Genomic DNA, 89,070 nt, shown 5'->3' with positions numbered 1-89,070 from the left:
AAAGCCAAAGCAGACGCTGATGCGAAACTAGCTTCAGATGCAAAAGTTAAAGCCGATGCCGACGCTAAAGCTAAACTGGCTGCAGATGCGAAAGCAAAAGCTGATTCAGAAGCTAAAGCCAAAGCAGACGCTGATGCGAAACTAGCTTCAGATGCAAAAGTTAAAGCCGATGCCGACGCTAAAGCTAAACTGGCTGCAGATGCGAAAGCAAAAGCTGATTCAGAAGCTAAAGCCAAAGCAGATGCTGATGCTCAAGCGAAACTAGCTGCAGATGCAAAAGCAAAAGCAAAATCCGATGCCGACGCTAAAGCTAAACTGGCTGCAGATGCAAAAGCAAAAGCTGATGCAGAAGCAAAAGCCAAAGCAGACGCTGATGCGAAACTAGCTGCAGATGCAAAAGTTAAAGCCGATGCCGACGCTAAAGCTAAACTAGCTGTAGATGCAAAAGCAAAAGCAGACACTGATGCGAAAGCTAAATTGGAAGCTGACGCTAAAGCAAAAGCAGACACTGATGCGAAAGCTAAATTGGAAGCTGACGCTAAAGCGAAACTAGCTGCAGACGCGAAAGCAAAAGCTGATGCCGACGCCAAAGCTAAATTAGAAGCTGACGCCAAAGCAAAACTAGCTTCAGATGCGAAAGCAAAAGCTGATTCAGAAGCAAAAGCCAAAGCAGACGCTGATGCGAAACTAGCTGCAGATGCTAAAGCAAAACTTGATGCAGAAGCGAAAGCTAAAGCGGAAGCCGATGCTTTATTGCTAGCCAGTACCAGAGTGAAAGATGAAAATGCAAAAACGATGGATAATGTAGCGAACGCATTAGAGAAAGATAGAAGAACACAGCAACAATTACTGACTCAATTAAATGAAAAAGTAAGTCAAAAACAAAAGGAGTTAAAAGAATTGAAAGATGAAAATGATTTAAATGACCAAGGAATAGCAAGTGCGCCAAAAGAATATAAAAGCATCTCGGCTGAAGCCAGTGCCTTGGAATCTTTAAAATCAGAAATTCAAATAATCAATGCAAATCAAAATCAATTATTGACTACCTTTAAGAATTTATATGAGGAGCGTACTAAGAAAGTTCCAAACCTAAATGATTCGCTTACACAAAGTTATTTGAAAACAATAAATGAGTTGAAAGCAGAGCAAGCTAAAGCAGAACTTTCTAATACCAATTTGCTAGCAGCTTTAGAAAAAATCAATGTAGAGACTCAAATAGAGAAGAAACGTAGAATAAAACGTGCTAATTTTGAAAATGAAGATACCCGTTATTTAAAAGATCAAGAAACATTAAAACGAATAAAAACAACAACATTTACTAGTACAGTAAAAGCCAAACCAGAAGATTTTGATTTTGGTAACGAGCAGGTGAACATGCAAATTATTAAGAACATTAAAAATGTTGAAACTGGATATTATATTGTTCTTGCTGTTCATGCTGATGTAGCAAAAAGAGATACTTTCGTTACTAAAACAGTGTCGACTGGAGAGAAAAATGTTAATTTTTTCTATGATGTAAAATCAACAAATTATTACATTTACACAGAGAAATTTGATAATTTACAACAAGCAACAACAAGTCTTGAATCTCGTGGCACAAAACCGTATAATGGTAAAATGGTCATTATTAAAGTAGAAAATTAATTATATATTTTTACCAGAAATGGATAAAAACAACATTCATATCATCTAAAAAAATAAATGCTTTCCAACCTAAATTCAAAAAAACATTCCCCAAAAATGGGTTTTTGAATTTAAGTTGGTTGTAGGCATTATAAACATAGCTCCAATGAAAATAGAAAACTACCTACTCAATATTATTTTATTCTTATTTCGAAGCGTTAACATACCCTTCAAAAAAATGGATAATACTTTGCTACCTGTGCTAGTTCTAAACGATTGCAGGATTAAGAAACGCAATCTAATAAAATTTGGTTTTTTTATTGGAATAATCATGTTCCAAATGACTTCTTATGGTCAAAACATTGTACCCTTTACGAAAAGATATAATCAGCAGATTAAAGGAGACATGTTGGTTATTGGAAACAATACCTTAGGAAAAAGCAATGCTCCTTTAAATGACAATAGTGTAAACGAGAATACCGTGATGCAATTTATTGACATTGATACGGATACAAATACCTTTTCTTCAAGTAGTGCCACACTAGCTGTTCCTCCAGCAACCACTTGTTTCAGGATTGCTTATGCTGGGTTGTATTGGGGAGCTCTAATTAAAGGTTCTGATAGTAGAGCCACTATTACTAATGTAAAATTGAAATTGCCGGGTAGTACGACGTACACACCCATTACAGGAATACCAATTTATGATACACCGGCAGCTAATGCTATTGTACCAGATGCAAACCGTCCTTATGCCTGTTATGCAGATGTAACCGCTTTACTATCTACTTTAACCAATCCTCAAGGAGTTTATACTGTGGCCGATGTAAGCTCCAGTTTAGGTTCAAATGGTACAACAGGTTTAGCTGCAGGATGGACTCTAGTTGTGGTGTATGAAGATCCAACTACAACTACAAAATCAATTACAACTTTTGATGGATTTAGTGCTCTTTTTGATGCTGGTCAACTTGATATACCTGTTTCAGGATTTATAACACCACCATCAGGACTGGTTAATATAAAATTTGGATTTGCCACTTTGAATGGCGATAAAACTTCAAAAAATAAATTTGAAGTAGGTAATGGAGGATCAAATGGTACCTCAATAATAACTACTGAACGACCATCATTAAACTTTTTTAACAGTTCGATAACTGATCAGAACGGATACCTTGCAGGGAGAACCCCCAATAGTACCAATACTCTAGGGTATGATACAGGAATAGTAGAGGAGAAAAATGCTACCAAAATTGGGAATAATGCGACTAACGCAGTTATCAGTTTACAAGTACCAAGAGGGCAAGCTAATACGCTTTTTAGTTTTTTTAATTCATTTTTGATCAATGTAGTGGCGCCAGACATTTCATTGACTAAAGTTGTAGAGGATGCTGCAGGAAAAGATGTTGGTAATACAACAGTAAACTTAGGTCAAGATTTATATTATAAAATTGATTTCCAAAACATTGGAAATGATCAGATCACGGCATTTACTTTAGAGGATGTACTACCAAATAATGTCATTTTTAATTTTCCTGCAGATGTTACTTCCTTGCCACTTGGCATGACACTATCAAATGTTACCTATAATGCCGCTACCAGAAGATTAGTATTTACTATTCCGGATGGTATTGTAAAAATTGGTGACCCCATCAACACCATTCGTTTGCATGTAAAAGTAATATCCGATTATAATCAATTGAGTACTGCATGTTCTAATGAAATCAAGAACCAAGCATTTGCTAATTATAGAGGTATTGTAAACGCTACTCCTGTTGTAGGTGAAGGAAGCTTTGCATCTGTAAGTTGTAATTTTGGTTCCCCAACTTCAACTAATTTTTTAGTTGATATCAATGGTCGAACTTTTAAAAGAACTCAAGTTTTGTGTGGTGCAACAGCAATCCTTTCGGCATCAAATGGATACAATTCTTATTCCTGGTCCACAAGCCCTACTGGAACTCCTGTTATAAGTACGAGTCAAACCTATACTGCATCTTCAACCGGAATCTATTATGTTAGTTCCACTTCTACAACTGGATGTACTTCTATCAAAGAAGAAATTAATTTAATTCCTTTTGGAAACACAATTACGAATCCTGTTTCACCATATGCAGATGTAGTACCGAAATGTCCTAATAATGGAAAGGACTTGCCTAATATTTTTCTTTGTGGAGCAACTGCAACGCGACTGATCTCAACTAATATTACCGATGCATCTTCAATAGAGTGGCAAAAACTAAATGAAGCCACTTGTCCGTCTACGGCTATTGCTAATTGTGCCAATGAAAATTTTGCCGATTCGTGTTGGAATACTATAGCAACAGGTCAAAATTACTCAGCAGATACGGCAGGACAATTTAGAGTGGTATTAAAATATTCAGGAGGTTGCCAAAGTATCTTTTATTTTAATGTTTATAAAAATACGCTAAACCCAACCGTAGATCCCAATGATATTATTTGCACTACCAAAGGTACTATAACAGTTGGTGGTGTTCCGTCTGGATATGAGTATAGTCTGGATAAGGTTACATATCAAGCCTCTAATATTTTTACCATAAACACTGCTGGTACCTATACTGTATACATCAGACAAGTAGGTGTAACTACCAATCCTTGTATTTTTGAACTAAAAAATATACCAATCAGATTAAGAAATTTTACTGTTCAAAAAATTCGAACACAACCGCTTTGTAACGGTAATTTAGGGGCGATTAGATTAGTAGCCGATGATGTTCGTTCTCAATATTATTTCAGCATCAGTAAGGGAGGAACACCAGTTAATAGTGTGGGTCCTATTTTAACAAATGAAGCTACTTTTTCAAATTTAGCAGCAGGAACTTATGCCTACGAAGTACGAACTGACGATGGCTGTATCGAAAAAGGAAGTATTGATATAATTGATCCAGCTAAATTAACAGCTACATCGGCATTGACAAAACCATTAACTTGTGCTAATGGGGAAATAACTGTTTATCCTGTGGGTGGAACGCCACCTTATAAATATTTTGTAAATAGTACTACAGTTTCTCAAACAGTACCTCAAATTGTGGTGTCCAAGCCATTGCCAGCAGGAGGTGTTTACAACATTACTGTGGTTGATGCGAACAATTGCTCTACTGCAACTTCTATTACAGTATCCGAAATTCCTAAACCCGTATATACCGTAACTCAAACAGATGTAAAATGTTATGGAGATAAAGTAGGGGTAATTAATTTTAATGTGACTAATGCTAATGGTTACACATTAGCGTATAGCATCGATAATGGTACTACTTACTTACCTACTGCTACTTTTTCAGATCTTGCAGCAGGAACTTATAATACCATTTTAAAATATTCATTAAATGGTGTTGATTGTTTTGATACTATGAAAATCATCACTATCGCCCAACCATTAGAGGCCGTAACAGCGTCTGCTGGAGTTTCTGAATTAGCCGGTTGTGGGCCATCTGGCGAAGGTAGAGTGCGTATTACTAACCCGCAAGGAGGAGTGGCACCGTATGAATTTAGTTTTGACAATCAAGCTAGTTGGACTACAGTAAATAATGCTTTAAAATTACCAGGCACTTACATATTGTATGTACGAGACATTAACAAATGTATTTTTCAAGCTTCGGTAACGGTAGATCCTGAACCTGCTTCCCCTATAATAAATGTAGACACACCAGTAGATTTTAATTGTGATGGTACAGCAACAAGTACCGTAACAATTAACAATCCGGGTGGCGTAACCTATACATATGATTACTATATGGATGGTATAAAAAACACCAATACCCCAAGTAATGTATTTTTGAATGTGTTGCCTGGAACTCATAAGGTTACTGTAGAGTATAAATTAAATTCTGTTACTACTTTTAGTAATTTATTATTTGAAGATTTTGGAAAAGGCGGATATACCACTACCCCTGGAATTAATCCAGCCTATTGTTTTGAAGATGAGACAACACCACATCCTGTAGGATTTCCTTGTGGTAATTTCAATGATTACCAAATAAATGACGGTAAATATGCCGTTGCTAGTTCAATAAAAACCACTTTTGGTGTTTGGATCAAAGCCATAGATCATACTTTACCAACTGATCCTTTGGGTAGATTTTTATGTGTAAATGTAGGTGGAACAGCAGGTGTAGGTGGCGTTTTATACAGTAAAGCCATCAAAAATGTGATTCCTAATCAAGATGTAAAAGTGTCTATCTGGGCCGAGAATTTAATTAAAAAGACATCTCCTGGTCTAGGTGACCCCGATTTAACGATTCAGTTATGGAAAGATTACGGATTGCCTACAGCGGTGCAAATTGGTGTAAGTGTTAATACAGGTAAAATACCGAAAAGTGAAAAATGGGAGAATTATGTACTAAGTATCAATCCTGGTAACAATACAGATTTAACATTCTTGGTGCGATCTAACAGTACTGTAATAAGTGGTAATGACGTTCTTATTGATGACATAAACGTGTTCCAACTTCCTAAATCGTGTATCACTACTAAAGATTTTACAGTTATAGTTCCTACAGGAAAAGCTTTTACAGCACAAATTACAGGATCTAAAAATGTTACCTGCTTTGGTTTAACTAATGGCGAAATCACCATAGCTGCTCAAAACTTTGATGCATCAAAAGGTTTCGAATATTCTAAAGACAATGGCGCAAATTGGGTAACCACAACTACTTCTCCAGTAACATTAACTGGTTTAGCAGCGGCAACCTATGCTGTTCTTGTACGACCAAATTCAACTTCTGCAGCTGGTTGTACCAAAACGTTTTCACAACCTATCACAGCACCTACTGCCGTTACCTCGTCAGCCTCTATTATATTGCAAGCTACTTGTAGTACGGGAGCGACTATTCGCGCCGTGGGCGGCGGAGGGACACCAGCGTACCAATATGAATTGCGTGCGGCAAACGGAACAACTGTAGTTACCGCTTTCAATAACAACAGAGATTTTACTAATGTACCAGCAGGTGATTACACCGTATTTGTGCGAGATGCTAACGGCTGTACCAATCCAACAGGAATTGCAATAACGGTAAACGCTCCGCCATCGGTAACTGCAACACTAGATGCTTCAACAGATTATTGCTATACGGCAGCAAATCCAGCGACTCTGGTTGTCAATGTAAGTGGCGGTGTAGGACCTTTTACCTATCAATTAGACAGTAACAGTGCTGAAAGTTCAGCATTGACTACCCTTTCATTTCCTAATGTTACTCCAGGAACGCACACTATTCTTGTGACCGATAGCAACAATTGTACTTCGACTATTAAGGATATCGTTATTGCACCTGCAGTAGCATTCAACCTATCTTTATTGCAAGACTTAACCTGTTTAGTAGACGCCTCTATTGGGAACCCAATAATTACTGGTGGTTATGGCACTCCATATACGTATACGGTTTCGTACGATTCTGAGACAGCAACAGCAGTGACCACATTCCCATATACTGCTACACTTCCTGGAACCTATGTATTTACCGTATCTGATGCTAAAGGATGTCCTGCTACCAGCAACACGATCACTGTAACACCAAAAACAACTCCTGCGCACACAACCGTAAAAACCGATATTACGTGCAACGGGCTCGATAACGGAACCATTACCGTAACTCCTTCTGGTGGTTTTACAAGTGCTTACAATTATGTATTAACTGGCCCTATACCTACAGTAACTCAAACAACCAATCAATTTACAAATTTACCAGCTGGTGATTATACGATAAAAATAACAGATAGTAAAGGATGTCCATCTACACCTACTACAGTAACCATTGCAAACCCTACAGCCATAGCGGCTAATGCTACGGCAACTGCTTTTAGTTGCAATAGCACGACCAATGCTAAACAATCGGCTACTATAACTGTTGTTCCTACTGGAGGAACAGGAGCATACACGTATAGCTATAACAATGGCGGATCTTATGGACCAAGTAGCACACTGACGGTAAATGATAATGGACTTACACAAACCTTCCAAATTATTGTAAAGGATGCGAATGGTTGTTTATCACCCGTTCAAACGATTATATTGGTACCGTTAAATAAACCAACCGATTTAACTTTTAGTAATGCCGCAATAACGTGTTCAGCTACCACAACAACGGTAGATGTCACCGCTACCAATGGAGTAGGTGCTTTAACGTTTTTAATTACAGGAACTACCTCTGGAACAAATCCATCATTTTTTACACCAGCTACTACATCGGGAGCGACAGCTACTTTCCCAAATTTATTGCCAGGAAATTATACCTTTAAAGTAACCGATGCCAATGGTTGTTATTATTCAGAATCTTACACAATAGATCCAGTAACACCTATCGCTGTTACAGCAGTAAAACTGACAGATGTTGCTTGTTTTGGAAATAATACAGGTTCGGCACGATTTACAGTAACTGGATTTAGTTCTTCAGGTAATTACATAATAAACGTTACATCAGTACCAGCAAGTTTGCCATTTACATTGAGCCCAACAGGTGATGTACGCACACTTACGAATCTAGTAGCGGGTACGTATACATTTAATGTAACAGATAATACAACAGGTTGCACTGATAGTAAATCAATAACCATTAATCAACCAACAGCTGGAGTATCTATCACTTCTGCAACAGCAACAGCAGTGTTTTGTAGTAATGATAATTCGCAAATAACAATAACTGCAACTGGCGGAACACCAAGTTATGGCTATGCAGCTGTGCCAAATACCACCGCGGCTCCTACTACTTTTGGAACATCCAATATAGTTACAGTAAATACTACAGGAGGAACGATTTTATCTTGGGACGTTTACGTTAGGGATGCCAATGGTTGTGTGACTCCGGTACCTACAACAGTAAATATTACTAATAACGGTACACCTACAGTAAGTGCAACAGTTACTAACCAGTGTGTAGGAACAGGAAGCGGATTTACAATAGTAGCTACAGCAACAAGTGGTTTAGCGCCTTATACGTATACCATAAGTACTGGTGTAGCACCAACTGGAGCATTGTTAGATACCTTTACGGTAGCTCCAGGAACGTATACTGTAACTGCTAAAGATGCCAATGGTTGTCCAGCGACAACATCAGTAACGGTGAATCAAAGATTGACTGCTGTTGCTGCTGTGACTAAAGATATTACGTGTGCAGCAGCACCAGAAGCTACTATTAGAGTAACTATTTCTGGAGGATTAGCCCCTTTTACCTATAGAGTAAAAATTGGCACTGGTACCTATGGTTCGCCAACAACTTTTGTGGGTACTTCATTTACTTATACTGCCGCTGGAATAACTGGCTCAACTTACGAATTTGAAATTACTGATGCTAATGGTACACCATCCTGTACAGCAATAACTAATGTAGTAACTACAACTACACCAGTACCAGTTACGGCTACGGAAACAATAACTAACTTAACTTGTTTTAACTCAGGAAATGGTGCGGTAACAATAAATCCTACTGCGGGCGTTGCTCCATTTGAATATAGTTTTAATGGTTCAGCTTTTTCATCATTATCTACATATTCTAATTTAGCTGCTTCAACAGGGCTTGGATATCCTTATGTTGTAAGAGATAGCAAAGGTTGTTTGTTCAATGGTTTTGCAATTGTGAATCAGCCTAACGAAATTTTGTTTACTGTTTCAAAAGTAGACATGAGTTGTAATCTATCAATTATTCTTGGTTCAGTTACAGTTAATCCAATTACAAATGGTGTTGGTCCTTTTAGTTATCTGTTAAGAAACCTTACAACAGGTGCGGTATTAAATCACCCAGATCCTACTGGGGCCAGCTTTACATTTGATAATTTAAGTTTTGGTAATTATGAAATAATTATAACAGATTCTCAAGGTTGCTCAAATACCCGTACTGCACAAGTACTTGCTCCACCAGATGATTTAGTTATAGATTTATTAACTACATCTGACTGTACAAATGGAGCAACTATAATTGTGAGTGTTAATCCTATAGTTGTACCTCCTTCACCAGATTATGAATTTGGTATTTATGATTTGGCTACAGTGCCATTTAGTACTAGTTTGTTACCTCCTGATGGACCTACATCGCCTGCGAACATGCGAAGAACTTTTACAAACCTTACTCCAGGTGTAGTGTATTCATTTGTTGTTAGGGATAATATAACAGGTTGTTATTATTTTGAAACAGCATCAGGTCCTGTACCTCCAACAACTTTATTAACATCTAATCCTATTGTTGCAAACAATGTTACTTGTACAGGAACTGCTACTGGTAGCGTAACCTTTACAATTGATAATTATGACGCAACTACTGTAAATTGGGAAATCTACACAAATCAAACTAATACACCTACAGGAATTTCTGGATCAATTACGACTCCTGCTCCAACAACTGTTACATCGGCAGTAGGTTTAATACCTGGAACTTATTATATTAAGTTTATCGAAGTAGGTGGTTCATACGCAGGTTGTACTAGTGCATCTTCTATTTTTACAATAACAGAATCTCCAGTTCTTTTGGATTTAAATGTTACTGCTACTAAAAACGATAATTGTATTATTAATGCTGGTGAAATAGTTGCTATTGCAAATGGTGGAAAAACACCTTATAGTTTTATTTTAAATACTTCAAGTACTGCGCCAGCGGCTAACAATCCTTTATGGAATTCACCTAGTACATTTAATGTAGAATCTGGTAGTTATTATGTTTGGGTTAAGGATAATAGTGGTTGTATAATTGGAGAGCCTGTATCTGTTTTACTAGATCCTTCACCAGTTATTGCTTTAAAAATAGTGAATAAATGTGTAGCGCAAGGAGCTTTTGAAATAGAAGTTACTGAAACCACTGCAGGAACAGGAGCGTATAGCATCAGTGTTGATGGCAGTACTTTTACAAGTATATCAGGTTTACCGCGTATCGTTTCGGGATTAAACTCAGGATCACACACTATAATTATAAAAGACGCTAATGGTTGTATAGATTCGGAAACTATTAACATTGATGAACCATTAATAGCAACCCCTGCTATTACTGCATTACCTACATGTGCCAACAATAATGGTGTAATTACCATGACAGGGTTTGGTGGTCCTGTTGCGGGCACCTATACGTATACGATTTCGCCAACCTTTCCGAGTGTTGTAATAAATAACGCAACAGGTGTTATTACAGGATTACCAGCAGGAACGTACACGGTAACAATGACCGATACTGCCTCGCCAGTAAACTGTAGCACTACAGCAGAGGTAACATTGTCAGCGGCAATTCCAGTAACTTTTACAACAGCTACTACTCCAGCCCTTTGTGAAGGAGATAGCAACGGAAGTATTACAGTTACATTATTAGCAGGAAATACAAATCCTAGTTATACCTATGAGATTATTTCGCCAATAATAGTTCCAGCTCAATCTTCAAATATATTCACAGGTTTATTACCAGATGCGTATACTGTTAGAGTAAATTCTGGAAGAGGTTGTAGTACTGATGCTATAAATGTAGTTGTTGCCGATGCAACACCATTGTCTTCAAATGTTAAAGTAGATCCAAATAAATCATGTAGTACCACAACATTGATTACAGTAACTGGAATAGGAGGAACTGGATCAGGCTACACTTATAACTTTAATGGTTTAGGATACACAACAGACAATACCTTCACAGTAAATAATATAAAAATTGCAACCACCGTAAATTATACTGTAAAAGATGCTAATGGTTGCGAAACGACTTCACAATCAGTTCCTACCCCTGAATTATTGCCACCTACTGATTTACTTTTTGATATCAAAATAGCCCCCACCTGTCCTGCTCCTACAGCAACGGTAGAAGTACAGGCTACAAGTGGTTATGGAGCACTAAACTTTACTATTATAGCCATCGATGGAGTCCTTACAACAACCTATCCTACGCAAACGGCAGCAGGTAAAGGTGTTCCAACTAATTTTGCAGGATTGCCACCTGGCGATTATATGTTTCAAGTAACGGATGCGAATGGTTGTTCGTACCAAAAATTACAGACTGTTTCTAGTGTAATAAACATAACGGCAGCAGCAAAAGCAACGACTGATGTAACTTGTTTTGGTTTTGCTAATGGTACTGCTACATTCGACATTGCTAATTTTAAAGGGACGTACAGGTATACTTTTGATGGCGGTACCGCAGTTACAGGTGCAAATAGTGCGCAATTAACTTTCAGTGGTTTAACACCAACTACACATACGCTTGTAGTAACTGATCAAATTACAGGTTGTTCCAGTACGGTAAACGTTACTATAAATCAGCCTGCTGTAGCACTTGACTTTAACAGCACGGCAACAAATACGTATTGCACTACGGATACGGCAACTATTACAGTTGTGGCATCAGGTGGAACCTTAAATTATAAATATGCTGCAGTGATTGCAGGTTCAACACCGCTAGCAACTGATTACGGATCTAGTAATACACTTGTGGTAGATACTAATGGAGGCGCCAATGTGGTTTGGGATGTTTACGTAATGGATGCTAAGGGTTGTTCAATTAACAAACCTCAAACAATTGCATTAGACGCGAGTCCAGTCGTTACATCAGCAGTAGCCACGCAGTGTCCGAGTCCTACAGGAACGTATACCATTACAGTAACAGCTTCGGGCTTTAGTTCAGCGCTGGAATACAGTGCGGGTGGAGGTAATTTCCAAACTGGAAATGTAATTACAGTCAATGCGGCAGGAAACTATCCTATTACTGTACGCGATGCAAATGGATGTATCTCAGCAGCAACTGTTGTTTCTATAATGGATCCTTTGATTTTAACACCAGTGGTGACCAAACCAGTATCTTGTTCTAAAGGCGACGGACAAATATCCGTAAGTGCTTCAGGTGGTTCAACAAATTATGAGTACAATATTGATGGAGGTTCTTTTGCATTAGTAACAGCGTTTAGCAACGTTGCTTCAGGAAACCATACTATCGGTGTTCGTGACACGACGACTTCATGTGAGGTATTTGTAGATGTAAACTTGCAAGCGGCTACAGATATTACGGGATTTGCTTTGGCTAAAACCGATGTAACGTGCAGTGGCGGAAGCGATGGAACAATTACGGCGACTTTAGCCACACCTGCACCAGGCATAAACGATAATCCAGTGTACAGGTACACGCTAAACGGAATAACAGTAGGCGGAGTAGCAGTAAGCAGACTGTCTCAAGACTCACAATTATTTAGTGGTTTAGCCGCTGGAACCTATACTGTAGTGGTTACTTCAAGTAGAGCATGTACAGCTACTCAAACTATAGATGTACTCGAGCCAGGAGTACTTGTTGTGCCTGCGCCAACAATTGTACAATTTGGTTGTACATCTGGTAACACAGGAAACCTCGCTACGATAACAGTGACAGGAGTTATGGGTGGTACCACTCCATATTTGAATTATGAGTTTATCAAAGTAGTAGGTACTACAAATACACAAGTACAGTTTAGCGCTAGTAATGTGTACACAGAAGGAAATCTTCTAGGAGGTTCATACCTTGTGAACGTATACGACAGTAAAGGTTGTGTAGGCACTACGACTGCGCCTATTACAATTGCACCGTATGTTGCGCTCGACAAAGTAAATGTGAAAGTAGATCAAGCAATAACGTGTTCTAATCTAGAAAATATCACCGTTACAGCAACTACGGTTGGTGGGCCAGCACCTAATCTAGAATATACGCTCGTAGATATCAATGCCACTACCAATACAACGGGTACTTTTTATCCAAGTCAAACCAATAAAACGGGTGTATTTACGAATCTACCAGTTGCTGATTATTTAATCACGGTGAGAAACTTAGATACCAATTGTGAAATACAAGGAGTGCACTATGTAAATGAACCAAATACATTTGATCTTGTTGTAAACGCGACGACAGATATAACGTGTTTGAATGATACTAATGGAACTGCAACTATAACCTTTGTGGATCGATTGATTACAACGACACCACCAAACGGAGATGATGCAGGTGCATTTACGTATACTTTACAAGATGCTTTGGGTAACCCTGTTCCGGGAGGAAGTTCCGTTAATGCTGGACCAATTACTATTACAGGTTTAGCTGCAGGAACCTACACTATAACTGCTAAGTTGTCTCAATCACCAAATTGTGAAGTAACTAAAAACTTTACAATAGGAGCACCAAGTGCAGCGCTTGACATCACCGAAACCCATACAGAAATCACTTGCATAGCAGGTAATAATGATGGTTCGATTTCAGTAAGTGCAACAGGAGGATGGTCTGGTGGCTATGTGTTTGAAGTGCTTAAAGATGGTGCGCCATTTAGCGCTTACAGCGACGTGACCAATTATACGAACTTAACTGCAGGAGTATATACGCTTAATGTAAAAGACAGCAAAGGATGTAGAGATACGGCAACCGTTACTTTAGTAAATCCGACTCCAATAAGCATTACAGCCACACCAGCAACGCAACTGCTAACGTGTTTTGGAGATAAAACAGCAAGCATACAGGCGACTGGAGTAAGTGGTGGTCAAGGTACCAATTACTTATATACTTTAAATTATGTATCGTTTACACCAGCTTTTTCCTCTGGACCACAAGCGTCAGGTACATTTAGTGGATTAGGAGCAGGAAGCTATTCGATTACAGTTACAGATGGTTGGGGTTGTAGTGCTACATCAGCAACGGTAGTTGTAAATGGACCTACAGAGGTCAAAGCTGATTTGGTGTTGTCGCGTTCACAAACGTGTTTGACATCAAGCCAATTGACACTAACCGCAGCAGGAGGAACACCACCTTACACCTACAGTGCTGATTATACAACCTATTCAACAACTCCATTTGCAAGTTCCATTTCTATTAATGTTCCAGTAGGTACATACCATTATTTCGTTAAAGATTTTAATGGATGTGTGTCAAAGGTTTCAAATGACATCGAGATCCTGCCTTTAGAGAAATTAGTAGTCAATGTAGATTTAACCAATGCCAAAATTTTCTGCAGAGGAGATTTCACAGGGGTAATTGTAGCCAAGGCTACAGGAGGCCTTGGAAATTACAATTATACTTTATTAAATGGTTCTGGAGTAGTTATTGTCCCTACACCTGAGCAAATTACCCCAGGTCGTTTTACAAAGTTAGGGGTAGGTTTCTATCAGGTACGAGTAGTTAGTGGCGATTGTAATGAAGTTTCTGCTGTTATTGAAATTAAAGAGCCTCTACTAGGAGTTACCTATACCGTAAATAAAACAGACGTAACTTGTAATGGTCAAAACAACGGTAGAATTGATGTTTCGGGTACTGGTGGAACTGGTAAAATAATGTATTCAATATCAGATCGTTCTGACCAGTTTTTTGATGATGGTATTTTTGAGAATTTGGCGCCAGGAAGTTATAAAGTCATTATTCAAGATGAAAACGGTTGTTATGAACCTTTTAATTTTAAAATTGATGAACCACCGTTGTTATTCGGTACGCTGCAGCCAAATTCATTAATGCCAGAAATATGTGCGGGTGACAAAGATGGAGCTTTTAGTATTACGGTTGCTGGCGGTGTTAATCCGTATAGCGTAAGTCTAGATGCAATCAAAGGGATTTATACACAAGGTGTAGCGGGTCAAACGGATTTTGATTTCACCAATCTTTCAGGTGGTGCGCATAAAGTGTACATTAAAGATGCGAGTAACTGTACATCAGAATTGGAAGTAATCATGCCAAATGCGGTTGTAATCAACCCAACGGCTGTTGCTACGTATGACTGTGTAAACAATACACAAGCAAACCGAGTAGTTGTTTCTTATGATGCAAGCAATGATCCAGCAGACTTAGATTTTGCTTTGGACGGATTAGGGAATTACCAAGCGAGTAATACGTTCGATAATGTAGTGCCAGGTCAGCATTTTATTACTGTGAGACATACAAATGGGTGTATTCAACGTACGCAAAATATTACTGTTGATCAAGTAGATCCATTAGTGCTAGTTATTGCTGACGGAGATTTAAATCAAATTAAAGCAACTGCTACCGGTGGATCAGGAGTATATGAGTACAGTTTTAATGGAGAAGATTTCACCTCTCAAAGTACCTACGCCTACTACCAATCAGCAAATTATAGCGTAATTGTTAGAGATAAAAACGGTTGTACAGCTAATGCGAAGCGTGATTTCACATATATTGACATCTGTATTCCGAATTACTTTACTCCAAACGGTGATGGTAATTTAGACGACTGGGCTCCAGGATGTACGAACAATTATCCAGATCTATCCTTCTCAATTTTTGATCGTTATGGACGTTTAATTGCCAAATACAGAATCGGTCAAAAATGGAATGGTAAGTACAAAGGCGAGGAATTACCTTCGGGAGATTATTGGTATACATTAAAATTGAACAATAATAAAGACGATCGTGAGTTTGTAGGTCACTTTACTTTGTATAGATAACTAAAACGATAAATTGATGTTGTCTGCTAAAAAATAGTATCATGAAAAAAACATTTATATCTTTTTTACTATTGACTGTAACGCTTTCGTCGTCCAGTCAGGAGTTAAATTTGCCCGTTTTTACGCAGTATCTTGCTGACAATCCCTTTGTTCTGTCACCAGCCTATGCGGGAATTGGAGACAACTTTAGGGTTAGAATCAATGGTTTAACGCAATGGGTAGGGATAAAAGACGCCCCGGATAACCAATCTCTTTATGCTGATTTTAGGATCGCAGATCGATCGGGTGTGGGGATTTCAATTTACAATGATAAAAATGGGTACACGAGACAAACAGGTGCCAAAGTTTCCTTTGCACACCATATTATTTTAGATTATTACTCCAAGCAGTACTTGTCTTTTGGAATTTCGTATAATTACAACAATTTTAAAATTGATATAGATGAGTTTAACCCGGATTTTGAAAATCCAGTTTTAGACCCAAGCATCACCGACAATCGGTTTACGTCTAACAATAACTTTGATGTAAGTTTACTATACCGTAATAAAGGTTTTTACGCTGCTTTTAACGCCAGTAATCTATTAGACAAGAATACCGATAAGTTTTCAGGAATTGAGCCCGTATTGCTTCGAAATTATCAAGTGTATAGTGGGATGGTCATTAAAGGAGCCACAAACCAAGAGGAGTTTGAACCGAGCGTCTATTTTCAATATTTTGCCAGTGATAAAAGGTCAAGTACCGATGTTAACTTTAAATACAGAAGGTTTAACAACTATGACGATTATTATTGGATAGGGGCTTCGTATCGTTTCTTGAATGACCAGCCGGGAAAACCACTTAATTTGGGTCCAATGCTAGGATTTCAAAAGTCTAAATTTTATTTTGGATACTCCTATCAACTAACGTTTAATGAACTATCCTCCTTCAATTCTGGAACGCATATGATTACGTTAGGATTTGACTTTTTACAAGGTATAAGCGACTGTCCATGTACGCAAGGTCCTGTTCACGATTAAAGCACAATTTTGTTAAATACTAAATCCGACTTCGTAAAAGAGTCGGATTTTTTTGTGATTTGTGTTCAGTGTTAAGAATTTCATCTGCGCTCGATTTGGAAATAGTAAAATGTGATCGAATTTACATATACACTTGAATTTCGTCTTACAATACTTGATTATAAATGTAGCATTTCTATTATGCTCCAAAGCCTTGTTGATTGTTTTTAACGTGTCGTTTAATCCAATAAAAAATTACAACGTTTTCGTGGCTAAAAAACGATTCAATCGTTTATTGAGGTATTCATTGCTACTCTAAAAGTTCTATATTTGTTACTCTTTGATGAAAATTAACTAAAAACATACTGATGAAAACTTTAAATGATTTCGATTTCAAAAATAAAAAAGCAATTATCCGCGTTGATTTTAATGTTCCTTTGGATGAAAATTTCAACGTAACTGATGCGACTCGTATCGAAGCTGCAAAACCTACAATTGATGCGATACTGAAACAAGGTGGAAGTGTAATTTTGATGTCACATTTAGGCAGACCAAAAGGAGTTGACGCACAATTTTCATTAAAACACATCCTGAATACAACTGCCGAAGTCTTGGGCGTTCCGGTTCAATTTACATCTAACTGTATAGGTGCAGAGGCTAAAGAGGCGGCTGACAAACTGCAAGCAGGCGAAGTTTTGCTTTTAGAAAACTTGCGTTTCCATAGTGAAGAGGAAGCAGGAGATGTGGCTTTCGCCAAAGAATTAGCGTCACTTGGGGATATTTATGTAAATGATGCTTTTGGTACCGCACACAGAGCACACGCTTCAACAACGATTATTGCACAATTTTTTCCAACAGCAAAATGTTTTGGATTGTTGTTAGCCAAAGAAATAGAAAGTTTAAACAAAGTATTGAAAAACAGTGAAAAACCAGTAACTGCCGTTTTGGGTGGGTCTAAGGTTTCGTCTAAAATTACGGTTATTGAGAACATTTTAGACAAAGTAGACCACATGATTATTGGCGGCGGGATGACCTTTACTTTTGTAAAAGCATTAGGCGGTAAAATAGGGAATTCTATTTGTGAAGATGACAAACAGGAGTTGGCCCTGGAAATTTTAAGATTGGCCAAAGAAAAAGGCGTCCAAATTCACATCCCAGTTGATGTAATTGCAGCAGATAGTTTTTCGAGTACAGCCCATACACAAACCGTAGATGTCAATGAAATTCCAGATGGTTGGCAAGGTCTGGACGCAGGTCCAAAATCATTGGAGCAGTTCCAAAAAGTAATTATGGATTCTAAAACAATCTTGTGGAACGGACCATTAGGCGTGTTTGAAATGGAGAATTTTGCACATGGAACTATTGCTCTAGGAAATTTTATTGCAGAATCAACTGCAAACGGAGCATTCTCACTGGTGGGAGGCGGAGATTCTGTGGCAGCAGTAAAACAGTTTGGACTTGAAGATAAAATGAGCTACGTATCTACGGGTGGTGGTGCCATGCTGGAAATGCTGGAAGGGCGCACTTTACCGGGAATTGCTGCTATTTTAGATTAATTAGAGCAAAGACTAAAATTTAATTGATTCATAGCGTGACAAGATTACGTTATACTGTACAGGAAACCTTGGTGATACAAAATGTCATCGAGGTTTTTTTTATATAGTTTAGTCATTTATTTATATAATTCACTGATTTTTTTATAAAGGTTTTACTGTAAAAATTGTATAGAATTGTTTCAAAACAAGGCTAAAACTGCATTTTTAACACTTTTTAACTAAATTTTTACAATAAACCTGCTAAGTTTGTAAAGAACACGCTTTGTAATCATTTGAAATATAGGTCTTTGATCGTAAAAATATGAATATAAAAAACACCACAGTATCGTTGTTTCTGTTAGCATCGGTACATTTATTTTCGCAAGAAACAGTTGTAAATAAAGAGTTTACTAAAATAGAAACAAAACAATCCTATTTAGATTCCATTAAGAATTCCTTTGTAAAAAGCGCTGTAGCTTCCCGAGTAGACAGTTTGTGGATGAAGGAGTTAACGAATCTTGATTTGTATAATAATCTTAGTGCGGATATTAAAACCATTAATATCGATCAAACAGTAGATTATGAGTTGCCTACAGCGCTTTTGAAAGAGCGATTAGCGGCTATGGATGCCAAATCCCCTTTTAATATTGAGTACAATACAGGACTTGAGAACATCATCAAATCTTTCTTAAAGTATCGAAAAAAGTCATTTGAACGGTTAATGGGTACTTCAGAATATTATTTTCCAATTTTTGAAGAGGCTTTGGCCAAGCAAAATGTCCCTTTAGAAATAAAATATTTGGCGATTGTAGAATCCGCTTTAAATCCTAAAGCAGTATCAAAAATGGGTGCAACAGGATTGTGGCAATTTATGTATCAAACAGGAAAACAATATGGATTAAAAATCGATTCTTATATTGATGAACGAAGCGACCCATTGCGAGCGAGTGATGCAGCGGCGCAGTACATGACCAATATGTATAAAATGTTTGGCGATTGGGATTTGGTTTTGGCGTCCTATAATTCTGGTCCAGGCAATGTAACCAAAGCCATCAGACGTTCGGGTGGGCAGCAAAATTATTGGAACATCAGAAAAAATCTTCCGAGAGAAACGCAAGGATATGTCCCCGCTTTTCTGGCAACGATGTACATTTACGAGTACCACAAGGAACACGGAATTGTCCCAAATAGAGCCGTAGTAAAACATTTTGCCACGGATACAATTGCAATCAAACAACAAATGACCTTTAAGCAAATAGCTGATTTATTGGATGTTCCAGTGGCACAATTGCAGATTTTGAATCCGTCCTACAAGCTCAACGTGATTCCGTTTTACCAAAATGAAAACCATTATTTGAGATTACCTCAAGAAAAAATCGCTGTTTTTGTATCTAATGAAGCTCAAATATATGCCTACGTTCAACATGAATTGGACAAACGCGAGAGATCTTTTGAAATGCAAAAAGCATTGGTAGTAAAGGACACAGTTAATGCGACTGTAGTGGTAAGTAAAGTTTCTGAATTTAAGTATTACAAAGTAAAAAAGGGAGATAATTTAAAAAGCATCGCTGCAAAATATAATGTTGCTGTTTCCGATTTAAAACATTGGAATAAGTTAACTAGTAGTAGTCTGGCATCTGGTAAGAGTTTAAAAATAGTCATGGGTACGGATGCAAGTAGTGCTCCTAAAGATACTAGAGGTGCATTGGCTTTAAGCGATAAAAAAGGAAGCAATCAAAAAGGTGACACGGATGAAATAAAAGGCAACAAAGAGAATGAAATTAAGAAAGGTGCAGCAGCAGGACCAATTGTCACTAATGCATCGCAACTGTACGTAGTGCAAAAAGGAGACAACTTAAGCATGATTGCTAAGAAATATGAGGTTACAGTTGCCGATATTCAAGAGTGGAATCACCTTTCTAGTAATAATGTTCAAGTAGGAGCTACGTTGCAAGTTGCCAAAAATGAGTTGAACCGTAAAGCAGAATTAACAGTAGTCCCAGATCGTAAAGACATTGAATATATTGTTTTACAAGGCGACAATCTTGGAACTATCGGGAAGAAATTCGGAGCTTCTATAACGGATTTAAAACAATGGAATAATCTACCAGACAATAGCATAGGCGTGGGAGCCACTTTGATTGTTGCCAAAGACGAGATTGTCATTAATACGAACAAAGCAACGGTTAGTTCATTTAAGAAAAAAGCAAACAACGGATTGCCATCCAAAAAAGAAGCACTTGATTATTATGTAAAAAAAGGAGACTCTTTGTATAGCATATCACAAAAATATCCGGGAGTAACGATTGCTGATCTAAAAAAATGGAACGGTATTCGCGGAGAAGATATCAAGCCCGGAATGAAGTTAAAAATAAACGGATAATACAATTAACTTCTATAAATTTGGGTTTTATTTTATAATTGAATCACAATGTATAAAGCCTATTTTTTATTTCCTTTCCTTTCCTTGCTGTTTTTTTCCTGTAAAAATGACAAGGAATCCATGCCGCGAAAAACAGCTGGGAAAATCAATACGATTTCGGTTATTATTGAGGATCAATTATGGAATGCAGATGTTGGTGACAGCATTAGAAATAAGTTTGCTTCCCCAGTCATAGGTTTGCCACAAGAAGAACCCCTGTTTAACATCAACCAATATCCAGTGAAATTATTGGAGGGTTTTATGACGGACACTCGAGCAATAATTGTAGTTAAGAAAGGCGAATTAAACAAATTTAAGATTGTCAAAGATCAATACGCTTCACCTCAGAATGTGTTTCATATTTCGGGAAAAACAAGTGTAGATATAATTGCTAGCCTTGAGAAGCATGCTCCTCACATGATTCAGCTTATTAAGGAAGCAGAAATTGCCGAAAGTCAAAAAATTAATGGGTTATCTCACATTAATCCGACTGTTATTTCAAATAAATTCCACATCAATTTACAAGTGCCTTCTGGTTACGCCTATGTGCTTCAAAAAAGCAATTTTATGTGGTTGAAAAAAGAGATTATTGGAGGCAACACCAGTCTTTTAATTTATCAAGTGCCTTTGAGTGCGATAAAGAAAGACAAAGATGTTATTAGCAATATCATAAGGATACGCGATTCTATTGGGAAATTATACATTACAGGAACCGAACCCAATACGAATATGATCACCGAAGAAGCGTATGCGCCGTATCTTTCTAAGATTACTTTTGATGCAAAAGAAACCTTTGAAACGAAAGGAACTTGGGAATTAAACAATGATTTCATGTCGGGTCCTTTTATTAATTATGCCATAATCGATACGCAATACAATCGCATTTTAGTTTTAGAAGGTTTTTGTTATGCCCCTTCTAAGGAAAAGCGGGATCTCATGCACGAGCTCGAATCGATTATTAAATCTGTTGAAGTACAAAAAAAATAGTATTTAATTTCATTTCTTTGTAGTCTAAAAAAACAAAAAAGGACGATGGTACATTGGAAAATCAAAGCGTTTGAAGCACTTACGGTTCACGAACTATATGATGTATTGCAATTAAGAAGTGAGATCTTTGTAGTAGAACAAAATTGCGTTTATCTTGATCTTGACGGAAAAGACAAAGTTGCCTTGCACCTCATAGGTGAGTTTGAGGGAGAAATTGTAGCACATTCTAGATTGTTTCAACCCGGAATAAGTTTTGATTACGCATCGATTGGGAGAGTTACCGTTTCGCCTAAATACCGCGATCGAAAATGGGGACATGAATTAATGCGGGAATCAATAGCTGGAATTGCGTTGCATTTTGGCGAAAGCAACATCACTATTGGAGCACAATTGTACCTCAAAAAATTCTATGAAAGCCACGGATTTGTGCAAACAAGCAAAATGTATTTAGAAGATGATATTCCGCATATTGAAATGAAAAGAACCAAATAAATTTGCACACTCTATAAAAGGCCATATCGCTTTCATTATATCTTAAGTATCGTTTTGTATTCAGTAGTATTGTTCAAAATACTCATCGCTTTTTTAATTTCCGTATTGTTTTTGATGTAGTATTGATACAATCCTTCTTGGTATTGATAGCGTTTTATAATTTCATCCAAAATAAGATTTTTAATTTCTTTTTGGTTTTTGTCCAGTAAAGCATTCTCACTTTTTTGAAGCGCGGTCAGCAATTGTTGGTATTCGGCAAGTATGGACTCGTCTATTTTTTCTTTTTTGGCTACAGCCAAAGTATTTTTTAAAGCCAATTCAGTTTCGGTATCAAAAGAGAATTTTTGGGTCTTTAAAAACTGTTTAAAATCTATAAAATCGGCATCAGAAAGTGTAGGTATGCGGTTTCCTAGATTAGGATTTTTATAATAATAACTGGTTACATAATTAAAAATCCCATCGTTTTTGATTAAAGCATCAGTGATTGGGCTAGATTTAGCATCCTCTAGTTCAATGTCTGGTTGAATTCCGCCACCATCATATACGGTTCTTCCTTTTCGGGTTTTAAAGGCGTTATAGTTTTTCTCTTCGGTTTTTATAGCTTTACCATTTTTATCTTTTTTAGAGTAATCAAGTGCTTGAATGCACCTTCCGGATGGCGTGTAATAGCGAGAAATAGTAACTTTGAGTTGTGTGCCAAAGGTTAAGTCAACCGGTCGTTGTACCAGTCCTTTTCCAAAACTACGACTTCCTACCACTACAGCACGATCTAAATCTTGTAACGCGCCAGCCACGATTTCGGAGGCAGAAGCACTGCGACGATTGACAAGAATAATCAATGGAATTTCAGTATCTACAGGATCTTTAGTTGTTTTATAAGTACTGTTGTGTTTCTCAATTTTTGATTTTGTAGTAACAATAGTCTCGTTTTTAGGAACGAATAAATTGCAAATATTAACGGCTTCATTCAATAGTCCTCCTGGATTATCTCTAACGTCAAGTATAATGCGTTCTGCACCTTGCTTTTTTAGTTCTTCCAGCGCCTCTTTGGTTTCGTTGGATGCTTTTTTATTAAAATGTGACAAAACAATATAGCCTGTTTTATCGTCTATTTTTGCATAAAAGGGAACCGATTTAATTTCGACTTCATCCAAAACAATTTGAGTTGCACTAGTTTTTCCTTGACGGATGTATTTGATATCGATTTTAGTGTTTTTTGCACCTTTAAAAAGCTGGGAAGCATCCTCTTTAAAATCAGCCAAAACAACGTCTCCAATTTGTATAATTTCGTCGCCTGCTTTCAATCCTGCTTTATCGGCGGGGAAATTTTTATAGGCTTCTTTGACTATTAATTTATCCTCTTTTCGAGTCAATAGCGCGCCTATTCCCGTGTATTCTCCGGTATTGTTGATTTTGAATCGCACTACGTCCTGCTCGTTAAAATAAACGGTATACGGATCTAGGTTGGCGAGCATTCCCTTTATTGCTTTGTCCATTAAATCACCAGGATTCGTTTCATCAACATAATTGCGGTTTAATTCCTTGAAGAGAGTAGTGAATATCTCAATTTGCTTGGCAATTTCAAAAAAATCATCTTTGAAACTAGCACCAATAAATAGAAACGCTGAGGCGACAACAGGGAGTATAAATTTTTTTTGAAGAAAGTTCATAGGTTTAATTGACTTATTTTGAAACCACTAAAATAGGAATTAATCATTAAATAATAGAAGGAGAGGCCACCTTATGCCAATTATGTTTAGTTGGTAGAGTAAAAGGATTATGTTTTTGAAGTATCAGTAACTTCTGAGGCTGGTTTTTTACAATTTTGAGCAATAAACTTCTCAAACAATTGAATGGTTTTAGTGTTGATTTCCTCATAAGATAAGCGGTCCTTCGTTTGGTAAAAAAACATAAAAGAATACGGTTGGTCTAGATTGTCAATAAGTAGGTGTTTGTTTAAACGATAGGTTTCGCGCAACACTCGTTTGAAGTAATTGCGATCGACAGCTTTCTTAAAATTCTTTTTGGAAACCGAAACGCCCATTTTAATTTTTTCTCCCATCCCGAAGTTTCGGGATTCGGGATTGTTATAGTCACTTGATTTATAGACCAATCGCAACGGATATTTAGATACAGATTTCCCTTCGGTAAACAATAATCCAATCGTGATTTTGCTTTTTAATTTTTCGGTTTTTGGGTACGTGAAATTCATTGTAATAGAAAAAAGTAACTTTTTAAAGTCACAAAGTTACGATTAAACGTTTTGCCTATGTATTGTTTTGGATGTAAATACCGCTAAAAATATATTTCTTACTTTTGTAGCAAAATTTTAAAGCATGCAAAAACTGATTTCATATCCCATTTCTGTTATTTATTATTTGTGCTTCGGCTTAACTTTGGTAATTTTTCATCCAATACAGTGGGTTTGTTTCAATGTTTTTGGCTATCAAACACACAAGATAAGCGTCGATTATTTGAATTTTTTCTTGTTGAGGTGCACCAATCTTTTAGGAACAACTTATAAATTTGAAAATAGAGAAAGCATTCCAGAAAATGTTCCAATAATTTTTGTGTCGAACCATCAAAGTATGTATGATATTATTGCTATGATTTGGTTTTTTCGTCGATTTCATTGTAAATTTGTCAGCAAGAAGGAGTTGGGAAAAGGTATTCCAAGTGTTTCGTATAATTTGCGTCACGGAGGTTCAGTTCTTATTGATCGAAAAGATCCTAAACAAGCCATACCAGCCATTAAGGGATTGGCTGAATATATCGAGAAACACAATCGTTCAGCTGTTATTTTTCCCGAAGGAACACGAAGTAAAACGGGCGTACCCAAAGCTTTCTCTCAAACAGGATTGAAGATTTTGTGCAAAAATGCTCCTTCGGCATACGTGGTTCCAGTAAGTATAAACAATTCTTGGAAAATAGTTAAATACGGATTTTTTCCATTAGGTTTAGGAAATCGCCTTACCTTTGTAGTGCATAAACCTTTAGCGGTAAGCGAGTATAATTTTGCTGATTTGATAGCAAAAGCGGAAGCAGCAGTAGTTCAAGGAATAAAAATTTAATTTATATATAATGTCAATAAAAAACATTCGATTAGAAGTAATGCAGTTTTTGGAAAAAAACGTAGACAGCTTTGTCGATCAGTATCTAATTCCAGTAGAAAAAATATGGCAACCTACTGATTTTTTGCCAAATTCTCAGAGCGATACTTTTTTTGATGAGGTCAAAGAATTACGTGAAATTGCAAAAGAATTACCATACGATTTTTGGGTAACTTTAGTAGGTGATACCATTACTGAGGAAGCATTGCCAACGTATGAATCCTGGTTAATGGACGTAGAGGGAATTGATAACGTAGAAAGAAACGGTTGGTCTAAATGGATCAGACAATGGACAGGTGAAGAAAATCGTCATGGCGATTTGCTGAACAAATATTTGTATTTATCCGGTCGTGTGAACATGCGAGAAGTCGAAATGACAACACAACACCTAATAAGTGATGGTTTTGATATTGGAACCGGAAGAGATCCGTATAAAAATTTTATTTACACAAGTTTTCAAGAATTGGCAACCTATGTTTCTCACAATAGAGTGGCGCAAATGGCCAAGAAATACGGAGATAACAAATTATCTAAAATGTGTAAAATGATTGCTGGTGATGAGATGCGCCATCATCATGCGTACAGCGAATTTGTAAACCGAATTTTCCAGATTGATCCTAGCGAAATGATGCTTGCTTTTCAATACATGATGAAAGCGAAAATCGTTATGCCAGCGCATTTCTTGAGAGAATCAGGTGAAAAAATCAGTACCGCATTTGAACAATTTTCTGATTCGGCACAACGAATCGGGGTATACACTGCAGCCGATTATGTTGATATCATGCAGAAATTAATTGACAAATGGGAAATTGACAAGATTTCTGGTTTGACAGATGAGGCCGAAAAAGCACGTGATTATTTAATGAAATTACCTGGAAGAATGGCAAAAATATCTGAAAGATTAGTGATTCCACAAGAGTCACATATTTTTAAATGGGTAGAGCCAGCTTTGATACGATAGATTTCTTAATACTAAATAAAGAATATAAATGTTGGATTTTGAAGTTGGATAACTTTAAAATTCAACATTTTTTTTAAAATAAAATAAACAATGACAAACCCTGATTTAATTGCTAAAACAATTCTTTTTGTTAAAGAAAAACTCAACGATGCCGAAGGCGGACACGACTGGTTTCATATCGAAAGAGTGTATAAAAATGCTGTTTTGATTTTGAAAAATGAAGTTTGTGACACCACTATTGTTCAACTGGGTGCTTTACTGCACGATATTGCTGATAGTAAGTTTCATAATGGTGACGAAACTATTGGTCCAAGAGTAGCTCGGGAATTTTTAGAATTAGAAAAGGTTGATGAGGAGATTATCACGCATGTGGTGAATATCATTGAAAACATATCCTTCAAAGGCGGGAATTTCGAGAAAAAATTTACTTCGATAGAATTGAGTATTGTTCAGGATGCGGATCGTTTAGACGCTATTGGAGCGATTGGAATTGCGAGAACGTTCAATTATGGGGGATTTAAAAATAGAACGCTCTACGATCCTGAAATCGCACCAAATTCGAGTATGACTAAGGAAGAATACAAGAAGAACGATTCTCCAACGATCAATCATTTCTACGAGAAATTATTGCTCTTAAAAGATAAGATGAATACAGCCACAGGAAAACAAATTGCACAAGAAAGACATCGTTATATGGAAGGTTTTCTAGCGCAGTTTTATGCGGAATGGGAAGGGGAGAAATAAGTAAGCAGTGTTCAGTTTGTTGACGTTGAAATTTTACTACTTTACTTCAGAAAAATCGATTGCAGTATTGTTTTACACATAATCCATGAACTGATCACTAATCCCGAAGCTTCGGGACTGATCACTGACCACTATTTTTAAATCCCTTTCGCTTGCATTTCTAAAATAATATCCGAAGCATTTTTAAAAGTTGGTGCTTGTTCCACAATACTTCCTACTCTTTTTTTATTAAGTTTAAAGGTGATGTCATTCTCGGTAGTAAACAGCAAAGCAGTCAAAAATGGGTTGTTCATATACGCAGCCAGTACAATAAATGCTTCGTCTAGCGTATGAAAACTCTCTACTTCTTCGGTTTTGTAGCGCGCTATAACCGAAAGAATAAACACGTCATTTTCTTGTAAAACAGGACGCACATAAATGTTTTTCAGTTCCGTATCACCAATGGTTTTGGCAAGTGTTAGTTTAGCGTAGGTATGGTTTTCGATGCTTTCTTTTACCTTTTCCCAAAATTGGGCAAATACTGGTTGGAAGGACATAAGTTGATTTTTATATGATATGTTATATTCTGAAACGGGTCTGTAAAATTAAGTGTTGTAAATCAAACAATCTCTTTAAAGGAAAGATTATTTTAAACGATAATCATTTATAAAATAAAAAGAGAACCAATTGGTTCTCTTTTGTTCTTATTTCCCAGTAAAAACTGCTTTTCTTTTCTCTAAGAAAGCCGTTGTTCCTTCTTTAAAATCTTGAGTTCCAAAACATTTTCCAAACGCTTTTATTTCGGTTTCATACCCGTTTTTACCTTCTTTGAAGTTGGCATTAACTGCTTTGATGGCTTTACCTATAGCATACGGAGAATTCTTTATTATTTTATTGGCTAGACTTATACAATAGTCAAGAAGTTCACCTTCAGGCACAACGTGATTCACTAATCCAGTTCGGTATGCGTCTTGTGCCGTTACCATTCCCGCGGTCATAATCATTTCCATGGCACGTCCTTTTCCTATTAATTGAGGCAAACGTTGCGTTCCTCCATATCCTGGAATTACGCCTAATGAAACTTCGGGTAATCCCATTTTTGCATTTTCAGAAGCGATTCTGAAATGACACGCCATTGCTAATTCTAATCCGCCACCCAATGCAAATCCGTTCACGGCTGCAATAACGGGCGTTTTTAGATTTTCTACAAAATCAAATAATTTCTCTTGTCCGTCGGCGGCTAATTGCGCTCCTTCTGCGATACTAAAGTGCGCAAATTCAGAAATATCAGCACCTGCGACAAATGCTTTTTCACCACTTCCCGTTAAAATAATAACCCGAACTTCATCATTTGCTGCTAAAATTTTGAAAGCTTTGTTCAAATCAGAAATTGTGGCGACGTTCAACGCATTCAATTTTGTAGGACGATTGATGGTAATCGTTGCGATGTTATTTTCGGTAGTAATTAAAATATTTTCGTAGTTCATAATTGTATTTTTAGGTGTTAATTATTGGAAGCGAAACAATAAAAGTAGTTCCTTTTCCAAATTCAGTTTCAAAGGTAATTGTTCCTTTATAATTTTCGATGATGTTTTTTATAATTCCTAGGCCTAGACCCATTCCGCTACTCTTGGTGGTAAATTTAGGTTCGAATATTCGGTCGATGTCTTTGAGTTGAATGCCAATTCCGTTGTCAGTAACGGTGATCAAGACATTATTATTTTCTTTGCGAATGCGAACTAGTACAGATTTTTCTACTTGTTGTTCTGGAATGGATTGAATGGCATTCTTCGCTAGATTAGTGATAATCCGGATGAGTTGGGTACGGTCAATTTTCGAAATAATTTCGGGAGAATCACTCAGGAATTCAATATACTCCTCATTGAAAATATCCATGGCGAGTTCTACAACTTCCACCACATTCAAGGTTTCATTTTGCTGCGCTGGCATCGATGCAAAATTCGAAAAAGCCGAAGCTACCGCACTCATCGTGTCAATTTGTTGAATAAGCGTCTCCGAGTAGTCGTTCATTTTTTGTTTTACATTGGGATCTGTAGGGTCAAATTTTCGCTGAAAACTTTGTACCGTTAAGCGCATCGGCGTAAGCGGATTCTTGATTTCGTGCGCTACTTGTTTCGCCATTTCGCGCCAAGCTTCTTCTCGCTCGCTTTGTGCCAATTTGATAGCACTTTTTTCCAGTTCATCCACCATTCCGTTGTAGGCTTTAATCAATAAATTTATTTCATTACTGTTGGCCTCCAAGACGATTTTTTCGTTTTTTTGATTTAAGCTTGTTTCGCTTAATTTATCGGAGATGGTTTTCAAGGATTTTGTGATGTACGAAGACAAAAAATAGGCAAAAGCGAATGCCATTAGTAGCATGAACGTATATACTTGACCTAAGCGAATTAAGAAACTTTTAAGTTCGTTTTCATAATAACCATCGTCTTCTACGTAAGGTAAATTTAAAATTCCAAGCGGTTTAAATTTATCGTCTTTGATTTGGCTGAAGGCCGAACGATTTTTTTTGCCATCAATAGTTTTGATATCTACGTACCTTTTTTCGATGGAAGAGCGCACCAGTTTTAAAATGTATTTGGGAATTGGTGGAGCCACTTTGTCTACTGAAAAAGATTCTTTAGACGATTTTAGTAATTTTCCTTCCAGACTATAAATATTGATTTCTATGTTGTGAATGTGGGCTAATTCGTGAATTTTATCTTTAAAAATTAAATCTAAATTGCCAGAAGTTAACGGATAGGTAGTGGTGGAAAGAATGAAGTTAATGTGTTGTTTTACTGCATTTTCATTTCGTTCCAAGCGCTCTTGGTGGTATTCTTTGGCCTCATTTTTAAATTGGAAAATAGATATGGACGCTAATATTACAGAAGCCATTATGATCAATACAATCATCGAAAGGAAAATCCTAATTCGTAGCGAAAGCATTGCTATTTTGAAGCTTTTAAACATTTTAAGATTGATTTCTTTCTCTAATTTTTTTGTAAAATTTAAATCCAAGCATGATTAAAACGGAAAACAAAATTATTCCTATAACACCATAAATCCAATTTACTGCATTTTTTAGAATAACTAAAAAAACCACTGCAAAAAGGATAATTGTCGCGCCTTCGTTCCACAAACGCATGAAGTTAGAAGTGTAATTGACTTGATTATTCTGCAATTGCTTGAATATTTGATGGCATTTTGCATGGTATAAGTACAGCGCAAATACAAAGCCAAGTTTTACGTGCATCCAAGGCATTTTTAACCAAGCGTTACCTAAATCAGTAAAAAACAACATCCAGAAAGCAAAAATGCTCGCTAATATAGACGAAGGCCAAGTGATAATATACCACATGCGATAGGTCATTATTTTGAATTGTTTTTGTAAAATTTCTTTTTCGGGCGATGGTTTATCAGCCGCCTCTATTTGGTAAACAAATAAGCGAACAATATTAAATAGACCTACAAACCATGTAATTACAAAGATGAGGTGCAGGGATTTCAGGTAATTATAGTATTCCATAGTTGGTTTGAATCAGTTTGGTATTCATTTCTTTTTTTAGAAAATAGCCAGTTAATATCGTTGATAAAATATCTGCGATTGGGAATGCAATCCACACGCCAAAAATACCTAAAAAATTTGGTAGAATCAGCACTAACGGAATTAGGAAGAATCCTTGTTTGCTTAACGTCAAAAGCAACGCTTTTTGTGCTTTTCCTGCTGCCTGAAAATAGGCCGCACCAATAAGTTGAACGGCAATAATTGGCGAAGCCGCAAACACCCAGCGCAAAGCTTCCGGAGTTTGATCAATTACGTGTGGATCAGTTGTAAAAATGGCAACAATAGGTTTAGCGAAAATTAAAATAACAACAAAAATTATTGTAGCTAGTAAAGCGGAATATTTAATTGAAAGCAGTACGGTGTCTTTTACTCTGGCGTGATTTTGTGCGCCATAATTAAAACCAGCAATAGGCAAAAACCCTTGTGTAATACCCAGTATTGGAAACAAAGCAAACATCAACATTCGGCTGATAATTCCATAAATCGCCACAGAATGTTCGCCGCCGTAAGTGTATAAAGTATGGTTCAAGATTATCGCCAAAATGCTCACTACTCCTTGTCGTGAAAAAGTAACGAAACTCAATTCGGTAATTTCTTTGACAATGGGCATTTTAAATTTGAAATGCTTTATTTTTAATTGTAGTTCGCTTTTGAAAACAAAAAACCAAAGTACAAATAAGAAACAGGTAAAATAAGATATGGCTGTCGCCAAAGCAGCGCCAAACATTCCCAAACTCATATATCTTATAAAAAGAATATCCAATCCAATATTGACAAAAGCGGGGATAATCATCGCCATCATAGCAAATTTAGCTTTGCCTTCGGCCCGAATCACATTATTTCCCATCATACAAAGAGCTAGAAACGGTACGCTGATTATTATGGGGATAAAAAATTCTTTAGCGGGTTGCATAATTGCTCCTTTGGCACCAAAAAGCAATAGCATTTCATCGCTGTAGACAAGTCCAAATAGCACAAAAATAGAAGCCAATAAAAAAGTCATCTTGATCTGATTGCCAAAAGTTAGCAGAGCTTTCTCTCGGTCATTAGCGCCTAAAGCTCTAGAAAGTACGGAGCCTCCGCCCACGCCAATTGCCATTCCTAAAGAGGAAATCAAAAAGGTGATGGGTAAAACTACGGTTACCGCTGCAATAGCTAATGAACCAATCCATTGCCCAACAAAAATGGTGTCAATTAAAATATTAATCGACATGAATAAAATTCCAATAGAGGAGGGGACGGCTTGTTTGATCAAGAGTTTTTTAATGTCCTGAGTACCTAACTCATCAGCGGTAAGAGTCATTTACGCTGTTATTTTTTCAGCGTCAGCCTTAATTGGTGCCGAAACATTTGACCATTTTGTGATCCAGTTTCCTACCGTTGCACACCAATCATCTCCATCATTTAAACAAGGAATAGCTAAAAATTCTTCACCACCATTTTCTTTAAATTCGTGACCTGCTTCCATGGCAATTTCTTCTAATGTTTCTAAGCAATCAGATACAAAAGCAGGTGTTACAACGGCAAGGTTTTTAATACCTTTTTTTGGCATTTTATTCACTTCAACATCCGTGTATGGAGTCAACCATTTGTCACCCGCTAGTCGCGATTGAAAAGTTTGACTGTACTTTCCTTCTGGGATACCTAATAATTTTACCACTTGTTTCGTTGTTTCGTAACATTGGTGACGGTAGCAAAATTCATGTGCTGGTGAAGGCGTGTTGCAACAAGAACCGTCTATTTTACAATGTGACTTGGTAATATCTGTTTTGCGAATGTGACGCTCTGGAATACCGTGGTAGGAAAATAATAAATGATCGTAGTCAAAACTTTTTAAATGTCCCTTGATAGAATCAGCAAGGTTTTGCAAGTAATCAGGTTTGTTATAAAAAGCAGGAACAATAGTAAATTTCATTTCTGGGAAATATTTTTTACGATGTTCTTCAGCTAGTTCCAATATTGTAGTAGTAGAAGCCATGGCATGTTGCGGATACAAAGGAAAAAGCAGCACCTCGGTCACGCCTTTATCATGCAATTCTTGTAACCCAGAAAGCAAGGAAGGATTTCCGTAACGCATCGCAAGCGACACAGGTACATCAACTAGTTTTTGTACCTTTTCGTGCATTCTTTTCGAGATAACTACAAGCGGCGAACCTTCGTCCCACCATATTTTTGCGTAAGCAGCTGCCGATTTTTTAGGTCTGGTTTGCAAGATAATTCCACGAACTAATAAAGCTCGCAACAAAAACGGAACATCAATTACGTATTTGTCCATTAAAAATTCATCTAAATACGGTTTTACATCTTTTGGAGTTGGACTTTCTGGAGAACCTAAATTTACTAATAATACACCTTTCATGTTGTTGTTTTTTATTATTACAAAAGTACCTAAACTTACTTTTTTAAAAATTGTGCTTAACTATTTTTTATTTATTGTTTAATATATGAAATCAATGGATTACGCCATATTTGGATTGATGGACATTAAATATTTTTTTGGCGTTGTAGCAAATTTCTTTTTGAATGCCGCTATAAAGTGGCTTCCAGTGCTGTATCCAATTTTGAGTCCTACTTCATTTACATTATAGGAACCGCTGTCGAGTAATTTTCGAGCAAAATCCATTTTGTAATCAAATAAAAACCCATAAACGGTATCCCCATAAATTTGTTTGAAACCCATTTTTAGTTTCTTCAAATTCAATCCTATTTCATCCGCTAACTCTTGCAAACCTGGCGGTTCAGCCATATTTGCAATAATAATTTCTTTGGCTCTTTTTATTTTGATCACATTGTCTTCATCGATTAAAAACGGACATTGTTCTGCATTTGGGTCTTCGGTTCGGTTGAAATACAAACTCAGCAATTCGTACCCTTTTCCTTTGTAATACAAGTTTTTAATAGATGGGTGCAAACTGTAATGAAACAATTGCGACAATACAATTGCCATTGATGGACTGATATTGCCTTCGTTATAATATTTTTTGTCTTTATTGTCTGCGCTTAAAAAAGTAATATAATCTGCCTCGCTCGAGAACAATGCGTGGAATTTTTTGATGGAAATAATAACCGAAATCACCCAAGAATTCGGCGCTAATTCTAGATTTAAAGGCAATTCTTTTTGTGGATTGTACAAAAGCAATGATTTTTCTTCTTTTAGTTCTAAAGTGTAATTCCCTTGGTTGAAGATAAATTTGGCGCTTCCCTTTAGTCCAAAATGAAATTGAATCAGGCCACTGCTGACTTCACGTTGGACGTTAAAATTTTCGATCCCGTCATTTTGAAAACGGATAAGCGTAAAGTCATCTTCAATTTTTATAATTTCCTGAGAACCCATAGCGATATTTTTTTAATATGAAAATCATAATTATTAAACCTTTTTATTTAGAACAACTCTAAATAGTTTAATTCAAAGAACTTGAATTCATTACAAAAATAGATTTTTTTACCATAAAATAAGACATTGGAATTAAAAAATCACGAAGCGATACAAAAAGAACTTCTAGCGTTACTTTTATAAATACTATAGTGATAATTTTGTCTCACTTTTTGGAAAAGTGCAAATATGGAAAACAATAATACATCGAAGCATCATTATTTTTACGCCGTTGGACTAAGCTATAAAAAAGCAGATGCTGAGATTAGAGGAAAATTTAGTTTGGATGCTGCTGCAAAAGTGCGGTTGCTGGAACAAGCTAAAAATGAAGGAATAGAGAGTTTAATAGTCACTTCTACCTGCAATCGTACTGAAATCTATGGATATGCAGAACATCCGTTTCAATTAATCAAATTAATTTGTGAGAACAGCCAAGGCTCCGTTGAAGCATTTCAAAAGGTAGGCTTTGTCTATAAAAATCAAGAAGCCATAAGCCACATGTTTCGTGTAGGAACTGGTTTAGACAGTCAGATTCTGGGTGATTTTGAGATTATCGCACAAATAAGAAATTCCTTTTCACAGTCAAAATCGTTGGGTTTAGCCAATGCTTTTATGGAAAGACTAGTCAATGCTGTTATCCAAGCCAGTAAAAAAATAAAAACAGATACAGAAATTAGCTCTGGTGCTACTTCGGTTTCTTTTGCCGCAGTTCGTTATATTATCAACAATGTGCAAGACATTGGTAACAAAAACATTCTCTTGTTTGGTACTGGAAAAATTGGTAGAAATACCTGCGAAAACCTAGTAAAACACACAAAAAACGAGCACATTACGCTAATTAATAGAACCAAAGAAAAGGCCGAAAAATTAGCTGGAAAATTAAACTTAATCGTAAAAGATTACTCTGAACTGCACTTGGAACTTCAAAAAGCAGATGTTGTAGTGGTAGCTACGGGTGCTCAAAATCCAACTATTGATAAAGCTATTCTGAATTTGAAAAAACCAATGTTGATATTGGATTTATCAATTCCGAAAAATGTAAATGAAAATGTGGAAGAAATTGAAGGTGTTACCTTGATTCACATGGACTATTTGTCACAACTAACAGACGAGACTTTAGAAAACAGAAAAAAACACATTCCTGCAGCTGAAGCTATTATTGAGGAAATCAAAGATGAATTTATTACGTGGACCAAAGGACGAAAATTTGCCCCAACCATTCACGCTTTGAAAGCCAAGTTAAATGCGATAAAAGCATCGGAACTGGATTTTCAAAGCAAGAAAATTTCCAACTTCAATGAAGAGCAAGCGGAGATAATCAGCAACAGAATCATCCAAAAAATTACAACGCATTTTGCCAATCACTTAAAAGATGATGATACAATGGTCGATGAAAGTATCGAATGGATTGAGAAAGTGTTTAAGATTGGTGCTACTGTAAAATAAACTCATAATAATCCTTAATTTCTTAATGGTTTTTTTAATTTTTTAAAACTTTTTTGAAAGCAAAAAATAAAAATGGCAGAAAAAGTTATTAGAATAGGAACCCGCGATAGCGAACTTGCGCTTTGGCAAGCCCACACTGTCCAGAAAAAGCTAAACGATTTAGGGTATAAAACCGAAATTTTAGCCGTTAAATCTACTGGAGATATAATTTTAGACAAGCCATTATACGAGCTTGGTATTACTGGAATTTTCACCAAGACATTAGATGTTGCTATGATCAATGGCGATGTAGATATTGCGGTGCATTCCATGAAGGATGTTCCTACGGCATTACCTATAGGAATTGTGCAAGCCGCCGTTCTAGAAAGAGCCAACACCTTGGACATTTTGGTACACAAAGGAAACCTTGATTTTCTTAATAATGAAGGTACAATTGCCACAGGAAGTTTGCGTCGTCAGGCGCAATGGTTAAATAAATATCCCAATCACAACGTAGTAGATTTGCGCGGAAACGTAAATACGAGAATGCAAAAGTTGCACGAAAGCGACTGGAGCGGAGCTGTTTTTGCGGCAGCTGGATTAGAAAGAATCAACTTGAAACCTTCTAATTATATAGATTTGGATTGGATGATTCCAGCGCCGGCTCAAGGTGCTATGGTAGTTGTTGCCATGGCAAATGATGAATTTTGTAGACAAGCGCTAAACGAACTTAACGATATTGATACCGAAGTTTGCACACATATCGAAAGACAGTTTTTAAAAACACTCGAAGGCGGTTGTACGGCACCAATTGGCGGTTTAGCAGTCTTTGTAGAAGATGACATCGTGTTCAAAGGAGTCCTTTTTTCATTAGATGGAAAACAAAAAATAGAAGTTGAAAAAACCGTTCCAATGCAAGAATGGAAAAAATTAGGCTTTTATTGTGCCCAAGAAATTTTAGATAATGGCGGAGTGGAATTGATGAAAACAATTAAAATTAATTTGAAGAAATAATGAGTCAAACAAGTATTTTATCTACCAAAACATTGACTGACGAGCAAAGGAAAGTACTTCTTGATGCTAATCTGGATCTTTTGGAGCAAGATTTTATCGAAATAAAAAACAACCTTTTTGAACTCAAAACAATCAACAATAACTTAATCTTTAGCAGTCAAAATGCCGTTTTAAGTTTGATCGAGCAAAACGGCTGGGAAGTTTTAAAAACCAAACCTGTTTTTTGTGTTGGGATTAAAACCAAGGAGTTATTAGAATCGCATGGTTTTACCGTTGATGTTTATTTGGATTACGCATCTGAATTAGCTGAAATAATCACTTTGATTTACAACAAAGAAAGTTATACTTTTTTGAGTGGAAATTTGCGTAAAGAAACGTTGCCGGAAGCATTAAAAAGTGCTGGAATAACTTTCAATGAAATTGAAGTGTATCAAACCAAGTTGGCCCCATTTAAAATATCTGATCAAGAGAAATTTGATGGCATATTGTTTTTTAGCCCTTCTGCGGTCGAGAGTTATTTAACAAACAATAAAATCAAAAACGAAGTTTGCTTTTGCGTAGGTAAAACGACTGCATCAGCATTAGAAACAAAGAAAATTAAAAAAATTGTAATTGCCGCAACACCAACTATAGAAGAGGTGATTGAGGAAGTTATTGAATATTATAAAGCCCCCTAACCCCCGAAGGGGGAATATGGAAGGAATAAAATATTTATTAAATTAAAATTAGACGAAATAAAATATTCATAAAGTAAAATATAAATGAACATTAACGATAATCAAATTCCCCCTTCGGGGGTTAGGGGGCTTAAGAACGACCTATTTTTAAGAGCACTAAAAGGAGAAACAGTACAACGCCCGCCAGTATGGATGATGCGTCAAGCCGGAAGATATTTACCGGAATTCATCGCTTTGCGTGATAAATATGATTTTTTCACCCGTTGTCAAACTCCGGAATTAGCTGCGGAAATTACAGTTCAACCGATAAGAAGAATTGCTCCTGATGCAGCGATTTTGTTTTCGGATATATTGGTAATTCCACAAGCCATGGGAATTGAAGTAGAGATGAAACCTAATTTTGGTCCGTATTTACCAAATCCTATTCGTACCATTCAGGATGTGGAAAAAGTAATCGTTCCAGATGTAAATGAAACTTTAGGGTACGTTTTTGATGCTATTAAATTGACCAAAGAAATGCTGAATGATGAGGTGCCATTAATTGGTTTTGCAGGTTCACCTTGGACAATTATGTGTTATGCAGTAGAAGGTAAAGGTTCCAAAAGTTTTGACATGGCCAAAGGATTTTGTTTCCAACATCCAGAAGCAGCGCATGTTTTATTGCAAAAAATTACGGATACTACAATTGCATACCTCAAAGAGAAAGTAAAAGCGGGAGTAAACGCCATGCAAATTTTTGACTCTTGGGGCGGAATGTTATCTCCAGTGGATTATCAAGAATTCTCATGGAAATACATTAACCAAATTATCGAAGCGTTGGCAGATGTAACACCCGTAATTGTTTTTGGAAAAGGATGTTGGTTTGCTTTGAACGAAATGGGAAAAAGTAGAGCTTCTGCACTAGGAGTAGATTGGACGTGCTCACCAAGAAATGCCAGATACTTGTCTGGAGGAAATATCACTTTACAAGGGAATTTTGATCCATCAAGATTATTATCTCCAATTCCAGTTATCAAGAAAATGGTACACGAAATGATTGACGAATTCGGAAAAGACAAATACATCGTAAACTTAGGTCACGGAATTTTACCAAATATTCCTGTGGATCACGCGAAGGCGTTTATTGATGCTGTGAAGGAGTATGGAAAACAATAATAGTTTAAAAATTATTATTGTAATAAAAAAATTAACTTTGTACAAAACGAAGAAAAAATGCTTAAATCTCTCTATATTAATAATTACCGAAATTTAAAAGAATTAAAAATCAATTCTTTAGGTAATATAAATTTAATAACTGGCAAAAACAATACGGGCAAGTCTTCCATTCTTGAAGCTATTGCAATATATGCTAGCGGTGCAAATATGCAAATAGTTAATGAATTATTAAAAGAGAGAGGAGAGAGTTTAAAGTCAAGTGTAAATAATAAAAATTATATAAGCAATAACATTAAAGCTATATCATCATTATTTAATGACAGAAAAATAGGTTTTGATGTAAAAGATGCTATTTCAATTGGTAGTGTTGAAGAAACGTTGTTTGGAGATGAAAATATTTCAGAGCAAAGAGTATCATTAAGATTTATTCAATATTTGGATGAAATTACAAGAGATAACATTAGTAATATATCAACAAGAAAAAGAACAATTGTCGATTTTGACCAAAAATTAGATAATTTAAAAATAGGAATTGAAATTAGAAATGGTAGTAAGTCTTACATACAATCTATTGAAGACGAAAGAATTAGATTTAGTAATAGTTTGTTTGACAATAATGATAATTTTGAGTTCATAAGGACTAGAAATATCGATAGAGATATAAATAGTAAATTGTGGGATGATATAACTTTAACAGAAAAAGAACAATATGTAATAGATGCTTTAAAAATCATCGAACCTTTTGCAGAAAGAATTGCATTTATTGAGGAAAATACAAGAGAAAGAACCGCTGTGATAAAGTTATCCAATTCTAGTTCAATAATTCCTCTGAGAAGTATGGGTGATGGTATTAATAGAATTCTAACAATAATTTTAGCTTTAGTAAATACAGACAATGGGTTTTTATTAATTGACGAGTTTGAAAATGGATTACACTATACAGTCCAGGAAAAATTATGGAATATTGTTTTTGTTTTAGCAAATAAATTAGGAGTTCAAGTTTTTGCTACAACTCATAGTGAAGATTGTATATTAGCTTTTGAAAGGGAATTAAATAAAAAGGGGAATAATTTTGATGGCAAATTAATTAGACTTGATAATGATAATGGTATTATTAAACAAGTAGAATTTAGTGCAAGAGAATTAAAGATTGCTAATGATAATGATATAGAGATTAGATAATGGCAAAATTAGAAAACCACCCTACATCATTATTGTTAGTTGAAGGGAACGATGATTTCCACGTTGTTCATTCAATATGTAAAAAATTCAATATTGATGTTAGAAATTTAGAAAATCCCAAAGGAGGAAATTTTAGTGTTATTGATTGTAAAGGAATAAATGAATTATTTGAGCAAATTCCTATAAGATTCAAATCTTCACAATCAATTTCTAAAATTGCTGTTATAATTGATGCTGATAGTAATTTAAAAAGCAGATGGCAAACATTGGAAAATATTTTCAATGAAATTGGTTTTGAAGCTCCAAAAGTTTTTCCAAAAGATGGACTTATCTTATCTAAAGAAAATAAAACTATTGCAGTTTGGATAATGCCAAATAATGATTTAAATGGGATGCTAGAAGACTTTATAACTTTTCTAGTTCCAAAAGATGATGCTATTTTACCTATTGTAGAAAAGACATTACAAGATTTAGAAGAGAAAGGAATTAATAAATATCCAATTATTCATAAATCAAAGGCAAAAATTCACACTTGGCTTTCACTTCAAGAAGAGCCAGGGACTCCACTTGGACAAGGAATTACTAAAAGATATTTAACTACAGATGATAATAACTGTTCTTCATTTGTAAAATGGATTAATAATGTTTTTTGTTAATTTATAATAAAATTGATAACTTAATTATCATCTGCTCTCTCGGAAGAAGAGAAAAAAAACAAGGTTACTAATTATCTTTCTGCATTAAGAATGGAAGGTAAGATTATCAATACTCCAGGGTATTTTTGGGAAATTGTTTAAATACTTTTTAAACACTTTAAACACTTTTTAAACACTTTTATATTGTTTTCGAAAATGAAAGAACAATTTTACCAATACATACAAAACCTTCAAGACCAAATCTGTAAAGGCTTAGAAGCAGTTGAAGGTCAAGCCAAATTCAAGGAAGATCTTTGGGAACGTCCAGAAGGCGGCGGAGGAAGAACACGCGTAATTGAAAATGGAAATGTTATCGAAAAAGGCGGAGTCAATATTTCAGCAGTGTATGGAAAATTACCCGAAGCCATGCAAAAGATGTTCAATGTAGGCGAAGCTGATTTTTTTGCTTGCGGATTGAGTTTGGTCATCCATCCTAAAAACCCAATGGTGTCAACCGTTCACGCGAATTGGCGTTATTTCGAAATGTATGACGATAGCGGAAATGTGATCAATAGTTGGTTTGGTGGCGGACAGGATTTAACGCCGTATTATCTGTTCGAAGAAGATGCTATTCATTTTCATCAAACGTGTAAAACCGCTTGCGACAAACATAATCCGGAGTTTTATCCGAAGTACAAAAAACAATGCGATGCGTATTTTTGGAACGCACATCGTAATGAAGCACGTGGACTCGGCGGATTATTCTTTGATTATTGTAAAGCAACCGAGCAAATGTCAATGGAAAACTGGTTTAACTTTGTAACCGAAGTTGGCAATTCATTTTTAACCGCTTATATTCCAATATTAGAACGACGCAAAAATTTACCTTATACCGCAGAACAAAGAACCTGGCAAGAAATCCGAAGAGGTCGTTACGTGGAGTTTAATTTGGTACACGACAAAGGCACTTTATTTGGCCTAAAAACCAACGGAAGAATTGAGTCAATTCTGATGAGTTTGCCACCACATGTGCAATGGGTGTACGACCATCATCCAGAGGTAGGAAGCGAAGAAGAAAAATTACTGAAAGTGCTGGAGAATCCGGTTGAGTGGATAGTTTAGGTCCGAAGGAGCGCTATATGTATAGGAGATTGTATTGTTTTGATGGAGCACCATCGGTGCGCTATATTTATAGCAACCATCGGTGCGGTATATTTATAGCAACCATCGGTGCGGTATATTTATAGCAACCATCGGTGCGATATATTTATAGCAAATAATGTATGTAATTGAAATTGAATCCCGTGCGGATGACATATTTAACCAACATCAATTTATAATGGCAAACACCTATTCTCAAATATACATCCAAATTGTCTTTGCCGTCAAGGGAAGACAAAATCTGATTTCTAGTAAATGGAGAGATGAATTATTCAAATATATCACTGGTATCGTTACAAACGAAGGTCAAAAATTGATTGCAATCAATGGAATGCCAGACCACGTTCATATTCTAATTGGCTTAAAGCCAAATAAAGCCTTGTCAGATTTGGTGAGAGATATAAAAGCCAATTCATCAAGATTCATTAATGAAAAAGCATGGATAAATGGTAAATTTGAGTGGCAAACGGGATTTGGAGCATTCACCTACAGCCATTCGCAATTGACTAATGTTATCAATTATATACAAAATCAAGAAGTACATCACAAAACAAAAACATTCAAAGAAGAATATGTAGAATTTTTAAAATTATTTAATGTAGATTTTAAAAATGAATATCTTTTTGATGATGTTAATTAGAGATAAATATGTCGCCCTTACCGGGCTTAAAAATAGCATGATAAAATAAATTACTATAAACATTACGCTCCTCTGGAGCTTGAAAAACTAAAGATATGTTTCCATTACAAAGAGGTCGCCGTTTAAGAGTTAACGAATCCATTCGTTCATTAGTTCGCGAAACTACATTAAGTCCAACCGATTTTATGTTTCCTATGTTTATTGCCGAAGGCGAAAACGTAAATGTTGCAATTCCATCGATGCCAGGAATTTTCCGCCGTTCTATTGATTTAACTGTACAAGAGGTCAAAGAATTATTCGATTTAGGAATTCGTGCGGTCAACATCTACGTAAAAGTAGACGAAAGTTTAAAAGACAACGCCGGAAAAGAAGCCTGGAACCCTAACGGACTCATGCAAAACGCCATTCGTGCCATCAAAGACGCTTGCCCGGAAATGATTGTCATGCCTGATGTGGCTTTGGATCCCTATTCTATTTATGGTCATGACGGAATCATAGCAAATGGCGATGTCGAAAATGATACTACCAACGACGCGTTAGTAAAAATGGCCGTTTCTCACGCACAAGCCGGTGCCGACTTTGTAGCACCAAGCGATATGATGGATGGTCGTGTACTACGCTTGCGCCAAGGTTTAGATGCTGCCGGGTATCATGACGTGGGCATCATGAGTTACTCCGCTAAATATGCTTCAGCGTTTTACGGACCATTTCGTGATGCTTTAGACAGTGCCCCAAAAGAAGCAGATGTAGTAGTGCCAAAAGACAAAAAAACTTACCAAATGGATTATGCCAATCGCCTGGAAGCCATCAAAGAAGCCCTTTGGGATGTTGAAGAAGGTGCAGATATGGTCATGGTAAAACCCGGAATTGCCTATTTAGATATCGTTCGCGAAGTAAAAAATGCGGTTCATGTGCCCGTAACCGTATACCATGTGTCCGGTGAGTATGCTATGATTAAAGCCGCTTCAGAACGAGGTTGGCTAGATCACGACCAAACCATGATGGAGCAGTTAATGTGTATCAAACGCGCGGGTGCCAGTTTAATTTCGACTTATTTTGCCAAAGAAGCCGCAATACTTTTAAATAAAAAATAATGAAAAAGATCCTTTGCTTAGTAGTCGTATGTTGGTTTCTATCTTGCAAGAAAGAAGAAACAAAGAAAGAATCACTCTACCCAACCACTACTGTAGAAGTAGCCCAATCCCCTGTTGAACTTGGAAAGGAAATTTTTGAGGGTAAAGGAAACTGTGTCGCTTGTCATCAAGCTGCAGAAAAGGTAATCGGTCCCAGCTTACAAGACATTGCGGCCATTTACAAAAGTAAAAATGCCGATATGGTTGCTTTTTTAAAAGGAGAGGGCGAGCCTATTGTAGATCCAAGTCAGTACGAGGTCATGAAAACAAACTTTGCTATCACAAAAGCCATGTCCGATGAAGAATTAAAAGCGCTAGAAGCCTATGTATATTCTCATGTAAAATAATTCATACTGAACTTGTTTCAGTATCTGGAGCTATTTCCTGCTATCCGCTGTATCTCTTGTGTTCGCTAGCGCTACCACAAGAGGATTCCGCTTCTATCAGGGCTAAAAACAAAGACCATTCACAAGTACGAATGGTTTTTTTATGACTACATTCAGTACGCACAGATTATTTTTTTACCTTTAAAAAATGGAAACAGTCTACATCAAAACTCCACTAGGAATTGCTGCCATTACAGGAGATGTAAATGGTGTTTCTGAAATAACAGTGTTAGAAGAGGGTGAGGTATCAGCTAAAATCCCCGATTTTTTAAGAGATGCAGTGCAGCAACTTCAAGAATATTTCAATTCGCAAAGAACAAATTTTACCTTTAAACTCAATCCAAAAGGAACTGATTTTCAACAAAAAGTGTGGAACGCATTACTCGATATTCCGTTTGGTAAAACAAGAACCTATCTAGAACAATCAAAATTTCTCGGCGACCCAAAAGCCATTCGGGCTGTGGCTTCGGCAAATGGGAAAAACCCACTTTGGATTGTCGTTCCCTGTCACAGAGTAATTGGTAGTGATGGTTCTCTTACGGGCTATGCAGGAGGATTATGGCGCAAAAAATGGTTGTTAGAACATGAAAATCCTTCCCCGCAACATAGTTTGTTTTAGTTATTTATGAATAATTTTTTTATATTCGTTTAAGAATATCCGTGTAAATCTGTTAAATCCGCGTCATCTGCGTGCCATAAGTATGATCGAAAAAATAAATCTCAACAACATTCTTTTCTTAGACATCGAAACTGTTCCTGAATCTGAAAATTACGATGCTTTAGATCCTGAAATGCAAGCCCTTTGGGAACATAAAACGCTATACCAACGCAAAGATGATTTTACTGCTGAAGAATTTTACGACCGTGCTGGAATTTGGGCTGAGTTTGGTAAAATTGTGTGTATTTCGGTAGGTTATTTTACCATCAAAGGGGACATTCGTAATTTTCGAGTAACGAGTTTCTTTGGCGAGGAGAAAAAAATCCTTTCCGACTTTAATAATTTACTCAACAATCACTTCAATCAACCGCAGCATGTTTTGTGTGGACACAACGCCAAAGAGTTTGATATTCCTTTTCTCGCCCGGCGAATGATTATAAATAACATTGCAATTCCAGACAAGCTGAATTTATTTGGAAAAAAACCTTGGGAAATTCCGCATTTGGATACCCTAGAATTATGGAAGTTTGGCGATTACAAGCATTTTACGTCCTTGAAATTAATGTGTAAAGTGCTCGGAATTCCTTCTTCAAAAGGCGATATTGATGGCAGCCAAGTGGGCCATGTGTTTTATGTAGAAAAAAATATTGACCGTATTGTAACGTATTGTGAAAAAGATACGATTGCTGTAGCACAGATTTTCCTTCGATTAAGGCGCGAAGAATTGTTAATAGAGGAGGAGATTATTCATGTGTAAGAAACTTCAACGGCAAATACAATTTTAAAATTCTATTATTGAAATTGACATTGCAATTGACATTGAATATTGATTTATTACATTTACAAAAATTATAAGTTATGGTATTAAGCAGATTTTGGTTGGTCATTTTTATATCGGCAATTGTATTTGTAGTATTTAGTTTGTTTGCAGGAGACAATTATACCATTGACCACGTTTTGAACGGAAAGAAAGACGATCCAATTCTTATTTCTGAAAGATATGTAGAGCAACTACCTGCTTATATAAAAGACAGTATCCAAACAGCGGTAGACCAAACCATGATCATTAATCGGGATTCGCTCAATGCAGACACAACGTATGTTTTTAAAAATAAAACCGTAAAAATCTACAGTGGTGTGCAAAAATCTGATGGATTGTTGCCTACCTGTAAAAGTACTTTGCTGGATTTAGTATTGCCATTAATGGCGTACTTGGCTTTTTTCTGTGGTTTGATGGAGCTTTTAATCATTTCTGGTGCTTCGGGAAAATTGGCGAAAGCCTTAAGTCCTGTTTTTGTCAAAGTATTTCCAAGTATCCCAAAAAATCATCCTTCTATATCGTACATGACGCTGAATTTTGCCGCTAATTTCCTAGGACTAGATTCGGCTGCAACTCCTTTTGGATTAAAAGCGATGGAGAGTCTGCAAGAAATAAATCCTGAAAAGGACAAAGCTAGCGACGCTCAAATCATGTTCATGTGTTTGCATGCCTCGGGACTCACGTTGATTGCTACTTCAATAATTGGATACAGAGCTGCTGCAAATGCAAGTAACCCTGCTGATGTGATGTTGCCATGTATCATTACGTCGTTCATAGGGACGATTGCCGCCTTTTTAATTGTTGGAATCAAACAGAAAATCAATTTTAAAAGTGCCTCATTGGTATTGGTGCTAATCACATTGATCGCAGCTATTATTGGTTTATTAATGTACGTGAATCAGTTGGACTTAATTGGTAAAAACTATTTTACATCAAATCTATCGGCTTTAATATTAATAGCGATTATCGCTTTTACGCTTATCTTTTCTTTTGTAAATGAAAAGAAATTTACAGAAGCATCAACTACTGTTTTTGAGACGTTTGTGGTAGGAGCTAACAATGGTGTCAAAACAGGAGTCACAATTTTTCCTTATGTTCTAGGAATGTTAGTCGCTATTTCCTTGTTTAGAAACAGCGGTCTATTCGAAATAATTAGCAATTGGATTGCTTTTATTTTCTCTAACATGGGTGTAAGCAAAGAAATTACAGATGCTTTGCCAGTTGCCTTGCTGCGTCCATTTAGTTCTGCGGGTTCTAGAGGGTTTTTGATTGATTCTATGAATACTTTTGGTGCCGACTCGCTAACTGCTAGATTGGCTAGTATTTTTCAATGTAGCGCCGAAAGTACGTTTTATGTAATTGCGGTATACTTTGGTTCGGTAAACATCAAAAACACGCGTTACGCATTAAGTACGATGCTTATTGTTGATGTGATTTGTGTAGTTACTGCTATTTTTGTTGCTACGTGGTTTTTTTAAATGAATTAAAAACTAAGATTTCATACGTGAAAAGACGCTATCAGCGATCATGAAAATCAAAATAAAATTATTTTACAGTATAAAAATTAAGCCTTACAGAATACCGTGAGGCTTTTTTTTGATTTAAAACTAGAACCAATTGATAGCTTGTTGATTAGTTTTACTATCGTTTCTATACCATCGTTGAACGTGATAGCCAACGCCCTTATTTACTAAACTACCATTATGTTAGAGTTATATAGTGTTTTAAAGTCAAATGAATTGTAAGGTATCAGATAGCTTACTTTTTTATGGTAATACTTAAAATCAATGCTTTACAGACACAAATAAAAAAAGGGAGCAGTTATATAAACTGCCCCCTTTTAAAGAATTTAAAATGAAATATTACTCTTTAATGAATTTTTTAGTGATGTTTTTCTGACCATCGTTTACTTCTAAGAGATATACTCCAGAAGCTAATTTGCTTACATTAATTGCATTTTCAGATATTTTCCCCGTCTCTATTTTTTGACCCAAGAAATTAAAAATGCTAAAAGTAGCATTGCGATTATCTGCCATTTTAATATTTAAGAAGTCAGAAGTAGGATTTGGATACATAGTATATTCAAATATATTATTTTCATCACCTAAACCATCTGCAAAACTTGTTGTAAAGCCTGCTATTGCTGCTCCACCAATGTTTACGGTGTAGTCTTCAACTTCTCCATATGAAAAAGTTTCACAAGCAGTTTGAGCAGCATTGTATTTCATAGATACTCTCATACGAGTAGGTCCCGATAATGCTGTTGTAGGAACCGTAAACGTAGCTGTTAGGTTTGCACTGCTTGATGAAGATCCTGAAACGATTTGCTCAGCTGTTTCAAAAACACCATTTTTATTATAATCAATCCATATTTTCCAATATTCAGTGTATGCGGACCCACTAAAACCTGCGCTAAACAAAATAGTGTTTGATCCATAAGGTACATTTCCTTTCAAGGCTGTAAAGTTTCCGTATCCTGCATTGGTACCAGTTGTATTCGCAATTCCGCCCAAAGCTACATAGTCAATGTATTCAGATGTTGCATTACTTCCTTTAGAAACGCAGTAAGTTACTGTAGTTCCAGATGTGGTAACGCTTGCTACATTACTAGCAGCAGATAAATTTCCTGCAGCATCTTTTGCTTTTACTGTGAAAGTATAGGCTGTTGCAGCAGTTAATCCTGTAACGGCATACGTTGTCCCAGTAACTGTGGCTAATAAACTGCTACCTCGATATACATTGTACCCGGTTACTGCAACATTATCAGTAGCGGCTGTCCAAGATAAGTTTGTTGTTGTTGAAGTTGTTCCTGATGCAGTTAAGCTTGCAGGAGTAGACGGTGCAGTAGTATCAGCTGTGCCAGCATAAGCAGCACCAACTCCTACAGCATAAAATGCGTTTGTAGTAGCGATCACTTCAGCAGAACCCGCTCCGTAGAGATCTGTTGCTGACTGAATTCCGTAAGTTCTTGCATTTGCAAAAGTTGAATTTGCTGATAGATACACGCTTTCTAATCGGTAAGCAATTTTTGCAGCTTTGTCAATTGTAATTCCAGTTACATTATAAGAACTACCTATGTCATTTGTTCCTGATTTACCTACAGATAAAATATAGAACCAGTGGTTTAATACACCGCTATTGGTATGAACACCACAATAATCATTGGTCTGTGTTGGAGTGCCACAATTAATGACTTTCCAATTTGTTCCGCCATAGGTGTCTGGCTGTCCTTCTAATTTTGGATTACTCATGGAACGTAAAGCCGTTTTTCCAGCTCTTCTTTCGATGTCTTCTCCTATTAACCATGTTGATTTTGTAGGAGCCGCAAAATATTCCACACACGCACCCCATATATCAGAAAATCCCTCATTCATGGCTCCTGATTCTCTTTGGTAAGCTAGATTGGCTGTTTTTTCACAAATTGCATGTCCAATCTCGTGTGCCGCTACGTCTAAAGAAGTAAGCACGTCAAAATTTGTTCCACTACCATCGCCGTAGGTCATAACACTACCATTCCAGTACGCATTGTCGTAAGCAACACCATAGTGCACGTAGCTTTTTATAACAGCGCCAGCGTTGTCATAACTGTTTCTCGTGTGTTTAGTTGAAAAGTAGTCATATGTTTTCTCTGCACCCCAATGCGCATCAAGGGCACCATTGTCTTTATTAGTATTGTCAAATTCAGCTGCGGTCCAGTTATTATCCACATCGGTAAAATTCACCGCAGTAGTATAATTGGTTCCTTTTTTCATATTGAAAGTGTTTATCCCCAAACCTCGTGTTGCATCTGCTAAAATATATGATGAACCGCTTAAAGTAGTTTGAATGGATTGTGTACCACTGTAACGTGTGGCTGCGTTTGCTGCAACAAAGGCGACAGCATTTATTAGTCCTTTTGAGGTTTTAGACCCATCGTTTTTGTGCCCATTGCTGTATTCTCCAAGGTGTTTTATGGTAGCATTATAAAACAACGGTTCTCCAGAAACTGCATCTATATATAAATCACCACGACTAACCGGGTTTGTAGCATAAATATCGAATTTATATGCCAACCGTAAATTATTGTCTTTTTGTTTTGAAGTTGCACCATCTAAAACAGGAAGTAAAACCAACTCTCCAGTAGGTTTTTGGTAGTTCATTGCTTTAGAGTTCTCTGTTGATTCCCAAAGGTATTGTTTGGCTCCTATTTGTTTCAAGGCACGAACAAATGCTTGATCTTTGGTTAATTTTGGATTAGTATTTACATTATCCAATTTATAAAATTCTCCACTCATTGATTCTAATTTCCCAGCTTTGGAGTGCAACGTGTACGTTGAAAATTCTACTTTTAAGCCTTGGTGATACAATTGGAATTTGTCGTGAGAAATTCCCAATTTATCTGTTTCGGATTTAGTTTTAGTAAAATTAGAATTGGTTTTTAATCCTAACTGTTCAGTGAATGCTTGTTGAGCATCGGAGGATTTGTAAGTAGACTTTTCATTAAAAACGATCAAAGAAGGTTTTCCTTTTTCATCCGTAATTTTTTGTTTTACATATTTGGTTGCATCTTGTGCTTGTGCTTCTATTGCAAAAAAAGAAACGGAAGCAAACAAGGCAATTTTACCGAGTAATTTTGTTTTCATAGGTTTGGGGTTTTGGTTAATTATTTAAAATATCAAATTAAATATGATAGCTAATTTAACAAAAAATATATATAATATTAATTTTTTGTTAAAATATATTTTAGTGTTGCTGTTCTAATAGAGAAAATAGGGCTGTTTTTATATTTTTTTATGATTTGATGCCGAATATAAATACTACAAAACAGTATCAAAAAAAATACATCCGTCTATAGGATGTATTTTTTGTTGTATTGTATTTGGGTGAAGACAGTCTTAATCGAGAATCATTTCTGGAATTTCACCATCAATAATTAATGTTGCTTCGGTTGAAGCAACAATGTGTTCTATGGTTACGCCAGGTGCGCGTTCTAGTAGCTTGAATCCTTGTGATGTTATTTCCAGTACAGCAAGTTCAGTAACAACTTTTTTAACGCATCCTACACCAGTTAAAGGCAACGTACATTTTTTAAGAATTTTAGATTCTCCAGCCTTATTTACATGCATCATGGCTACAATAATATTTTCTGCCGAAGCGACTAAATCCATTGCGCCACCCATTCCTTTGACCATTTTCCCTGGTATTTTCCAGTTGGCTATATCACCATTTTCAGAAACTTCCATAGCACCAAGAATTGTTAAGTCAACATGTTGGCCACGAATCATGCCAAAACTAAATCCAGAATCAAAGAAACTGGCGCCTGGTAATGTTGTTATGGTTTGTTTTCCTGCGTTGATTAAATCGGCATCTTCGTCTCCTTCAAATGGGAAAGGTCCCATTCCAAGTACGCCATTTTCACTTTGAAACTCAACATCAATACCTTCTGGAATATAGTTCGCTACCAGTGTTGGTATTCCTATTCCAAGATTCACATAATAGTTGTGTTTCAATTCTTTTGCGATGCGTTTTGCAATTTGGTTTTTATCTAAAGCCATGATTAGAAAATTTTTCTTACTGTAAGTTGTTCAATTCTTTTCTCGTATTTCTCGCCTTGAAAAATTCTATTTACAAGTATTCCTGGAATATGAATTTCATTTGGATCTAAACTCCCAGCGGGCAATAGTTCTTCAACTTCTGCAATGGTGATTTTTGCTGCTCCAGCCATACATGGATTGAAGTTTCTAGCCGTTCCTTTGAAAACTAGATTTCCGGCTTTGTCCCCTTTCCATGCTTTTACAATCGCAAAATCAGCTTGAAAAGCGTGTTCCATAATATGCATTTTCCCATTAAATTCACGAACTTCTTTACCTTCGGCTACTTCAGTTCCATAACCGGCTGGTGTAAAAAAAGCAGGAATTCCAGCCTGTGCTGCGCGGCAGCGTTCTGCTAAAGTCCCTTGTGGAATAAGATCAACTTCGAGTTCTCCAGATAGCATTTGGCGTTCAAATTCGGCATTTTCTCCAACATAAGATGAAATCATCTTTTTAATTTGACGTTTTTGCAAAAGCAAGCCTAGGCCAAAATCATCAACTCCTGCGTTATTTGAAATACAGGTTAAATTTGTCGTTTCTTTTTTTACTAATTCGGCGATAGAATTTTCTGGAATACCACATAATCCGAAACCGCCAAGCATGATAGTCATATCGTTTTCAATTCCTTGAAGGGCATCTTGAACGTTATTTACTTTTTTGTTAATCATAAAAATAAGGTGCTATTGATGTAATTATAATTTTTTAAATATTCTTAGGAGTATCGTTCGTTTACAGTAGTAGAAAACTCTAGTCCAGATGGAGTGAAAATCTTTTCTTTGCTAGGAACGAAGCAATCCATTTGTTACTTTCGAGATGCGATTGCTTCGTTCCTTACAATGACTTTTATAGTTCAAACTCCTCTGTATCTTGTTCTACAGCGGTAGTATCTACAACTTTTTTAGGAACGTAACAATCTACTTTTATAGATAGATTAGAAGGTCTTTCAAATGGTTCTTTGGATACTTTTAGAGCAGGATCTTCGTAACATAATTTCATGAAATATCCCCAAACTGGTAGTGCTGCAGTAGCTCCTTGTCCGTAGGTAATGCTCTTGAAACGGGCAGAACGGTCCTCGCAACCTACCCAAACTCCAGTTACAAGATTAGGAACCATTCCCATGAACCAACCATCAGATTGGTTTTGTGTGGTTCCTGTTTTTCCTGCAATTGGATTTCTAAAGGAATAGGGATATCCAGTCCAGCGGTTGTCGCCATTACCACCACCAGTGGTGCGCAAACGGTCGCCAGAACCACCTTCGGTTACACCTTCCAGTAATTTGATGACTGCATAAGCGATGTCTTTGTTTAAAACATCGTGCGATTCAGGAATGGGTTCATAAATGATCACGCCACTTTTATCTTCAATTTTTGATATAAATTGGGGTTTCATATAAACACCTTGATTTGCAAATGTGCTGTACGCGGCAACCATATCTTCTACGGTTATTTCGACAGCTCCAAGCGCAATAGAAGGTTGATTTACAATTTCGGATTTCACTCCTAATTTATGAGTTAAATCAATTACGGCTTCAGGTCCTACTTTATCAATTAATTTAGCCGAAATTGTATTTATAGAATTGGCTAAACCCCTTTTCAGAGTAACCATGCCTCGGTATTTATTATCGGAGTTTTTAGGTTCCCAATCTTCGGTTACACTATGACGTCCTTTACGAATCATAAACGGACCATCAACAATAGAGTCACACGGAGACATGTTCAATTGTTCAATTGCGGTTGCGTATACAAAAGGTTTAAAGGTAGATCCTACTTGTCTTGCACCTTGACCTACGTGGTCGTATTGAAAATATTTGTAATTGATACCACCTACCCAAGCCTTTATTTCACCGGTTTGTGGTTCCATTGCCATCAATCCCGATTGTAAAAAGTGCTTGTAATACCTAATGGAGTCTAATGGGGTCATGATGGTATCTTTTTCTCCTTTCCAAGAAAATACAGTCATTTTTGTTTTTTCGCTGAACGATTTTATAATTTCTTCTTCGCTTTTATCTAATGATTTCATCACAGCCCATCGGTTTGATGATTTCATAGCTTGATTTAGAATCTTTTGAGTTTCTACAGAGGAAATGTTGACAAATGGAGCGTTTTTATTATCCTTTGATTGATTGAAAAATTCTTCTTGTAGGTTGGCCATGTGTGCAGAAACTGCTGCCTCAGCATGCAATTGCATTCTGGAATCAATAGTAGTGTAGATTTTTAGACCATCTTTGTAGATGTCATAATCTGATCCATCTGGTTTTTTATTTTCTTCAGCCCACTTTTTCATGTAATCACGCAGGTATTCTCTAAAATACGTAGCCGTTCCGTCTTTGTGGGTTTCTAATTTGAAATTTAATTTAATCGGTAAACTTTGTAGTTTTTCTTTTTCCTCTTTGGTGATGATTTTTCCTTTTGCCATTTGCGAAAGCACCACATTTCTGCGGTTTGTCACACCTTCTGGGTTTCGTATCGGATTGTATAAACCAGAATTCTTAAACATCCCTACTAATATTGCCGATTCGCTAATGGTTAAATCCTTAGGTTCTTTAGAAAAATACGTTTTTGCTGCGGAACTTACCCCAACAGAATTGTTTCCAAAATCATATACGTTGCAGTACATGGCGATGATTTCATTTTTTGTATATTGTCTTTCCAGACGGATGGCGACTATCCATTCTTGTACTTTTTGTACGATTCTAAAAGGCAAGAATTTAGATCCTTCTCCGTGTAGCAATTGTTTGGCAAATTGCTGAGTCAATGTACTCGCTCCACCGCTGGTTCCTAAACTAAAAATGGCTCTCAAAGTTCCTCTGCCATCAATACCAGAATGCTCATAAAAACGAGCATCTTCGGTAGCAATTAGTGCTTGTACTAAATTTTTTGGTAAATCAGCATAGTGTAATTGAGACCTGTTTTTTTCGAAATACTTCCCTAAAACCACACCGTCTGCCGAAATGATTTCGGTTGCAAGGTTAGAGTCTGGATTTTCTAAATCTTCAAAAGAAGGCATCGAACCAAAAAGTCCCCATGAAGCGAATAAGAAAAACAAACCAACAGCACCCATTCCATAGAAAAAAATTTTCCAAAATTTCTTTTGATAGTAAGCAATGTTCTTATCGCTGTTTTGCACCTGATTGTTATTTTTTTTGATAGCCATAATACTATTTTATTCTTTTTTTTCTATTCTAAAACCTACTTCTGTAATACCGTCTAATGCTTTTACTCCGAGAACCTTACCGTTTTCACGAACCGCTTGCTTGATGTAGACTTTGTATTTCGACCTGAATCGTACATTTTCCTTGTAAAAAAGTTTACTTTCTTTTAAGTCTGAAAAACCATTGCCTAATAATGTGCCGTCTGGCTCTGCCATTTGGTATTCAAGTGTGTCTACTTTTGTAAATCCATTTGGTAATTCCAACGCCACAATTAAAAACAAATTGTTGAATTGATAATCATTATTGTCTCTAACATTTATAAACAAATCATAGCGTTTTGTAGAGTCCAATTCTGGTAAATTGAAGGTAACAATACTGTCTTTGTGCCACGCACTACCTACCGATTTGTATTCATCAAAAACTCTTTTCTTGTCACATGAAGAAAAGATAATCATCACTAAAAGGAGTAAAGCGCTATTTTTTATCCACATTTTTGGTAATAATTATTGGTTTTCTTGGCTCTGCAGGTTTTTTATCACCTTGTTGCTGACGATTATTATTGTTTTTAGTGACAGGTTTACTGCTATTGGCTACAATCACATTTTCCCCACCAGTTTTGCGTTTTTTATGCTGTTTTTTCTTTGGCTTAGGTTGGTCAAATCGCGTTAAACTTTCTTGACCCATGGCATTGTTGAAGTTTTTCTCAGGCTCAACAACAATCTCAATAGCATAATCCTCTAACGAAGAAACTTTGTTCTTAAGTTTATTTTCGGCAACAATTTCTTGTACTTGTTCAATTTTCAACACATGCCAATTGGCAAAATTATTCGTGTATGCAAACCACATCAAGCCTTTAAAGATGTCTTGTTTTTGGCAAATGGCATCTCCTTTTTCAGTAACTAACTTAGTTTCGAAATCTGGGAAATGCTTTAAGGCATCCATGTAGGTGTCTAGTTCATAGTTCAAGCAGCATTTTAATTTGCCGCATTGTCCCGCTAGTTTTTGTGGATTCAAGGACAGTTGTTGGTACCGTGCAGCTGAGGTATTTACACTTCTAAAATCAGTCAGCCAAGTAGAACAACACAGTTCTCTTCCGCAAGAACCAATTCCGCCCAAACGAGCTGCTTCTTGACGGAAACCTACTTGTTTCATCTCGATACGAGTACTGAATTCTTTAGCAAAATCTTTTATTAATGCTCTAAAGTCAATTCGGTCATTTGCGGTGTAGTAAAAAGTAGCTTTTGATCCATCTCCTTGAAATTCGATATCCGAAATTTTCATTTCCAGTTTTTGAGCAATCGCTAGTTCTCTTGCACGAACCTTCATAGGCTCTTCTTTATCGCGAGCAGTAGACCAAATGTCAATGTCTTTTTGAGAAGCTTTTCTATAAATTTTAGGAATTTCATTGCTCAAAGGATTGGCTCCTTTTTTCTTCATTTGGATGCGAACCAATTCTCCTGTAAGTGTTACAATTCCAATGTCATGACCAGGTGAAGCTACCGTGGCAACGATGTCGCCCATACTCAAAGTTAATTTTTCGGTATTACGGTAAAATTCTTTTCGGCCGTTTTTGAAACGTACTTCAACACAATCAAAAGGGGCGTCGCCATTGGGCAAACTCATATTCGAAAGCCAATCAAAAACCGTTAATTTATTGCAGCTATCGGTGCCGCAAGTCCCATTATTTTTACAACCCTTTGGTGCGCCACCATCAGAAGTTGAACAACTTGTACATGCCATAATCTTATATGTAGTGTTGTGACGAGCACAACTTAAGTTCTTAAAACGTTTAATGTGTAAAGATAGTATTTTTTAATTTTATGGAACAACGCCAATTTAGGGCAATAATTCATAAATTTATACTAAAAAACCCATTACAATTTAAATTATAATGGGTTGGTAATTGTTCATGTAGCGTTAGAGGTTTATTCTAAAATGCGGTATAATTTATCGGATAATCGAATTCGGAATGGGAGTAGAAACGTGCACGTATCGCCAGCAACGGCTTTTTGTTGCGCGGTGTCATTGACCATCATTTTCTCGATTTTTAAAATTTGTTCTCCAGTAGTGCTCCCTTTTATCAATACAGTATTGCCAATTGTTAACTCATTTTCTTCAATTAAAAACTGTCCAACATTTGACTTCGGGAAAAAGTGAGCGCCTTTACCAAGGTATTCTTTTTTAATTTTCACCGCTTTTTTTGCAACAGGTTTGCGTTTTGCAAGCTCAGTTAAGTCGGGAATAGCTGCCAAAGGATCTGCATTATTTTTGAAAAGTAACTTATCAGATTTCCCTTTTTTGAAAATCTTATTTCCATTTTTTATTCCTTTTCGTATGGCTTTTTGCTCTTCTTCGGGCAAGTGAATAATGGTAGCACATTCTGTAGAACAGCATCCGAACATTTTTTCTTTGCAAGATTCACACTGAATAAAAAGCAAATGACAACCTTCGTTCACGCAATTCGTATGCACATCACAAGCGGTGCCGCATTGATGGCATTGCGAAACAACATCGTCAGTAATTCGTTCGCCCAAGCGGTGATCAAAAACAAAGTTTTTACCTATAAATTTGCTTTCTAGATTTTCTTCTTTTATTTGCTTGGCGTAATTAATGATACCGCCTTCCAGCTGAAAAACATTCTTAAAACCTTGGTGTTTAAAGTAAGCCGACGCTTTTTCGCAACGAATTCCGCCAGTGCAGTACATGACAAGGTTTTTGTCTTCCTTAAAGTCTTTTAATTGCTCATTAATAATTGGCAACGATTCTCTAAATGTATCTACATCAGGAGTGATGGCGCCTTTAAAATAGCCAATTTCACTCTCATAATGGTTTCTAAAATCAACTACAATTGTGTTGGGATCGTCTAGAAGTTCGTTGAATTCCTTCGCTTTTAGGTGTACGCCTATGTTGGTCACATCAAAAGTTTCATCGTTTAAACCATCAGCCACAATTTTGTCACGCACTTTAATCGTTAGTTTCAAAAACGAGTGATCGTCATGCTCCACGGCAATATTCAAGCGCATCCCTTTCATGAAATCATATTCCTCAAGCGTGTCCTTGAAGGCATAAAAATTATCGGCAGGCAATGATAATTGTGCATTGATCCCTTCTTTGGCTACATAAATTCGGCCTAGAACTACTAAAGGATCCCAAGCGCGGAATAAATCGTTTCGAAATTGAGTTGGATCTTGAATTTGCGCATAAGCATAGAACGACAAAGTGAGTCTTTGTTTTCCGGCATCATCAATCATGACGGCTCTTTCCTCTGCGCTTAATGTGTTGTACAGTTGCATGCTATAAACAGTTTAAGTGAGAAATATATTTTTTGCAAAAGTAGGCAAAAAGGTTCAGAGGCGCAAAGTATTACAGGAACTAAGGTTCGCAATCATTAACAATAGACGCTTAATTTTCCTTAATGTCTTAATGGTTTGTTTTTTTAGGAGCTATTTCCAGCTTTCCGCTATATCTCTTGTTTTCGCTATCGCTACAACAAGAGGATGCCGCTGCAATCTGGGCTAAGGGAGTTGTGGTAAATAGAATGTTAAGTTTTTTAGAGTCGTATTTATTACGCCGAGCCGAATGAGAGGAATTGTGTGGCTAGCGGGATTTAATTAAGAATTGTTTTTAGGTTTATCAGAAAAATCTTAAATAAAAAAGCATCTGTTGTTCGTTCGGCATTGTTTACAATCGGTTATAAACTTTGTTTTAAAATCCATTTCTTAGCTGGTTCAGTCCAAACGCTCAATGGTTTGTATAAAAATCCGTGTCCTAAGTTAGTCTGTATTTCAAGTTGCTCAAATTTTGTTGTAAAGTTTTCTCTGTTTTTCCAATAATTATAATTTTTCCCCGCAATTCCGTCAGACAAATCATAAATACATAAAACTTGTCCGTGAAATTTCCAATCATTGTTTGTTTCTTGATATTCGTTATTTCCTGCAAGTAAAACATAGTTGATTGGATTTGTATTAAAGCTCGAAATATTAGATGCTATAATCGCTCCTTTTGAGGCTCCCACAATAGTTATATCAATTGGTTTAACACCATTTTTGATAAGGCTATCAATTTGTTTTGAAACGTGAATAGCATATTCTTTTGGGTCAACATTTTCATTGCGTATCTCGTATTGAACCACAGATTTCTCAACTTTTATCGCTGAAACGATGCTATCAAACTCATATTTTCCAAAGTCCTCGCTGTAAGCATTTCTACCATGTATTTCAATAATTCTACCGTGTATGTAAAAGATATGTTTTTCTTTACCTTGCTCATTGTATTTTAAACCGCAACTATACACAATAATTGATATTAATAGGATCGTTAATGTTTTTAATTTCATATTGTGAATTTTGTCATAATGTTTCTGCTAACTATTTAATAACAGCAAATATACACATCTTTTTCGCACAAAATATCTTCTAGCCCAGATAGCAGTGGAAATCCTTTTTATAACTTCCAGCCTTCAAAAGGCTGGAAGCTTTAAAAAGATTGAAACGAATAGCTGGAAGTGGCTCCAAATAAAAAACCACGCCGAAACGTGGTTTTAAATTCTATACTTTATCAGGTATTAGCAATACTCGTTGAAAGCGTCTTTCAAGTTTTCAGCAATTAGTTCTGCTGGGCGACCTTCAATGTGGTGACGCTCTAGCATGTGTACTAATTCTCCGTTTTTGAACAAAGCCATACTTGGCGATGATGGAGGAAAAGGGAACATGTGTTGTCTTGCAGCATCAACAGCATCTTTGTCAACTCCTGCAAAAACAGTGATTAAATGGTCTGGTTTTTTAGCACCGTCTAAACTCATTTTTGCTCCTGGGCGTGCGTTTCTAGCAGCACAACCACAAACCGAATTTACAACTACAAGCGTTGTTCCTTCTAGTTTCATTGCGTTTTCTACGGCTTCAGCACTATGTAAATCTTGAAAACCTGCAGTCGTTAATTCGGCTTGCATTGGTTTTACCATTTCTTCTGGATACATATCTTTTTATTTTAAATCAAAATTAATTTTGTTCTGCAAAGTTACAAAGTTTACAATCAAGAATAAGTGTTCAATTATAAAGTTTTGTTATAGTTTGATTGTTATTTTAGGGCTTTGGCCGCCACGTTAAAAATGGCTTTGATAAACAACATTTTCGGACATTTTAAAATAACTTGCATGTCTTCAATAAAAACGGTTTCCTCGTCTAGAAATTTAAAAATAACCATAGGATTTCCTTTTTTGAATATCGAAGAAAAAATGTGGGAACCCAATTCGTTTTTTTGATCTAAAATGTCTAATAATAGCAAATCATAAAACCAGAATTTGGTCTTTTTATGAAATTTAGTGAAGTCGGTTTCTCTTTGTAGAAAGGCAACCAATTCACTTGATTTTTTATCAGAATTTTTGAAAGTGTAACCCGTACTCGCTTTGGTCCAACCGCCAGAAGTACCAATGTTTATCACGTTTTTAGTATTCGATTTCCAAAAAAGATAACACGTCATCGGGATGCTGCCTTGCTCTTTTTCAACGATTTCATAGTTAGTAATGCCCAATTTTTCGATGTATTGCTTAATTTCGTTTTCGTACTCTTCTTTTTTTAAATGCTGATGCGAAAACAAGGTGTATTCCAGCAATGCTTCCGTTTTTGAGGTAGGCAACACGTACATAAAACGGGTATTTCCTTTTTGCTCAACCGAAAAATCCATGAACGTGGCTTGCTCATTATTGAAAACAGCTTGCTCACTTTTGATAAACCAACCTATAAAATGCTGTTGCAAAACAGGATATTTAGTTTGGTTTTCCGCTTTTTGTTTGTGGTAAATACTATTGAATAATTTGGAGCACGAAAAGGTTTCGCTTTCCGTTTGTACCAAAATTATAGTTTCGGATTCTTCGATTTCCAGTACTTTCTCATTGATGAAAGTGATGTTTTCTTGTTTCGAAAGCAAATCGAATACTTGGTTGTAAAAATCAAGTCCTTTCACCATATTGTATTGATATGGTTGCAAGTCTAAATCCCTGCGAAAGTTTTCGTTGGCAAACAAAGCCGAATCCCATTTTTTGGAAATAGATTGTTCCCAAAGTGAATCGTTGGTTTTCCAGAAACACCAAGTTCTGTCGTTGGTTTTTTTAGTATTTTGATCTAATAACAAAATACTTTTATCCGTAAAAGATCCTGATTGCACCATTTTGTAAACCGTCATTAAAGCCGATAATCCTGCGCCGGTAAAAATATAATCGTAGTGTTTCATTTGGGAATTTGACATTTCCCCAAAAATAAACAATTTTATTCTTTTAGTTTGGCTAAAATCAGCTTAAATTCTTTTGGTTTTAAGTAGCCGCTATGCTGAAAAATAATCTCGTTTTCACTATTCAAAACGCACAAAACAGGAAAGTGCAATTGCTTATTTATTGTTCCTAGTGCGATGGCCAATTCATGTGTTCCAGAAGTATTTCCCGTGGGTTTGAATTGAAAAGTGGTTTTATTGAAAACTACTGTTCGCTTTTCTTCGGCATTGAAATCAATAAAATAGAAAGCGTTGTTGAGTTCTTCGATAATTTCTTCGTTTTTGAACGTGGTGTTTTTCATCACATGACAAAACTGGCACCAATCGGTTTGAATGAAAACAATCGTTTTTCTTTTTTCGATACGTTGTAAACTGTCGATTTCTTCGAATAAAATAGACTGCAACTGCGCAAATCCATCAGGAATCACACAGCATAAAAGTAACAGTAAATAAAAATTCTTTTTCATTATTTTAAGGTATACCGAAGTCCGAAAAAGCTTCTGATTCCTTGGTTGGGTCCATACACATACGTCGTATCAAATGTTAATCCATACGGGTTTTCGGGCGTTGCCAGTACTTGACCGTTCGTATCATAAATCACATTTTTATCAAAAGGATCATTGGTTCTTGCAATTAAAAAGGGGTTATTTTGTTTAGGCAAAAAGTTCAACAGGTTTTTAATTCCGGCATAGAACTCAAAGTGTTGCAAACCAGAATACGTGAATTGAATGTTTTGCAAACTGTACCAAGGCGATTCTGGAGCACGAGGATCTAAAGCGCTTAAAAGTGGTAATTGCATCGGGCTGTACACATTTCCGGTGTAGTCAATATACAAATCGATAGTTTGAATTTTGTACGAAACGCTCCAAGTGGCTGTAAATTTTTCGGTTAGAAATGGTGTTTCTTTTTTGCCGTTTTCCACGTTTTTATTGTCTAACAAAGAAGCACCTGTAATAATCTTTAGACCATTTGGAAAATTAAAATCAATATTCGTACTGATTCCTTGACTTATCGCGTAGCCATTAATGTTGTTATAGATAATTTGGTTGGGATTTGTATCGTAATCCGATATAATTTTATTGCTGAATCGGGTATGGAAAAACGAAGTTTCAATGCCAACAAAGGTTCCGTTATCAAAATTTATTTTCTTGATATAATTCAAATTGGCATTTATGGATTGTTCCGGTTTTAGGTTATTGGCTATTATAATTTCACGAGCGCCAGTCAAAGCAGCATGGTCTTCGGTAAATAAATTCACCACTCTAAAACCTGTTCCTGCATTCAACCGAATGATATTATTGTCGTTCAATTTCCATTTGTAAGCAATTCTGGGCGTTATGATGCTTCCGTGAATGGAGTTGTAATCGTAACGCATTCCCAGTAATAGCTTTTGTTTTTCGGTGAATGTAATTTCGTCTTGAATAAAAATTCCCGGTAACCAGGTTTTCTCGGGGTTGTTGGTTCCTAGTTTTGAAGTTGCCGGCGTATTGTCATCGTAGTAATTGTATCGGGTGGCAATTCCGGAAAGTAAGTCATGACTTCCTATTTTTTTATCCCAAGTCAGTTGTAAAAAACCAATTTTTTGATTCGCAATATAACTCGTCGTACCGTATCGGCTGTCTTGAAAATGTACGTTTCCTGAAAAAGACAGCATCAGTTTTTCCTGAAAAGGCAGTTGGTAACTTCCTATTAATTCTGCTCGTTTGGTATAAATGCTTTCGCCGTAGATTTCGTCTCCGCCACGGTATTTTTTCTCCCAACGCACATCGCCGCCAAAACGATCTTCATAAACGCCACGCGCCGCAAGGGTAAACAATCGATTTTCTTTACGGTCGAAAGTCCATTTTTGAAAAAGGGAAATTCGATCCGAAAGAGTAACATCAGTAAAGTTATCGCCGTCGTTATCAATTTTTTGATTGTATCTGAAATAATTTAAACCTAAAAGCGCCGTGGCTTTTTTTCCAACATTGAGTTTTACTCCTAAATCAACATTGGTTTCCAACCAAGAAGTAGTAAACACATCAGCGGAGAATAGGGGAGCATTTATTGGATTTTTGGTAATAATATTGATCAAACCGCCCACGGCTTCGCTGCCGTACAAAGAGGAAGCGGGACCTTTTACGATTTCAATACGTTCTACTAGTGAATTTGGAATTCCGGATAATCCATACACCGTAGATAAACTGCTCACTATGGGCATTCCATCTATTAAAACCAAAGTATACGGACCTTCCAACCCATTAATATGGATGTCACCCGTATTGCAAACGCCACAATTCAGTTGCGGTCGTACACCATTTACGTTTTGCAAGGCTTCATAAATGCTAGCTGTTGGGTTTTTCTTGAAAAATACTGGAGAATAAACTTCTACTGGAACCGCACTTTCTAATCGTTTTACTGCTTTTAATGTTCCCGAAACTACGACTTCATTAAGTTGGTTTTCTGTACTTGAAAGTTCAAAATCCAGAATGTTGTTTTCATTATTTTTGACCGTTATGCTCTTCTTTAAACTTTGAAAACCTACTGCTATAATTTGTATTTTATAATTTCCATCATCAATATTATCGATACTATACTTTCCTAAACTATCTGTTTGGGTGGCGTATTTTGTTCCAATTAAAAAAACACGAGCTTCTGCAACCCGTTTTTTATCAGATGAAATTATTCCGGATAGGCTTGTTTTTTCTTGGCTGTAGCCAAAATGAACTAGTAAGATTATAAACAACACGAATGTTTTTTTCACTGTACTTAATTTAAATTTAGACAAAGCTAAAAATTATATTTGATATAATAAAAAGATTTACTGATATATAAATAAAAAAAGCGGTTCATCATGACAATGAACCGCATTAGTACCCAATAATTAACCAAAACGATCGGGATTTATAACTAGTTTACTAGTATTTTTTCATTATTATTTTGATATGTGCTAGGGATAGGAAAATCATCTTTGCATAGGAAACATCCGTCTTGCAGATCTATAATTTCATTAGCATTGCAAAGGCACTTTTCTAGTTGTTTCCGAATTTCAATTTCATTTATGTCAATGCCTATAAATACGATTTCGTTTAGACGGTCGCCAAAATTAGCAGTCCATCGTTCTTCAATAATGTCTTGGTATTCCACGAAATTGCTAAAAGTCATGCGCTCGCCTAGTGGCATGCTCGCCCACCATACACCAGCACCTTCTGCTTTCATAGATCCGCCCGCTTGACTCCAGTTGATGGCTTGTTCGGGTCTGGACGCAATCCAGCAAAGTCCTTTACTTCTTAAAACGTTCTGCGGAAAATCGACGGTTAGGTAGTGCCAAAAACGTTGAGGATGAATAGGGCGTTCATCTCTGAAAACAAAAGATGAAATTCCATATTCTTCGGTTTCAGGCGTATGAATTCCTTCTAGTTCTTGTATCCAACCAGCTGATGATTCTGCTTCTTCATAATTGAATAATCCAGTGTTTAGAATTGCGCTTGTTGGTACTTTTCCTCGAACCGAAGTGATTATTGCTGCTACAGGATTCAATTTTTGGATTGAAGCTTTCAAGATTTCCAATTCTTTTTGAGTCACCAAGTCGGTTTTGTTTAATATAATAACATTGGCAAACTCTACTTGATCCACCAGCAGGTTTACAATTGTTCGAGTATCGTTGTCAATATCCGATGCTTTCCTCTCCTGTAAAGTTTGGGCTGAGCCAAAATCTTTAAAAAAGTTAAAGGCATCGACTACGGTGACCATCGTATCGATAAAACTAAACTGAGAAAGATTAATATTTTCCTCTTCATTAACAAATGAAAATGTTTGCGCTACGGGAATAGGCTCACTAATTCCTGAGCTTTCAATTAATAGGTAGTCAAAGCGATTTTCTTTAGCTAGTTTTTCAACCTCAATCATTAAATCTTCTCGAAGTGTGCAGCAAATACATCCGTTACTCATTTCGACTAATCGCTCCTCTGTACGTGACAATGTGTTTTCGGCTTTTATCAAATTGGCATCAATGTTAACCTCGCTCATATCATTTACAATTACGGCTACCTTTAAACCTTCTTTATTGTGCAAGATATGATTCAACAATGTTGTTTTTCCTGCTCCAAGAAAGCCTGATAATACGGTTACGGGTAGTTTTCTCATTTGTGCGTGTTTTTATGATTGCTGTAGTTTATCAAATGTCCTAGGATCATTCCTGCGCCGCCAACTACTACTATATTAGTATGAATGTCTAGAAAAATTTCAATAAGTACGCTCAACAAGATTAATGTACTAGAAATTATTAGTAACAACATTACCAATAGTTTAGCGTTTTTAATGCTATTTATTACAGCCCATAGACCGACGCATGCAAATAATAAATCGATATAAGGATTGTGGGTTAAACCTATAGGTAAAACAGTTAGTAAAGGCAAAAGCAAACAATGAATAAGACACAAACTTGCAGATGATATCCCTAAAATATCCATATTAAATAAGGTTGTTTTCTTCATTTCTTGTATATTTGCTTAATGCAATTCTGTTGCAAATATATAATTAATTTTGTTAATGCAATATAGTTGCGTTTAATTTTTTTTGAAATATGAAAACATCACGCAATACGGTAGCTAAAACGGCTATTCTAGACGTACTTAAAAATGCAGAAGTGGCGCTTTCTCATAGCGAAATTCAAACACTGAGCGATAATATTTGTGACCGAGTGACCATTTACAGGATTTTAGATCGTTTGGTTACGGATGATCTCGTACACAAAATTGTAAACTTAGACGGAACTATAAAATATGCAACGTGTCATCATATGAAGGATCATGCAGTTCACACGCACAATCATATCCATTTTAGTTGCCTGAAATGCAATTTGTTAACCTGCTTAGATAATGTGGAGCCTACCTTTATTTTACCAACAAATTATCAGATTAAGGAAGTAAATTTTACCATTAGTGGCTTTTGTCCTTCATGTTCCTAAATCAAGTATTTAGACAAGACTAAAAAATATATTTTGCAAACACTATTTATAGTATATTTGAACAAACCTTTTTTGTCATGACTAAATCTTTAGAAGAAGTAAATCAATCCGTTTCCACATTAAATAAGAAATCAGTATTCCGAAAAATCCTTGCTTTTTTTGGCCCGGCTTATTTAATTAGCGTTGGTTATATGGATCCAGGAAACTGGGCGACAGACATTGCAGGCGGAAGCCAGTTTGGTTATGCCTTGCTTTGGGTTTTATTGATGAGTAACATTATGGCTTTGTTGTTGCAAAGCTTGAGTGCCCGACTTGGAATTGTTACCCAACGTGACTTGGCGCAAGCCTCTAGAGAAACCTATTCGCCATTTATCAATTATATATTGTATTTTCTTGCCGAAATTGCCATCGCAGCCTGTGATCTTGCCGAGGTTTTAGGTATGGCAATCGGTATCAATTTATTGTTTGACATTCCGCTGATTGAAGGGGTGTTAATTACAGTTTTAGATACTTTTTTGTTATTGTTCTTAATCAATAAAGGCATCCGAAAAATGGAAGCTTTTATCATTGTATTGGTTGCTATCATTGGATTTTCCTTTATATTCGAAATGATATTTGCCCAGCCAGAACTGGATAAAGTTTTGTTTGGATTAATTCCTTCGATGCCTAATGAAGCCGCTTTATACATTGCTATTGGAATTATTGGAGCTACGGTTATGCCACACAATTTATACTTGCATTCCTCTTTGGTGCAAACCAGAAAATTCGAAAGAACTACGGCGGGAATTAAGCAGGCTTTGAAATACAATTTCATCGATTCTACCATTGCATTAAACTTGGCTTTTTTAGTGAACGCAGCGATTTTAATTTTGGCTGCAGCCACATTTTATAGAAACGGAATGTTTGAAGTGGCCGAGATTCAGGATGCACATCGTTTTCTAGAGCCGCTTTTAGGAAGCAAATTTGCGCCTATATTATTTGCGGTAGCCTTGATTGCTGCAGGACAAAGTTCTACAATTACGGGAACTCTTGCCGGACAAATTGTAATGGAAGGCTATCTTAATTTACGCATTCAGCCATGGGTTAGACGAATCATCACACGATTAATCGCCATTGTACCAGCGGTTATTGTAATTACTATTTATGGGGAAAGTGTTACAGGAAAATTATTGATTTTGAGTCAGGTTATCCTGAGTTTACAACTGGGTTTTGCTATTATACCGTTGATTCATTTTGTAAGTGATAAATCAAAAATGAAAGGATTTCATATTGGAAAAGCGACGCAAATCGCTTCTTGGATTATTGCAACAATTATTGTTTCATTAAACGCTAAATTGGTTTTTGACGAAATAACAGGCTGGCTAGAAACCTCCGAAAATCCACTTTTGTTATGGTTAACGGTGGTTCCTTTGGCTTTTGGTTTTTTGATTTTGTTGCTGTACATCGTTTTCAAACCTTTTATTGCCAAAGCTAAAATTGACATACAAAATCATTCGCCACACAATTTAAAACTAAAATTTTCCAAGGCTGAAAGTTATACTAAAAAGAACATTGCAGTTACGGTTGATTTTACTAGTGCTGACGAAGTAGCCTTAAACAATGCTTTTGAATTGGGCGGAATAGAAGCAAAATACACCTTGATTCACGTGGTAGAAACCGTAGGAGCTATGATTTACGGGGAAAATATCGATGACCATGAAACGCTGATTGACGAAAAATTATTAGAGGAATATAAAGAAATATTGACCGAAAAAGGCTTTCAAGTGGAAACGAAGTTAGGTTTTGGAAAACCAAATCGAGTAATTCCAGAACTTATTAATGCTGGAAAGTTTGATATTTTAGTAATGGGAACGCACGGTCACACTGGATTCAAGGATTTGATTTTTGGAACTACGGTAAACAAACTGCGCCACAAAATTTCTATTCCGTTACTGATTGTTAAAAATTAAATTCCTGTGCTGAATCTGTTTCAGTATCAGGAGATATTTCCTGCTATTCGCTATATCTTTTCCTGCTTAAAAAAGCAGGAAAAGGATACCGCTTCTATCAGGGCTAGGACATTTGGAATCAAAAACACTATTCATCAATCTCAAATCAAATGACATTTTCAGAAGAGAACTATCTTAAAACCATATACCATCTTACTATTATTTCAGATTCAGAAATAAGTACGAATGCGATTGCCGAAAAAATGGAAACCAAAGCTTCGTCAGTGACTGATATGCTCAAGAAATTAGCCGAAAAAGACTTAGTGAATTATAAAAAATACCAAGGCGTTTCCTTGACAGATCACGGTAAAATAGCGGCCAAAATGATTGTTAGAAAACACCGTCTTTGGGAAGTTTTTTTAGTTGATAAGCTAGATTTTTCTTGGGATGAGGTTCATGATATTGCGGAACAATTGGAACACATTAAATCAGAAAAACTCATCAACAAATTGGATGATTTTCTGGGAAATCCTACCGAAGATCCGCATGGAGATCCTATTCCAGATGCAAATGGTCAAATTGTTAAAATCGAAAAGCAATTGCTCTCTGAATTGCACGAAAACCAAGCAGGAATTTGTGTTGGCGTTAAAGACACATCATCCGAATTTTTAAAATACTTAGACAAACAAGGCATCGCCTTGGGTTCTAAAATTGAAATCATAGGAAAGGAAAGTTTTGATTTGTCATTGAAAATTCAAGTTGATATGCGGGATTTGTCCATTTCGAATAAAATTGCCAGTAATCTTTTTGTGAAGGTAACATAGTATATTTGGCCTATCTTTGAGTGAATCATTTAAAATAGTTGGTTATGAAAAATATAGTATTGTTATCATTTTTATTGTTTTGTACATTTAGTTTTTCACAAATAGCCGCAGAGAAAGTTTCTATTGCAAAAATTACTCAAAAAAAGTGTTTCAAGAAAAAGGGATTTACTTTAGTTTTAAAAGAAGTTGTATCGGATTCTCGATGTCCTGAGGGACTAAACTGCATCTGGGCAGGAGAAGTTACAGTATTACTTTCGGTATATAAAGATTCAAAATTAGTGGAGGATAATACCATGGTTTTTTCGATGAAAAATCAAGAAGAAAACAAGCAATGGTTTTGTAAATATTTACCTGACAACCAAAAAAATTTAAAAAGTGTTCAGGTCTTGCCTTATCCAAGTAAGGATACGCCAATCAATAAGAAAAAATACTTTGTAAAAATTTCGTATTTGAAATAGTAACAGTCAATTGTAAAATAATCAGGTAATAAACCGTAATGAGCAAAAAACTTCTTCTTTTTTCAATTATTTTCACATTTGTGAATTCTTATTTCGTGTACTTGAGCCAAAAGGTTGTTCATGGAGGAGAAGTGATATTTGTATTTTTACTCGTAATTTGGATCCTTGGAATAGTGCTTCTTTATATTTTATATCTTTTTGATAAAAAAATAATAGTAGGAAAATTAAATAAAGTCATATTCTTTTTCTGTACCCCTATTCCGGTTCTATTTTTTTTCTTTGCCTCCTACATTTGTGCAACGCAAAAGATTGAAAATATTTATGTCCAAAACGGGCATATTATTAAAGAGACAAAATTTATATTCCAAAAGAGGATTGAGTATAGAAGCGATAATGATAGTAAAACGGGAGAACTTTTAATAGATAGTGTAACATATTACGACAAAGAGACTGAAAGGTTGAAAACTGATACCTATGAGGGATGGGAAAGATTCCTACTTAGTGAAGGAAAGTAGGTTAATTAATTCGTTGAAGAGCGTCTCTGCATGATTCAGTAAGTAGCTTTATTTAAATTCATTTTCTACTTGTAATGTTTTTCTAATCAATTCAAACGTTAAGCTTAGTAATCCCAAGCCTTACAAATCTCCAAACCGCATCAACTACAACCACAATCTCCATTTCCGCAATTGCCATCAGACTTTTTCTTTTTAAAAAAGAATTTTTTAATGAGAAAACCCAATGCTATGGCAAGGGCACTAAAAGCTAATATTTCTTGAAAATCCATACCGTAAAAATAACAAAAAGCAACCGATTAAGGTTGCTTTTTTGAGTTAAAGGAAATACAATTTTTTAGGTACTCTAGTAAATTGCTTTTATCTTATTTTGTTATAAAATGAGTTCATTACATCGTTAGAATTTTGCTCCAACAGATATAAAGAATGTTCTTCCTTCGCCTGGTAAAATACCTGGACCTGGGTACCCTCCAGCTCTTCTAGTAGCGTAGGTCTCATCAGTTAGGTTATTAATTCCAGATCTAAGATTGTAATTTTTTAGGAATTTATATTCAGCTGATAAATCCATTACAGTATACCCTTCTAACAAACCTATTACTCCGGTAGCTGATGGTGTAGTTGTATTATTGGCATCGGTATAAATTTTTCCTGATGTTTTGTATTGTAAGGTCGTAGAAAATTGGTTTTTGCTCCAGCTGATACCAAAATTATGAATGTATCTCGGTGCGTTTTCAACTCGTTTTCCAGCCAAGTTTGCTACCGTTCCTGATGTTGGATTAACTTCGAAATCGGTATATCTTGAATCAATGAAACTTACCGTCGCAAAAACATCTATAGTACCATACAAAGCATCAACATCAAATAAACGGGTTACATTTAGATTAACAAAACCTTCAATACCTTTATTAACGGTTTCGCCTAAGTTGGTTCTGTAAATAAAAGTACCCTGACTTAAACCGCCAATCCTGTTGTTGTAACTAAGATAAAATAAGCTAAAATCAAAGTTCAAGTAGTTTTTAAATGTTCCTCTATATCCTAAATCAGCGTTATATCCGCTAGCATCTTTTAAGTTTGGATCAATTACGTCATTAACTGCTGGTGGTGTTATATCAGAGAACAATACAGGCCTGTAGGCTTGCGTGATATTGGCGTATACATTTGTGCTTCCCATTTTATATTCCATTCCAATTCCAAATAACGGTTGGTTTCGCGTAATGGTTTTGTTTTCAAAAGGTATATCAGAGTTAGTGATAGAGTTAACTCCAAATCTTCCGCTTCCGTTTGAGGAAATATATTCATATCGAACTCCTGGCGTTACACTAAATTTTGGAGTTACTTTAAATTGATTTTCAACGAATAATGCGATGTTCTCAGTAGTGAAAGTAAGGTCTCTCTGGTATTTACCTTCGATTGATAAATCGAAATCTGATCTTGTTGTGCCTTTTCCTTGTTGTTGTCTTTGTGTTTCAGCAGTATAGTAACGAGCTCCAAAAGCTACGTTGTTTTGAGTTTTACCAATGTTATATTGATAAATATTTCTGTTTTCAATACCATAATTTTTGTAAAAATCTCGGTCTACTCTTCTGTTTGCGTAGTCATCAGTTGTTGGATTAATAGCGTCTGGAGTATTTGGAGTGGCTACAAAACCAACACTATTTCTTTCCCCTAACAATCCAAAAACTTTGGTGTTTGAGCGTAAACGGTCATTGATTTTTGTGTCAAAGTTTAATGCTACTAGGTTCCATGGCGTACCCAACCAGTTTCTCTCGCGAAAAGATTGTCTTGCATTAGCTTTAAACTGATCGTCAGTCAAACCGCCGGACTGTTGCATGGCGTAATCCATATTGGTATATTCAGCAGATAACTTAGTGTTTTCTGTGAAAGCATATTCTAAGAATACGTGCGAGTTTCTTACTTTGTACCTGCCGTTATCTCTCCATCCGTCAGCGCTTCTAGAGTGATTGTAGGCATAGTATGAAAATTTATTGATTTTTCCCCCAATGGCATTGTAGCTGCTCATTAAGTTGTAGCTTCCTACTGTATTTTGCGTTTCAAATGTGAATGCTTTTTTGTCTTCACGTTTTAGTACATAATTTACCATTCCTCCAAATTGTGGTCCAAATTGTAAAGAGGCACCACCACGAACCAATTCAATTGTTTCAACTGCTTCTAATGGTGGATTGTAATAGGCTTCAGGATAACCAAAAACGTCAGATGAAATATCATACCCGTTTTGTCTGGTGTTTAGTTCCCAGCTTCTGTTAGGACTTAATCCGCGAACTCCAATATTAATTTGAATTCCAGATCCGTCATTTTCCCAAACGGTAACACCTGGAACTCTAGAAAATACCTCACGAGCATTATTCGTAGTTAAATTGGCAGTGATGCTGGATAATTTTAAAACTTCATTTTTTTTACCCGAAAAAAGAACAGTTCCTTTTATTTCAGGTTGTCTTTCTGGACTTTGTTGCATTGGTGTTACAACAACATTTTTAAGAGTGACCGCTGCCTCATTTTGACTTTTAATACTGTCTTTTTGATCTTGCGTTAGTTCTTTTTCTTGTGCAAAAATAATGGATGTAAGCAGTAAAGTTGCGGCAAGTAAATTATTTTTCATTTTTATTTAGATTGATTCTACGGCGCAAAAGTAATACACTAATGTTATTTAGACAAATTAAAAATAAAAAATTTTTAAGAATTAACGTTTGTTTATTTTAGTTACAAGGTGTTGAGGTGCGCTATTTTAGCATTTGATAGGTGATTAATGCGACTACATAGGCAAAGCCGGACATGAAGATCAATTGTCCTACAGGCCACTTCCAGGAATTGGTTTCTTTTTTTGTTACTGCTAAAGTACTGGCGCATTGCATGGCAAAAGCATAAAACAACAACAACGAAATTCCAGAGGCAAAATTGAATATTTTCTCTCCAGTTAAGGGATTAATTTCTGCAGCCATTTTATTCTTAATAGTTATTTCGTTATCGCTGCCGCCTACGCTGTAAATGGTAGCTAAGGTTCCAACAAAAACTTCTCTCGCAGCAAACGAACTAATAATGGCAATTCCTATTTTCCAGTCGTAACCCAACGGAGAAATAGCAGGTTCAATGGCTTTTCCCATGATTCCAATATAGGAGTTTTCTAGTTTTTGCGAAGCGACTGCATTTTCAAATTCGGCTTGTGGCAACGGATTGTTTATTGTTTTTTCAGTGATAATTTTTTCTGCGTCATTGAATTTTTCTCCGGGTCCGTAAGAAGCTAAAAACCATAGAACTATCGATATAGCGAGAATAATTTTACCCGCACCAAAAATAAAAGCTTTGGTTTTTTCGATAACATTGATGCCAACGTTCTTGAAAAGCGGCAATTTATAATTGGGCATTTCGACAACAAAATATGTTTTCCCTTTTATTTTTAGAATTTTATTCAAAATATAAGCGGAGAAAATTGCCATTCCAAAACCCAGTAAGTAGAGCAACATTAAGGTCATGCCTTGCATGTTCAAGAAACCAAACAAGCGTTCGTCAGGAATAACAAGTGCAATAATAATTGCGTAAACGGGTAGTCGAGCGGAACAAGTCGTGAAAGGAGTTACTAAAATTGTTATCAGTCGTTCTTTCCAGTTTTCGATGTTTCTTGTGGCCATTATAGCAGGAATTGCACAGGCAGTTCCAGAAATAAGCGGCACCACACTTTTGCCCGATAAACCAAATTTTCGCATGATTTTATCCATCAAGAAAACCACTCGGCTCATATAGCCACTTTCTTCTAGAATGGAAATAAACATAAATAAGAAAGCGATTTGCGGAATAAAAATCAAAATTCCACCAATTCCAGGAATGATTCCTTGCGAAATCAAGTTGGTCAGTACGCCAGCAGGCAGGTTTTCGGCAGCCAATGTGCTTAATGAGGCAAAAGACGCATCGATAAAGTCCATCGGAATTTTAGACCATTCAAATATAGATTGGAAAATGACGAATAATATCAAAAAGAAAATGACGTAACCCCACACCTTATGAGTTAGAACGCGATCCAGTTTGCTGCGGTAATCTTTGGCGATTGTGGAATCTATATTTAATCCTATTTTGAGCACATCATTGATAAACTGGTAGCGCTTGATGGTCTCTTTTTGTTGCAATCGTTTTAAATCGGAATGCGATTTTGTAAACGAGTTGCGAATTTCATTTCGATCTAAATTTAGGAAGTTAACATCTTGCGTGATGACCAACCATAATTTATACAACAACTGGTTGGGAAACGCTTTGCGCAATCCGTTAAAATAATCTGGATCAATCACAGATGCATTCAAACAAGGTTCGCTTGAAATGGTTTTGTAACTGACAATCAGTTTTTTTAATTCATCGATTCCAAAACCTTTCCTAGAACTTATTAGTGCAATTTTTGTTTTTAAATGCTCTTCAAGGTATGGAATGTCTAATGTGATTCCTTTAAATTTCATTCTGTCAGCCATATTGATGACTAAAATAGTAGGAATTTCAAGGTCTTTTATTTGCGTAAAAAGAAGCAAGTTTCGTTTTAAGTTTTCTACATCTGTAACAACAAGTGCAACGTCTGGGTATAACTTGTCATTTTTGTTAAGTAACAATTCAATAACTACATTTTCATCAATCGAGCTGGCATTTAAGCTGTATGTTCCGGGTAAGTCCAGAATATTAGCTTTGGCATTATTGGGTAATTTACAAAAGCCAATCTTTTTTTCAACCGTAATCCCGGGATAATTCCCCACTTGCTGATTCAATCCTGTCAATTGATTAAAAACTGAGGTTTTGCCCGTATTAGGATTCCCAATTAAAGCAACATTGATGTTTTGATTGGTCATTATAGATTTGTTTTTAAAATTTCAACTTCGATCTCACGAGCAGTTTCTACGCGTATTGCAACGTGTGAGCCATTAATGTTAAGGTATAAAGGATCGCCAAAGGGAGCAACTTGAAGGAGTTCGACTCTATTTCCAGGCAAACAACCCATTTCTAGTAATTTCAACGGAACAATATCAATATCAAAGTCTTTGATAATGGCCTTTTCACCTTTTTTTAGAGAATGTATTGTTGTTCGCAAGTCTTATTTAGATTGAATTAAGATTGCAAAAATACATATTAATCCCCTAAAAAAAATGATAATTGAGAATTTTTGATTCTTTTGGATGAATTTTAAGAATGGTTAATTGTTTGTTCAGCTGCGATTTTCAATCAGATTGTAAGAGACTTAAAAGTCATTTTAAATTTTTAATTAGTACTTAAAAAAGTAATGTCTTCGATAAGTCGCTTGATATCGTCTTTGTTAGTCCCGTCATAAAAACCACGAACTCTTTTTTTGGTATCGACCAAAACAAAATTTTCGGTATGCACCATATCGTATAATTCACTTGGCTTGCCCAACTTGACAGCCAAGTAGGATTTTCTGGCCAGCGTGTAAATTTCCTTTTTGTCTCCAGTGACTAAATTCCATTTGGTATCATTTACCAGATTTTTTTTGGCGTAAGCCTTCAAAATAGGAACACTATCTGTCTCTGGAAAAACGGTAAAAGACAGCAATTTCACTTTTGGATTATTGGCAAACGCTTTTTGAATATCGGATAGATTGGTTGTCATTTTTGGACAAATTGAACCACAAGTGGTAAAGAAAAAATCTGCAACATATATTTTGCCTTCGTAATCTTTCTGGGTGATGGTTTTCCCGTTTTGATTGGTAAATGAAAAATCAGCAATCGTGTGGTATTTACTGATGTACTGTACGGTGCTATCCACTAATTCTGGGTTTACATCTGCTGGATTGTAAATAGGCAATGTTTTTTTTGGCTTTAAGGCCGAGTAAAATAAAGTTAATATGATTGCTGAAAGAACAATGAAGACGCCAAAAAAGAGACGGTATTTTTTTAGAAAGTCTGACATAGTATTATTTTGATACAAAAATACGAAATCGGGTTTTGATTTTTATTCAAATTAACAGAATCTTAGTGTGCCAAGCTCCTTGAAGTAAATAGCTCGGGATTGTAACATTTAATATTAAACCTTTAAGCAGTTTTTTAGTCTAAAAGGTGATATTCGTAAAAAATAGATTTTAACTAAAATCAAATTATTTATTAATAGCTTTGTTAAGATAACTAAAAAACTAAAAAAAATGAAAAAAACTAGCAACAAGCAATTGCTTTTTGTGATTCCCGCAATTATGGGTTTTGCTGTGAGTCAAGCTCAGAACGCACCTGCAGCAAAAGAACCGGGAATCAATGTAAATTACATGGACAAAAATGTAAAACCCAGTAACGATTTTTTTCGGTATGTAAACGGGACTTGGTTAGACAACACTGCCATTCCAGCTGATAGAACCCGTTGGGGAAGTTTTGATGAACTACGTCAAAGAACAGATGCCGATGCGCTAGCTATTTTAAAAGAAGCAGCTACAAACCCAACTTACAAATCAAATACAGATCAAGGTAAAGCGATCAACTTATACAAGTCGATCCTAGATACTGTTGGCAGAAACAAAATGGGTATTGCGCCGTTGAAACCCTTCCTTAAAAAAATTGATGCAGTTAAGAACGCTAAAGATCTTGAGGCATTATTAATCGAAATGGAGCCAATAGGTGGTATTGGTTTTACGGGTGCTGGCGTTGGTACCGATGCTAAAAACAGTAGCCGAAACGTAATTAATGTAGGTCCAGGTGGAGTAGGTTTACCAGACAGAGATTATTACGTTTCTGAAGATGCTGATTCTAAAGAAAAACGTGCGAAATATGTACTTCACGTTGCTAAAATGCTACAATTTCTTGGTGATAAGCCAGCCGTAGCACAAGCAAATGCTGAGAAAATTTTAGCCCTTGAAATTGCAATGTCTAAACCACGATTAGACAGAGTAGAGCGTAGAGACCGCCGCAAGTCCTACAACCCAATGACTTTGGCTGAGTTGAGTAAATTAACGCCATCAATCAATTGGAATAATTATTTTACTAAAATTGGTTTAACCAAAGTTGATACTGTAATTGTATCACAACCTAAATACATGACGGCTCTTGAAACTATTTTGAAAGAAAACAAAGTAGACGAGTGGAAAGCTTACATGCGTTGGAGTTTATTGAACAGAGCATCAAGCCAATTGTCTACAGATATTGAAAACGCAAATTTTGAGTTTTACGGAAAAACCTTAACGGGTGCGGTAAGCCAAAGACCTTGTGACGAAAGAGCACTTCAAACGATCAATGGAACGGTTGGAGAAGCTTTAGGAAAATTATACGTAGAGAAAAAATTTCCGGCTGAGGCCAAAGCCAAAGCAGAAAAAATGATCAAAAATATCTTTTTAGCTTTCGAAAATAGAATTAACAATTTGTCTTGGATGTCTGCTGAAACTAAGGTAAGTGCATTGGCTAAATTGAACAAATCCAGAATAAAAATTGGGTATCCTGACAAGTGGAAAGACTATTCTGCCTTGACAATCAAAAGTCCACAAGAAGGAGGAAGCTATTTTACAAATGCATTGAGCATGGCCAAATGGCGTTTTGAAGAAAATATTGCAGAATTGAACAAACCAGTAGACAAAGAGCGTTGGGGGATGTCGCCACAAACGGTAAATGCCTATTACAACCCATCAAACAATGAGATTGTATTCCCAGCAGCTATCCTACAACCACCTTTTTACAACTATCAAGCTGATGAAGCGGTAAATTATGGCGGAATTGGTGGCGTTATTGGTCACGAAATTTCACACGGTTTTGACGACTCAGGATCGCGTTACAACGCTGACGGAAATTTAGTAGACTGGTGGACTGCCGAAGATTTGAAACAATTTTCTGCATTAACTGGAGCATTAGCTGCACAATACAGCGCTCTTGAGCCAATTCCAGGAACTTTTGTAGATGGTAAATTTACGCTAGGTGAAAACATAGGTGATTTAGGTGGTGTAAATGCTGCTTACGACGGTTTACAATTATACTTGAAAGAAAACGGAAATCCGGGATTGATTGATGGTTATACACCTGAGCAGCGTTTCTTTATTTCTTGGTCAACCATCTGGCGTTCAAAAATGCGTGATGAGGCCTTGAAAAACCAAGTAAAAACAGATCCTCACTCACCAGGAATGTATCGTGCATACGTGCCTTTGCAAAACATCGATACTTTTTATCAAGCTTTTGATATCAAAGAAAATGATGGGATGTTCATTGCACCTGAAAAACGTGTGAGAATCTGGTAATACAGTATTTTGTAAATGTAAAACCCATTCGTTTAAGGCGAATGGGTTTTTTTATGGCGTAAAATCAAATTTTACTGTGTTGAAGGATGTTGTTTTTTAGGAGCAGCACTTTTTTGCTCACTTCACAATTCGTCCCGCTGTGCGCTGTATTCCCGATAAATAAAAACTACGGCTAAAAAGCCTTGTTTTTCTAAATCAGGAGATGCCGCTTCCATCGGGGCTAAGTGAACACTTTTTATTTTCCTAATAAAAAAGAAGCAATAATGCTGTTTTAATGAACCGAGTTGCAAACGCTATGACTTGTTTTTATATGGTAAGTAAGCGCCTGTTGTAAACGAGCGCTAGTTGGATTGCATAGGTTTATGGGAAAAACGATTTACATCAATACATTTCATTATTCTGACACCGGACAAACATTCATCGAATTAACTTCATATAACAGAACATCGCCTTTTTTCTTTTCGGTAAAATCAATAATATAAAATACTTTCAACTGTGTAAACAATTGACATATAATGTCATTCTGCTCATATTTTTTAAAAAAATTTATTCCAATGATTTGTTTTTTATTTTTTTTTAAAAATGATTTGTTTACTTTCCTCACTTCAGAGACAATATTTGCTTCTTTTTTTTTCCAATTTTTAAACTTTGGGTGTTCAAAGTAAAGCCCGAACTTTCCGGGTATAATAAAATTGTAAGCCCTCTCATCAAAATTAGTTGGTTGAACTCTAGTCTCAATAGCGTATTTTTTTTCGTTGATTTTTCCTTTGAATTCAATATATATACTGTCGGACTCTTTGAGAGAATTATAATTTTGACTGTGAATTGATATGGATAATAAATAGACTGTGATAGTAAGTAGAAAGTTTTTCATAATCTTTAATTTTTATCAAGCCAAGTGATCCCTATGTTGATATAGTTCGGAATAAAATATAATGCATCATACGCAGTCAATGTTTTGCTTTAGTAACAATAGCACTAATTTTACTCTCCCATCATATATGAACTTGATATTGATACTTCATAAATAGGAATTTGTCCATTTTTCTCCTCTGATCTGTCAATTATGTATATTACTTTACATTTTTCAAACGCTTCATAATAGCTCTTGAAAACGCCATATTTTTTAAAAAAATTTACTGAAATTATCCTTTTCTTGTTTTTCTTTAAATACGATTTTTTGATAAATCTAAAATCTGATTTGTTACCTATTTCTCTTCTTGTAGTTGAGGGGTACTCACTTACATTAAATTGTAAATATTCATCCTTGTTTTTTTCTTTAAATTGTATAATGTACCATCTTTTAAACCCCGGATTATCTGTAGGTAGAACGGTCTTAATTTGCGTAGCGCTTTCTTTGAAGTCTACATATATTGTATCTAAGTTTTTGATTAAAGAAATGTTTTGGGAATAAGTAATACCAAAAACGAACAAAAGTAGTATGTATATGTTTTTCATATTTCTATCTATCTAATTCTATTTTTCCTGCGTTAATATATTGATTTAAGAGGGATCGTGCATCAGTGTCTTTAGGAAAATCAACTTTAAAACAACTTGTTTCATTTAGTCCACTTAAACTTAAATATTTATAAAATTCTAGCCAATCAAATGGAGTAGAAGTTAATGGATTTGTTTTAGTATACATTGTATACGCTTCCAAAATAGTTCTTTTTGGTTCGGTCGTTACCGAATCTCTTACTTCGCCAAGAACTTTTTGCATTGTAGGTATCATTTTGCCGTACATAAAATCGTGTTGAGCCCCAAGCTGGCGCGGGCGTCCCGCTCGTGAACACAATTTATATCGCTACATACTTCAAAAGAAAGCTAAATACTAGCACAAACCTCAATACTATTATTTATTAAGAATTATCACGAGCGGGACGCTCGCTCTAGCAGGGGTCTAACTTTTATGTGGGCAGTTCAACGAGACGGATTTTTAAAATAGTTTGAAAGAGACTTTCTCGGTTCAAGATATTTTGTGTATTCCCTACTGATCTGGTTTTAGTTTATTTTAACAAATAATCATTTTTAAAGCAGTTTTAGAAATACTCTAAAACTGCTTTAATACTTACTCTCCCATACGATAAGAACTCGACATTAAAACTCTATACAAAGAAATTTTGTCTTTTTTTCGTTGATCACAATCAATGATGTAAATTACACTATTTACAGAAAAAGCGTCGTATGTGCTTTTTTTAATACCGTATTTTTGAAAAAAATCTATTCCAACAATATCGTTTTTGTGCTTCTTAAGAAATGATTTCTTTTCGATTCTAGGCGAATATTTTTTGGCCGTCTCTGTTGAATTATCTTTAAAATCAGGTTTAGTAAAATATAAAGAACCTTCGTCTTGAATTTTATTAAGCGTAATTGTATAAAAACGATAATCTGCCGAACCCTGTTTCGTCTGATTAACAGATTTTTTAAACTTTACGTAAACAGTATCAAGTTTTTTGATATACTCAATATCTTGTGCATAACTATGAGAATAGCAAAAAAATATAATTAAAAAGGTTAATTTTTTCATGTTATTATACTTTAAGTTAGCGATCTAATTCATTTTTACCAGCATCAATATAATTTTGGTGTAACCTAAGAGCATCTGAGGGGTTAGGAAGATCTTGCTTAAAACCGCTTGTGTCATTCAATCCGCTTAAGCTTAAATTCTTATAAAAATCTAGCCAATTAAAACTAGTAGAGGTCAGCGGATTTGTTGTCGGATGCATTGTATACGCTTCCAAGATAGTTCTTTTTGGTTCGGTAGTTACCAAATCTCTTATTTCCCCTAAAACTTTTTGCATTGTAGGTATCATTTTATTATACATGAAATTATGCTGTTCATTAGCTGTAGGATATTTATTATTTAATGTTTCAACAAAAGTAAACCCCACAGCAGGATTAGCAGCTTTTGAAAAAAGATAAGCATGAATGCATTCATGCAATATTGTTTTTGCATTTTCAATATTGGTTTGGGATTTTGTTGTTCCAGCAATGAGTATTTGTTTGCTAATTTTTATCGTCAAATTTTTGTTAACAGGATCTTCACTTGTAGTGGCGTTAACTTCTGGTTTAGAGGTGTCATTGTCTTCATATACTCGATCGGCTATCTCAAATTTAACGTTTATTCGGCTATTGTCTCCATCAAATAGGTCAATAAAAAGTTTTTTAAACTCGGGTGAAGTTTTTAATGCATCATATAATTTATTAAACTTTTTACCTTCATCGGTAGCGTCAGTTATTGTTGATTTATCAATATTAAATGGTGATTTAAAAGAGGCCTCTACATCAAAATTGCTATCAGGGTTTTCAAACTTAGCTTTCCTTAATGAGTTAGCAATTACAGCACTTTCAATTGACCAATTATTATCAATTTGATATTGTATTGTTGCATCAAAGAAAATCATGTTTTGGGCATCATTTCTAAAAAACAATATTTCAGTTCCATCTAAAGCAGTCCAAACATTAACTGTATTCCAGAGATTAACATAATCAGCATCATTTATATCTAAGTGTTAAGTGTATTGGGAGTAAAAACAAAGTCAGTGTACGATCCTCCCCCTGTATTATTATTGTCCGTATTAGGATAGTTTATAGGAGTAGTTGATGTCTGAAATCCACCACCACAACTAACTTGAGCTATTCCGATATAATAGCAGACTCCTTGTGGGCATTTTAAACCGTCGCAAGCGCCTGGGCAACTACCATCACATCGAATCTCAGTATAAAATTGAAAACATTCAGCAGCAGTTTTTTGGGTTTTATTAGGTACTTTTAGTTGGCTAGTAATTTTTTCTATTGTCTCAAAAGGCCTATTTTTAATATTGGGGTTAAGATTCTTTTTTAGTAGAAATACCGATGTAGTCCAACTATCGTTAACTTTATGATAAACAAGATTATAAAATTCATTTGGTTCATTTTTCTTAAACAAAGGGTATATTCTAAAAGTATAAGTTGCCTTTTGATTTTTGCTTATTAATTTTCTAATGGCAATTGTGTCAATATAAAATTCAGAAAGTTCATTAATTGATTTACTATAAATATTTTTATTATTATGAATTGCTAAAGCTGTTTTAAAATGTAGCGTACCTGTTTCAGTTGCGAATTGTTTAAAACTAATTTCGCCTTTGTCGGATCCATTATGCGCCTCATTGCTTTTTAGTACTTGTTCATCTACTTGACAGTTAGTACATGATAGTACTAGAATTACAAGCGCAATAAATTTACGTATAAAACCTTGAGTTCTGTGGTTTGCTGGTTGCTGGTTGTTGGTTGTTGGTTGTTGGTTGTTGGTTTGTTTCATAAATTTAAAATTAATGCTATTTTTCTTAGTAGCGAGCCAAAAATATAAAATTTAAATCATATAAGAAATACCCGTTTTTAGTGATTTTTTAAAATCTCCCAATTGTTCAGATATGTATTTCATACAGCTATTAGCGTGGAATAACATGCACTGCCCACTATAATAAGTTACTCAAACAAATCTAAACTTCTTCATTTAAAATAAGTTGAAAGTTTCAAATTATTAATCTTTTTTTTCAAAAAAAGCTATACTCTTTTTTATAGAATATAGTTTTTGGACTTATTTTGTATGCTACACATTGGGGCACGGAATGCACACGCGGGTCAGCAAACTGATGAAGTAATGCCCACGCTATTTAAAAAGGGAAATTAACGTATTTCAGGGATTTAGGTTTCTCTATTTGGTCGTTCCAGATGTAAATGGTGCACAGCTATTATGGTAATGAAAACCAATACGCTCTTTACTAGCCCTGATGGGAGTGGAAATCCTCCTGTGCCAGTCCAGAAACTTCGGGATGGCACAGGAGATTGGAGCGTACAGCAGGACGATATAGCTTGTGAGAAAAAAAGTCTGCTTCTAAATTTAGCACATGAGTTGAAAATATTTGATCCTTTTACTCCTTAGTGCGTGCTTTTCGTAAAGAGTAATTAACCAAGTACAATCCAAATAAGGTGACTCCGCCACCAATGGCTATAGCAGCATTTAATGTTTCGCCAAAGATTGCGGCACCAAGTAAAACCGCAATAATGGGATTAATATACGCATAAACACTACTAATTTCGGCAGGAAGATTTTGCAGTGCATAAATAAAGGCAATAAAAGTAAGTACAGAACCAAAAACAACTAAATACGCTATCGACCACCAAGAAATTGCGGGAATAGCAGTTAAACTTACCGAAGTTCCTGTTGCTCCATTATAGGCAAAAAGTAAAATACTGGATATAAACATTTGTAATCCCAAACTAAAATAGGGATTAAAACTAGCCGCTTTTTTCTTGGTGTATAAGGAACCAAATGCCCACGTTAGTGTGGCTATTAAGGATAAAATAATTCCGAATCTAAAATCAGGAATCATGAAATCACTCAAATGATCGTAAAAAATCACGCATATACCTCCAAAACTCACAATCAAACCCATAACCGTTAATCGCGCCAATCGCTCTCCTCTAAAAAAAGTAATAATAACGATCCACAAAGGAACAATAGCTCCAATGATAGCTCCTAAGCCACTACTGATGTATTTTACGCCCCAAGTACTAAGCCCGTTGCTTAAAACAAAATTAACGATACTTAAAATGAATATGGTTTTCCATTGTTTGCCTTTGGGCCAAGGCGTTTTTTTGAATAAGAAAAAGGCAATATAAATAAAACCACCAATGAATTGTCTAATGGCTGCCAGTTGTAGAGCAGGCATGTGTTTTACGCCCTCCTTTGAAGCAATCCAGGTAGTTCCCCAAAAAAAACTAATCCAGCACAAAGCCAAAATAGGCAGTCCAATTGCACTAATTCTTGACGAAATGGCATTTTTAATTTTAGTTCTCACATTACAAATTTGGTTGTGTAAAAGTATACTTTAAAACGGTTTCTAGATAATCGCTTAAAATTATTTTTCGATTAGAATTGCTACCAGTGGTGAATTTGGGTAAGGCCAAATTCAATTCGACAGCCTTTTGAGTGTAATATTCCGCTCTAGTGGGATGATACGGTGTAACTGCATTTAAAGTTTCGCCCCAAACCTGTTGTGACAAAATAGCGTTTATTATTCCTATGCAGTCTTCTTGATGAATTAAGTTTATGGGCGCATTAGGATTTTCTAGATTTTCGCGACCTGCTAGGAATTTTACGGGATGACGATCCTCGCCAATTAGCCCACCAAATCGAAGTATTGTCGTTTTAAAATTGATATTGCTTTGCAATAGTTGTTCCGTTTCCAGTAATTGTTTGCCGCTTTCAGTAGCAGGTTTGGCAATTGTCTCTTCAGTAACAAATGCATCGACATCATTATAAACTGAGGTTGAACTGATGAAAAGCACTTTTTGAACAGCTGATTTTTCTATAAACGGAATGATATTTTTAATCTTAGAAACAAAGTTTTCCGTTTCTGAGCCACGAAGTTTTGGTGGTACATCGATAATTAGAATCTCAGAATCTGCGAGAAATTCAGTTAGGTTTCCGATGGTTTTATTTTCTGAAAGTACAATTAAAAAAGGTTCAATTCCTGCATTTTCTAATACCGCTATTTTCTCTATAGAAGTAGTCGATCCGGAGACTAAATACTCATTTTTCACTAAGGCTTTCGCCAAAGGCAAGCCCAACCAACCACAACCTAAAATGCTAATTTTTGTCATTATGTGTTTGTTATTCGGTTTTTAAGCTGTCAGCTATTGTCGTTTTTTGGAATTTTTGAACTTGGTTTGGTATCCATTTTTCTATTACTGGAACAACAACAGGACTTGCTTTTATTTTTTGTCTAATAACAACTGCATCGTTCAATACAAAAGGAGTTGGCATCATCCAGTTTTCTCTTTTTTCTATTTTAAACAAGGGATTTGTCATCAAATCGAATGAACTTTCCATTAATTCCATATCCAAAACGGTAGCAATATTGATGTTAAATTGTATTTCTAAAGGAGCATTATTCACCACATAATAACTCACTATTTTTTTGCCCTTGCGTTCATACAAAGAATTTTTTTGGCCTAATGTAGTCGCACCATTAGCAATAAAATCGTGGATAGCCATTTTTTCATTGGCAAAAATATCATATCTATTTACGGTTCTATTTGGGGTAATTCTTATTTTCAAATATCTTTTATTTCCTTCTACACGATCTTCAAGGAATGCTATAGTTGGTGTTGCAAGATTTTTTTTCGAGGCCGGGGTTGCATAGGTAAATCCAGAATTGTATTTACTAAACAGTGGATATTCATTTAAATCCGCAGCATCTTTTGGATTTTCACCTAGGTAACCTTTAGTCCACGAATCGAGATTTTTGTCATAGGTAGCCCAATTGGCTTTGCCTGTGTCAGCGTTATAGAGATACAATAAACTGTTGGATTTGGCTTTTCCATACTCATATCCGGATTCTGAATGTGCTTTTGCAAAGAAGCAAATAGCAAATACAAAAAATAGTATAGACCACATTCCCTTTTTGGCGAAAGCCCCAAAAACAGGCAACAATAATCCAAAAGTCAAAACAGTGAGAATCGCACTTCCAAACAGGACTTTTAATCCCAATCCTACTGGAAACATCTGGATAAACGGAACAATGATAATTAAAGCGGGAATGCTACAAATGAGATTTAGGATTTTATTGGATCGTTGGGTTACAATAAAAACACCAAAAATAAATAGGGCTAAGAAAACGGGAATAATTAAAAATCCTGCTCCTTGCAAACGAAAAGCAATAGCTCCATTAATCAGTATCCACAAAAACAATGGTGCTACATAGTGATTCATAGTAACTTTCTTTGCTGAGAATCGATTGTAAAAAAGAAAACAAATCGCTAAAGAGAGCAATACAAATGCAGCGATGTAAGCGTGTCCATTGTATGTAAATCCATTAAGTAAATCGTTGTATTGCGGATAAACGGCCAATAGTCCTTTCCAACCGAAAAAGGTAAGTGATCCGGCAACTAGTAAGGCTCCTATAAACGGTATGAAACCGCTTAAGATTTCACGAAAAGATAAAATTCGTTTTGCTCTTCCTAAGAACAATAGGAAGATAAACATGACGACCGCAATAATTACCATGGGATAAATCCAACTAAAAGGATAACTGATGAACGTAAAAGGTATGGTGAAATAGATGTAATCTTCGTTAGCTTTAGTAGTACTTAAATCAGCATTTGAGAAATATTTCAATAAAGGCATCAAATAAGAACCTTGATGTGCTAGTGTATTTTTATCTAAATGTTTGCTGTCATCTTGTGCCGTGTGGTAATTGTAATGATCGTCTATAAAAGCAAAATTATAACCTTGAATATTGCCTTGTTCTCTAAAAACAGTCAAGTCAGTATCATTAGGTAGCATTTTATAAATGCTGTACATCAAGGAGTTTGATACTGGAAAAGTGGCATTTGCAGCTGCAAATTCTTTCACTAATCCAGCATTGCCGGCATTGGTTTCCATCAGCATATAACTAGGTCCAGAAGAACCTCGCGCCTCAAAGTTCAGCACTAAACCTACTTCCTTTGCCCACTGATGCTGCGTTACAAAAAGTGCAGCTCCGTTTAATCCTAGTTCTTCAGCATCCGAAAACAGAATGATAATATCGTTTTTATGCGGTGTTTTAGCATATAAAAAAGCCCGAACACTCTCGAGAATAGTCGCTACTCCAGAGCCTGCATCGCTCGCTCCTTTAGAGTAGGAGTGTGGTGCGCTATCATAATGCGAAAGCAGTAGTAAGGCTTTTTCAGTATTAGTTCCTTTTATTCGCGCCAGAATGTTTTTTGATTGCACGAGATTTCCCCAATCGCTCAGCGTATACCCTTGCTGAACTGTAGTCTCTAGGCCTAATTTATTCAGTTCTTTTATAAGATAATCAGCCACTACTTCGTGTTCTTGTGAACCTACATAATGTGGTTTTTTTGAAATAGCTTCCACCTTATTTAAAGCACGTTTGGTAGAAAATTCTGCAGGAGGAACAGCTTCATCTGAAGTCCAATGGGGCATCATAGTAAAGTAAATTAATCCTAAAATTACTAGGATGAATAGGCTTGAAAAAATTGGGGAATAATCTTTTTTCATTTTGGTTGGTTAGTTTTGGGGTTGTGGTATTTAAATGTCTTTTTTGACTAGCATATAGTAATCATTATCTAAAACCATGTAGCCCTGGTCGTAGAGGAAATAATAGGTATTTCCTGTTTTGGTTTTTAAAATATTGGTAAAAAAATCAAAATCAAAACCTTTGCTTAGGAGTTTAGACCGAGTGGTTTTGGACTTTCCTTCTACATTTAGTTCGGATAGAATGCGGTAATTTTTGCGCAACTTGTTGTTGATGTTGCGCATGAAATTAGTACTATCTTTATTTATTTTATTGTTGTAAGCGTTGCGACAGCCGTCACTACAGAATTTTTTGTCCTCACGACCTACAATTTTTTCTCCACATTCTAAACAGGTTTTATTCATGGATTTATTTTTTTGATATCGTACAAATCAGTTCTACGATCTTTAAGGATGCGAACACTTCCGTGCTCATGCAATTCTTTTAGTAAGTCTAAATCGACATCTACAATGAGCGTCATTTCAGTATTTGGAGTGGCTTCGGCTTTGATACCGTTACTAGGAAAAGCAAAATCCGATGGAGTAAACACAGCTGATTGTGCATACTGAATGTCCATATTGTTTACCTTAGGAAGATTTCCCACACAGCCTGCAATAGCCACATAACATTCGTTTTCGATGGCTCTAGCTTGCGCGCAATGTTTCACTCTAGTATAGGCATTTTGAGTATCGGTTAGGAAAGGTACAAATAAAATATTCATGCCTTCATCAGCTAATAATCGAGATAGTTCTGGAAATTCGACGTCATAACAAATCATGATTCCTATTTTTCCACAATCGGTATCAAATGTTTTAATTTGCGATCCACCGGTCATTCCCCAATGTTGCACTTCGTTTGGAGTAACGTGAATTTTAGCATACATTTCTGAAGTTCCATCTCTTTTACACAAGAAACCCACATTGTATAACGTACCATTTTCTAGGAAAGGCATACTTCCTGTAATGATATTGATGTTGTAAGAAATGGCTAATTCCTTAAATCGTTTGTGAATAGGATCTGTATGCCGCGCTAGTTCTCGGATTGCCTCAGCTTCAGATAAATGGTTGTAATCAGCCATAAGCGGCGCAGTGAAAAGCTCTGGAAATAAGGCAAAATCGCATCCGTAACCCGAAACTACATCAATAAAAAACTCGCATTGCTCAAATAAAGCATCTAGATTATTTAATTGACGCATTTGCCACTGGACTAATCCCAATCGAATAACACTTTTTGCGAGGTTAATTAATTTTGGACTTTCGTCGTAATAAATATTATTCCATTCCAATAAAACAGCAAATTCTTTTGAATCCATATCGCCTTCTAAGTAATTTTTCATTACTCGGATGACGTGGAAATCGTTACTCAACTGAAAAGAAAGAACAGAGTCATGCAACTCTTTTCTTTTAACTTTTTCGATATAATTTTTTGGAGTTAGCGCAGCAGAGTGCTTGCCATAATTAGGAATTCTTCCTGCAAAAACAATGGCTTTTAGGTTCAATTGTTCACACAACTCTTTTCGAGCATCATACAATCGGCGGCCTAGTCTCAGTCCACGGTAATTGGGATGAATAAAAATATCAATTCCGTACAAGACATTTCCTTTTTGATTGTGGGTCGAAAAGGTATATTTTCCAGTAATATCAGAGTAATTATGATTTTTATCTACTAAGCTTTCATCAACAATGAGCGATAATGCTGAGCCAACAACTTTTCCATCTACTAAAATTACCAATTGGCCTTCGGGAAAAAGACTCAGTAGTTTTTCGATATGATGTTCTCTCCAGTAAGAACCTACCATTTCAGGATATGACTCTACCATAGAATTTTTAAGCTCTTTGTAGTCGTCAAATTCGAGATTTCGTAACTCTACTTTGTTTATTTTGGCTTGCATAATAATTTGATTTTCAACAAATATAATTATTTTTTAGCCATTTACAAACGGTTACAAATAGTTACAACCGAAAGTAAATAGTTAGTAACCGAATTAAATTTTGAACCTGTCGCATCTTTGCCCTGTTGATTCGAATGAACGATTTAACAAGGTAACTATAAACACTAATATTTAAATTTACACGCCATGAAAAACAGAGTACAATTAATTGGAAGAGTAGGTCAAGATCCAGAAGTAAAAACATTAGAAGGAGGAAAAAAATTAGCCACCGTAAGCATCGCCACAAATGATGTCTATTACAAAGAGAACGGTGATAAAGTGGAGCAAACGGAATGGCACCGCGTTACGGCTTGGGGAAAAACTGCTGATATTATTGAAAAATATGTTGTCAAAGGAAAAGAGATAGGAATAGAAGGCAAGTTAACGCACAGAAGTTACGACGATAAAAACGGTGAAAAGCGCTATGTGACCGAAATTGTTGCAAATGAAGTATTGCTTTTAAGTAAATAATAATGAGATTATAAAGGCACGAAATTCTTCATTAGGAGTTCGTGCTTTTTTTTATTGCACAGCAAGAAGCAGTCGTGAATTTGAGCGCAAGTATCCAAGTATTAAAATAATTTAGAAAATACTTTTTGCAACTCTGTACGTATTGGCATGCGCCTCGATAATTGTTTTGATATTAGGCGAGTACCCACCACCCATAGAAACTTGTACCGGAATTTGATGTTTTGCACAAAGCTTAAAAACCAATTCATCTCTTTTTTTACAACCATCCAGCGAGCAACTTAATTTTCCTAATTTGTCTGAAGCTAAAATATCAACACCTGCTAAATAAAAGATGAAATCAGGTTTTTGTGTTTCGATTAATTTTGGAATTATAGCGCCAATAGTTTTTAGAAACGCATCATCAGTTGTTCCATCATCAAAGGCGATGTCTAAATCAGAAGTTTCTTTTTTGAACGGATAATTGGTTTTGCCATGCGTAGAAAATGTGAACACATTTGGATTGTTTTGAAAAATTTCAGCCGTTCCATTCCCTTGATGCACGTCTAAATCGATGATTATTATTTTTTTAGCCAGTTTATGATTCAATAAAAATGGATCAAGTCTAAAACCTGTGGGGAAATATTAAATTTCGATATTTGTATTTTAAAAATAGATACAAATGCAAGATTCTTTTAGTGAGCTAATCAAATTATTATTACCTGAAATTGTT

The 89,070-nt window shown here is 35.9% G+C and carries 67 protein-coding genes and 2 pseudogenes; 30 read left to right on the top strand and 39 right to left on the bottom strand.

All coding sequences use genetic code 11. The features are described 5' to 3' along the window. The 7 genes and pseudogenes from ACNQGO_RS12000 to ACNQGO_RS11970 all read left to right on the top strand — a co-directional run. Window positions 1-1,644, top strand: a pseudogene (locus ACNQGO_RS12000) (PorP/SprF family type IX secretion system membrane protein); the annotation flags it as partial. Between the two features lie 217 nt (window positions 1,645-1,861). After that, the gene (locus ACNQGO_RS11995; RefSeq protein ID WP_417985384.1) at window positions 1,862-15,988 is read left to right on the top strand and encodes a T9SS type B sorting domain-containing protein; all 14,127 of its coding nucleotides are present in this window, start codon (window positions 1,862-1,864) and stop codon (window positions 15,986-15,988) included. Between the two features lie 41 nt (window positions 15,989-16,029). Further along, window positions 16,030-17,004 carry a PorP/SprF family type IX secretion system membrane protein gene (locus tag ACNQGO_RS11990; protein ID WP_417946425.1) on the top strand — a complete coding sequence of 325 codons (975 nt, stop codon included), beginning with the start codon at window positions 16,030-16,032 and terminating at the stop codon, window positions 17,002-17,004. Between the two features lie 347 nt (window positions 17,005-17,351). Next, entirely contained in the window at window positions 17,352-18,539 is a 1,188-nt protein-coding gene (locus ACNQGO_RS11985; protein WP_417985383.1) for a phosphoglycerate kinase, read from the top strand. Between the two features lie 301 nt (window positions 18,540-18,840). Next, a complete protein-coding gene (locus ACNQGO_RS11980) occupies window positions 18,841-20,901 on the top strand; it encodes a LysM peptidoglycan-binding domain-containing protein (RefSeq protein WP_417985382.1) in 2,061 nt (686 codons plus the stop codon). 120 nt (window positions 20,902-21,021) lie between these two features. Continuing rightward, the gene (locus ACNQGO_RS11975) at window positions 21,022-21,927 is read left to right on the top strand and encodes a DUF4837 family protein (RefSeq protein WP_417985381.1); all 906 of its coding nucleotides are present in this window, start codon (window positions 21,022-21,024) and stop codon (window positions 21,925-21,927) included. A gap of 45 nt (window positions 21,928-21,972) precedes the next feature. Then, a complete protein-coding gene (locus tag ACNQGO_RS11970; RefSeq protein ID WP_417985380.1) occupies window positions 21,973-22,419 on the top strand; it encodes a GNAT family N-acetyltransferase in 447 nt (148 codons plus the stop codon). A 35-nt stretch (window positions 22,420-22,454) separates the two neighbouring features. Here ACNQGO_RS11970 and ACNQGO_RS11965 read toward each other — a convergent pair whose 3' ends face one another. Together ACNQGO_RS11965 and ACNQGO_RS11960 are read right to left on the bottom strand one after the other, a co-directional pair. Then, on the bottom strand, window positions 22,455-24,089 hold the full coding sequence (locus tag ACNQGO_RS11965; protein ID WP_417985379.1) for a S41 family peptidase: 1,635 nt from the start codon (window positions 24,087-24,089) through the stop codon (window positions 22,455-22,457). Window positions 24,090-24,196: 107 nt separating this feature from the next. Then, window positions 24,197-24,631, bottom strand: a complete 435-nt coding sequence (locus tag ACNQGO_RS11960; RefSeq protein ID WP_417968316.1) for a ribonuclease P protein component — start codon at window positions 24,629-24,631, stop codon at window positions 24,197-24,199. Window positions 24,632-24,755: 124 nt separating this feature from the next. Here ACNQGO_RS11960 and ACNQGO_RS11955 point away from each other — a divergent pair, with 124 nt between their 5' ends. The 3 genes from ACNQGO_RS11955 to ACNQGO_RS11945 all read left to right on the top strand — a co-directional run bounded on the left by ACNQGO_RS11955 (window position 24,756) and on the right by ACNQGO_RS11945 (window position 27,234). Next, complete coding sequence (locus ACNQGO_RS11955; RefSeq protein ID WP_417968319.1) at window positions 24,756-25,490, top strand: lysophospholipid acyltransferase family protein; 735 nt, start codon at window positions 24,756-24,758, stop codon at window positions 25,488-25,490. Window positions 25,491-25,500: 10 nt separating this feature from the next. Beyond that, window positions 25,501-26,490: an acyl-ACP desaturase gene (locus ACNQGO_RS11950; protein ID WP_309757565.1), complete on the top strand. Its 990-nt coding sequence runs from the start codon at window positions 25,501-25,503 to the stop codon at window positions 26,488-26,490. 90 nt (window positions 26,491-26,580) lie between these two features. Beyond that, window positions 26,581-27,234 carry an HD domain-containing protein gene (locus ACNQGO_RS11945; RefSeq protein ID WP_417968320.1) on the top strand — a complete coding sequence of 218 codons (654 nt, stop codon included), beginning with the start codon at window positions 26,581-26,583 and terminating at the stop codon, window positions 27,232-27,234. Window positions 27,235-27,371: 137 nt separating this feature from the next. Here the strand turns inward: ACNQGO_RS11945 and ACNQGO_RS11940 are convergent, their stop codons facing one another. The 7 genes from ACNQGO_RS11940 to ACNQGO_RS11910 all read right to left on the bottom strand — a co-directional run bounded on the left by ACNQGO_RS11940 (window position 27,372) and on the right by ACNQGO_RS11910 (window position 34,112). After that, window positions 27,372-27,770 carry a hypothetical protein gene (locus ACNQGO_RS11940; RefSeq protein WP_417985378.1) on the bottom strand — a complete coding sequence of 133 codons (399 nt, stop codon included), beginning with the start codon at window positions 27,768-27,770 and terminating at the stop codon, window positions 27,372-27,374. Window positions 27,771-27,917: 147 nt separating this feature from the next. Beyond that, window positions 27,918-28,700, bottom strand: coding sequence for an enoyl-CoA hydratase/isomerase family protein (locus ACNQGO_RS11935; protein ID WP_417985377.1), 783 nt, complete (start codon window positions 28,698-28,700; stop codon window positions 27,918-27,920). 10 nt (window positions 28,701-28,710) lie between these two features. Continuing rightward, window positions 28,711-30,183: a sensor histidine kinase gene (locus tag ACNQGO_RS11930; protein ID WP_417968326.1), complete on the bottom strand. Its 1,473-nt coding sequence runs from the start codon at window positions 30,181-30,183 to the stop codon at window positions 28,711-28,713. Between the two features lies 1 nt (window position 30,184). After that, a complete protein-coding gene (locus ACNQGO_RS11925; RefSeq protein WP_417985376.1) occupies window positions 30,185-30,739 on the bottom strand; it encodes a CopD family protein in 555 nt (184 codons plus the stop codon). Next, window positions 30,726-32,081 carry an MATE family efflux transporter gene (locus ACNQGO_RS11920; protein ID WP_417985375.1) on the bottom strand — a complete coding sequence of 452 codons (1,356 nt, stop codon included), beginning with the start codon at window positions 32,079-32,081 and terminating at the stop codon, window positions 30,726-30,728. The genes ACNQGO_RS11925 and ACNQGO_RS11920 overlap by 14 nt, the downstream gene beginning before the upstream one ends. Beyond that, window positions 32,082-33,137 carry a ferrochelatase gene (hemH, locus tag ACNQGO_RS11915; RefSeq protein ID WP_417985374.1) on the bottom strand — a complete coding sequence of 352 codons (1,056 nt, stop codon included), beginning with the start codon at window positions 33,135-33,137 and terminating at the stop codon, window positions 32,082-32,084. A 99-nt stretch (window positions 33,138-33,236) separates the two neighbouring features. Beyond that, a complete protein-coding gene (locus ACNQGO_RS11910) occupies window positions 33,237-34,112 on the bottom strand; it encodes an AraC family transcriptional regulator (RefSeq protein ID WP_417985373.1) in 876 nt (291 codons plus the stop codon). A gap of 228 nt (window positions 34,113-34,340) precedes the next feature. Between ACNQGO_RS11910 and hemA the strand changes: the two genes are divergently transcribed. From hemA to ACNQGO_RS11845, 13 genes are all read left to right on the top strand, one after another. Beyond that, window positions 34,341-35,597, top strand: a complete 1,257-nt coding sequence (hemA, locus tag ACNQGO_RS11905; protein WP_417985372.1) for a glutamyl-tRNA reductase — start codon at window positions 34,341-34,343, stop codon at window positions 35,595-35,597. 72 nt (window positions 35,598-35,669) lie between these two features. Then, entirely contained in the window at window positions 35,670-36,590 is a 921-nt protein-coding gene (gene hemC, locus ACNQGO_RS11900) for a hydroxymethylbilane synthase (protein WP_417985371.1), read from the top strand. Continuing rightward, complete coding sequence (locus ACNQGO_RS11895) at window positions 36,590-37,267, top strand: uroporphyrinogen-III synthase (RefSeq protein ID WP_417985370.1); 678 nt, start codon at window positions 36,590-36,592, stop codon at window positions 37,265-37,267. The genes hemC and ACNQGO_RS11895 overlap by 1 nt, the downstream gene beginning before the upstream one ends. A gap of 84 nt (window positions 37,268-37,351) precedes the next feature. Next, window positions 37,352-38,422, top strand: coding sequence for a uroporphyrinogen decarboxylase (gene hemE / locus ACNQGO_RS11890; protein WP_417985369.1), 1,071 nt, complete (start codon window positions 37,352-37,354; stop codon window positions 38,420-38,422). Window positions 38,423-38,479: 57 nt separating this feature from the next. After that, window positions 38,480-39,604: an AAA family ATPase gene (locus ACNQGO_RS11885; RefSeq protein ID WP_417985368.1), complete on the top strand. Its 1,125-nt coding sequence runs from the start codon at window positions 38,480-38,482 to the stop codon at window positions 39,602-39,604. After that, window positions 39,604-40,260 carry a DUF3226 domain-containing protein gene (locus tag ACNQGO_RS11880; protein ID WP_417985367.1) on the top strand — a complete coding sequence of 219 codons (657 nt, stop codon included), beginning with the start codon at window positions 39,604-39,606 and terminating at the stop codon, window positions 40,258-40,260. The genes ACNQGO_RS11885 and ACNQGO_RS11880 overlap by 1 nt, the downstream gene beginning before the upstream one ends. Window positions 40,261-40,455: 195 nt before the next feature. Then, the gene (gene hemF / locus ACNQGO_RS11875) at window positions 40,456-41,361 is read left to right on the top strand and encodes an oxygen-dependent coproporphyrinogen oxidase (protein WP_417947918.1); all 906 of its coding nucleotides are present in this window, start codon (window positions 40,456-40,458) and stop codon (window positions 41,359-41,361) included. A 217-nt stretch (window positions 41,362-41,578) separates the two neighbouring features. Continuing rightward, window positions 41,579-42,040 (top strand): IS200/IS605 family transposase, encoded by a 462-nt coding sequence (gene tnpA / locus ACNQGO_RS11870; protein ID WP_417985385.1) that lies wholly within the window; start codon window positions 41,579-41,581, stop codon window positions 42,038-42,040. Between the two features lie 95 nt (window positions 42,041-42,135). Beyond that, window positions 42,136-43,134 (top strand): porphobilinogen synthase, encoded by a 999-nt coding sequence (hemB, locus tag ACNQGO_RS11865; protein ID WP_417985366.1) that lies wholly within the window; start codon window positions 42,136-42,138, stop codon window positions 43,132-43,134. Further along, on the top strand, window positions 43,134-43,520 hold the full coding sequence (locus ACNQGO_RS11860) for a c-type cytochrome (protein ID WP_417985365.1): 387 nt from the start codon (window positions 43,134-43,136) through the stop codon (window positions 43,518-43,520). The genes hemB and ACNQGO_RS11860 overlap by 1 nt, the downstream gene beginning before the upstream one ends. Before the next feature lie 187 nt (window positions 43,521-43,707). Beyond that, window positions 43,708-44,178, top strand: coding sequence for a methylated-DNA--[protein]-cysteine S-methyltransferase (locus tag ACNQGO_RS11855; protein ID WP_417985364.1), 471 nt, complete (start codon window positions 43,708-43,710; stop codon window positions 44,176-44,178). A gap of 82 nt (window positions 44,179-44,260) precedes the next feature. Then, window positions 44,261-44,974 (top strand): 3'-5' exonuclease, encoded by a 714-nt coding sequence (locus ACNQGO_RS11850; protein WP_417985363.1) that lies wholly within the window; start codon window positions 44,261-44,263, stop codon window positions 44,972-44,974. A 101-nt stretch (window positions 44,975-45,075) separates the two neighbouring features. Next, window positions 45,076-46,515 (top strand): nucleoside recognition domain-containing protein, encoded by a 1,440-nt coding sequence (locus ACNQGO_RS11845; protein WP_417985362.1) that lies wholly within the window; start codon window positions 45,076-45,078, stop codon window positions 46,513-46,515. A 384-nt stretch (window positions 46,516-46,899) separates the two neighbouring features. Here ACNQGO_RS11845 and ACNQGO_RS11840 read toward each other — a convergent pair whose 3' ends face one another. From ACNQGO_RS11840 to ACNQGO_RS11775, 14 genes are all read right to left on the bottom strand, one after another. Then, entirely contained in the window at window positions 46,900-49,659 is a 2,760-nt protein-coding gene (locus ACNQGO_RS11840; protein ID WP_417985361.1) for a M4 family metallopeptidase, read from the bottom strand. Window positions 49,660-49,911: 252 nt separating this feature from the next. Continuing rightward, entirely contained in the window at window positions 49,912-50,571 is a 660-nt protein-coding gene (locus ACNQGO_RS11835) for a CoA transferase subunit B (RefSeq protein WP_417945263.1), read from the bottom strand. 2 nt (window positions 50,572-50,573) lie between these two features. Beyond that, window positions 50,574-51,275, bottom strand: coding sequence for a CoA transferase subunit A (locus ACNQGO_RS11830; protein ID WP_417945264.1), 702 nt, complete (start codon window positions 51,273-51,275; stop codon window positions 50,574-50,576). A gap of 175 nt (window positions 51,276-51,450) precedes the next feature. Next, complete coding sequence (locus ACNQGO_RS11825) at window positions 51,451-53,760, bottom strand: penicillin-binding protein 1A (RefSeq protein ID WP_417985360.1); 2,310 nt, start codon at window positions 53,758-53,760, stop codon at window positions 51,451-51,453. A 9-nt stretch (window positions 53,761-53,769) separates the two neighbouring features. Beyond that, complete coding sequence (locus tag ACNQGO_RS11820) at window positions 53,770-54,249, bottom strand: gliding motility lipoprotein GldH (protein ID WP_309758757.1); 480 nt, start codon at window positions 54,247-54,249, stop codon at window positions 53,770-53,772. Then, window positions 54,233-55,498 (bottom strand): PSP1 domain-containing protein, encoded by a 1,266-nt coding sequence (locus ACNQGO_RS11815; RefSeq protein ID WP_417985359.1) that lies wholly within the window; start codon window positions 55,496-55,498, stop codon window positions 54,233-54,235. Before ACNQGO_RS11815 ends, ACNQGO_RS11820 begins: the two co-directional genes overlap by 17 nt. A gap of 185 nt (window positions 55,499-55,683) precedes the next feature. After that, complete coding sequence (gene trhO / locus ACNQGO_RS11810; protein WP_417985358.1) at window positions 55,684-57,051, bottom strand: oxygen-dependent tRNA uridine(34) hydroxylase TrhO; 1,368 nt, start codon at window positions 57,049-57,051, stop codon at window positions 55,684-55,686. A gap of 398 nt (window positions 57,052-57,449) precedes the next feature. Continuing rightward, entirely contained in the window at window positions 57,450-58,094 is a 645-nt protein-coding gene (locus ACNQGO_RS11805; RefSeq protein ID WP_417947824.1) for a hypothetical protein, read from the bottom strand. A gap of 228 nt (window positions 58,095-58,322) precedes the next feature. Beyond that, complete coding sequence (locus tag ACNQGO_RS11800) at window positions 58,323-58,733, bottom strand: BrxA/BrxB family bacilliredoxin (protein ID WP_131907898.1); 411 nt, start codon at window positions 58,731-58,733, stop codon at window positions 58,323-58,325. A gap of 101 nt (window positions 58,734-58,834) precedes the next feature. Continuing rightward, complete coding sequence (locus ACNQGO_RS11795) at window positions 58,835-59,986, bottom strand: lycopene cyclase family protein (protein ID WP_417985357.1); 1,152 nt, start codon at window positions 59,984-59,986, stop codon at window positions 58,835-58,837. A gap of 35 nt (window positions 59,987-60,021) precedes the next feature. Beyond that, window positions 60,022-60,489, bottom strand: a complete 468-nt coding sequence (locus ACNQGO_RS11790) for a thioredoxin family protein (RefSeq protein WP_417985356.1) — start codon at window positions 60,487-60,489, stop codon at window positions 60,022-60,024. Then, window positions 60,489-62,765, bottom strand: a complete 2,277-nt coding sequence (locus ACNQGO_RS11785) for a TonB-dependent receptor (RefSeq protein WP_417985355.1) — start codon at window positions 62,763-62,765, stop codon at window positions 60,489-60,491. The genes ACNQGO_RS11790 and ACNQGO_RS11785 overlap by 1 nt, the downstream gene beginning before the upstream one ends. A 146-nt stretch (window positions 62,766-62,911) precedes the next feature. Beyond that, the gene (locus tag ACNQGO_RS11780; RefSeq protein WP_417985354.1) at window positions 62,912-64,147 is read right to left on the bottom strand and encodes a GTP-binding protein; all 1,236 of its coding nucleotides are present in this window, start codon (window positions 64,145-64,147) and stop codon (window positions 62,912-62,914) included. Beyond that, window positions 64,144-64,497, bottom strand: a complete 354-nt coding sequence (locus tag ACNQGO_RS11775; protein ID WP_417985353.1) for a MerC family mercury resistance protein — start codon at window positions 64,495-64,497, stop codon at window positions 64,144-64,146. Before ACNQGO_RS11775 ends, ACNQGO_RS11780 begins: the two co-directional genes overlap by 4 nt. A gap of 89 nt (window positions 64,498-64,586) precedes the next feature. Here ACNQGO_RS11775 and ACNQGO_RS11770 point away from each other — a divergent pair, with 89 nt between their 5' ends. The 5 genes from ACNQGO_RS11770 (at window position 64,587) to ACNQGO_RS11750 (ending at window position 68,695) form a co-directional block, all read left to right on the top strand. Continuing rightward, on the top strand, window positions 64,587-64,970 hold the full coding sequence (locus ACNQGO_RS11770) for a Fur family transcriptional regulator (RefSeq protein ID WP_417968397.1): 384 nt from the start codon (window positions 64,587-64,589) through the stop codon (window positions 64,968-64,970). 77 nt (window positions 64,971-65,047) lie between these two features. Next, window positions 65,048-66,919, top strand: a complete 1,872-nt coding sequence (locus ACNQGO_RS11765) for an Nramp family divalent metal transporter (protein ID WP_417985352.1) — start codon at window positions 65,048-65,050, stop codon at window positions 66,917-66,919. A 149-nt stretch (window positions 66,920-67,068) separates the two neighbouring features. Next, complete coding sequence (locus ACNQGO_RS11760) at window positions 67,069-67,722, top strand: metal-dependent transcriptional regulator (protein ID WP_417945289.1); 654 nt, start codon at window positions 67,069-67,071, stop codon at window positions 67,720-67,722. Between the two features lie 44 nt (window positions 67,723-67,766). Further along, window positions 67,767-68,180 carry a hypothetical protein gene (locus tag ACNQGO_RS11755; RefSeq protein ID WP_417985351.1) on the top strand — a complete coding sequence of 138 codons (414 nt, stop codon included), beginning with the start codon at window positions 67,767-67,769 and terminating at the stop codon, window positions 68,178-68,180. Between the two features lie 38 nt (window positions 68,181-68,218). Next, entirely contained in the window at window positions 68,219-68,695 is a 477-nt protein-coding gene (locus ACNQGO_RS11750; protein ID WP_417985350.1) for a hypothetical protein, read from the top strand. Between the two features lie 394 nt (window positions 68,696-69,089). Here ACNQGO_RS11750 and ACNQGO_RS11745 read toward each other — a convergent pair whose 3' ends face one another. The 4 genes from ACNQGO_RS11745 to ACNQGO_RS11730 all read right to left on the bottom strand — a co-directional run bounded on the left by ACNQGO_RS11745 (window position 69,090) and on the right by ACNQGO_RS11730 (window position 74,602). Further along, complete coding sequence (locus tag ACNQGO_RS11745) at window positions 69,090-71,309, bottom strand: TonB-dependent receptor family protein (protein WP_417985349.1); 2,220 nt, start codon at window positions 71,307-71,309, stop codon at window positions 69,090-69,092. 121 nt (window positions 71,310-71,430) lie between these two features. Further along, window positions 71,431-73,530 (bottom strand): ferrous iron transport protein B, encoded by a 2,100-nt coding sequence (gene feoB / locus ACNQGO_RS11740; protein WP_417985348.1) that lies wholly within the window; start codon window positions 73,528-73,530, stop codon window positions 71,431-71,433. Beyond that, window positions 73,530-73,769: a FeoA family protein gene (locus ACNQGO_RS11735; RefSeq protein WP_417985347.1), complete on the bottom strand. Its 240-nt coding sequence runs from the start codon at window positions 73,767-73,769 to the stop codon at window positions 73,530-73,532. The genes feoB and ACNQGO_RS11735 overlap by 1 nt, the downstream gene beginning before the upstream one ends. 167 nt (window positions 73,770-73,936) lie before the next feature. Continuing rightward, window positions 73,937-74,602, bottom strand: coding sequence for an SCO family protein (locus ACNQGO_RS11730; protein WP_417985346.1), 666 nt, complete (start codon window positions 74,600-74,602; stop codon window positions 73,937-73,939). Between the two features lie 229 nt (window positions 74,603-74,831). Here ACNQGO_RS11730 and ACNQGO_RS11725 point away from each other — a divergent pair, with 229 nt between their 5' ends. Next, entirely contained in the window at window positions 74,832-76,895 is a 2,064-nt protein-coding gene (locus ACNQGO_RS11725; protein ID WP_417985345.1) for a M13 family metallopeptidase, read from the top strand. A 394-nt stretch (window positions 76,896-77,289) separates the two neighbouring features. Here the strand turns inward: ACNQGO_RS11725 and ACNQGO_RS11720 are convergent, their stop codons facing one another. The 11 genes from ACNQGO_RS11720 to ACNQGO_RS11670 form a co-directional block, all read right to left on the bottom strand. Next, a complete protein-coding gene (locus ACNQGO_RS11720) occupies window positions 77,290-77,769 on the bottom strand; it encodes a hypothetical protein (protein WP_417947639.1) in 480 nt (159 codons plus the stop codon). A 110-nt stretch (window positions 77,770-77,879) separates the two neighbouring features. Further along, window positions 77,880-78,353 (bottom strand): hypothetical protein, encoded by a 474-nt coding sequence (locus tag ACNQGO_RS11715; RefSeq protein ID WP_417947638.1) that lies wholly within the window; start codon window positions 78,351-78,353, stop codon window positions 77,880-77,882. Between the two features lie 4 nt (window positions 78,354-78,357). Next, window positions 78,358-78,615, bottom strand: a complete 258-nt coding sequence (locus tag ACNQGO_RS11710; protein WP_417947637.1) for a hypothetical protein — start codon at window positions 78,613-78,615, stop codon at window positions 78,358-78,360. A gap of 348 nt (window positions 78,616-78,963) precedes the next feature. Next, entirely contained in the window at window positions 78,964-79,422 is a 459-nt protein-coding gene (locus ACNQGO_RS11705; protein ID WP_417947636.1) for a hypothetical protein, read from the bottom strand. Between the two features lie 16 nt (window positions 79,423-79,438). Then, entirely contained in the window at window positions 79,439-80,299 is an 861-nt protein-coding gene (locus ACNQGO_RS11700) for a hypothetical protein (RefSeq protein ID WP_417985344.1), read from the bottom strand. A 101-nt stretch (window positions 80,300-80,400) separates the two neighbouring features. Next, the gene (locus tag ACNQGO_RS11695; RefSeq protein WP_417985343.1) at window positions 80,401-81,195 is read right to left on the bottom strand and encodes a hypothetical protein; all 795 of its coding nucleotides are present in this window, start codon (window positions 81,193-81,195) and stop codon (window positions 80,401-80,403) included. Window positions 81,196-81,808: 613 nt separating this feature from the next. Beyond that, complete coding sequence (locus ACNQGO_RS11690; protein ID WP_417968419.1) at window positions 81,809-82,738, bottom strand: DMT family transporter; 930 nt, start codon at window positions 82,736-82,738, stop codon at window positions 81,809-81,811. Between the two features lies 1 nt (window position 82,739). Beyond that, the gene (locus ACNQGO_RS11685) at window positions 82,740-83,543 is read right to left on the bottom strand and encodes an SDR family oxidoreductase (RefSeq protein WP_417985342.1); all 804 of its coding nucleotides are present in this window, start codon (window positions 83,541-83,543) and stop codon (window positions 82,740-82,742) included. A gap of 10 nt (window positions 83,544-83,553) precedes the next feature. Beyond that, entirely contained in the window at window positions 83,554-85,944 is a 2,391-nt protein-coding gene (locus tag ACNQGO_RS11680; RefSeq protein WP_417985341.1) for a M28 family peptidase, read from the bottom strand. A gap of 30 nt (window positions 85,945-85,974) precedes the next feature. Further along, window positions 85,975-86,325: a hypothetical protein gene (locus tag ACNQGO_RS11675; RefSeq protein ID WP_417985340.1), complete on the bottom strand. Its 351-nt coding sequence runs from the start codon at window positions 86,323-86,325 to the stop codon at window positions 85,975-85,977. Next, a complete protein-coding gene (locus ACNQGO_RS11670) occupies window positions 86,322-87,851 on the bottom strand; it encodes a GNAT family N-acetyltransferase (protein ID WP_417985339.1) in 1,530 nt (509 codons plus the stop codon). Before ACNQGO_RS11670 ends, ACNQGO_RS11675 begins: the two co-directional genes overlap by 4 nt. 186 nt (window positions 87,852-88,037) lie before the next feature. Between ACNQGO_RS11670 and ACNQGO_RS11665 the strand changes: the two genes are divergently transcribed. After that, the gene (locus tag ACNQGO_RS11665) at window positions 88,038-88,361 is read left to right on the top strand and encodes a single-stranded DNA-binding protein (protein WP_417945312.1); all 324 of its coding nucleotides are present in this window, start codon (window positions 88,038-88,040) and stop codon (window positions 88,359-88,361) included. 111 nt (window positions 88,362-88,472) lie between these two features. Here the strand turns inward: ACNQGO_RS11665 and ACNQGO_RS11660 are convergent. After that, window positions 88,473-88,952 (bottom strand): annotated as a pseudogene (locus ACNQGO_RS11660) (histone deacetylase family protein); the annotation flags it as partial. Window positions 88,953-89,070 lie beyond the last annotated feature (118 nt).

Origin of the sequence: Flavobacterium frigidum (assembly GCF_048286735.1) — a bacterium.
GTDB lineage: Bacteria > Bacteroidota > Bacteroidia > Flavobacteriales > Flavobacteriaceae > Flavobacterium.
The sequence above is the reverse complement of the archived record's forward strand: the minus strand, read 5'-3'. Positions and strand labels throughout refer to the sequence as shown.

Coding starts and splice junctions, on each gene's coding strand:
- ACNQGO_RS11995 (WP_417985384.1), top strand. CDS start 1,862: ATGGATAATACTTTGCTACCTGTGCTAGTTCTAAACGATTGCAGGATT.
- ACNQGO_RS11990 (WP_417946425.1), top strand. CDS start 16,030: ATGAAAAAAACATTTATATCTTTTTTACTATTGACTGTAACGCTTTCG.
- ACNQGO_RS11985 (WP_417985383.1), top strand. CDS start 17,352: ATGAAAACTTTAAATGATTTCGATTTCAAAAATAAAAAAGCAATTATC.
- ACNQGO_RS11980 (WP_417985382.1), top strand. CDS start 18,841: ATGAATATAAAAAACACCACAGTATCGTTGTTTCTGTTAGCATCGGTA.
- ACNQGO_RS11975 (WP_417985381.1), top strand. CDS start 21,022: ATGCCGCGAAAAACAGCTGGGAAAATCAATACGATTTCGGTTATTATT.
- ACNQGO_RS11970 (WP_417985380.1), top strand. CDS start 21,973: ATGGTACATTGGAAAATCAAAGCGTTTGAAGCACTTACGGTTCACGAA.
- ACNQGO_RS11965 (WP_417985379.1), bottom strand. CDS start 24,089: ATGAACTTTCTTCAAAAAAAATTTATACTCCCTGTTGTCGCCTCAGCG.
- ACNQGO_RS11960 (WP_417968316.1), bottom strand. CDS start 24,631: ATGAATTTCACGTACCCAAAAACCGAAAAATTAAAAAGCAAAATCACG.
- ACNQGO_RS11955 (WP_417968319.1), top strand. CDS start 24,756: ATGCAAAAACTGATTTCATATCCCATTTCTGTTATTTATTATTTGTGC.
- ACNQGO_RS11950 (WP_309757565.1), top strand. CDS start 25,501: ATGTCAATAAAAAACATTCGATTAGAAGTAATGCAGTTTTTGGAAAAA.
- ACNQGO_RS11945 (WP_417968320.1), top strand. CDS start 26,581: ATGACAAACCCTGATTTAATTGCTAAAACAATTCTTTTTGTTAAAGAA.
- ACNQGO_RS11940 (WP_417985378.1), bottom strand. CDS start 27,770: ATGTCCTTCCAACCAGTATTTGCCCAATTTTGGGAAAAGGTAAAAGAA.
- ACNQGO_RS11935 (WP_417985377.1), bottom strand. CDS start 28,700: ATGAACTACGAAAATATTTTAATTACTACCGAAAATAACATCGCAACG.
- ACNQGO_RS11930 (WP_417968326.1), bottom strand. CDS start 30,183: ATGTTTAAAAGCTTCAAAATAGCAATGCTTTCGCTACGAATTAGGATT.
- ACNQGO_RS11925 (WP_417985376.1), bottom strand. CDS start 30,739: ATGGAATACTATAATTACCTGAAATCCCTGCACCTCATCTTTGTAATT.
- ACNQGO_RS11920 (WP_417985375.1), bottom strand. CDS start 32,081: ATGACTCTTACCGCTGATGAGTTAGGTACTCAGGACATTAAAAAACTC.
- hemH (WP_417985374.1), bottom strand. CDS start 33,137: ATGAAAGGTGTATTATTAGTAAATTTAGGTTCTCCAGAAAGTCCAACT.
- ACNQGO_RS11910 (WP_417985373.1), bottom strand. CDS start 34,112: ATGGGTTCTCAGGAAATTATAAAAATTGAAGATGACTTTACGCTTATC.
- hemA (WP_417985372.1), top strand. CDS start 34,341: ATGGAAAACAATAATACATCGAAGCATCATTATTTTTACGCCGTTGGA.
- hemC (WP_417985371.1), top strand. CDS start 35,670: ATGGCAGAAAAAGTTATTAGAATAGGAACCCGCGATAGCGAACTTGCG.
- ACNQGO_RS11895 (WP_417985370.1), top strand. CDS start 36,590: ATGAGTCAAACAAGTATTTTATCTACCAAAACATTGACTGACGAGCAA.
- hemE (WP_417985369.1), top strand. CDS start 37,352: ATGAACATTAACGATAATCAAATTCCCCCTTCGGGGGTTAGGGGGCTT.
- ACNQGO_RS11885 (WP_417985368.1), top strand. CDS start 38,480: ATGCTTAAATCTCTCTATATTAATAATTACCGAAATTTAAAAGAATTA.
- ACNQGO_RS11880 (WP_417985367.1), top strand. CDS start 39,604: ATGGCAAAATTAGAAAACCACCCTACATCATTATTGTTAGTTGAAGGG.
- hemF (WP_417947918.1), top strand. CDS start 40,456: ATGAAAGAACAATTTTACCAATACATACAAAACCTTCAAGACCAAATC.
- tnpA (WP_417985385.1), top strand. CDS start 41,579: ATGGCAAACACCTATTCTCAAATATACATCCAAATTGTCTTTGCCGTC.
- hemB (WP_417985366.1), top strand. CDS start 42,136: ATGTTTCCATTACAAAGAGGTCGCCGTTTAAGAGTTAACGAATCCATT.
- ACNQGO_RS11860 (WP_417985365.1), top strand. CDS start 43,134: ATGAAAAAGATCCTTTGCTTAGTAGTCGTATGTTGGTTTCTATCTTGC.
- ACNQGO_RS11855 (WP_417985364.1), top strand. CDS start 43,708: ATGGAAACAGTCTACATCAAAACTCCACTAGGAATTGCTGCCATTACA.
- ACNQGO_RS11850 (WP_417985363.1), top strand. CDS start 44,261: ATGATCGAAAAAATAAATCTCAACAACATTCTTTTCTTAGACATCGAA.
- ACNQGO_RS11845 (WP_417985362.1), top strand. CDS start 45,076: ATGGTATTAAGCAGATTTTGGTTGGTCATTTTTATATCGGCAATTGTA.
- ACNQGO_RS11840 (WP_417985361.1), bottom strand. CDS start 49,659: ATGAAAACAAAATTACTCGGTAAAATTGCCTTGTTTGCTTCCGTTTCT.
- ACNQGO_RS11835 (WP_417945263.1), bottom strand. CDS start 50,571: ATGGCTTTAGATAAAAACCAAATTGCAAAACGCATCGCAAAAGAATTG.
- ACNQGO_RS11830 (WP_417945264.1), bottom strand. CDS start 51,275: ATGATTAACAAAAAAGTAAATAACGTTCAAGATGCCCTTCAAGGAATT.
- ACNQGO_RS11825 (WP_417985360.1), bottom strand. CDS start 53,760: ATGGCTATCAAAAAAAATAACAATCAGGTGCAAAACAGCGATAAGAAC.
- ACNQGO_RS11820 (WP_309758757.1), bottom strand. CDS start 54,249: ATGTGGATAAAAAATAGCGCTTTACTCCTTTTAGTGATGATTATCTTT.
- ACNQGO_RS11815 (WP_417985359.1), bottom strand. CDS start 55,498: ATGGCATGTACAAGTTGTTCAACTTCTGATGGTGGCGCACCAAAGGGT.
- trhO (WP_417985358.1), bottom strand. CDS start 57,051: ATGCAACTGTACAACACATTAAGCGCAGAGGAAAGAGCCGTCATGATT.
- ACNQGO_RS11805 (WP_417947824.1), bottom strand. CDS start 58,094: ATGAAATTAAAAACATTAACGATCCTATTAATATCAATTATTGTGTAT.
- ACNQGO_RS11800 (WP_131907898.1), bottom strand. CDS start 58,733: ATGTATCCAGAAGAAATGGTAAAACCAATGCAAGCCGAATTAACGACT.
- ACNQGO_RS11795 (WP_417985357.1), bottom strand. CDS start 59,986: ATGAAACACTACGATTATATTTTTACCGGCGCAGGATTATCGGCTTTA.
- ACNQGO_RS11790 (WP_417985356.1), bottom strand. CDS start 60,489: ATGAAAAAGAATTTTTATTTACTGTTACTTTTATGCTGTGTGATTCCT.
- ACNQGO_RS11780 (WP_417985354.1), bottom strand. CDS start 64,147: ATGAGAAAACTACCCGTAACCGTATTATCAGGCTTTCTTGGAGCAGGA.
- ACNQGO_RS11775 (WP_417985353.1), bottom strand. CDS start 64,497: ATGAAGAAAACAACCTTATTTAATATGGATATTTTAGGGATATCATCT.
- ACNQGO_RS11770 (WP_417968397.1), top strand. CDS start 64,587: ATGAAAACATCACGCAATACGGTAGCTAAAACGGCTATTCTAGACGTA.
- ACNQGO_RS11765 (WP_417985352.1), top strand. CDS start 65,048: ATGACTAAATCTTTAGAAGAAGTAAATCAATCCGTTTCCACATTAAAT.
- ACNQGO_RS11760 (WP_417945289.1), top strand. CDS start 67,069: ATGACATTTTCAGAAGAGAACTATCTTAAAACCATATACCATCTTACT.
- ACNQGO_RS11755 (WP_417985351.1), top strand. CDS start 67,767: ATGAAAAATATAGTATTGTTATCATTTTTATTGTTTTGTACATTTAGT.
- ACNQGO_RS11750 (WP_417985350.1), top strand. CDS start 68,219: ATGAGCAAAAAACTTCTTCTTTTTTCAATTATTTTCACATTTGTGAAT.
- ACNQGO_RS11745 (WP_417985349.1), bottom strand. CDS start 71,309: ATGAAAAATAATTTACTTGCCGCAACTTTACTGCTTACATCCATTATT.
- feoB (WP_417985348.1), bottom strand. CDS start 73,530: ATGACCAATCAAAACATCAATGTTGCTTTAATTGGGAATCCTAATACG.
- ACNQGO_RS11730 (WP_417985346.1), bottom strand. CDS start 74,602: ATGTCAGACTTTCTAAAAAAATACCGTCTCTTTTTTGGCGTCTTCATT.
- ACNQGO_RS11725 (WP_417985345.1), top strand. CDS start 74,832: ATGAAAAAAACTAGCAACAAGCAATTGCTTTTTGTGATTCCCGCAATT.
- ACNQGO_RS11720 (WP_417947639.1), bottom strand. CDS start 77,769: ATGAAAAACTTTCTACTTACTATCACAGTCTATTTATTATCCATATCA.
- ACNQGO_RS11715 (WP_417947638.1), bottom strand. CDS start 78,353: ATGAAAAACATATACATACTACTTTTGTTCGTTTTTGGTATTACTTAT.
- ACNQGO_RS11710 (WP_417947637.1), bottom strand. CDS start 78,615: ATGCAAAAAGTTCTTGGCGAAGTAAGAGATTCGGTAACGACCGAACCA.
- ACNQGO_RS11705 (WP_417947636.1), bottom strand. CDS start 79,422: ATGAAAAAATTAACCTTTTTAATTATATTTTTTTGCTATTCTCATAGT.
- ACNQGO_RS11700 (WP_417985344.1), bottom strand. CDS start 80,299: ATGATTTTCTTTGATGCAACAATACAATATCAAATTGATAATAATTGG.
- ACNQGO_RS11695 (WP_417985343.1), bottom strand. CDS start 81,195: ATGAAACAAACCAACAACCAACAACCAACAACCAACAACCAGCAACCA.
- ACNQGO_RS11685 (WP_417985342.1), bottom strand. CDS start 83,543: ATGACAAAAATTAGCATTTTAGGTTGTGGTTGGTTGGGCTTGCCTTTG.
- ACNQGO_RS11680 (WP_417985341.1), bottom strand. CDS start 85,944: ATGAAAAAAGATTATTCCCCAATTTTTTCAAGCCTATTCATCCTAGTA.
- ACNQGO_RS11675 (WP_417985340.1), bottom strand. CDS start 86,325: ATGAATAAAACCTGTTTAGAATGTGGAGAAAAAATTGTAGGTCGTGAG.
- ACNQGO_RS11670 (WP_417985339.1), bottom strand. CDS start 87,851: ATGCAAGCCAAAATAAACAAAGTAGAGTTACGAAATCTCGAATTTGAC.
- ACNQGO_RS11665 (WP_417945312.1), top strand. CDS start 88,038: ATGAAAAACAGAGTACAATTAATTGGAAGAGTAGGTCAAGATCCAGAA.